At 58.9% G+C, this 97,458-nt stretch carries 81 protein-coding genes, 4 tRNA genes and 2 pseudogenes (1 of these 87 running past the window's edge); 43 read left to right on the top strand and 44 right to left on the bottom strand.

Annotated features, from left to right (window positions below):
* The first annotated feature begins 229 nt into the window (after nt 1–229).
* Nucleotides 230–919 (top strand): hypothetical protein, encoded by a 690-nt coding sequence (locus NW805_RS03920; protein ID WP_414421693.1) that lies wholly within the window; start codon nt 230–232, stop codon nt 917–919.
* Here the strand turns inward: NW805_RS03920 and NW805_RS03915 are convergent.
* From NW805_RS03915 to NW805_RS03900, 4 genes are all read right to left on the bottom strand, one after another.
* On the bottom strand, nt 916–1,923 hold the full coding sequence (locus NW805_RS03915) for an aspartate-semialdehyde dehydrogenase (protein ID WP_414421692.1): 1,008 nt from the start codon (nt 1,921–1,923) through the stop codon (nt 916–918). The genes NW805_RS03920 and NW805_RS03915 overlap by 4 nt on opposite strands.
* Nucleotides 1,902–3,107: a 3-dehydroquinate synthase gene (aroB, locus tag NW805_RS03910; protein ID WP_414421691.1), complete on the bottom strand. Its 1,206-nt coding sequence runs from the start codon at nt 3,105–3,107 to the stop codon at nt 1,902–1,904. Before aroB ends, NW805_RS03915 begins: the two co-directional genes overlap by 22 nt.
* Before the next feature lie 101 nt (nt 3,108–3,208).
* Entirely contained in the window at nt 3,209–5,317 is a 2,109-nt protein-coding gene (locus NW805_RS03905; RefSeq protein WP_414421690.1) for a tetratricopeptide repeat protein, read from the bottom strand.
* Nucleotides 5,318–5,449: 132 nt separating this feature from the next.
* Nucleotides 5,450–6,643, bottom strand: a complete 1,194-nt coding sequence (locus NW805_RS03900; RefSeq protein WP_414421707.1) for an RNA-guided endonuclease InsQ/TnpB family protein — start codon at nt 6,641–6,643, stop codon at nt 5,450–5,452.
* A gap of 147 nt (nt 6,644–6,790) precedes the next feature.
* Between NW805_RS03900 and NW805_RS03895 the strand changes: the two genes are divergently transcribed.
* The 3 genes from NW805_RS03895 to NW805_RS03885 are packed head-to-tail and all read left to right on the top strand — an operon-like array spanning nt 6,791 to nt 9,388.
* On the top strand, nt 6,791–8,350 hold the full coding sequence (locus NW805_RS03895; protein ID WP_414421689.1) for a hypothetical protein: 1,560 nt from the start codon (nt 6,791–6,793) through the stop codon (nt 8,348–8,350).
* A 28-nt stretch (nt 8,351–8,378) separates the two neighbouring features.
* Complete coding sequence (locus NW805_RS03890; RefSeq protein WP_414349783.1) at nt 8,379–8,801, top strand: thioesterase family protein; 423 nt, start codon at nt 8,379–8,381, stop codon at nt 8,799–8,801.
* Entirely contained in the window at nt 8,780–9,388 is a 609-nt protein-coding gene (locus NW805_RS03885) for a hypothetical protein (RefSeq protein WP_414421688.1), read from the top strand. The genes NW805_RS03890 and NW805_RS03885 overlap by 22 nt, the downstream gene beginning before the upstream one ends.
* A gap of 364 nt (nt 9,389–9,752) precedes the next feature.
* On the opposite strand, the gene NW805_RS03880 is transcribed toward NW805_RS03885, so the two are convergent.
* The gene (locus NW805_RS03880; RefSeq protein ID WP_414421687.1) at nt 9,753–10,814 is read right to left on the bottom strand and encodes a carboxypeptidase-like regulatory domain-containing protein; all 1,062 of its coding nucleotides are present in this window, start codon (nt 10,812–10,814) and stop codon (nt 9,753–9,755) included.
* 73 nt (nt 10,815–10,887) lie between these two features.
* On the bottom strand, nt 10,888–12,876 hold the full coding sequence (locus tag NW805_RS03875) for a carboxypeptidase regulatory-like domain-containing protein (RefSeq protein WP_414421686.1): 1,989 nt from the start codon (nt 12,874–12,876) through the stop codon (nt 10,888–10,890).
* A gap of 165 nt (nt 12,877–13,041) precedes the next feature.
* On the opposite strand from NW805_RS03875, the gene rpmJ reads away from it, so the two are divergent.
* The 15 genes and pseudogenes from rpmJ to NW805_RS03800 all read left to right on the top strand — a co-directional run bounded on the left by rpmJ (nt 13,042) and on the right by NW805_RS03800 (nt 25,511).
* Nucleotides 13,042–13,158, top strand: a complete 117-nt coding sequence (gene rpmJ, locus NW805_RS03870; RefSeq protein ID WP_011433187.1) for a 50S ribosomal protein L36 — start codon at nt 13,042–13,044, stop codon at nt 13,156–13,158.
* A 236-nt stretch (nt 13,159–13,394) separates the two neighbouring features.
* Nucleotides 13,395–13,778 (top strand): 30S ribosomal protein S13, encoded by a 384-nt coding sequence (rpsM, locus tag NW805_RS03865; RefSeq protein ID WP_011433188.1) that lies wholly within the window; start codon nt 13,395–13,397, stop codon nt 13,776–13,778.
* 84 nt (nt 13,779–13,862) lie between these two features.
* Nucleotides 13,863–14,249 carry a 30S ribosomal protein S11 gene (gene rpsK, locus NW805_RS03860; RefSeq protein ID WP_011433189.1) on the top strand — a complete coding sequence of 129 codons (387 nt, stop codon included), beginning with the start codon at nt 13,863–13,865 and terminating at the stop codon, nt 14,247–14,249.
* Nucleotides 14,250–14,399: 150 nt separating this feature from the next.
* A complete protein-coding gene (locus NW805_RS03855; RefSeq protein WP_414421685.1) occupies nt 14,400–15,407 on the top strand; it encodes a DNA-directed RNA polymerase subunit alpha in 1,008 nt (335 codons plus the stop codon).
* Between the two features lie 95 nt (nt 15,408–15,502).
* Complete coding sequence (rplQ, locus tag NW805_RS03850; RefSeq protein ID WP_011433191.1) at nt 15,503–15,853, top strand: 50S ribosomal protein L17; 351 nt, start codon at nt 15,503–15,505, stop codon at nt 15,851–15,853.
* Nucleotides 15,854–15,866: 13 nt separating this feature from the next.
* Nucleotides 15,867–16,724 (top strand): tRNA pseudouridine(38-40) synthase TruA, encoded by an 858-nt coding sequence (truA, locus tag NW805_RS03845; RefSeq protein ID WP_414409114.1) that lies wholly within the window; start codon nt 15,867–15,869, stop codon nt 16,722–16,724.
* A gap of 45 nt (nt 16,725–16,769) precedes the next feature.
* Nucleotides 16,770–17,225 (top strand): 50S ribosomal protein L13, encoded by a 456-nt coding sequence (gene rplM, locus NW805_RS03840; protein ID WP_414421684.1) that lies wholly within the window; start codon nt 16,770–16,772, stop codon nt 17,223–17,225.
* On the top strand, nt 17,222–17,632 hold the full coding sequence (gene rpsI, locus NW805_RS03835) for a 30S ribosomal protein S9 (RefSeq protein WP_011433194.1): 411 nt from the start codon (nt 17,222–17,224) through the stop codon (nt 17,630–17,632). The genes rplM and rpsI overlap by 4 nt, the downstream gene beginning before the upstream one ends.
* A 76-nt stretch (nt 17,633–17,708) precedes the next feature.
* A complete protein-coding gene (rpmE, locus tag NW805_RS03830; RefSeq protein ID WP_414351133.1) occupies nt 17,709–17,933 on the top strand; it encodes a 50S ribosomal protein L31 in 225 nt (74 codons plus the stop codon).
* Nucleotides 17,934–17,987: 54 nt separating this feature from the next.
* Nucleotides 17,988–19,070 (top strand): peptide chain release factor 1, encoded by a 1,083-nt coding sequence (gene prfA, locus NW805_RS03825; protein ID WP_011433196.1) that lies wholly within the window; start codon nt 17,988–17,990, stop codon nt 19,068–19,070.
* Nucleotides 19,071–19,172: 102 nt separating this feature from the next.
* Nucleotides 19,173–21,804: pseudogene (gene acnB / locus NW805_RS03820) on the top strand (bifunctional aconitate hydratase 2/2-methylisocitrate dehydratase).
* An 84-nt stretch (nt 21,805–21,888) separates the two neighbouring features.
* Nucleotides 21,889–22,200 carry a PepSY domain-containing protein gene (locus tag NW805_RS03815; RefSeq protein WP_414421683.1) on the top strand — a complete coding sequence of 104 codons (312 nt, stop codon included), beginning with the start codon at nt 21,889–21,891 and terminating at the stop codon, nt 22,198–22,200.
* A 178-nt stretch (nt 22,201–22,378) separates the two neighbouring features.
* A complete protein-coding gene (locus NW805_RS03810; protein ID WP_011433199.1) occupies nt 22,379–22,819 on the top strand; it encodes an Hsp20/alpha crystallin family protein in 441 nt (146 codons plus the stop codon).
* A 246-nt stretch (nt 22,820–23,065) separates the two neighbouring features.
* On the top strand, nt 23,066–24,187 hold the full coding sequence (locus tag NW805_RS03805) for an ABC transporter ATP-binding protein (protein ID WP_414332141.1): 1,122 nt from the start codon (nt 23,066–23,068) through the stop codon (nt 24,185–24,187).
* Between the two features lie 52 nt (nt 24,188–24,239).
* Nucleotides 24,240–25,511, top strand: a complete 1,272-nt coding sequence (locus NW805_RS03800; protein WP_414421682.1) for a class I SAM-dependent methyltransferase — start codon at nt 24,240–24,242, stop codon at nt 25,509–25,511.
* Nucleotides 25,512–25,565: 54 nt separating this feature from the next.
* Here the strand turns inward: NW805_RS03800 and NW805_RS03795 are convergent, their stop codons facing one another.
* On the bottom strand, nt 25,566–26,447 hold the full coding sequence (locus NW805_RS03795) for a hypothetical protein (protein ID WP_414421681.1): 882 nt from the start codon (nt 26,445–26,447) through the stop codon (nt 25,566–25,568).
* Nucleotides 26,448–26,497: 50 nt separating this feature from the next.
* On the bottom strand, nt 26,498–27,085 hold the full coding sequence (locus NW805_RS03790) for a hypothetical protein (protein ID WP_414421680.1): 588 nt from the start codon (nt 27,083–27,085) through the stop codon (nt 26,498–26,500).
* Between the two features lie 549 nt (nt 27,086–27,634).
* Here NW805_RS03790 and NW805_RS03785 point away from each other — a divergent pair.
* Both NW805_RS03785 and NW805_RS03780 read left to right on the top strand, forming a co-directional pair.
* Nucleotides 27,635–29,140: an FkbM family methyltransferase gene (locus NW805_RS03785; RefSeq protein ID WP_414421679.1), complete on the top strand. Its 1,506-nt coding sequence runs from the start codon at nt 27,635–27,637 to the stop codon at nt 29,138–29,140.
* 45 nt (nt 29,141–29,185) lie between these two features.
* Nucleotides 29,186–30,298, top strand: a complete 1,113-nt coding sequence (locus NW805_RS03780) for a hypothetical protein (RefSeq protein ID WP_414421678.1) — start codon at nt 29,186–29,188, stop codon at nt 30,296–30,298.
* Here NW805_RS03780 and NW805_RS03775 read toward each other — a convergent pair.
* The 4 genes from NW805_RS03775 to NW805_RS03760 all read right to left on the bottom strand — a co-directional run bounded on the left by NW805_RS03775 (nt 30,295) and on the right by NW805_RS03760 (nt 36,626).
* Nucleotides 30,295–31,143 carry an FkbM family methyltransferase gene (locus NW805_RS03775; protein WP_414421677.1) on the bottom strand — a complete coding sequence of 283 codons (849 nt, stop codon included), beginning with the start codon at nt 31,141–31,143 and terminating at the stop codon, nt 30,295–30,297. The two genes, NW805_RS03780 and NW805_RS03775, sit on opposite strands and share 4 nt — an antisense overlap.
* A gap of 8 nt (nt 31,144–31,151) precedes the next feature.
* Nucleotides 31,152–31,667 (bottom strand): class I SAM-dependent methyltransferase, encoded by a 516-nt coding sequence (locus NW805_RS03770; protein WP_414421676.1) that lies wholly within the window; start codon nt 31,665–31,667, stop codon nt 31,152–31,154.
* Between the two features lie 27 nt (nt 31,668–31,694).
* The gene (locus NW805_RS03765; protein ID WP_414421675.1) at nt 31,695–34,634 is read right to left on the bottom strand and encodes a tetratricopeptide repeat protein; all 2,940 of its coding nucleotides are present in this window, start codon (nt 34,632–34,634) and stop codon (nt 31,695–31,697) included.
* 177 nt (nt 34,635–34,811) lie between these two features.
* Entirely contained in the window at nt 34,812–36,626 is a 1,815-nt protein-coding gene (locus tag NW805_RS03760; RefSeq protein ID WP_414421674.1) for an Ig-like domain-containing protein, read from the bottom strand.
* Between the two features lie 454 nt (nt 36,627–37,080).
* On the opposite strand from NW805_RS03760, the gene NW805_RS03755 reads away from it, so the two are divergent.
* From NW805_RS03755 to gatA, 7 genes are all read left to right on the top strand, one after another.
* The gene (locus NW805_RS03755) at nt 37,081–37,380 is read left to right on the top strand and encodes a ferredoxin (protein ID WP_011433206.1); all 300 of its coding nucleotides are present in this window, start codon (nt 37,081–37,083) and stop codon (nt 37,378–37,380) included.
* A 173-nt stretch (nt 37,381–37,553) separates the two neighbouring features.
* Entirely contained in the window at nt 37,554–37,934 is a 381-nt protein-coding gene (locus tag NW805_RS03750) for a hypothetical protein (RefSeq protein WP_414421673.1), read from the top strand.
* A 46-nt stretch (nt 37,935–37,980) separates the two neighbouring features.
* A complete protein-coding gene (locus tag NW805_RS03745; protein WP_414421672.1) occupies nt 37,981–38,652 on the top strand; it encodes a Uma2 family endonuclease in 672 nt (223 codons plus the stop codon).
* Nucleotides 38,643–38,715 (top strand) — tRNA-Ala (locus NW805_RS03740). The genes NW805_RS03745 and NW805_RS03740 overlap by 10 nt, the downstream gene beginning before the upstream one ends.
* Before the next feature lie 76 nt (nt 38,716–38,791).
* On the top strand, nt 38,792–39,130 hold the full coding sequence (locus tag NW805_RS03735) for a hypothetical protein (protein WP_414421671.1): 339 nt from the start codon (nt 38,792–38,794) through the stop codon (nt 39,128–39,130).
* 107 nt (nt 39,131–39,237) lie between these two features.
* A complete protein-coding gene (locus NW805_RS03730) occupies nt 39,238–39,534 on the top strand; it encodes a hypothetical protein (RefSeq protein ID WP_414342514.1) in 297 nt (98 codons plus the stop codon).
* A gap of 164 nt (nt 39,535–39,698) precedes the next feature.
* Nucleotides 39,699–41,231, top strand: a complete 1,533-nt coding sequence (gene gatA, locus NW805_RS03725; RefSeq protein ID WP_414421670.1) for an Asp-tRNA(Asn)/Glu-tRNA(Gln) amidotransferase subunit GatA — start codon at nt 39,699–39,701, stop codon at nt 41,229–41,231.
* 17 nt (nt 41,232–41,248) lie between these two features.
* Here the strand turns inward: gatA and psb28 are convergent, their stop codons facing one another.
* The 4 genes from psb28 to gyrA all read right to left on the bottom strand — a co-directional run bounded on the left by psb28 (nt 41,249) and on the right by gyrA (nt 45,916).
* Nucleotides 41,249–41,563 (bottom strand): photosystem II reaction center protein Psb28, encoded by a 315-nt coding sequence (gene psb28 / locus NW805_RS03720; protein WP_011433213.1) that lies wholly within the window; start codon nt 41,561–41,563, stop codon nt 41,249–41,251.
* A 31-nt stretch (nt 41,564–41,594) separates the two neighbouring features.
* The gene (locus NW805_RS03715) at nt 41,595–42,794 is read right to left on the bottom strand and encodes a glycerate kinase (protein WP_414407256.1); all 1,200 of its coding nucleotides are present in this window, start codon (nt 42,792–42,794) and stop codon (nt 41,595–41,597) included.
* A gap of 38 nt (nt 42,795–42,832) precedes the next feature.
* A complete protein-coding gene (locus NW805_RS03710; protein ID WP_414421669.1) occupies nt 42,833–43,201 on the bottom strand; it encodes a DUF760 domain-containing protein in 369 nt (122 codons plus the stop codon).
* A 186-nt stretch (nt 43,202–43,387) separates the two neighbouring features.
* A complete protein-coding gene (gene gyrA, locus NW805_RS03705) occupies nt 43,388–45,916 on the bottom strand; it encodes a DNA gyrase subunit A (protein WP_414409098.1) in 2,529 nt (842 codons plus the stop codon).
* A gap of 409 nt (nt 45,917–46,325) precedes the next feature.
* On the opposite strand from gyrA, the gene NW805_RS03700 reads away from it, so the two are divergent.
* The 3 genes from NW805_RS03700 to NW805_RS03690 all read left to right on the top strand — a co-directional run bounded on the left by NW805_RS03700 (nt 46,326) and on the right by NW805_RS03690 (nt 49,298).
* On the top strand, nt 46,326–46,592 hold the full coding sequence (locus tag NW805_RS03700) for a hypothetical protein (RefSeq protein ID WP_255344550.1): 267 nt from the start codon (nt 46,326–46,328) through the stop codon (nt 46,590–46,592).
* Nucleotides 46,593–46,682: 90 nt separating this feature from the next.
* The gene (locus NW805_RS03695) at nt 46,683–48,389 is read left to right on the top strand and encodes a SulP family inorganic anion transporter (protein WP_414421668.1); all 1,707 of its coding nucleotides are present in this window, start codon (nt 46,683–46,685) and stop codon (nt 48,387–48,389) included.
* Between the two features lie 69 nt (nt 48,390–48,458).
* The gene (locus tag NW805_RS03690; RefSeq protein ID WP_414421667.1) at nt 48,459–49,298 is read left to right on the top strand and encodes a DUF6671 family protein; all 840 of its coding nucleotides are present in this window, start codon (nt 48,459–48,461) and stop codon (nt 49,296–49,298) included.
* A 132-nt stretch (nt 49,299–49,430) separates the two neighbouring features.
* On the opposite strand, the gene NW805_RS03685 is transcribed toward NW805_RS03690, so the two are convergent.
* The 6 genes from NW805_RS03685 to groES form a co-directional block, all read right to left on the bottom strand.
* Entirely contained in the window at nt 49,431–51,014 is a 1,584-nt protein-coding gene (locus tag NW805_RS03685) for an iron uptake porin (RefSeq protein ID WP_414421666.1), read from the bottom strand.
* A 299-nt stretch (nt 51,015–51,313) separates the two neighbouring features.
* A tRNA-Val gene (locus NW805_RS03680) sits at nt 51,314–51,385 on the bottom strand.
* A 41-nt stretch (nt 51,386–51,426) separates the two neighbouring features.
* Nucleotides 51,427–52,590 carry a GuaB3 family IMP dehydrogenase-related protein gene (locus NW805_RS03675; RefSeq protein ID WP_414421665.1) on the bottom strand — a complete coding sequence of 388 codons (1,164 nt, stop codon included), beginning with the start codon at nt 52,588–52,590 and terminating at the stop codon, nt 51,427–51,429.
* Nucleotides 52,591–52,705: 115 nt separating this feature from the next.
* Nucleotides 52,706–53,500: a DUF429 domain-containing protein gene (locus NW805_RS03670; protein WP_414421664.1), complete on the bottom strand. Its 795-nt coding sequence runs from the start codon at nt 53,498–53,500 to the stop codon at nt 52,706–52,708.
* Between the two features lie 338 nt (nt 53,501–53,838).
* Nucleotides 53,839–55,473 carry a chaperonin GroEL gene (gene groL, locus NW805_RS03665; RefSeq protein ID WP_011433224.1) on the bottom strand — a complete coding sequence of 545 codons (1,635 nt, stop codon included), beginning with the start codon at nt 55,471–55,473 and terminating at the stop codon, nt 53,839–53,841.
* A 90-nt stretch (nt 55,474–55,563) separates the two neighbouring features.
* Entirely contained in the window at nt 55,564–55,875 is a 312-nt protein-coding gene (groES, locus tag NW805_RS03660) for a co-chaperone GroES (RefSeq protein ID WP_414380983.1), read from the bottom strand.
* Nucleotides 55,876–56,101: 226 nt separating this feature from the next.
* Between groES and NW805_RS03655 the strand changes: the two genes are divergently transcribed.
* Nucleotides 56,102–56,932, top strand: a complete 831-nt coding sequence (locus NW805_RS03655; protein WP_414421663.1) for a PhzF family phenazine biosynthesis protein — start codon at nt 56,102–56,104, stop codon at nt 56,930–56,932.
* A 161-nt stretch (nt 56,933–57,093) separates the two neighbouring features.
* On the opposite strand, the gene NW805_RS03650 is transcribed toward NW805_RS03655, so the two are convergent.
* Nucleotides 57,094–58,077, bottom strand: coding sequence for an apocytochrome f (locus NW805_RS03650; protein WP_414380982.1), 984 nt, complete (start codon nt 58,075–58,077; stop codon nt 57,094–57,096).
* A gap of 122 nt (nt 58,078–58,199) precedes the next feature.
* Complete coding sequence (locus NW805_RS03645; protein ID WP_011433228.1) at nt 58,200–58,718, bottom strand: cytochrome b6-f complex iron-sulfur subunit; 519 nt, start codon at nt 58,716–58,718, stop codon at nt 58,200–58,202.
* Between the two features lie 183 nt (nt 58,719–58,901).
* Between NW805_RS03645 and NW805_RS03640 the strand changes: the two genes are divergently transcribed.
* Nucleotides 58,902–59,219 carry a DUF3067 family protein gene (locus NW805_RS03640; protein WP_414421662.1) on the top strand — a complete coding sequence of 106 codons (318 nt, stop codon included), beginning with the start codon at nt 58,902–58,904 and terminating at the stop codon, nt 59,217–59,219.
* Between the two features lie 123 nt (nt 59,220–59,342).
* Here the strand turns inward: NW805_RS03640 and NW805_RS03635 are convergent, their stop codons facing one another.
* The 4 genes from NW805_RS03635 to NW805_RS03620 form a co-directional block, all read right to left on the bottom strand.
* Entirely contained in the window at nt 59,343–60,683 is a 1,341-nt protein-coding gene (locus NW805_RS03635) for a hypothetical protein (protein WP_414421661.1), read from the bottom strand.
* A gap of 170 nt (nt 60,684–60,853) precedes the next feature.
* Nucleotides 60,854–61,366, bottom strand: a complete 513-nt coding sequence (locus NW805_RS03630; RefSeq protein WP_414421660.1) for a hypothetical protein — start codon at nt 61,364–61,366, stop codon at nt 60,854–60,856.
* A gap of 74 nt (nt 61,367–61,440) precedes the next feature.
* On the bottom strand, nt 61,441–61,995 hold the full coding sequence (locus tag NW805_RS03625) for a phycobiliprotein lyase (RefSeq protein ID WP_414380978.1): 555 nt from the start codon (nt 61,993–61,995) through the stop codon (nt 61,441–61,443).
* A 135-nt stretch (nt 61,996–62,130) separates the two neighbouring features.
* A complete protein-coding gene (locus tag NW805_RS03620) occupies nt 62,131–63,408 on the bottom strand; it encodes a S41 family peptidase (RefSeq protein WP_414421659.1) in 1,278 nt (425 codons plus the stop codon).
* Between the two features lie 188 nt (nt 63,409–63,596).
* On the opposite strand from NW805_RS03620, the gene petB reads away from it, so the two are divergent.
* The 3 genes from petB (at nt 63,597) to leuB (ending at nt 66,178) form a co-directional block, all read left to right on the top strand.
* Nucleotides 63,597–64,244, top strand: a complete 648-nt coding sequence (gene petB / locus NW805_RS03615) for a cytochrome b6 (RefSeq protein ID WP_041436518.1) — start codon at nt 63,597–63,599, stop codon at nt 64,242–64,244.
* Nucleotides 64,245–64,342: 98 nt separating this feature from the next.
* Nucleotides 64,343–64,855 carry a cytochrome b6-f complex subunit IV gene (gene petD, locus NW805_RS03610; protein ID WP_011433236.1) on the top strand — a complete coding sequence of 171 codons (513 nt, stop codon included), beginning with the start codon at nt 64,343–64,345 and terminating at the stop codon, nt 64,853–64,855.
* A gap of 207 nt (nt 64,856–65,062) precedes the next feature.
* Nucleotides 65,063–66,178 carry a 3-isopropylmalate dehydrogenase gene (gene leuB / locus NW805_RS03605; RefSeq protein WP_414399133.1) on the top strand — a complete coding sequence of 372 codons (1,116 nt, stop codon included), beginning with the start codon at nt 65,063–65,065 and terminating at the stop codon, nt 66,176–66,178.
* 81 nt (nt 66,179–66,259) lie between these two features.
* Here the strand turns inward: leuB and dusB are convergent, their stop codons facing one another.
* The 5 genes from dusB to NW805_RS03580 all read right to left on the bottom strand — a co-directional run bounded on the left by dusB (nt 66,260) and on the right by NW805_RS03580 (nt 69,754).
* Nucleotides 66,260–67,345, bottom strand: a complete 1,086-nt coding sequence (gene dusB / locus NW805_RS03600) for a tRNA dihydrouridine synthase DusB (RefSeq protein WP_414421658.1) — start codon at nt 67,343–67,345, stop codon at nt 66,260–66,262.
* Between the two features lie 16 nt (nt 67,346–67,361).
* Nucleotides 67,362–67,577 (bottom strand): 30S ribosomal protein S18, encoded by a 216-nt coding sequence (gene rpsR / locus NW805_RS03595; protein ID WP_011433239.1) that lies wholly within the window; start codon nt 67,575–67,577, stop codon nt 67,362–67,364.
* 29 nt (nt 67,578–67,606) lie between these two features.
* Nucleotides 67,607–67,801 carry a 50S ribosomal protein L33 gene (rpmG, locus tag NW805_RS03590; protein ID WP_414421657.1) on the bottom strand — a complete coding sequence of 65 codons (195 nt, stop codon included), beginning with the start codon at nt 67,799–67,801 and terminating at the stop codon, nt 67,607–67,609.
* 91 nt (nt 67,802–67,892) lie between these two features.
* Complete coding sequence (locus NW805_RS03585; protein WP_414421656.1) at nt 67,893–68,756, bottom strand: RDD family protein; 864 nt, start codon at nt 68,754–68,756, stop codon at nt 67,893–67,895.
* 29 nt (nt 68,757–68,785) lie between these two features.
* Nucleotides 68,786–69,754 (bottom strand): ribonuclease Z, encoded by a 969-nt coding sequence (locus NW805_RS03580; protein ID WP_414421706.1) that lies wholly within the window; start codon nt 69,752–69,754, stop codon nt 68,786–68,788.
* A gap of 113 nt (nt 69,755–69,867) precedes the next feature.
* On the opposite strand from NW805_RS03580, the gene NW805_RS03575 reads away from it, so the two are divergent.
* The gene (locus NW805_RS03575; RefSeq protein WP_414421655.1) at nt 69,868–70,239 is read left to right on the top strand and encodes a HesB/IscA family protein; all 372 of its coding nucleotides are present in this window, start codon (nt 69,868–69,870) and stop codon (nt 70,237–70,239) included.
* 35 nt (nt 70,240–70,274) lie between these two features.
* Here the strand turns inward: NW805_RS03575 and NW805_RS03570 are convergent, their stop codons facing one another.
* The 5 genes from NW805_RS03570 to NW805_RS03550 all read right to left on the bottom strand — a co-directional run bounded on the left by NW805_RS03570 (nt 70,275) and on the right by NW805_RS03550 (nt 79,579).
* Nucleotides 70,275–71,507, bottom strand: coding sequence for a response regulator (locus NW805_RS03570; RefSeq protein ID WP_414421654.1), 1,233 nt, complete (start codon nt 71,505–71,507; stop codon nt 70,275–70,277).
* Nucleotides 71,508–71,541: 34 nt separating this feature from the next.
* A complete protein-coding gene (locus NW805_RS03565) occupies nt 71,542–76,248 on the bottom strand; it encodes a PAS domain S-box protein (RefSeq protein ID WP_414421653.1) in 4,707 nt (1,568 codons plus the stop codon).
* A gap of 241 nt (nt 76,249–76,489) precedes the next feature.
* On the bottom strand, nt 76,490–79,279 hold the full coding sequence (locus NW805_RS03560) for a cation-translocating P-type ATPase (RefSeq protein ID WP_414380988.1): 2,790 nt from the start codon (nt 79,277–79,279) through the stop codon (nt 76,490–76,492).
* A 134-nt stretch (nt 79,280–79,413) separates the two neighbouring features.
* A tRNA-Thr gene (locus NW805_RS03555) sits at nt 79,414–79,485 on the bottom strand.
* Nucleotides 79,486–79,493: 8 nt separating this feature from the next.
* A tRNA-Tyr gene (locus NW805_RS03550) sits at nt 79,494–79,579 on the bottom strand.
* Between the two features lie 221 nt (nt 79,580–79,800).
* Here NW805_RS03550 and lysA point away from each other — a divergent pair.
* From lysA to NW805_RS03535, 3 genes are all read left to right on the top strand, one after another.
* Nucleotides 79,801–81,180, top strand: coding sequence for a diaminopimelate decarboxylase (gene lysA / locus NW805_RS03545; protein WP_011433248.1), 1,380 nt, complete (start codon nt 79,801–79,803; stop codon nt 81,178–81,180).
* 218 nt (nt 81,181–81,398) lie between these two features.
* Nucleotides 81,399–82,322: a diadenylate cyclase CdaA gene (gene cdaA, locus NW805_RS03540; protein WP_414328940.1), complete on the top strand. Its 924-nt coding sequence runs from the start codon at nt 81,399–81,401 to the stop codon at nt 82,320–82,322.
* 6 nt (nt 82,323–82,328) lie between these two features.
* Complete coding sequence (locus NW805_RS03535; RefSeq protein WP_011433250.1) at nt 82,329–83,075, top strand: isoprenyl transferase; 747 nt, start codon at nt 82,329–82,331, stop codon at nt 83,073–83,075.
* Between the two features lie 34 nt (nt 83,076–83,109).
* Here NW805_RS03535 and NW805_RS03530 read toward each other — a convergent pair whose 3' ends face one another.
* From NW805_RS03530 to NW805_RS03505, 6 genes and pseudogenes are all read right to left on the bottom strand, one after another.
* Complete coding sequence (locus NW805_RS03530; RefSeq protein WP_414421652.1) at nt 83,110–83,718, bottom strand: CPP1-like family protein; 609 nt, start codon at nt 83,716–83,718, stop codon at nt 83,110–83,112.
* 59 nt (nt 83,719–83,777) lie between these two features.
* The gene (locus NW805_RS03525) at nt 83,778–84,983 is read right to left on the bottom strand and encodes a cysteine desulfurase family protein (protein WP_414421651.1); all 1,206 of its coding nucleotides are present in this window, start codon (nt 84,981–84,983) and stop codon (nt 83,778–83,780) included.
* Nucleotides 84,984–85,103: 120 nt separating this feature from the next.
* Nucleotides 85,104–86,414, bottom strand: coding sequence for a rod shape-determining protein RodA (gene rodA / locus NW805_RS03520; protein WP_414419476.1), 1,311 nt, complete (start codon nt 86,412–86,414; stop codon nt 85,104–85,106).
* A 173-nt stretch (nt 86,415–86,587) separates the two neighbouring features.
* The gene (locus tag NW805_RS03515; RefSeq protein WP_414421708.1) at nt 86,588–90,664 is read right to left on the bottom strand and encodes a hypothetical protein; all 4,077 of its coding nucleotides are present in this window, start codon (nt 90,662–90,664) and stop codon (nt 86,588–86,590) included.
* Nucleotides 90,665–90,752: 88 nt separating this feature from the next.
* Nucleotides 90,753–91,091, bottom strand: a pseudogene (locus NW805_RS03510) (TM2 domain-containing protein); the annotation flags it as partial.
* 154 nt (nt 91,092–91,245) lie between these two features.
* Nucleotides 91,246–92,778 carry an ABC transporter ATP-binding protein gene (locus NW805_RS03505; protein WP_414421650.1) on the bottom strand — a complete coding sequence of 511 codons (1,533 nt, stop codon included), beginning with the start codon at nt 92,776–92,778 and terminating at the stop codon, nt 91,246–91,248.
* Nucleotides 92,779–92,897: 119 nt separating this feature from the next.
* Here NW805_RS03505 and NW805_RS03500 point away from each other — a divergent pair, with 119 nt between their 5' ends.
* From NW805_RS03500 to NW805_RS03490, 3 genes are all read left to right on the top strand, one after another.
* Nucleotides 92,898–93,896, top strand: a complete 999-nt coding sequence (locus tag NW805_RS03500) for a ribose-phosphate pyrophosphokinase (RefSeq protein ID WP_011433256.1) — start codon at nt 92,898–92,900, stop codon at nt 93,894–93,896.
* 158 nt (nt 93,897–94,054) lie between these two features.
* Nucleotides 94,055–97,123 (top strand): PAS domain S-box protein, encoded by a 3,069-nt coding sequence (locus NW805_RS03495; protein ID WP_414421649.1) that lies wholly within the window; start codon nt 94,055–94,057, stop codon nt 97,121–97,123.
* On the top strand, nt 97,120–97,458 hold the start of the coding sequence (locus tag NW805_RS03490) for a response regulator (RefSeq protein ID WP_414421648.1). 672 nt of this gene lie beyond the right edge of the window; the window shows 339 of its 1,011 coding nt (coding positions 1–339); the start codon lies at nt 97,120–97,122; its stop codon lies beyond the right edge, outside the window. The genes NW805_RS03495 and NW805_RS03490 overlap by 4 nt, the downstream gene beginning before the upstream one ends.

Below are 97,458 nucleotides of genomic sequence, written 5' to 3'. Positions count from 1 at the left end.
TACGCCGACTCCGACACCTACGCCGACTCCGACACCTACGCCGACTCCGACACCTACGCCGACTCCGACACCTACGCCGACTCCGACACCTACGCTGGGTGCCCCAGATTTTGCCAAGGCATTTAACCCCAACCCGGTAGAGCTCGTCCCTAATGCCAGAACAACTCTGACCTACACGATTACCAACACCGCTGCCCTGCCCCTGACTGGTCTAGCTTTTTCCGACGACTTGCCTAACGGTTTGGTCATTGCCAATCCCAATAACCTGAACAATGGCTGTGGGGGGACGGTGATAGCTCTACCAGCAACCACTTCCATCTCGTTGGTCAACGGCTCATTGGCAGCCAACGCTAGCTGCACCATCAGCCTGGATCTTCAGGTTACAGCCACGACACCGGGATCCCTGACCAGCCCCGCGGTAATCCTGGGCAGCGACCAAGCGCCTAATGCCACCGCTGAGGCTATCAACCTAACGGTAACGGTGCCAGCTCCCACCTTTACCATGGCCTTTGCTCCCAACCCGCTTGGCCCAATCGGCCCAGCTTTCGCTACCGGGAATGGAACTCTGACGTTTACAATAACCAACAACGCAGCCATTCCATTGACGGGCTTGGCCTTTAACCACACCTTGCCGGGAGCGCCGTCTTCTGGTTTGCAAGTTGCCGCTCCGGGGACTTTTACATCTTCGTGCGGCTCCCCCACTCTCACAGCCTCGGTGGGTGGGAACACCATTCAATTCACCGGAGGACAAGTGGCTGTCGGCGCAACCTGCACAGTGACCATCCCTGTCCAAACGGGACTTCTGACCTCATCCGGCACCCACGACTACCCCAACTCCCCGGTGACGTTGAACAGCACTGAGGCTGCCCCTGTTACAGCGGGGCCGGTAACCTGGACAGTTAAAGTGATGGTGATTTAGTCCTTCAAAAGCAGCTCGGCAATTTGAAGGGCGTTGAGGGCCGCACCTTTGCGGATTTGATCCCCGCATAGCCACAGCTCCAGGGCCTTGGGCTCGGAGATGTCCTGGCGGATGCGGCCCACCGCCACTTCATCCCTGCCGGCCACGTCGATGGGCATGGGGAAACGGTTTTGCTGCCAATCTTCGATGAGCACCACCCCTGGAGCTTGGGCCAAGATTTGCCGGGCTTTTTCCACGGGGAAGGGCTGTTCAAACTCCAGGTTGAGGGCCTCGGCGTGGGTACGCAGCACCGGCACCCGCACACAGGTAGCTGTCAGCCGCAGGTTGGGGGATCCCATAATCTTGCGGGATTCGTTGACCATTTTCATCTCTTCCTGGCAGTAGCCGTTCTCTTGCAGGGGGCTGTTGTGGAGGAAGAGGTTGAAGGCAATGGGGTAAGGGAACACCTGGGGCTGCAACGGCTGCCCCTGGAGGTAGGCGTGGGTTTGCTCTTGCAGCTCCACCATGGCGCGGGCCCCGGCCCCACTGGCCGATTGATAGGTGGCGGCCACCACGCGGCGCAGGGGGATGTGGCGATGCAGGGGGTAGATGGCCACGCACATTAGGATGGTGGTGCAGTTGGGATTGGCAATGATCCCTTGGTGACGGAAGGCTTCCTGGGGGTTGACCTCCGGCACCACTAGCGGAACATTGGGATCCAGGCGAAAGGCGCTGGAGTTGTCGATCAGCACCGCCCCCGCCTCGACGATGGGCTTGGCCCAGGCTTTGGAAACACTTGCTCCGGCAGAGGCCAGCACCAGATCCAGGCCCCGGAAGGCCGCTTCTGAAACCGGCTCAACCGGGATCCGCTCCCCCTTGAAGGTCAAATAAGTGCCCGCTGAACGGGGCGAGGCCAAAAGCTTGAGGTCGGCTACAGGAAAGTGGCGCTCTTCCAATAGCGTCAGCAGCTCCGTCCCTACTGCTCCTGTTGCTCCCAAAATGGCTACCCGTTGTTGCCGTGCCATGCTTTCTTGTCCTTAGGTTTTCCTAATTCTAGGGTTCCAGAGGTGGCTGTAATCGAGGCCAAAGCAGCCTGCACCTCTGCCAGCTCGACTTGATCGGTCAGCTCGGCCTGGCCGATGCGGCGGGGCAGAACGAAGCGAATCCGCCCTTGTTTCACCTTCTTGTCGGCCTGCATCGCCTGCAACACCGTCTCCCAAGGGATCCCGGCCGGCCACCGGCTGGGCAATCCTGCTTTCTCGATCAGGCGTCGTTGCCGCTCCGCCTCGGCGGCGCTCCACCAACCCAGGCGGCGGGCGATCTCCCCGGCAGCCACCATGCCGATGGCGACAGCTTCTCCGTGCAGATAGCGGCGGTAGCCGGTGGCAGCTTCTAGGGCATGGCCGAGGGTGTGGCCGTAGTTGAGGATGGCCCGCAGGCCCGCTTCTTTCTCGTCCTGCTGCACCACCCAGGCTTTGCACTCGGCAGAGCGCCGCAACAGATAGTGCAGATCGTCAGGGGCAAAGTCGGTGTAGCGGCTCAGTTGGGGTCGATCTTCCAAAAACTCAAATAGGTCGGCAGCCTGAATCACGCCATATTTGATCACTTCCGCTAGGGCTGAGGTAAACTCCCGCTGGGGCAGAGTCTGCAATAGCGTTGGATCAATCCACACCAGGCGCGGCTGATAAAACGCCCCGATCAAGTTTTTCCCCTGGGGATGGTTGACGCCGGTCTTGCCGCCGATGGCCGCATCCACCATGGCCAAAAGTGAGGTGGGCACCTGCACAAAAGGGATCCCGCGCAGCCAGGTGGCGGCAGCAAACCCCACCATGTCGCCAATGACCCCCCCTCCTAGCGCCACCAAGGTGGAGGAGCGCTCCAGGCCAAAGGCTAGGGCGGCGTCGTAGATCTTGGCCACCGAGCGCAGGGTTTTGTAGCGTTCGCCGGCAGGCAATAGGCAGAGGTGGGCGGCAAACCCCGCTTGTTGCAGCCCCTGCAGCAACTTCTCGGCAAAGTGTTTGGCAATGCCGGGATGGCTCACCACCAGAGCCTTGCCGGAAAGCCCTCTAGCTCGCATCTGGGATCCCAACTGGATCAGGCTGTGGCCGCTGGGGCCTTCCGCAGACTGGATGAGGATGTCGTAGGACTCTGTCCCGCTATCGTGAAAGGATCTGCTGGAGAGCTTGACAGGGATCAGATAGGGATCCATGCGTGTCGGTGCTGAGGGGGCGGGATCCAGTGTGGCATGTTCTGCTCCCGTCTGCCTGCTGCAGGCATTGTCCTTGGGGTCTGAAAGCCCAGGGGATCCTGCTAGGGGTTGGGGTCAACTGGCTGCGGCTCCGACTGGGGAGTGAGGGTTTCCAAATCCGGCAGAGCTGTTCCCGCCGGCGAGGCCGAGTCTTCCTGGGCCAAGTCCTGCAGGGCGGCTTGGGCCGGCTGAAATTGCGGATCCAGCTCCAGACAGCGCTGCAAGCTGGCTTGGGCGGCTGCTCGCTGGCCGGCGCGCAGTTGAATCAGCCCCAGGGTATGCCAAAAGGCGGGCCGCTGGGGATCCAGGTGCGTGGCCTGTTGGGCGTCTGCCAGGGCAGGTTCCAGCTTCCCCAATTTCAAGGCTTCCCAGGCGCGGTTGTTGAGGGCCACAGCATCTTCTGGGGTGAGCTGCAAAACCCGCGAGTAGGCTTGCACAGCTTGTTCGGGATCCCTCAGCTCGCTGTAGATCAACCCCAGGGCAAACCAGCCCCAGGGATCCCGTTCGTTGAGGTGGATCATCTGCTGGCAGGCGGCACGGGCTTCTTCCAGCCGGCCCAGGCGCCGCAGGCCGGTGATCTGGCCAAACCAGCAGGCAGAACTGCCGGGACGCTGCTGCACCAAGCGCTGGAAATGCCGTAGGCTGGCCTCATATTGCCCCAGCTCCTGCTGAGCTACCGCCAAGGCATAGCGGGCTGGAAAGTGCTCCGGCTTGATCTTGAGGGCTTCCTCGAAGTGGATACAGGCTTCTTTCAGGTAGCCCAATTTCTGGAAGGCCACACCGCGGGCGTACCAGCTTTTGTAGTTGTCGGCATCGTAGCGCAGAGCGCGTTCTAGGGCCTTGCTGGCCAGCCGATACTGCCCCAAGCGCAGCAGGGCCACCCCCAAGTTGTGCAGGGTGATGGGATCCCGGCGACGCAGCCGCAGCGAGCGCTTGTAACACTCGACAGCCGAGCGCAGCCGGTGGCAGTGGAAGAGGGCATTGCCTTGGTAGCGCCAAACCCGCGCACTTCTGGGGTTGAGCTTCAAAACCCGCGCAAAACTAGCCGCTGCCGAGCTGGGCCGCCGCAGCCGTCGCAACACGATCCCACGGGCCAGCCAGGTGCGGGGCTGCTTGGGGTTGTGGCGCAGCGCTTTGTTCAGGCTGTTCAGGGCCAGCTTAGACCGCTTCAGTTGCAGCAGGCGGATGCCGCGGTTATGCCAGGCCAGAGCATCTTCCGGGTTGCTCTCCAGCACCTTGTCGTAGTTAACCACCGCCGACTTGTACTGCCCCAGGCGCCCCAGAATCAGGGCCAGGCGCAGCCGGGTTTCTTCGTCGTAGGGGTTGATGCTCAGGGATCCGTTGTAGCTGTCCACCGCCTCGCGGTAGCGGGCCAGCTGCACCAGCACATCCCCACGGCGGCTCCAAGCCAGGGCGAAGTTGGGATCCATGTTCAGAGCCCGGTCGTAGGCGGCCAGGGCTTCCGTCAGGTTGCCGCGGCGACGCCAGTCTTCCCCCCGCTCGAATTGGATGTCGGCACTGTTCCACTGAAACAGCCGCTGAATGAACTGCAAAATGGCGATCTGACGCGCTCCTTCTTCTGGCGTGGCGGAGGGGGTTTCGCCTGTGGCAATGCGCAGGATGGCCATCTGGATGGCCCGCAAAAAGGCCTGAAATCCCCGCACCTCTTCATCTTCCAGGGACTCTTTCCCCTCACGGCGGCGGTATTGCAGCCGGAACCGCTGCAGATCCCCGGGGGCAGGGAAGCTGGGATCCAAAAAGTGCATTAGCTCCAAGGCGCGGTACTCAAACAGCACCGGATCCTCTTCTGAGCCGGTAAAATCCAGCAGGGGCGCCTCTTCCAGGGGGCGGGGTAGCTCAGTGGGGGTGTGCAGCAGCGTCAGCAGGCGCTGGTTTTGTCGTGCCGGGGCATGGGGAAACCCGCTGTACAGCTCATCCCTTGGCCAGGGATCGGCAACAAACTCTGGAGAGGCCACCACTCCCACCCAGCGGCATTGTTCGATGGCCAGTTGCAGCTCCAGCTTGCGGTTATCCCCCGGCTGCAGCATCCAGCGGTCAAACCAGACTTTGAAACCCTCGCGATCCAGCCGCTCCGCCAGTTGACGCGCCCACCGGGCTTGCTCTCGGTGGTAGCGCAAGAAAAGGTCGAACTTGTAATGCTCTGAAGACATGAACGCCCGCTCGCTGCTCTTCTCCAGCTTATCTTTGCGTTATCGCTGCGCGATGCTTTCACAAACGCAAACGCATTTGCTCCCCATCGGGTCTGGGGCAAGGAGCAAACGTAAACTACCCGACTCCGACCGCTAAGCGGTACGGAGCGGGCTTTCAGTAGCCCTGGGCCTGCTCTGCTCTACCAGAGAACAAAACAAGCCCGAACCTCTAGGCTGGTTTACAGCAGCCCCCAAGAGCGCAATCACATTCGCACCATTCAAATCCGCATCCCCTTCCCATCCACAGTGCCCACACTTGAACGACTTGCCACTGCGGTAGGACTTACCCTGCTCAGGGTGGATGTGTAAGCACCGGTGGCAGGTCTGCGACGTGTAAGCAGGCGGAACAAGAATCAGAGAAACCCCTGCAACCCTCGCCTTGTATTCCAGAAATTGACGTAGTTGGTAGAACGCCCAACTGTTGGCCCTGCGCCTTTCGGTTTTGCTGCGGGGTTGTTGATTGACTCTTTCCCGAATCCCTGTCAGGTCTTCCAGAGCGATAGCGCTGTTGGTAGCCTTTGCCCTAGAGACAATAGCTTTGGAGATGCGATGATTGACCCACGTTTGAAAGCGTCTCTCCTTGCCAGACAGCCGTTGCAACAGTTCTCTGCATCTGCGCCGCGAACTGCGGGTGCCCTTACTGGCCTTGCGCTGAAGAGACGCTCTTAACCGACAGTAGTGATCTCGGACTTTGTTCAGCTGCTGTCCATTCCAGTTGTCTCCTTCGGAGGTATGTGCAATGTCTCGCCGTCCCAGGTCAACACCAATCACCTTGTCGGTGTTCTGTTGCTTGGGGGGCTCTGCCTCGACACAAATCTGGATGGAGTAGGAGCCGTCCTTCCGCTGGACTAGGGTGGCCGATTTGGGGTTAGAGCCAGCCAGCATTCCCCTCTGGTAGTTGCCAATGGCTAGCTCAAAGCGTTCTCTTCCATCAACCGTGGCAAGCGACACTGTCCAGTCTTTCTCGCGAAACGAGAAGATACGTGCATCGTAGGTAACGAACCTACGCTTGAACTCTTTAACTGGACGGTTGCGCTGTCTCGCCACTTTGCGAGCGCCTGCCACCCGTCTGCAGACCTGCTGGGCCAGATTACTGGACAAGCCAAACCGAGCGCGAATCTGGTAATAGCAAAGGGATTGGAGTTTGACTGCGTTGACTACTTTTTCTGGTGTGTTTTGGTTGACCCAGTTCAACGCCTGCACAAAGGCATCCATTGTCGCATCCAACTTTGCGGCTTGCGACTGGGACACCTTGAGCTTGCAGGAGACGGTCAGGATTTGGCTCATGAGTTCATTGTACTTCATCAAAGCGCATTCCTCCCGACACCGACCCTACGGGTACAGTGCGGGGCTCCTGCGATTTCTAGCTGAATGGCGATGATGACCGGACAGCGATAGGCGATAGTTGGTGCAGGGCTTGAAAGGAGGGAGCACATGCTGGGTGGAGTTTTGGCGATTGCGGCCGCGATTGGCTTGGTGGTCTTGCTGTTGGAAGCGATTCGATATCGCTGCTGGGGATCCGTTCGCCGCTGGCAACCGGCAGTGGGGCTGGGCTTGGTGGCGTTGGCAGCGCTGGGGTGCTGGCTGGGTCAGTTGCCGGATCTGATCCCCCTGGCTTTGTTGTTGGGGGGCCTGGTGGGGGTGGGTTTACTGGGGTTGAGTGGCTGCGGTCGGGCCGGGCAAGGGCTGGTGGTGCTGTTGCTCAGTTTGGCGGCCTGGCAAAGTCTGGCTATCGGCTCCCCCAGTCGCATCGGCATTGCGGAGCAGCATGGAATGCTCTTTCTGTGGGGCTGCGGCCTGGGGATGGGCTTGGTGGGGATCCCTTTGCTGGGGGTCTTGGCCGCAGCGGAAGCCCTGTCGTTGCTGATGGCGCTGGGCCAGGGGTGGAGCGGCATTGCCGCCATAACCTGGGGATCTCGCCTGCTGGAGATGGGATCCCAGCCGGATCTCCCTTGGCAGGTGCTGTTGCCGGTGGGGCTGGCCGCCCTCAGCTTGGTGGCAGGCACTGTGCCGCTCTTGACCGCCTCAGAAGACTCCCCCGGGCTGCTGTCGGCAGTGGGGCATGGGGTGGGGTGGCTGGTAGCGTTGGCGCTGGCCTTGGCCTTGACCCGCAACGGCCTATACCAGGATCCCTTTTGGGCCTTGCTCTACGGGGCAGGGGTGCTGCTCTCGTGGGCCTTGCTTGCCTTGGAGAACCAGACGGGACGGGGGATCCCTGCGCCAGGGGAACCTGCTCATGTCAGCGGGCCGGAGGCTTTAGCCGGTCGCGTCAGCGTTGCCGAGCAACAAGGACGGCTGCTCTGGCGGGCCTGTGTGGGCCTAACGCTGGTGGGGGGAGGAGCGCGGCTGGCGTTGCGGCTGGGGGGATCCTACGGGGCGGCCCTCTTGGGGCTGGGATGTCTGGCTTTTCCCAGCCGTTGGGGGGCGATGGCAGCCCTCTTCTTGTCGGCCCGCCCTCTGCTGCAAAACCTGTTGCACCAGTTCAACCTGCAGGTTGCCGGGATCGACCTCACCCAGCCCTATGTGTCGGCGGCGCTGTACCTGGGCATGGCGGCCATGGCGCTGGCGGCGCTCCTGCACTGGCTGTATGGGCCAGACAAACCCCTGCAGACGGGGATCGCTCTGACGCTGGCCAGCCTGGCTCTGCCGGTGGGGGTGGGCTACTTCATTCACGCTCAGCCGCAAGCGGCCTTCCTGTTGGGAGCTTTGATGACTGCTTTGATCCTGGCGGCGCTGCAGCCCATCCTCCTGCAGCAGGAGGGAAGAGGGGCGGAATCTCTGGGGATCCGAGGTTTGGGCCTGGCTGTGCTTGCCATTCTGGGATCCAACCTCAGCCGCGATTGGACGGTAACCGGCTTCCATGCCACCCGCTGGGAACGGGCGCTGGTGCTGGCCGGGGTGGTCGGGATCCTGGCGTTGATTCTCCTGCTCTGGCAAGGCTGGAGCCTGTGGCAATCCAGGAGAATGCGCGCCCCTGCCCGCTGTTCGCGTTAGCGGTGCGGAGCACTCTGGTTGTGCGGAGATGAAACCCGTTCCCTTGGGCACCCTTGGCACCTGGCAAGGGATCCTCGGCCCAGAACAAACCGCTGAGGCTCTGGGCAACCCCGGTGTGAAGGTGATCGGATCCCCGGCTTTGTTGACGTTGATCGAGCGGTGCAGCCACACCACCTTGCAGCCCTTCTACGAGCCGGAGGAAGCGGCGGTCGGGATCCGCTTTGCCTTGGAACATCGGTCGGCAGCGGTGGCGGGGGATCCCTTGCAGGTTCGGGTCGAAGTCGTGGCCGTGGAGGGAAGACGCATTCAGTTTCAGGTGGAGATCACCCAGCAGGAGCGGCTGGTGATGCAGGGATCCTACACCTGCCTGGTGGTCGATTTGCCCCGTTTTCTGGCCCGCTATGGATTGACCGCGGAGGATCCCAGTCGGTGCTCAAGCTGTTCGCGTTAGCGGGACGGAGTCCTTTGGGATTGCTGCTGGCCGTCTTTGTGGGAACTCTCTTGTTCTGGCCTCAACGGCTCATCGTGTACTACCGCAAACCCTGGCAGGGCCCCCTTGCCTGGATCTGGAAATGGCACGGGTGGGGGGGGTGGACTGTGCGGGGCAGCCGCCGTGGCTGGGAATGGCGTTGGGGATCCCTGCGCCTTCGCGGCCGTTGGCCGGCGCAGCGGGGAGAACGTTGCTCCCCCAGAGATTGGCCCTACCTGTGGAAGCTGGGCAAGCAGCTCCACATCCAATCTTGGCAAGGAGGGGTGGAAATTGGCTTTGCCGATCCGGCTTTGACGGGGCAATGCTTGGGACTAATCGCCGCTCTACCCCCTCAGTTGGCCCAACACCTGCGCTTGACCTTCGCTCGCATCGGTTGGCACGGATGGGGATCCCTGGTGATCCGGTTGCGCGGCTGGCAGGTGCTGGGGTTGGCCTTGAAACTGGGGTGGCTCGCCCTATCGCGCCATCGGAAGGGATCCCCAGCAAAAATAGCCCATGGGACAGCTGGCGTCAGGAGCAAAGCGCTGGGGGGGGAACTGCAGCGCTGACGCGGTCAGGCCGGCTGCAGCGCCGGGCAGCAATTCAACAGAGGCATGACCTACCCGCCTCCCCCTTCGCCCTGGCCGTTGGTAGGGGTGGGGGCAGGTGCTGCAGGGATAATCGGCGGCACAATGTACTGGCGCAGGCAGCGTCGCTGCAGACAACTGCAAAACCAGATCCAAGCTTTGCAAGCTCCTGTTGTGGCGGCTCCTCGCGCTCTTCTGGCTCTTTCGGCTCCTCCTCCCGCCCTTCATCGGGGGGCAGCTCTTCTCGCCACTCTTCGGGCGGCTCCTCCCGTCGTTGCTAGACGAACTCAGAGGACAATCCCTTTCACGACAACAGAAGAGATCCCGGAGCTGTTCTGCTTAAGACCTAGGGAGTCGGTGTGGCAGAGGGGATGCGCAGCTCCACAGCCGTATCCAGGCGAGAGCGTGGGGGTGGGGCTTCTCCCTGAGCCAGTTCTAGGTACTGGGCCAGCGGGTGATGCTCCTTCCAGCGGGATCCCACCTCAGCAGCCATCTGGGTGACTTGGATTTGATAAAGCTGGGCCAGCTCGGCAGCATTGAGGTTGCTCCGCTCCACCTGATCGCGACTGGCCTCGGCCAAGACATCCGCCACCAGGTTGCCTTGCTCATCAAACCGCCACAGTTCCAGGCGGCTGCGGGAACGCAGGCTCAACTCCGTTGGCGAAGCCGGTCGGGTGAGGACATCGACGCGGGCGATGACGATGGCTTCCAGGCCCAGGTAATCGAAAAATTGGCCTACTGCTTCGGGCTTGCGGCGATCCCACTCAAACAGTTCGTAGATGGGCCAGCCCACCTTCTGCAAAATGGGCTGAATGCGACGGTTGTCCAGAGGCACCACCTTCTCGCCGTTGGGGATCAAGCCCAGACGCACCGCCTCTATGGCCAGGCGCTGGCCCAACAGTTGGGTATGCTCCAACCCTCCCACCCCCAAAATGCCAAGGCGACGGCGGGGTTGAGGCCGAATGGGCACCTGCAAAACCACATCCACAGGGGTGGTCAGGCCCCCTTGCAGGAGGATCTCCTGCTCTGCCTTTTCATAGTCGGGGTGCCACACCGTCAACATCCGGCGCCCGGCTGGGGCATGGTCTAGCTCAAAAGCGCCCCGCTCATCGGTTTGAATCGGCTGATTGGGGTTCTCCATGCCCTCCAACTGCACCTGTGCCCCCGCCACAGGTTGTCCCACGCTGTTGCTCACCTGCCCCACCAGCCGTGCTGTTCCCTGGGGCTGCCCTTTGTCTTGAAAGGGAAACAACGGCGTCAACCGTGGAATGGGGGTGGCCGGAGCCTGAGCCAGCGCTCCTGAAGTCAGTGCCAGCCAGCCGCAGAGGGCCAGACTGCCTGTTCGCGAGAGCGTCGCGTAGCGATAGCTGATCCTGCGCCGGAGAGGATGGAAGAAGAGAAGAGGCATGGCGAAGGTTGCATCCGGTAATAGCAGTCGGTTCTATTCTGCTTTGCGCCACTGACGGGTGCTGCAGGGATCCTCACCCCGAAAAGGGGTTGTTGGCTTGCCATTGTTGGACAAACACCGGCACCATGTTGCGCACCTGCAGCCGAAACAGGCCCGCTGCCGCATCTTCAAACATCGGATCCCCGCCCACATCATCCCGCCCATAGGCTTCGTAGTAGCGAGCCCGATCCCCAGGCCGATCCCTCTGCAAGTCCACCACCACCACCACCCCGCGGCTGCGCAGCTGGTTGGGGGTGAAGTTGGGAATTTCCACCGGCACCGTCGGGGCCACAAAGCGTAAGGCCGTATTCAGCAGAGAGTTGCCCTGGCGGTTGTAGTCCTGCGAGATCTGCATCTGGGTCAAGAGGATATAGCGCAATCCCAGGGCATCCCCGATCACCTTCAGCTTGGCCAAATCGGAGGTGTAGCGCTCATCCCGATCCAACAAAGTCAGGCCCTGGGTGAGGGGCAGAAGCGGCTCAAACCGGGGATCCGGCCCCAGAGGCCCCTTCAAGAGCAGTACCGGTCGCTGGGGCTGCAACTCCTTCAGGGCCATGCTGAGGTGGCGGGCCAGCTCATCCGAGTAAACGGGTTCATCGGGCAAAAGGCCAATGCCCTCCGGCTGGCGGGTCGGTTCCCCGGGCGGCAGACGAATATCCTGAGTGGAGACAAAGCCGGCCCGGACTTCCACCTGGGTGCTGGTCAGCGGAAAACCCGGCACCTCCACATCCACCAAATACAGGCCAGCCGGCAGTTCCGGCAGCACATAAGTGCCGTCGGCAGCAATGCGAACAGTTTGCTGGGGTTGGGTTGGCGTGGCGGCCAAGTGCAAAACCCCCGTCTGAACAGGTTGGCCGGCAATATCCAGCACCCGCCCGGTCACCACACCGCGGTTGCCTGGAGAGGGGACTCCCCCGTTCAGGACCTCTGTCCCGCCGTCGCCAACTTGAGCCTGAATATCCTGCAAACGGCGCAAAGCTGGGATCCCTGCTGCCACCACCCACAGATCCCGCTCCCCCAGCATCACCAGACCCGTCGGCTGTCCCTGCAGCCGCAGCGAGGCCACCAATCGCCCCGTCTGTAAATCCACCAGCTGCAGGCGGTCGCTATCGCGGGAGGTCACGTAAGCCCAACGTCCATCAGGGGAAAGGGCCAGCCGCGTCGGTCGCCAATCCAGGCCAACCCGCTGCAGGGCCTCGCCGCTGCGGCTCAGATCCAGCACTGTTAGATCTTGGCTGCCCGAGTTGAGCACCACCAAGCGTTGCCGTTCGGCATCCAAAGCCATCGCTTCCGGAGTATGACCGCCCCGCCAACGGGCCAACAGCTCCCCATTGTCCGGGTTGACCACCAGCAAGCTGAGGGGATCCTCCCCGGCTAGACCCACAAACAGGGATCCCCGCTCCGCATCGTAGGCCAGCGCCAAAGGGGGGCCGGGCATCGGCAAATTGCGGGCTTGCGGCTGCTCTGAGGGGTCGCTTTGGCGTTTGTGCTCCGCACCGCTGCTGCGAAGGGGAGCAGCCATCACCGCCAAACTCTGGGCAGAAGGCATGGAGGCGAAAACCCGCCCTGTGACCCCATCCACGGCAATATCCAAAACTCCCGCCGGCAACCCATAGGCCTGAATCAGCTCCCCCGTCAGCAGATCGAGGGCCACCAGCCCAGGGGCATTGGGGCCAGAGGCATAGACCACCTGCCGCGCCTCATCCACCCGCACCACACTGGGAGCAAACCCCACCGCCACCTGCCACAGGGGATCCCCGCTGGCCCCATCCAGCAGGGTCACGGCCTGCTCCTCCAACAGCCCAACCGCAACCCAGCCCCGATCCGGTACCCCATCGATGCGATCGGCAGAGCTGCGCAACGGCAAAAGCCAATCCCCCTCTGTCCTCAGGCCGTTCCCATCCGCAGAAAAGTTCCTCCCAGCAGAGGAAGAGCCTGCCTCCGGCGAAGGGATCCCTTGCCCCAACACAGGGGATCCCAGCCCCAGCACACCACTCAGCACAACCAGCCATTGCCACCGCATGGCCTTCTCCACTCCACAGTCGCGCCTACTTTGACTCAGGAGATCCTCGCCCAACCAGCATAGCCAACCCGACTGTCCGCTCGCTGTCAGCAAACCCAAACACATTTTGACAGGTTGCCCAGACGAACATAGAATGGATATTCGCTGGTTTTGTCAGGATCAACCATGAAGGTACGGCCTTCCGTCCGTCGGATCTGCGAAAAATGCCGGGTCATCCGCCGCCACGGTCGGGTGATGGTCATTTGTTCTTCCAACCCCAAGCACAAGCAGCGGCAGGGCTAGAGGGTCGATGGTGGGTGGGTTCAGCCTGCAACGGGAGACAGAGGCAAAGGCTTCCGACACAACCGAGCAAAACGTTGGCTAGACCTCTCGGTGAGCATGGATCCCAAGACCGGCATCTCTACAGCAACATTTCTCTGAATGAGGATCCCATCTCAGGCAGGCAACTCAATCCTTACTGGGCAAGTGTGTTCGAGTTGGTTTGACGAGTTGGTTTGATTTGAAAGGTACCCCTGACTATGGCACGGATTGCGGGAGTTGACATCCCCCGAGAAAAGCGAGTGGAGATTGCCCTCACCTACATTTACGGCATTGGGCTAACCCGCTCCCGCCAGATTTTGGCGAAGACCGGTATCAATCCGGATACTCGTACCCGCGACCTCACCGACGCTGAGGTGGCCGCCCTACGGACGGTGGTGGAGGGCGAATACCAGGTAGAAGGGGATCTGCGCCGCCAGGAGGCGATGAACATCAAGCGGCTGATCGACATCGGCACCTATCGAGGTCGTCGCCATCGCCTGGGTCTGCCCGTGCGTGGTCAGCGCACCCGCACCAACGCCCGCACCCGCAAGGGGGTCAGGAAAACGGTGGCCGGCAAGAAGAAAGCTCCCGCCAAGAAGTAGTCGCTGGACTTTGCGCGGAAGGCAAAAGTCTCCCACCATCCCGAATCTCAACCCCAAACAGTCGATTGCGAGGACACCTGGATCATGGCTCGGCAGCAACGGCGCGGACGTAAGGTTAAAAAGAACATCCCCAATGGGGTGGCCTACATTCAGTCCACCTTCAACAACACCATCGTCACCATCACGGATCCCAACGGCGATGTGGTGTCTTGGGCCTCGGCAGGTTCTACGGGCTTCAAAGGGGCCAAAAAGGGCACTCCCTTCGCCGCCCAAATGGCAGCAGAAAGTGCGGCGCGTCAAGCCATGGAGAACGGCATGCGCCAGATCGAAGTGATGGTGAGCGGGCCGGGAGCCGGTCGGGAAACCGCCATTCGCGCTCTACAGGCAACGGGCCTGGAAATTACTCTGATTCGAGATATTACCCCCATTCCCCACAACGGTTGCCGTCCTCCCAAGCGGCGGCGTGTCTGAAGGATCCCGCGTTGAGGGCTGGTCGAGCGTCTGTAGGGGGTTTTCTCCAGAGCTACGCCATGCCCCAGCGAAGGTCTGCCCAAGCGTGAGATGACCTCGAAGTTTCATCAGTTCTCCAAACGGATATCGAGCCAGACGGACGGGGCCACTATGATGATTCAAACCAGCCGAACCCTCCCCCACTCTCTCGGCAGCAAAGCGAGCTCAAGCGCTGTTGCTTACCAGACCGAGTGTGTTGAATCTCATCGGGATGATAACGGCGTTCACTACGGCAAATTTGCTCTGGGGCCACTGGAGCGCGGCCAAGGGATCACGGTGGGCAACGCTTTGCGGCGGGTGTTGCTCTCCAATCTAGAAGGGACGGCGGTGACCGCTGTACGCATTGCCGGGGTGACCCACGAGTTTTCCACGGTGCCGGGGGTGCGGGAAGACGTGATGGAGATCCTTCTGAACATGAAGGAGTTGGTGCTGCGCTCCACCGCTCCCGATACTCAGGTGGGCCGTTTGGTGGCTCAGGGGCCAGGGGAAGTCACCGCCGAGAAGCTGCAATTGCCCAGCGACGTGGAGGTGATCAACCCCCGTCACCACATTGCCACCCTGGCGGAAGGGGCAATTTTGGAAATGGAGTTCATGATTGGCCGAGGACATGGCTACCGCGCCGTCGATTACTCTGACAGCAAGGCGATGGCAATCGATTTTCTGCAGATCGACTCTGTCTTCATGCCGGTGCGCAAGGTGAACTACGCCGTGGAAGCAGCCCGGGTCGGCCAATCTTTGGAAAAAGATCGGCTAATATTGGAAGTCTGGACCAACGGCAGCCTCACCCCGCAAGAGGCCCTCAGCCAAGCCGCCCGCATTTTGGTGGGCTTGTTCTCGCCGCTGCAGGAGGTCAGCTTCGATACCCCTGTGCCGCCCCAGCCAGCCGAGGACAACCAGAAAAACCAGATCCCCATCGAGGAGCTGCAGCTATCGGTGCGGGCCTACAACTGCCTGAAGCGAGCTCAGATCAACACGGTGGCCGATCTGCTGGTCTACACCGAGGAAGATCTGCTGGAGATCAAAAACTTTGGCCAGAAATCTGCCGAAGAGGTGGTGCAGGCCTTGAAAAACCGCTTTGGTCTGACGCTGCCCCGCACCCGCGAAAAGGGCAAGGCGTAGGGTTCAGGTTCCGTCCAAAGTATCGGCACCGCCGGCACGACCGCGTCAAAACCCAAGGATCCCCGAAGACTGTAGGACAAAAGGCAGAGGTTACCATGCGCCACCGCCGTCGTACCCCCCACCTCAACAAGCCCGCCGACCAGCGCAAGGCCCTGATGCGGGCGCTGACCACGGCTCTGCTGCGGGAAGGGCGGATCACCACCACCAAAGCCCGCGCCAAAGCCATTCGGGCCACCACTGAGAAGATGATTACCCTGGCCAAAGAGGGATCCCTGGCGGCGCGGCGACAGGCGCTGGCCTACATCTACGACAAGGAGCTGGTGCGCTCCCTGTTTGAGCAGGCTCCTGAGCGCTACCGGGATCGGCCCGGTGGCTATACCCGCATCTTGCGCACCGTGCATCGGCGGGGGGATGGAGCAGAAATGGCGGTCATCGAGCTGGTGTAGCGGAAAGGGATCCATGCCGTACCGTCGCATTGCCCTGAGAATTCAGTACCTCGGCAGCAGGTTCTATGGCTGGCAGCGCCAGGCAGCCCGCCGTACCGTGCAAGGGGTGCTGGAGGAGGCGATTGCGTCGCGGGCGGGGCATCCGGTAACCCTCTATGGGGCCGGTCGCACCGATACGGGGGTTCATGCTGCAGGCCAGGTGGCCCACTTCGACACCACCTCCGGTATCCCTGCGGCGGAGTGGTCGAGGGTGCTGAACGACTGTCTGCCGGAAGATGTGGTAGTGCTGGCTTCTGCTCAAGTGCCTGACTCCTGGCACGCCCGCTTTTCGGCTCGCTGGCGCCGCTACCGCTACCTGATCCTGAACCGGGAGCGACCGGATGTGTTCTGGCGCCTCTTTAGCTGGCAAGTGCGTTGGCCTCTGCAGGTGGAGCCGATGGCGGAAGCCCTGAATTCCCTGCTGGGGGAGCACAGCTTGGAAGCCTTCCGGCGGCGGGGATCGGATCGGCCCCACTCGCGGGTACAGGTGCAGGAGGTGCTCTGCCAGCGGCTGGGGGACTTGATCAGCATCGAGGTGCAGGCCAGCGGCTTCCTCTACCGGATGATGCGGCTCTTGGTGGGATCCCTAGAGGTGGTGGGCCGGGGCCAGCTCAGCCCGGCACAGTTTGTCCACCTGTGGCAACACAACGACTGGAGCCAGATGCGCACCCGCTACAGCGCTCCTCCGCAAGGGCTGTGCCTGACGGATGTGGGCTATGCTGCGGATCCCTTCGGTCAACAGTTCGCCCACTCGCTGCCCTTTTGGGCCTTGCCCACAGAGCCTCCCTCCGCCCTCCGGTCGCCGGCTGCGTTGGCCCATTCCTGCGGTTGATCTGGGCGATCTCCAAGCTTGTCCTGATATGTTTCCTTGGCTGCCATGAACAAAACTCCCCTTCCCAACCCCGAAACTCTGGCGCCCCGCTGGTATCTGGTGGATGCTGCCAATCAGCGCCTGGGCCGCTTGGCCGCCGCTGTGGCCACCCTCTTGCGGGGTAAGCACAAACCGGACTTCACCCCTCACCTGGATACGGGGGACTATGTAATTGTGATCAACGCTGAGAAAGTGGTGGTCACTGGCAAAAAGCGCACCCAAAAGCTCTACCGCCGCCACTCTGGCCGTCCCGGCGGCATGAAAGTGGAAACCTTTGCCCAACTGCAGGCGCGCCTGCCGGAGCGGGTGGTGGAAAAAGCGGTCAAGGGAATGTTGCCCCACACCCGTTTGGGCCGGCGGCAATTCACCAAGTTGAAAGTTTATGTCGGGCCAAACCACCCTCATGAGGCCCAGCAACCCCAGGTTTATCCCCTCAACATGATCCCAGGAGCCAAAGCATGACTCAAGCGAGCAGCCAACGAGCCGTTTATTGGGGAACGGGACGCCGCAAAACCGCCGTTGCCCGCGTGCGTTTGGTGCCCGGCACGGGCAAAATCATCATCAACGACAGGCCGGGAGACCAGTATCTGCAGTATCAAGAAGCCCTGCTGGCCAGTGTGAAGGGGCCGCTGGAGATCCTTGGTCTGGAAAACTCCTACGATATTCTGGTGCGAGCCCATGGCGGCGGCGTTCACGGCCAGGCGGATGCGATCAAGCTGGGGGTGGCGCGCGCCCTCTGCGAGGTGGATCCGGCCAATCGCGGCCCTTTGAAAGTAGAGGGTTATCTGAAACGGGATCCGCGCGCCGTGGAGCGGAAGAAATACGGCCTGCGCAAGGCCCGCAAGGCTCCCCAGTACTCGAAGCGCTAGGGATCCCTGCCGTTGTTTTTAGAGGAAGATGTTGATAGACAAGGGTATAGAAACAGGCCCAGAGGAGGAGAGGGTTATGCCCAAGAAAGGATTGCACCCGCAGTGGTATCCAGAAGCCAAAGTCATCTGCAATGGCGAAGTGGTGATGACGGTGGGATCCACCAAGCCGGAGCTCAGGGTGGATGTTTGGTCGGGCAACCATCCCTTTTTCACCGGCAGCCAAAAGATCATCGACAGCGAAGGCCGGGTGGAGAAGTTCATGCGCAAATACGGCATGGGAGGTGGCAAAAAGGCCAAGTAGAGGTTCCCCCCTCCGGGTGTGGGCAACGCTTGGATCCCTGGGTATTGCGAATCTATGGCTTCTGCTCAACTGATCGACCAGCTTAAGAATGTTGAAGCCACCTTTCAGGAGCTGACGGTGCGCTTGGCCGATCCGGACGTGGCCACGGATCCAGCTGAGCTGCAGCGGATTGCCAAGGCCCGCTCCTCCTTGGAGGCCACCGTCCAGGCTTTTCACGACTGGCAAAAGCTGAATCGCGATCTGCAACAGACGGAAGAACTTTTGCGGGAATCGGCCTCCGACCCGGAGCTGGAGGCGATGGCAAGAGCGGAACTTGAGCAACTGCGGGCCCGCCAAGAACAACTGGAGGAAAAGCTCACCCTGCTGCTGCTGCCCCGGGATCCCAACGACGACAAGAACATCATGTTGGAGATTCGCGCCGGCACCGGTGGGGAGGAGGCGGCGCTGTGGGCGGCGGATCTGGCCCGCATGTACACCCGCTACGCCGAAAAGCTGGGCTGGTCGGTGCGTCTGGCGAGCCTCTCGGAAGGAGAGCTGGGGGGCTACAAAGAGGCGATCCTGGAGATTCAAGGGGATCAGGTGTACAGCAAGCTCAAGTTTGAAGCTGGCGTGCATCGGGTGCAGCGGGTGCCCGTCACCGAAGCGCAAGGCCGTGTCCACACCTCGACGGCCACGGTGGCGGTGATGCCAGAGGTGGACGAGGTGGAGGTGGTCATCGACCCGAAAGACATCGAAATCAAAACGGCACGTTCCGGGGGGGCAGGCGGCCAAAACGTGAACAAGGTGGAGACGGCGGTGGATCTTCTCCACAAGCCCACCGGGATCCGGGTGTTTTGTACCGAGGAGCGTTCCCAACTGCAGAACCGCCAGCGGGCCATGCAGATTTTGCGGGCCAAACTCTACGAGATGAAGCTGCAGGAGCAACAGGCCTCCATCAGCTCTGCTCGGCGCATGCAGGTGGGAACGGGATCCCGCTCGGAAAAAATTCGCACCTACAACTACAAGGACAACCGCGTTACCGACCACCGCCTCAACCAGAATTTCCCTCTGCAGCCCATCTTGGATGGGGAGCTGGACGACTTGATCCAAGCTTGTATTGGCCTTTACCAAAAAGAGCTGTTGGCGGAGCTATCCTAGGCCAAACTGAGTTACCGCCAGCGAATGGGATCCCTTCTCGAGGACCTTTCCTCTGCCGAGCTAGCGGTAGAATAAATACCCACGTCGAGTGCCTAAACCCCCATGCTGGCCGAATACCGCCAACACGCCGCTGCCCGCGAGGCCAAGGGATCCCGCCGCTGCCCTTAAACGCTGCCCAGACCAGCCAGGTGTGCGAGCTCCTGAAGGCCCGCCTGCCGGCGAAGAAGCCTTTTTGTTGCACCTCTTAACAGAGCGCGTCCCGCCGGGGGTCGATGAAGCCGCCTATGTGAAAGCGGGCTTTTTGGCCGCTGTGGCCAAGGAGGAGGTTGAATCCCCGTTGGTCACTCCCCTGCGGGCGGTGGAGCTCTTGGGCACCATGCTGGGGGGCTACAACGTCCAGGTTTTGCTGGATCTGTTGCGGGATCCCCGGAGTGAGATTGCAGCGGCAGCAGCCCGCGCCCTCAGCCACACCCTGCTGGTTTTCGATGCCTTTCACGACGTGCTGGAGCTGAGCCAGTCCGGCAATGCCTATGCCCAACAGGTGATCGAGTCCTGGGCCAAGGGCGAATGGTTTACCGCCAAAGCTCCCCTGGCCGCAGCAATCACTGTAACAGTGTTCAAGGTTGCCGGCGAGATCAACACCGATGACCTTTCCCCCGCCGCCCACGCCACCACCCGCCCGGATATCCCCCTCCACGCCCAAGCCATGCTGGAGTCCCGCGCTCCGGGATCCCTGGTTACCATTGCCGAGCTGAAGCGCCGCGGCCATCCCGTTGCCTTTGTGGGGGATGTGGTGGGCACGGGATCCTCCCGCAAATCCGCCCTCAACTCGCTGCTCTGGCACATCGGCCACGACATTCCCCATGTGCCCAACAAGCGGGCTGGGGGGGTGATCCTGGGGGGCACCATTGCGCCCATCTTCTTCAACACCGCCGAAGATGCCGGGGCCTTGCCCATCCAGTGCGATGTCTCCCGCCTGGAAACCGGCATGGTGGTTACCATTTGCCCCTACGAAGGCGTGATCCGCTCTGAGGCCGGCCAGGTTCTCTCCACCTTTTCCCTGCGGCCCGTGACCCTCCCCGACGAAGTGCGGGCGGGGGGACGTATTCCCCTGTTGATTGGCCGTGCCCTCACCGACAAAACCCGCCAAGCCTTGGGTTTGCCTCCCTCGACCTTGTTTATCCGCCCCACTCCACCGGCAGACACCGGCAAAGGCTATACCCTAGCGCAAAAAATCGTGGGCAAAGCCTGTGGGCTGCCAGGCGTGCGCCCGGGCACCAGTTGTGAGCCCCTCATTACCACGGTGGGATCCCAGGACACCACCGGCCCCATGACCCGCGATGAGCTGAAGGAGCTGGCCTGTCTGGGCTTCAACGCCGACCTAGTGCTGCAGAGCTTTTGCCACACCGCCGCCTATCCCAAGCCGGTGGACATCCAGATCCACAAAGAGCTGCCCGACTTTTTCGCTTCCCGCGGGGGCGTTGTCCTGCGTCCCGGCGATGGCATTATCCACTCCTGGCTCAACCGCATGCTCCTGCCGGATACCGTCGGCACCGGGGGCGACTCCCACACCCGCTTCCCCTTGGGGATCTCCTTCCCGGCGGGATCCGGTCTGGTGGCCTTTGCCGCCGCCATGGGGGTGATGCCCTTGGACATGCCGGAATCGGTGCTGGTGCGCTTTAAGGGGGAACTGCAGCCGGGGATCACCCTGCGGGACATTGTCCATGCCATCCCCTACGTGGCCATTCAGAGGGGGCTGCTCACCGTTGAGAAAAAAGGCAAGAAAAACGTCTTTGCCGGGCGCATCATGGAAATCGAGGGCCTGCCGCATCTGAAGGTGGAGCAGGCCTTCGAGTTTACCGATGCCTCGGCAGAGCGCAACTGTGCCGGCTGTACCATCCAGCTGAGCCTCGAGACGGTCTCAGAATATCTGCGCTCCAACGTGGTGCTGCTGAAAAACCTGATCGCCCGCGGCTATCAGGATGCGAGAACCTTGCTGCGGCGCATCGCCAAAATGGAGGCCTGGCTGGCCAACCCCACTCTCCTGGAGGCGGATGCCGACGCTGAATACGCCGAAGTCATCGAAATCGACCTCAGCACCATCACCGAGCCAATTGTCTGTGCCCCCAACGATCCCGACAAGGTGATGACCCTGAGCGAAGTCCATGCCCAACACGCCGCCGGCAACCCCGATACGCCGATCAAGATTGACGAAGTTTTCATCGGCTCCTGCATGACCAACATCGGCCACTACCGCGCCGCCGCCAAAATCCTGGAAGGCCAAGGGCGGGCCAAGGTGCGCCAATTCTGGATCTGTCCGCCCACCCGCATGGATGAGGCACAACTGCGCTCGGAAGGCGTATACGGCATCTTTGCTGCCGCCGGGGCCAGAACGGAAATGCCGGGATGCAGCTTGTGTATGGGCAACCAAGCCCGCGTGGAAGACGGGGCCACCGTCATGTCCACCTCCACCCGCAACTTCAACAACCGCATGGGCAAAGACGCGCGGGTTTATCTGGGATCCGCCGAGCTGGCCGCCGCCTGCGCCCTTTTGGGCCGGATCCCTACCCCTGAGGAGTACCGAGAGATCGTCTCCACCAAGATCCAGCCCTTTGCCGGCGAGCTGTACCGCTACCTCAACTTCCACGAGATCCCTGGCTTTGAGGAAGAAGGACGGGTCATCCCCCCCGAGCAAATGCCCAAGATCGAGGATTTGCTCGGGATCCGTTCTTGAGCAGGGTGGAGTAGGATTCCAAATCTGCCCTGGGTCGCCCTGATACCATGGCAGGGATCGCCCCATTGCCCTGGAGAAAGCCCAATGGCCCTGAATCCGAAGATGATCCGCCGCATCCACCGCACCCTTGCCCCCATTCTGGCCCTGCCGTTGGTGGTAACGGTGCTAACGGGATCCCTCTATCAAATTGCCCGCCTTAACCAAAACCTCGACTACTACTGGCTGATCCAAATCCACAAAGGGCAGTGGGGCCCCCTCGACCTGCAAGCGGTTTACCCGTTCTTAAACGGACTGGGGCTGCTGGTGATGGTGGCAACCGGCCTCAGTATGTGGTTACCAACAAAACCCCATCGCCGCCCCAAACATACGGAGTCCCAGAGGGTTTTGGATAGATAAACCTGTAGGGTAAACACCTAAGAAACATTCCAGAAAACCCTACATTTCCCGGAACGGATTTGACTACACTAGAAGCATAGAGGTTTTGCTTGCACCTCTAAAGTTGAGCCCCAAAAGCTAAGCTCCAAACTCGAACTGGAAGTCAAAAAAGCAAAGTAATAGAGGAGGAGGATGCTCTATGGCTCTTGTCCGCTGGGATCCATTTCGTGAAATTGACGAAATTCAACGGGAAATGAACCGGATGTTCGACCGGCTGATCCCTCGCACCACCGAGGCCGACGGCTTTGCCTTCATGCCGGCAGTGGAGATGCACGATGATCCCGAAACCATTACCCTGAAGCTGGAGCTGCCCGGCTTGAACCCCAACGACTTGGATATCCAAGCCACAGCCGAAGCGGTCTCCATCACCGGGGAACGGCGATTTGAGAAGCGCTCTGAAGACAAAGGGGTAACCCGGACTGAATTCCGTTATGGGCGCTTCCAACGGGTGATCCCGCTGCCGAACCGGATCAAACACGATCAGGTGAAAGCCGAATACAAAGATGGGATCCTCACCCTGACTCTGCCCAAAGCGGACTCTGAAAAAGCCCAAGTGGTCAAAGTGAGCGTTGTCTCCTGATAGGCCGAGAGGTTGGGCAGTTTCCCAATGGGAAAAAGGATCTCCTAGAGGTAGGCGATGAGCCTACCTTTTTTTAATCTTTCTTGCGTTTTGGTTTTTCAGCTTGTGCTCATTTCAACCAGGAATAAACCGGGTTCGCTGCAGTGATCCCCAGCCTTCCCTAGCGAACTTAAACCGAACCCCGTTTGACTTTTGCCCGCCGCTTTGGATAGGGTTTGAGTGCGCAACGGAGCCAAGGTTGAGAGCATGGCCAGCGTTACCTACGAACACGTTACCAAGCGCTACAGAGACACCACCGCCGTCCATGACCTGAACATCACCGTCGAAGACGGGGAATTTCTCGTCTTTGTCGGCCCCTCCGGCTGCGGCAAAACCACCTCCCTGCGCATGCTGGCCGGCTTGGAAGAAGTGAGCGCCGGCTCCATCTACATTGGCGATCGACGGGTGAACGATGTCCCCCCCAAGGATCGGGATATCGCCATGGTCTTCCAATCCTATGCCCTCTACCCCCACATGACCGTGGCCGAGAACATGGCCTTTGGCCTCAAGCTGCGCGGCCTGCCACGGGCGGAGATCGAAAGCCGGGTTAGGGGGGTGGCCAAGCGCCTTGGGATCGAACACCTGCTCAACCGCAAGCCCAAGGAACTTTCGGGTGGGCAACGGCAGCGGGTTGCCGTCGGGCGGGCCATCGTGCGCAATCCGGCGGTGTTTTTGATGGATGAGCCCCTCTCCAACTTGGATGCCAAGCTGCGGGTACAGGCGCGGGCCGAGATTAGCAAGTTGCACATGCAACTGGGCACCACCTTTATCTACGTTACCCACGACCAAGTGGAGGCCATGACCATGGGCAACCGCATCGCCGTCATGAAGGATGGCCGCCTGCAGCAGGTGGATACCCCCCACACCCTCTACACCCGCCCTGCCAACCTGTTTGTGGCCGGGTTCATCGGCAGCCCCGCCATGAATTTCTTCCAGGCCAAGCTGCGGGAGCAGGAGGGCACCCTCTGGATCGATACCGGCGCCTTCCGCGTGGCCATCCCGCCCCACCAGGCAGAGCCCTATTGGCAATACGTCGGCAAGTCGGTCATCTTCGGCATCCGCCCGGAAAACATCCACGATCCCCACTACCAACCCCCAGGGATCCAACCTGCCCCGGTGCGGGCTAAGGTCTCGGTAACGGAGCTGGTGGGCCATGAAGTAATCCTCTATCTCAGCACCAGCGACCGAGAAGGGATCCTGGCCGAGCAGGAGTTTGTGGCCCGCGTGGATCCCCGTACCCAGCTTCGCGTCAACCAGTGGGCGGAAGTGATCTTCGATATGGATCGCTTCCACCTGTTCGATCCCGAAACCGAGCAGCGCCTGGGTTAAACCCTGGGATCGCCTTAGAATCCTAGATAAGCTGAGAAAGGCAGGGATCCCTATGCCGGAGCAATCGACGTCCCGCTTGGTTCAGGCGCAGTTTGACGAATTTCCCTACCCGAATGTGCCGATTGAGCAGACGGTTACGGATAACTTCGCGCTTTTTGCCAACAGCCTCACCACCGCTTACTATCGCCGCAACCGCAAGGTGGTGAAACCGGAGGGCAAAGTAATGCTCAACGCCGGCTGTGGCTCCGGCTGGGAAACCCTTGTGCTGGCCACGGCCAATCCGGGTGCCACCTTCGTCGGGGTGGACATCTCGGCAGAATCCCTGAAAATGGCCCGGCAGCGCTTTGAGTTTCACCAGATTCCAGACGTGCGCTTCGAGGTGATGGACATCACCGACCTGAGGGCCTTGGGGGAGCAATTCGATTTCATCGCCTGCAACGACGTGCTCTACCTGCTGGACGATCCGGTGGCGGGGCTGAAAGGCATGCGCCAAGTCCTCAAACCGGACGGCATCATCCGCACCAATGTCCACAGCCTTTACCAGCGCCAGTTTATCTTCAACATGCAGGATGCCATGGAGCTGCTGGGGGTGATGGATGAGCCGGCTGCCAAAGCCGTTCCCATCCTCAGGGAGCTGATGGATGCCCTTCACGAGGGCAGCTTCGTCAAAAGCCACTGGCAAGGGGATGCCATCAAAACCACCAATGGGATCCTGGCCAACTTCCTGCTGCGCAGCGACAAAGGCTTTACCGTACCTCAGGTCTTTGAGATGCTCCGCCAAGCCGGGCTGGAGTTCATCAGTATGGTCAATTGGCAGCAGTGGAAGCTGGAGCGGGTCCTCACCAAGCCCGTTCCCTACGCCCTGCGGCAAATCAAAAAGCTCAGCCAGGAGGAGCTGCTGCACTTCATCGAGTTGATCTTTCCCAACCTGACCCGCCTGATCGACTTCTGGTGTGGCCACCCCACCGGGGCCACTTCTCCCCAACCCTTCAGCAACGAGGAATGGAGAAATGGCTCGGTACACGCCCATCCCCTGCTGCTGAGGCTCAACGCCAAGGCTGCCTTTGAGAATGCCATCCGCGACAATGGCCCGGTCAACATCAACGGCTGGCCCGGCTCCGAGGGCAACATTGCCATCGATCCCTTCTCGGTGCGCTGGCTGGTTGATGTGTTTGGGGAGAAACCTGTGCCTGTACAGGCCCTGGCGGCCAAGGCGCTAGATCTCATGGATTGGACCCCCGAAGAGGCCTTTAACCAAGTGGTGGCCAATCTCAAGTTCCTGGAAGAGCGGCTGGTGGTGCTGTTGCACTCGCCGCTGCGTTGAGTTCAAGAACCTACCCCCCTCTCCCCCTGGGAGAGGGGCCGGGGGTGTTTGCGTTTAGCGACGCGGAGCGCTTGGGCTGGGAGAGGGGCTGGGGGTGAGGGTCTGCAGCACCCTGATTTGTTCGGCCCGAATGGCCGCTGGGATCCCCCCTTCAGCATCGACATTGACGGCAAACCGAACAGTGCCTTCCATTTCCACCGCATCGCCTGGGCGCAGATCCAGCCAACTGGCAGAACGGCCAAGGCGGGTCACTTGAACATCCTCAGCAGGAACCACCGAGACCCACGTGCCCGCGTAGCGCTCCAAGCTGGGGCTGACTTTTTCCAAGTTGACCCCAATCCAGCCCTCCTTGCGGTTGAGAAGTCGCACCGTCCCAGTTAGTTGGAAAGGCTGTGCTTCTTCCGCTAACTTGATTGGCTCGTAGAGAACCTCTGTATTTAAAGGCTGCAGCCGAGCCAACTCCACCCGCCACCCTTGGGCCTGGCGATAGAGGGTAACCTCCATAACTGCGCGCAGACGACCCTCCGGCAAAGGCTCGTAGAAGCCCAACTGAGAGCGAAAAGGGCGAAAACGGGGATCCTCCCGATCCGGCTCTGTTAAAAATCGTTGCAGCTCCTCGGCAGTGAACTGGAAACGCAAAGTCGGCACCACCGCTTCTGGCTTCAGGATTGCCTCCACCCGGAAAATGGCCGTATTGCCCACCGCTTGAATGGGGGTGAGGGTAAACTCCTCCGCTGAGGGCCACGATTGATCCAAGGCCCCCGGAGGGATCCCTTTTAGCAGCCGCGGAGTGAGCAGGGCTTCTGCGGTGGCAAAATCGCGGGCATTGGCCGCCTGGACAAACTCCCGCAGCGTTTCCTCCGCCGTTTTGGCCTGCCAGCAACCCCCCAGGGGCAGCAGAGCCAGCACCAAGAAAAACCACGCTCTCACATCCACACCCTCCCCAAGATGACTCTTGCTCCCAGATCTCCCTGAAGGCGACAGCTCTAGGGATTCTCGGTTGGAGATGGCGCGGGATCCGTTGCTTCCGTCTCTTCTGGCTTTTCCGACTGGGATCCCGAAGCAGCAGGTGGCTTATCCGGCTGCCACACCTCGATCCGCCAGCCGCGGTCTTGCTGGTAGAGGGTGATCTTGACGCGGGAGGTTACCGTCTCTCCCTCCAGGCGCAGACCCACCAACTGCGGGGCCAACTGCTGATAGGTGGGATCCGCCAGATCCGGCTGGGTCAAATACTTGCGCAACGTCAAGGGATCCAGCCCCAGGCGCTGGGCCGCATCCTCCAGCGAGTCGGTGCCCTCCACCCAGACATAGGCCGTCTTCCCGGTCACCTCTTGGTTGCGCACCTGCACGTTCTCCCCCACCGTGCCCCAAATCGAAGGCAGGGATCCCGGCCGGAGGGCATTGCTGAAGCGCTCCGTCAGGTAGCTGTCTGCCGTGCCCCAGTCCCCCTTCTCGGCAGCAGCGATGAAAGTGCTCACCACCTGGTCAGGAGTTTGCACAGGAGCTGCCTGCGTACAGGCGATTACACTGCCCAAGGTAAAGATGAGAGCATAGGTACTGATGTGTCGCGACATGAGTGTAACCTCGCAAAATGCACTGCCTCAGGGCAAGTTCGACAGATGTTAGCTGAGAAGGCAAAGGCGAATTATACAGCTTGAGCTCTGAGATGCGGCTGAAGAGATACCCAACCTGCCAAAACCTGGCCAGACAACTCCACAGACAACGGGCAGACAAGGGAGCCTCCAACTTTGCGCAGTGCTTCCTACACAATACTTAACCTAGACTTACCCAAGCTGACTCTCTAACGGGATCCTACAGGATGAAAACTATGATAGCATTTAGTGGTCCTCGGAAAGACTGTGGCTGCGGTTCCCTCATGTTGGTGAGAGTGGTGAGTTTATATGTTCAAAGATGATACTCATTCGGAATAGTTCCGGCACAGTTCTTATGTACAGTTCTTATGTAATGAAGATTTCCCCAGACATAGGTTTTGGATCAAGAAAAATTTGAGCCTGCTCAGCAATGATTAAGGTGATTAGATGGCAAAGTCAAGAGCTCTTACCGGTACCTACTTTAGGTGGTCTAATCCTGTCCAGACTCTGAGTTAAATCTAGGTATAGAGAATGGTAGCTACATCTTTCGAAACAGGCTCAACCTGGAACACCCTTGGAATTAATCAAATTCGCATAGCGGCGACAGCTCCCACGTCCAAGGAAAGAAGAAATGCTTGGTCAGTAGCGCTTTACTACTGGAACCAAGGCGCTGACGTTGAACCAAATCATCTGCCTTGCTTATTAAATAGACTCCATTCGCTTTGGGTTCTAGGGGTCTCTTTCACTGTTATGGAAGAAGCAGTAAAGCTTCTGAACCAGCTAGAGCTAGACCCAGAGAAGTGGAGAGATATTCCCCCTCCCAACACAGAAGGTTACGAACTAGCATGGCGGATTGATTCTCCCTACTTTCAGCTAGAAGACGATTTTGGTCTGGCTCTTCCGTCTGTAGATCAGTACCTGTACTACCTAGCTCGTTGGATAGCTGAAAGGATAGCATTGTGCTACCAACCTCAGGCGATGCCTTTCTGGCGCATTGCCGCAGCCATTTACCCAAAGGATTTACAAGCCCAAGCAGTCGTAGGTCTTGGATTATCCAAAAGTTTGCAGGTCGAAGGTATACATTACCTGAGGCAAAATCAAGCCCAAGCAACCACAAAAGCCATTAGAAAGTGGACTGAGGCTTGCTTTCAAGTATCTGTGAGTTTCTTTCGAGGAAAAACGGATAATCCAAAGCTATCAAGTCAAAAGAACTCAATAGAAGTTATTGATGTGCCATATGAAAACCACATCATGAGTCTGGAAGGCAGTCTGGATTCGGTCGTTACCCATTGTCATTTGGCCCAAGGAAGATGGTTTGAGGCGGAGATTGACTTTGTCAAGTCTTACCTAAAACCGGGAATGACATTTATAGATGTGGGGGCAAACGTAGGTTCATACACTCTTGTTGCGGCTCAGGCAGTAGGTTCTGAAGGAAAGGTAGTTGCATTTGAGCCGACTCAGGCTTGTGTGGAAATACTGAAACACAATGCAAACATGAATCAGCTACCACAAGTTACAGTAATCCCTTGTGCGCTGGATAGTGAGTCAGGAAAGGCATACTTCCTAGAAAGTGATGATAGCGCGTATAATCGAGTAGTAAAAAGTCTAGCTGGAATAACTCACCCTGTAAAAACCGTTCAAAAAGTTACACTAGACGAATGGTGGCGCTCTCTGGAATGCCCCTCAGTTGATATGATCAAGGTGGATGTTTTTACCGACTCCTTTGACGTTATACGAGGTGGCCGAGAACTCATAAAGAGTTGTAGCCCCATCATTCAAGTAGAGGCAAAAGGTGATTTAGGATCTGCATCACGAGAAGTTTCTTCTTACTTATCAGAGCTAGGATATACTTTCTTTGCATATAACCCCGCTTTGAATGAGTTATCAATGGCTCGCAAACAAGCTCGCAACCTCTCGACTGTAAACTTAGTGGCGGTGCCGGAAGCTCGCTACGTGAACCTTAAGAGAGAGGGTATCTTAGAAGAAGGCTCATTCCCCTCCAAAGAGCTTGATCCAAGCCTGTCTTCTTTACTTTGATCCAAGCCTATCTTCTTTACTTTGGGATCTGGTTGAGGAAAAGCAATGATCGTTGTTGATGGTGTTGCCCTACAGCCTAATTTAGAGACTCCACCCTCTATTACAAGTTTCTGGTGCAACGTCATAGGTGAGTGGGTAAGGCTTGGATATACTCGAGACTTTATAGTCTTAGTGAGAGAAAGCCAACGTATAGGTTTTCCAGGCGACACTGTTGTAGCCCTAATCCCTGATTACAGCTATGAGAATGCTGAGTCTGATCATATAGGTCTGCAAAGTGCCTGTGATCAAGTCAATGCATCCATTTTTATCTCAACTTTGTATACGTATCCCCTCAAAACCTCAAGCGTAGCTATGGTTTATAGTATGGACGAAGTCCAAGAGTTCTTACCAAGCTTAGCAGCACAGGAGAAACATAATACCATTTTGGCTGCATCGGCATTTATATGTCCTTCCAAGCGGGTGTCATCAGATTTAATGAGGAAATATCCAGGTATTTCTAGTGAAGATATTGAGGTTATCTACCCAGGTCTGCACAGTGACTTGATGCCATCGCCCCCTCTAAAGGTAAGAAAGTTTCGGGAAGAAAAAGACCTAACTCGTCCCTATATCATTTTTAGAGCGGGAACGGGGGAACGAAGAAAGATAGCTCTATTTGCTCTCTTGGATAGTGTAAGCGAATTAGTATCTGGACAAGTCCCTGAGCTTGTTTACCTATCAGTTGATGGAAGTAAAGTTGATGCGCCACTAGAATCTGTTATGGATTTATCCAAGCCAATTCGATCTCGAATCCATAACCTTAGGCTTTGTTCTGATGATTTACCACTGCTTTACACAGGAGCTGTTGGATTGTTTGAGATTGAACCTGAACTTGGAATGGGCAATTACACTTTCGAGGCAATGAGATGCGGTTGCCCGGTCATTATCTTGAGAGAATCTGAAGATCATCAATTAAGGCAGCCTACAGAAACTGACCCTTGGATTGAGATATCCATGCAGCCGCATGTCATATCGCAGACTATTGATCAGCTAAGAGATACAAGGTATAGAAATACCATACTCTCACGAGGATTAGATTATACGAAAAGCATGACCTGGGAACAGGCCGCTAAGCGAATGTGGTCTTTCCTCAAATCAAAGGCAAGAAGTCTAAGATCCTAGAGCCTTGAAATGTAGATGTCGTAAAATGAAGTACCTTCTATCTCATCATGAGTTCTGAGAACGTGAGAGCATAAATCATAAGAACGATAGACCTCATGGAGGATCGTGGCAAGCGCTAGCCGCTTTCTTGATGTCAGCTCTCCCAATCGCATAAAGTCTTTTGCATAAATAAAGTCTGTCCAAGATGCCTGAGTGCGCAAAGACGTAAGGCTCTTCGGAAATGACTTCATAAGTGGACAGGCAATCCCGGTTAAGCTATGAATTAGAAAGCCACATTCTCTCAGAGCGATATCTATATCAGAGAACAACGGCTGGCCGATGTAGTGAGGGATAAATAGAACCTCAGTTTGAACTACTACAATGCTCTCCTCTAGGAGACGTCTAGCTCCGCGAATAATATTTAGCTCACTGCCTTGAGTATCCATAACAAGCCAGTCAGCGTCTGAGACTTCTTCCAAATCATCCAATCGAACAGTCTTTACTTTCTTCTCTGAGACAACTTGGTAAAACTCAGCCAGATCGTGAAACTTTTCCAACAGATGATAATTGGGTCTAAACAGAGAGGATGTCATTCCGCTGTTGGTCAGGTAAAGGTTGGATTCAGAACCATCGCCAACCGCCATAGGAAGGTATAAGACGTTAGAACTGCCATCACCTTGTCGAATTCTCTCAATTAAGCGGTTGTAAGCCTCAGGATCAGGCTCGAATCCAATTAACTCTCCATAGTCCTTCCGAATGATTTCGGCATATATCTCAGGAGCTCCAACATCAGCTGCCCCTACGGCAATTACTTTAATCCGAGGCATTGAGGTTCCCAAAACAGAGGCTATGGACAGCTCAGACATGGTTCCCCTCACTCTTTGTGAGCAATTACATTTATGCTGATAAGTTCGTTGCAGTAGACAATTGTGCTTGCATCTCTAAACATGCCAAATTGGTCTACTTGAATGATAAAGCCAAAACCAACGGTCTTAAGCAGGTGAGTCAGGTTTTCAATGGTATAGCCGTATTTATGGAAGTCATACCGGTCAATTTGACCGCCGTAAATCATGCTAATAACACGTATTAATTCGTCGTACGAGAGATCATCTCTTAGTATAAGCTTGGACAGCGTCTTTAGATTAGGTACAGAAACAAATAACTTTCCTCCTTTCTTGAGGACTCGATACCACTCTGTTAAGGCCACACCTGCTTCTTGACAACTAAGATGCTCAAGAACATGAGAGGCATATATTTGATCTACGCTCTCGTTCTCAAACATACTGAGATCTATTGCGTTTGCAACATAGTCAACCTCAGGAGAGGGCAAAATATTAAGTATTTTCCAGTCAGGATGTGGTTCTTTACCACCGATGTGTAGATTAAGCATTCTCGTCGTCTGCTCCTACTAGCTAACTTACTTTCTGAGTTGAGCTAAGCTTGGGTGCTTGCGAAACTTGAACGGCAAGTCTGTAAACCTAATTCTAGCTTTTCTATCTTGGCAATACTGTTCCCACATTAGGATGTAAGCCTTCTCTAAGAAAGCTGTAAAAGTTTTGCCGTTAAGAAGTGGTGATTGCGAGAGTCGCTCCCGCATGGTTCTCCTTATCCAGACCAAAAGATCTATGTCTTCAGACAGCCTTGAGGCAATGCGAATGTAGTCTTGCTCCGTCTGTGCGATTAATTCCGGCAAGTCCACTGTTCTCAAGATAGATACTCCAACTCTGGAAACATGTGCTAGACCTTCCAGAGTGATTACCGGAACTCCCATCCATAATGTTTCGCAGGTTGTCGTTGTTCCGTTGTAAGGGAAGGGATCCAGAGCAATATCCACTTCTCCATAGGCTGCGTAATGCTCGGCAAAGCCCTGTCTATCATATTCTAGCTTGACTCTCTCGTCTGGAATGCCGTGTCTTCCAATTCTTTCCAAAAAGAGTTTACGGGTGCTTTCATCTCTATATCGCTGATTTTTCAGGTGCAGAACTGAATGGGGCACTGCCTTCAATACATCTGCCCATAACTTAATGACTCTGGGAGTGATCTTGGAAGGGTTGTTGCAGCATCCAAACGTGATAAAGCCGTTTCTAACCACAGGAGGATCCACAATCTCCGGTGCCTCACGAGAGGGCTTGTAACAAAGAAAGCTATGAGGCATCCTTATCAATTTCTCTGTGTGCAGACTATCGGTTACATCATAAGGATCGGCAAAACTATCTGTTATCCTGTAGTCCACGACGGTCATACCTGTGGTGTCGGGGTAGCCAAGGTACGTAACTTGTACAGGGGCCGGACGCAAAGCCATTAAGTGTACTCTTGTGCCGCCGGTATGGCCACTTAGATCCACTAGAATATCAATCTGATCTTCTCTGATTAACTTTGCAGCTTTCTCGTCACTTAGCTTGTGAATATCTCGCCATCCCGTTGACCATTTGGAGAGCTGCTCAGTTACTGTGTCAGGTTGATCAACATTTGAGTAGCAGTAGATTTGGAATTTTTCCTGGTTGTGGCAATCGTAGATTGAGCTCATGAAAAAATGTACCGAGTGCAATCGAAAATCACCCGATAGATAGCCAATCTTGAGGGGACGCTGGGTAGTTCGCGAGTTTGCATAAGGTCTCCAGTGGCTTTGATACTGGCTTTGGTAGGAAATACCCCACTTTTGATGCTCTATAAATGTTTCCACAGGGTCAAACTTCTCAGAATAATGTGAAACCATTAGGATATTCGACATTGCACCTGCGAAGCCAGGAGCAACTTCCAGGGCCTTCCTGTAGTTCTCTAGAGCTTCGTCCAGTCTGCATTGCTCTAGATAAGCACCACCCAAATTCTGATATGCAGCAGCAAAGTTTGGCTTCCTCTCGATAGCTAGCAAATAACTATCTATCGCGTCTTGAGTCCGGGATTGCTTGCTAAGGGTTAAGCCCTTGTAAAAATAGGCATCGGCTAGCTCAGGCTTAAGTCTTATCGCTTCCTGGAAGTGCTCCAGAGCATCATCGTACTTTTGCTGCTCGAAGAGTCTGACTCCGATATTGCAATAGACTTCTGCAAAGTCCGGCGAAAGCTCTGCAGCTCTGTGAAAAGCGAACTCTGCTTCCTCTCTATTTTGCAGTAGTCGATGAGCAAGACCCAAGTTGTTATATGCTAGAGCAGATGTTGGATCTAAGCCGATCGCTCGCTCAAAACATCTAACTGCCTTGTCGGCTATGGCCAAGTCTAAGTAGCAGCATCCTAAGCTGTGCCAGTAATCTGATTCTTCTGGGTTGATCTCAATAGCAAGGCATATATGATATCTGGCTAGATCTAGCCGCTTTTCTGCCCTGTAGAGAATACCTAGGTTGTGATGAGCTTCAGCGTATTCCGAATCTAGAGAAATAGCAATCTGAAAGCAGTCTCTTGCAGCTTGAATAATTTGGCATTGACTTTCAAGATCTTTTTTACCTCCCAAGCTTAGTTCCTGTGCAGCTATCTCTGTTGCAGTTTGGTGTCGTATCTTTCGGCTTAGTGCCGCCCCCAAGTTATTGTAGGCTTTCGCATAGGTTGGATTGATTGCTATAGCTTTTTTGTAGTGCGCTATTTCCTTATCTTCTTGACCAATTTCGCCATAGATTTTCCCAAGATTTAGATGAATAACAGCAGAAGACTTGATCATCAAGGCTTTCTCTAGGGCAACAATCGCATCTTCATACTGCATCGACTCTGCCAGCAATAAACCTAGCTTAAGCTGTAAATCAGCACTAGCCGGAAATTGCGGTTCTGCTTGTCTCGCGTGTTGAATTGCCTCTTCTTTGTTTCCAGCTAAAGAGAGGGCATCAATCAACTGAAGATGAGCCTCAACGTAATCCGGCTTGTCCTTTACTGCTTTTTTTAGGATGCTGATGGCACTATTGACCTGACCTAACTTCAGCAAGACTTGCCCAAGAAAATAAGCTGCCTCATACTCTTGAGGGTTCAACTCTAAAACTTTTAGAAAGGCTTTCTGGGCTTCTTCCCACTGCTCGAGTTGAATTAGAGCCAGACCTAAGTTAAAGTTTGCGTTGAGACTTTCTGGATCTATTTGGGTAGCTTGTCGGTAGCATTCTAGGGCCTTTTCTAGCTGATCTAGCTTCTCGTAGACTGCACCTAAGTTGACATACAACGATGCCGACCTTTGACCAAGACCTATACACCGTTCTAAGTATTCTATAGATTTGACATACTGTTGTTGTTGGTAGGCCAGTATACCCAAATACTGAGTAGCATCAAGATGGTTGGGTTCTAGCTTTAAGATTTCTAGGTAGCATTCCTCGGCCTGATCCCACTCGCCCGACTGATGATGGCCAAATGCTTGCTTAAGGAGCTTTTGAATTTCGGTTCCCATATCCCTGAGCCTCAACTTAGACAATTCTATCAAACGAATAGTGCTTCACCTGCCTTTGGTAGGCTTAACAGCCTAGAAAAGTGGGTAGGCACTTAAGACCCACCCACCTTTTCCATCTGAACGTCTGCCGCCTAAAAGTCAACAGACCCAACCCTAAAGCCAGATAGAGTGTATGGACTACCGCGGGATGGTGAAGGTGATGTCCAGCCGCGGCCCGCGAGCGGTGGTGATAGGGCCAGCACCCGTACCCGTGGCCGGCTCCCGGTCGAACTCGGCGCGGCAGGTGCCCGTAGCCCCCTGGCTCACTTCAAAGCTGACAGGGCTGGTCACGTTGAACGAAACCGAAGCCGTCAGCGGAGCACCTGCCGATGCAGAGGCCGTCGGCGCCACAAAGCCAGCTGGAGCGACCAGAGGACCGAAGGGAACGGTAAAGGTGCCACCTGCTGTCAAAGCACCGGTAGTAAGCTTGGGTACTGGAAACGTACCAGCGGCAATATTTGAGAGGAAACCGGCATTAAAGTTTTGAGTTACTGAAGCGGACGGAAGCTGAGCGCTCTGGGTGAAGGAGCCAAAAGTAAGAGAAACACTTGCAGAAACAGTGCCCCCAGTCGGCAGAGCGTTGGAAACGCTTACCGTTGCAGTAAATGAGCCAAACCCAACTTGCGTGGTGGCTCCGGCAATGTTAAGCGTTGCAGTGGCCAGGGCAGTAGCGTTAACTGCCGCAGTTGTGGCAGCGGCAGCCGCACCAGTACCAGCAGCCGGGACTTGAAGCGTTCCTGTCAGAATGGCCGGCCCAAGAGCACCACTTGCCGAAGCGGTGGGAGGAGCCACATTGACGATTGTGCTCGCCGTGGCCAGCACCGAAACAAAGGCCGGAGCAGCCTGGTTGTTCCACACCTCCTTGGCGCACTGCAGCCGCACTTGGTAGAAGCGGGAGCCCGACACCGCCCGCTGCACCCCAGGCCCCACATCTGCTGTACGCGGCCCCGCCGACACATCGTTGCCCAGCACGTTGCCGCTGATGCTCAGAGCCACAAAGGTGGGGCTGGAAGCCGGCGCAAAGAAGTCGCTGGAAACCACGTTGTTGGGCGCACCCAAGGTCACTTCCTGGAACACCACGTTGTTGGACGGCAGGTTGTGGGGTGTCGGATCCAGGAAGAAGAAGCCCAGCCCCCGGTCGCCAACAAAACCAGGAATGGGGAGCGAGTTGAAGGAGGGCAACTGCACCAGCGTCAACTGCGCCCCCTGCACGACGGCGTTGCGGGGAATGGTGTCGGGAATGGGGAAGGAAAGCACCGCTCGGTAGTCGGAGTAGTCGCCTACCGGGAGGTTCTCAGATGCTCCAATGCGGCGGATGCCAAAGCCGACAGGAATAGCGATGGGGTTAGAGAAGACTTGCCCCTCTGGGGTGAGAGCGGCCAGTTGAGTGGGCAGCAGGCTGATGGGACCCTCCGGAGCTGCCACAGCACCGGTGGTGAAGGTGGCCACAAAGTCTTCCGGCAGACTGCGCCCGGAAGCAAACAAGTCCGGCACTGCCCGCGAGATGACAACCCGGTACACGGCATCGTTGGTGAGCGGCGTGCGGAAGGTGATGATGACCTGAGTGCGGTCGTCATTGAAGAACAAGTTGCGAGCCGGCACAACTCCCGCTTGCGGCGCCACCGAGGTGATGCTCAAGGCCTGAGCGAAGGGAGCCTCGCGCACCGGCTCGCTGAAGCGAATAACAATGCTGGTGGTGATAGGAACGTTGGTGGCGCCATCCGCCGGGTTAATGGCGATAACCCGTCCCACCGGGGTTGGAGTTGGTGAAGGCGGAGCCGGGGGAGCCGGTGGAGCCGGTGGGGGTGGTGGGGGCGGCGGCGGTACGGGTGTGACGGTGCCGGTGCTGCTTTCACCGCAGCCGGTGAGCAGCAGGGGCAGCAGCACCACTGTGGAAGCCAGAGACAGAGACCCGAGTGACTTCAGGAGCCACTTGTGCATTATTCCGTTCATTGTTCTCCTCTTAACCAAAAAAGTAGGGTTCGGCTGAACACTTCCCTTAACTTACCCGATCAACTCGCCCAGGGCAAGCCAGGCCGTAGGAAAGAGCCAATCGAGGGAAGACGCACACGCGCTTGGATAAGCGGCTTGTCCGTTTACTCTGCTTATCATACAAGTCAATCAGCTCGCTTTGGCAAGTACTGCCGATTTTTTCTGGACAAGATCAAAGGTGACGTGGGTCACAGACACCGGGCAGGGTCCCGGGAAGGAGTCGGGTGGCGGCTTCTGGGAGCAAAGCAGGTGGAGCCACCGGAAGAGCAGTCAGAATCCTTGCCCGGCATGGCTTCTGCGGATCCACCTGGAAAAAACCGGAAGATTTGCCTATTTCCTCACAAAAGGATGCTTGATCCGGGGCAGAAGGGTGGCAGGATGAGGAGTGGATGTTTTTTCTGGAGACCCAACCAGGATGGCTACCTACAAGGTCACTCTGATCAACGAGGAGCAAGGCTTAAACGTCACCATCGATGTGCCGGATGACGAATACATTTTGGACGTGGCGGAAGAGCAAGGGATCGAGCTGCCCTATTCCTGCCGCGCCGGTGCCTGTTCGACCTGTGCCGGCAAGCTGGTGAGCGGCACGGTGGATCAAAGCGATCAGTCCTTCCTGGATGATGATCAGATCGAGCAGGGCTATGTGCTGACCTGTGTGGCTTACCCTACTTCCGACTGCACCATCATCACCCACCAAGAAGAAGCCCTTTACTGATCGAGCTTGAATTTCCGTCCTCAACCCCAGCCCCTCTTCCAAAGAGAGAGGGGTTTTTGTTTTGGGTGGCCCAAGGGGGTGTTCGAGCGCTCCGCGCTGCTGAGGCCCTCACCCAGAGGGAGAGGAGAATTGGCAGTGGTAGGATTTCCTTATTCTGTAGTGCTTCAGCAACCATGACCCCTGAGCAAGAGCAGTGGCTGATTCAAGCCATCCAGGAGCTACAAGCCTCCCAGAGAGAATTGCAAGCCTCCCAGAGAGAATTGCAAGCCTCCCAAAGAGAATTGCAGGCCGCTCAGCAGGAGCTGCGCCTTGTCCAACAAAACCAGCAGGTTTTGATTCAAGAGCTGCGGGAAGGACAGGCGATGCTGGCCCAGTTTTTTCGCGAGTCAATGGATCGGTTTGACGAGCGCACCCGAGCCATTGAACGGCGCACGGAAGCTGTGGAACGGCGCACAGAAGCACTGGAACGGCGCACCGACGAGATGGCCCGAGAGATGCGGGAGATCCGGCAGGAGATTCGGGATCTGCGCCGCGACTTTTTGGAGCGGCGGTAGTGGCCTTCACCCCCAGCCCCTCTCCCTCAGGGAGAGGGGAGCTAGGATGGTGGCAGAGCAGTTTCTGGAGGCGGCTGTGGCTTGGACGAGGGGATCCGTTCCTGGGCCGACGACGGCTCGCCTAAGGTTGGCAGAGTACCTTCAGTATTCCGATGGCAGCGATACTCGCTACGAGCTGGTGGCTGGGGAGTTGGTGCCTGTGGCCCTTCCGACTGGGCGGCATGTGCAGATTCAAAACTTTCTCAGCCGAGTTTTCGAGGCAGAGATTGCACGGCAGCAGTTGCCCTGGACGGTGATACAGGGAGGTCTGGGGATCCAGTCGCCGCGGGGCAGCCACCGGTGGGATACGGTGCGGATCCCGGATGTGGTGGTGCTGCCTTTGGAACAGTGGCAGGAGATGGGATCCAGAGAGGCGTTGATTCGCCTGGAGGATCCGCCGCCGCTACTGGTGGTGGAGGTGGTGAGTGAGTCCAGCCGGGCAGCAGACTATCGGGCCAAGCAAGCAGAGTATTGCGTTTTGGGGATCGGCGAGTATTGGGTTGTCGATCCGCTGGAAGAAAAAGTAAGCCTGCTGCTGCTCCACGAAGGCTGGTACGATGTGCTGGAGCTGCAAGGATCCGAGCGGCTGCCCTCGAAGGTTTTTGTGGGGCTGGAGTTACAGGCGGGGGAGATCTTGGCTGCGGATTCGGGTTATTCTGGTAGAGCCGCGGGGAGTTAGCTCAGTTGGTAGAGCGCTGCGATCGCACCGCAGAGGTCAGGGATTCGAGTTCCCTACTCTCCATCGCCCTCACCCCTGGCCCCTCTCCCAGCAGGAGAGGGGTGGTAGGATTTCCTTATTCCGTAGTGCTTCAGTAAGCATGACACCTGAGCAAGAGCAGTGGCTGATGCGCGCTATCCAAGAGCTGCAAGCCTCTCAAAGAGAGCTGCAAGCCTCCCAAAAAGAGTTGCAAGCTGCCCAGCGGGAGCTGCGCCTTGTCCAGCAGAACCAGCAGGTTTTGATTCAAGAGCTGCGGGAAGGGCAGGCGATGCTGGCGCAGTTTTTCCGCGAGGCGCTGGATCGCTTTGACGAGCGCACCCGAGCCATTGAACGGCGCACCGAGGCTTTGGAACGGCGCACTGACGAGATGGCCCAAGAGATGCGGGAGATGCGGCAAGAGATTCGGGATCTACGCCGCGACTTTTTGGAACGGCGGTAACTTGGGCCCAAGCGCTCTGCGTTGCTAGTGTAACCATCCCCGGATCCTTCTCCCAGGAGGAGATTTAGGGTGGTAGGATTTCCTTGTTCTGTAGCGCCTTGGTAACCATGACACCTGAGCAAGAGCAGTGGCTGATTCGGGCCGTCCAGGAGTTGCAAGCTGCCCAGCAGAACCAGCAGGTTTTGATCCAAGAGCTGCGGGAAGGGCAGGCGATGCTGGCACAGTTTTTCCGGGAGGCGCTGGATCGCTTTGACGAGCGCACCCGAGCCATTGAACGGCGCACGGAAGCTGTGGAGCGCCGCACCGAAGCTTTGGAACGGCGCACTGACGAGATGGCCCAAGAGATGCGGGAGATGCGGCAGGAGATTCGGGATCTGCGCCGCGACTTTTTGGAACGGCGGTAACTTGGGCCCAAGCGCTCTGCATTGCCGACGCCCTCACCCCCACCCTCTCTCTCAGGGAGAGGGGAAATTGGCGGGATTTTGGGTAGGAAGGGATCCCACCTAGATTAATCTAGAGGAACTTTGTCTGGCCTCACTGGCATTTGCCCTTCCCCACGAGTTTGCCTATGTCTGTCATCCGTGCCCTCCACAGGCAGTTGGTAACCAAAGAGCGCTCTGCCGAAGAGATCGCCCGCGAATACCTGGAGCGCCTGGCCCAACTGGAGCCGCAGCTTAAAAGCTTTATTACTGTAACCGAAGAACTGGCTCTGCAACAGGCCAAGGCGGTGGACGCCCGCATTCGGGCCGGGGAAGAGATTGGCCCTTTGGCCGGGATCCCGCTTGCCGTGAAAGACAACCTCTGCACCCAAGGGATCCGCACCACCTGTGCCTCCCGGATGCTGGAGGGGTTCATTCCCCCCTACGAGTCAACAGTGACGGCGCGGCTGGCGGCTGCGGGCATGGTGACGGTGGGCAAGACCAACCTGGACGAGTTTGCCATGGGCAGCTCCACGGAAAACTCCGCCTTTCAGCGCACCGCCAATCCCTGGGATCTGACGCGGGTGCCAGGGGGATCCTCTGGGGGATCGGCGGTGGCAGTGGCTGCCGACCAAGCGGTGGTGGCTCTGGGCTCGGATACGGGGGGATCCATCCGTCAACCTGCGGCTTTTTGTGGAGTGGTGGGCCTGAAGCCCACCTATGGGCTGGTGTCCCGCTACGGGCTGGTGGCCTTTGCTTCGTCTTTGGATCAGGTGGGGCCGTTTGGGCGCACGGTGGAGGATGTGGCCTTGTTGCTGCAAGGGATCGCCGGCCATGACCCGATGGATTCCACCAGCCTCAAGGTGGAGATCCCGGACTATAGCCAGGCTTTGATCCCGGACATTAAGGGCTTCAAAATCGGCGTGATCCGCGATCTGCTGGGGGAAGGCTGCAGCGAGGAAACCCGTGCTGCCGTGCAAGCGGCCATTCACCATCTGCAGGAGCTGGGGGCCGAGATCCTGGAGATCGACTGCCCCAGTTTTCGCTATGGCCTGGCCACCTACTACATCATCGCCCCTTCGGAAGCCTCTGCCAACTTGGCCCGCTACGACGGGGTGAAATACGGCCTGCGGGAACCTGCCGACTCGCTGCTGTCGATGTATGGCAAGACCCGCGCCCATGGCTTTGGGCCGGAAGTGAAGCGGCGCATTATGATCGGCACCTATGCCCTCTCTTCGGGGTATTACGACGCCTACTACCTCAAGGCCCAGAAGGTGCGCACCCTCATCAAGCAGGACTTCCTCAAGGCTTTCGAGAAGGTGGATGTGCTGGTCAGCCCCACCACCCCCACCCCAGCCTTCAAGCTCGGTGAGCGGGAGGATCCCCTCAGCATGTACCTCTGCGACCTGATGACGATCCCGGTGAACCTGGCGGGTTTGCCGGGGCTGAGCCTGCCCTGCGGGTTTGCCGATGGGCTGCCCATTGGCCTGCAAATTGTGGGCAATGCCCTACAGGAGAGCAAGGTGCTGCGGGTGGCCTATGCCTATGAGCAAAGCACCGACTGGCACAAGCGACGGCCCCCGCTAGGGCAGCCCTCAGTTGAAGAGGGCCAGGAATCCGATCCCGGCCAACCTCAAGCCAAGCGCAGATCCGGCAAAAGGAGCAAAAAATCCAAAAGCTGAGGCGGGAAGGGCGGCAACTAGGCCATGCCCATCTGGTTGGCCGCTGAAAAGCGTTCCATAAAGCGCAGGAAGCGATCCCACTCTGCCTCGGTTTCCATGTCGTAGGTCACTTCCAGGGCTTTGAATTCCCCGTTCAGGAACTTGGCCCTGATGTTGCGGGTGGTCAGCTCCCCTTCCTCATCGATCATCCGCATGCCGAGGATGTTTTGCGTATCGGATTTTAGATCCTCGAAGCGGAAAATCGCGGATCCCCGGTTGCCGGTCTTGGATTTCAGCACTCGCACCTGGGTGGGCACCTCTTGGATGCCGGGGGAGAACTCGATACTGGCCATGATGTCCTACGAAACACGATGATTTAGGCCATTATAACCGGCCAATCCCCGCATCCTGCTCCAGAAAATCTCTCAGCTCCTGGGCCGTCATCTGCTCCAGGTGATGGCCGGCCTGCCGTTGGGCTTCTGCCACATCGGGGATCCGGTCGCACAGGGCGCCAACCCGAAGGGGAAGAGGCTGGGCTGCCAACCCAGCGCGCGCTGCCGGAGTCACCTGGCCACAGAGGATGAGCAGGGGTTTTTGGGCTTGGATAGCCTGCTCCAGCACGGCCCCCACCACCTTTCCCATCGTGCTTTGTTCGTCGAGGCAGCCCTCTCCGGTGACGACCAGATGGCAGCGGCGGATGCGCTCCGGCAGGGCCAATTGCCGCGCCAAGAGCTGGATCCCGGACTCCAGAGTGGCCTCCAAAAAAGCCACCAGACCTGCTCCTAAGCCGCCTGCGGCTCCGGCCCCCGGGATCCCGGCCACGGCCTGGCCCAAATCTCGCTCCACCACTTGAGCCCACTGCTGCAGCGCCTGCTCCAACTGCTGCACCTGGGAAGGGGTGGCGCCCTTCTGGGGGGCAAAGACGGCGGCGGCTCCCAACGGGCCAGTGAGGGGGTTTTGCACATCGCAGAGACCGCGGACCCGTTTCCCCTGCCAAACAGGCTGTTCGGGGGGCTCGATGCGCGCCAGCCGGGCCAGCTCCGCCCCACCCCAGCCGATGGGATCCCCAGCTCCATCCAACAGGCGATAGCCTAAGGCCTGCGCCATGCCCGCCCCTCCATCCACGGTGGCGGATCCCCCCAGTCCTATCCAGATCTCAGCGATGGGATCGCGGCAAACAGCCCGCAGCAGCTCCCCCAGGCCGTAGGTGGTGGTGCGGGTGGGATCCCGCCGCTCCGGTGGCACCAAGGTCAGGCCAGCCACCTGGGCCAGCTCCAACAGGGCCAGCTCTCCCGCCACCCCATATTCCGCCCAGACGGGATCCCCCAACGGGCCGGTGACCCACAGACCCTTTTTCTCTCCCCCCAGCGTCGGCAGCAATACCTCTAGGGTGCCCTCTCCCCCATCCGCCAAGGGGATCCGCTCCACCTCGACTTCCGGCAGCACCTGTTGGATCCCGCGGGCCATGCTCTCTGCCGCCGCCGTGGCTGTTAGGGATCCCTTAAAACTATCCGGGCAAACCAAAATCCGCCGCGGTGGGCTGCTGAACTGGGATCCCTTTGCCTGGAAACCCGCATCCAGCATGGAACCTCCTCGGCGGCGCTAAAAGGTGGATTGCAAGCCTAGCCCTCCTCTGCTGGCGAAGGCTGATCCGCGCTGGCAGGCTGGGAGGCACTGCCCAAAGATTGCTCCAGGGCTAGGCGCTGCTCCATGACCCGCAGGAAATAGCCGCCCATCATCGCGCCGGAGAGCATTTTGGCCAAGCTCTCGCGGTTGGTGATGATCTGAACCCCGAATTGATCGGAGGGCAAGCTCCCCACCAAGCTGCGGATGTTGTGGCCCAAGATCTCCAGCACTTCCGGAGAAGAATTGCGGGCAATATCCTGAAAGACGCTGGGATCCTGAGATTGCAGGTATTGCCAGAGCCGGTTGTCGGGGCTCGGAGTTTGCACTGCCTCAAAACCAGGGATGAAGTTCAACGGGCTCGCCATGGAGTAACCAAGCTCCACAAACACAGCAGATGCCATCCCAACCGGGCCGCTCGGCCTGATCCCACAGGCCTTTGCCGTTCCCGGAATTTGGGCTATCCCAAAGGTAACACCCCATCCTCACCCTCTCCGGTACGGGATCCCACCCCTCTGCGGCGGCAAATGCCGTACCTAAGTAACGGCCGGGGATCAAGCGCTGGCTTCTGAGGTCTCCTCCTCGGCAACCAAGGCAGCGGGTACCACTGTAACTCCCACAATGCTGTCTTCCGGATCCAGGCGCTGCACCAGCACCCCGGTCGCCTCGCGGGACTGGGTGGGAATGGCCTTGGCCAACTGGCGCATGACAATGCCCCTGGCGGTCACCAACAGGATCTCGTCTTCGGCATTGACGATGCGCAGGGCCGCCAGCTCGTCCGACGCCTGGCGGAACTTGGTGGCGATCACCCCCTTGCCGCCGCGGTTTTGCTGGCGGAAATTGTCGATGGCCGAGCGCTTGCCCCGCCCTTCTTTGGTGATCACCAGCACCCAAGGGTTAGCCAGCTTCTCCCCCTCTCGCTCGGCAGCCATCACCGATTCGGCAGAGATAATATCCATGCTGACGATGTCATCGCCGGCGTTGAGGGTAATGGCCCGCACGCCCCGGGTGGCCCGTCCCAGAGGGCGCAGTTGCTCGTCATCCGCCGGGAAGCGAATGGACATGCCTTGGCGGGTCGCCATGACCACATCATCGCTGGAGCGGGCGCGGCGCACCCAGCGCAGTTCGTCGTTTTCTTCCAGAGAGATGGCAATCAGGCCGTTGGAGCGTACATTGGCAAAGGCGCTGAGGGCCGTTTTTTTGATGTAGCCGCCGCGGGTGAGCATCACCAGATATTCGTCGTCGCTGAACTGGCTCACCGGCACCATGGACGTAACCCGCTCTTCCCGGGTGATCGGCAGCAACTGAACGATGGCGCTGCCGCGGGCGGCGCGGCTCCCCTGGGGGATCTGGTGGGCGGGCAGGGTATAGACTACGCCCCGATTGGTGAAAAAGAGGATGGTGTCGTGGCTGCGACAGGCAAAAAACTGTTCGATGGCATCGTCTTCTTTGATGCGGGCGCCGGCTTTGCCGCGGGTGGCTCGCCCCTGCACCTGGAACTCCTCAAGGCCCATGCGCTTGATATAGCCCTGCTCGGTTAGAAAGATAACCGTCTCCCGATTTTCGATCAGATCATCCGTTCCCAGCTCCCCATCCTCCAAACAGAGGCGGGAACGGCGCGGGCTGGCAAAGCGGGCTTTGAGCTGCTGCAGCTCTTCGCTGATGATCTGCATCACCCGTTCTCGGCGGGCCAGAATATCCCGCAGGTCGGCAATTTGCCTCACCAAGTCTTCGTGCTCGGCCTGGATTTTTTCCGCTTCCAGGGCGGTGAGGCGGCGCAGCTGCATCTGCAGGATCCCGTCGGCTTGGGCTTCACTCAGGCCCAACACCGCCTGCAATTCCTCTCGGGCTGTGGCGGTATCGGCGGCTCCCCGAATGAGGGCAATCACCCGATCCAACTGCCCCAAAGCCAAGAGATAGCCCTGCAGCAGGTGATCCCGCTCTTCGGCTTTTTGCAGCTCGTAGCGGGTGCGCCGCTCGATCACCTCTTCCCGAAAATCCAGAAAAGCCTGCAGCGCGTCCCGCAGGGTCAGGGTGCGCGGCTCGCCGTTGAGGATGGCCAGCATGTTGACCCCGAAGTTGGCCTGCAGGGGGGTTTGCTTGTAGAGGTTGTTGAGCACCACCTGCGGCTGGGCATCCCGCTTTAGCTCGATCACCACCCGCATGCCGCTGCGGTCGCTCTCGTCGCGGATGTCGGCAATGCCTTCCAGTTTTTTCTCGTTGACCAGCTCGGCGATCTTCTCGATCATGGCTGCCTTGTTGGTCTGGTAGGGCAGTTCGGTGATAATGATGGCGTCCCGAACCGGTCGGCCCCGCTGCTCGATCGTCTCCACCCTGGCCACCCCCCGCAGGGTAATGGAGCCGCGCCCGGTGGTGTAGGCTTCGCGGATACCCTCCTGGCCCATGATCAGCGCCCCGGTGGGAAAGTCAGGAGCCGGGATCCACTGCATCAACTCCAGGCTGGTCAGGTTGGGGTTGTGGATGAGGGCAATCAGGCCGTCCACCAATTCGCCCAAGTTGTGAGGCGGGATGTTGGTGGCCATGCCCACGGCGATGCCGGAAGAGCCGTTTAAGAGCAGTTGCGGGATCCGCGCCGGCAGCACCAGGGGTTCTTGCTGGGATCCGTCGTAGTTGCCGACAAAATCGACAGTGTTGGCGTCAATATCTTGGAGCAGGGCTTCTTGGGCAAAGGCAGTCAGCCGACACTCGGTATAGCGCATGGCTGCCGGCGGATCGTTGTCCACAGAGCCGAAGTTGCCATGCCCATCCACCAGCCGCTCCCGCATGGAGAAATCTTGAGCCATGCGCACCAGCGCATCATAGACGGCCTGATCCCCATGGGGATGGTATTTCCCGATCACATCCCCCACCACGCGGGCACACTTGCGGAAGGGGCGATCCGCCGTCAGGCCCAACTCGTGCATAGCGTAGAGAATGCGGCGGTGCACCGGCTTCAGGCCATCCCGCGCATCTGGCAAAGCCCTCCCGACGATCACGCTCATGGCGTATTCCAGGTAGGACTGCGACATCTCCCGCTGCAGGTCGGTGGAGATGATGCGCGCCGTCGATTCGTTGTCGCTCATGGGGTTGGGTTATCGTTGAGGGATCCCAGTCGGCCTTGGCGCAGTGGGTTCATGGAAGTTTATCGAGAAGCCAACCTTGGCCGTGGCAGAGTAAACTACCCGACCCTGACTGCTTCGCAGTACGGGGCGGGCTTTCGGTAGCCCTGCAGTTAGTAAACTAACCACGAGCCTCTGGGCTGGTTTACGGGCAGCCCCAATCGACCGTTACCAGTGCCCTAAACAGCCGTTTCTGGTGTCCGCAGAATTATTATAGCATTCCTCCCGACACTGACCCTACGGGTACAGTGCGGGGCTCCTGCGCTAGTAAGCTGAAGGTGATTGAATTGAGCAGAAAGCTTTTGTATTCCCAGTCTACCATTCGCCCTTTGTGAAGGCTGGCTGACTTCCAGTAGGAGAGGCTCGGTGGTTCATCGGCGGCCCTCTCTACAGCCTCATGGATCGAGATTTACAGGTGGGCCAAGCGGAGCTGATCATTACCCTGACCGGCATCGACGACACCTTTTCCCAAACCATCCATGCTCGCCACTCCTACTTGGCCGATGAGATTCTCTGGAACCACCGATTTGCCGATATTCTCCACCTGGACAGCAATGGGCATCGCTATGTGGACTACTCTCACTTTCACACAACTCTACCGGCTCAAGCCCCATGCCCTCGCTTGGAGGGGAATCCTTGAGGGAAACTATAGAAGAAAATCTATTCTCTAGCATGATCTCTATAGTAACGTTCAATGATAGGCTGCCCATAGCGTGGAGGGCTTTGGGGCATGCTGAGCCAAGCGAAAGAACAACAGTCCGGCGGCAAGAGATTTCTGGATTGGCACCGACGTCTGAGCCTAGACAACTGGCGCGGGGATCTCTTCGGCGGGCTGACGACAGCGATTGTTTCCTTGCCGATGGCCTTGGCCTTTGGGGTGGCTTCGGGGGCAGGGCCGGTGGCGGGCTTGTACGGAGCAGTATGCGTGGGCTTTTTTGCGGCTCTGTTTGGGGGTACGCCCACGCTCATCTCCGAACCCACCGGGCCGATGACTGTGATGATGACGGCGGTGGTTGCTAATGTTACAGCTCGTTACCCGGAGCAGGGGCTGGGGCCGGCTTTCACCGTGGTGATGCTGGGGGGCTTATTTCAGGTGTTGTTTGGATCCCTGAAACTGGGCAAGTACATCACCCTCATGCCCTACAGCGTTATTTCCGGCTTTATGTCCGGGATCGGCTGGATCATGATTTTGCTGCAGATCCCGCCGCTTTTGGGCCACGCCAGCCAGGGGGGAGTGATTGGGGCGGTGCAGAACCTGCCGACCTACCTGCTCAACCTCAAGATGCCAGAGCTGGGGCTGGGGCTGCTGACCCTTGCCATCCTTTTTGGCTATCCCAAGCCCTGGCGACGGGTGGTGCCGCCGCAGTTGGTGGCTTTGGTGTTGGGAACGCTGGCGGCCAGCTTGTTCATGGCCGATTGGGATTTGGGGCGCATTGGCCCTATCCCCACCGGTTTGCCGCAGTTGCAGTGGCCGCAGTTGCCCTTTGCTTCCCTGGCCAACTTGGTGCTGGACGGGGTGGTGCTGGGGATGCTGGGCTGCATCGACACCCTCTTAACGGCAGTCATTGCTGATAACCTCACCCGCACCCGCCACGACTCCGACCAAGAGCTGATCGGGCAGGGGATCGCCAATATTGTCTCTGGCTTCCTGGGGGGCTTACCGGGAGCCGGCGCCACCATGGGCACAGTGGTGAACATCCAGTCGGGCGGACGTACCCCTCTAGCCGGCATTACCCGAGCGTTAATCCTGCTGATGGTGGTGCTGTTTGCCGCTCCCCTCACGCAAGGGATCCCAATGGCGGTGCTGGCAGGGATCGCCTTTAAGGTGGGGGTGGATATCCTCGACTGGAGCTTCCTCAAGCGGGCCCACCGCCTTTCCCTCAAAGGGGCAGCCATCATGTACGGAGTGATGTTCATGACGGTGTTTGTGGATCTCATCGCTGCAGTGGGAGTGGGAGTGTTTGTGGCCAACTTGCTCACCATTCAACGCCTCAGCGAGATCCACTCCGAAGAGGTGAAAGCCATTACCGATGCCGATGATGCGGTGGATCTCACTCCCCGTGAGAGGGAATTGCTGCGCCAGGGATGCGGGCAGGTGTTGCTGTTTTACCTGAGCGGGCCGATGATCTTCGGGGTTTCCCAAGCCATTTCCCGCCAACATCAGGCGGTGGCCTCCTGCCAAGCGCTGGTGGTGGATCTATCAGATGTGCCGATGCTGGGCGTTTCGGCGACGCTATCCTTGGAAAATGCCATCCGCGAGGCCCTGGATCGGGGCAAACAGGTGTGGATTGTTGGGGCCAAGGGCCGGATCCGGCAGCGCCTAGAAAGCCTGCATCTGCCACTGTCCCCAGAGCGGTTTGTGGACAGCCGTGAGGTGGCCTTGGCCGAGGCTGTTGCCCAGTTGGGCTTGCCGCTCGAGGCCAGTCCCCTGGTTTGAGTAACCCCAATTGGCCTGAGCCACAAAGCTGCGGGATCCGTTTGCCAGATCTAGGTTAAGTCTGAGTCTATGCAATGGAAGGGTCGGGTCGCCTACTTGGCAACCATGCATCGCAAAGAGCAGGTCATCGGCCCTCTCTTGGCCGAACATTTGGGGATTCAAGTCCAAGTAGCAACTTTTGACACCGACCAACTGGGCACCTTCTCGCGGGAGCGGCCCCGACCGGGGGATCCCATCCACACTCTGCGCCTGAAGATTGAAAGGGCTTTGCAGGATCATCCTGAAACTCTGGGCTTGGCCAGCGAGGGGTCCTTTGGCCCCCACCCTCAGATCCCCTGGATCCCTTGGAACCAAGAATGGGTCATGCTCAGGGTTTGTGAGCCTGGCGCAGAGCCTTTGGAGCTGGTGGGCTATGCAGAGAGCACCCAAACCAATTTCGGCCATCGCTGGGTACACAGCTTTGCAGAGGCGCTGGACTTTGCCCAGAAAGCGGGTTTTCCCCAGCATGCCCTGATTGCCCTCGACCGGCCAGAAAAGCCTCAGGTCATCCACAAAGGAATCCAAGACGAAGCAACCCTGAAGCAGGTGGTGGGGGAGCTGCTGGCTCGGCAGGGTGGCCTGCATCTGGAAACCGACATGCGGGCCCTGTACAACCCAACCCGGCTCCAAGTCATCGCAGCCGCCACCCAAAACCTAATCGCCAAAGCCCAAAGCCTGTGCCCGGCCTGCGGCACTCCTGGCTACTGGCAGATCCGCTCGGTCTCTGGACTGCCCTGCGGCCAATGTGGCGCCCCCACCCCCGTGGCCAAGGCTTGGGTATATGGCTGTGCTCGCTGTTCCCACACCCACACCGAGCCTGTGGCAGAGCCCTGGGCGGATCCCGCTCAGTGTGCCTTTTGTAATCCCTAGCTTTGTCCCAAGCTTGACGTCAAGCCCAGGCTTTCATCCCCCCAGAGGGGCTGATGTAAGAAAATAGGGATCCACTGCAGTGGATCCCTACTTAACTTAACGACTTGAATGTCAGCGTAAGGACTCTGGGAACTAGAAAGCAAACACAGCCCGCAAGACACCCACGCCGATGGTTGGATCGGTATCCCCAGACTTGCTAGGCCCACCATTGGGATTGCTCACAAAGTAGGCTGCCGGGGTAAGGGTGAGGTACTCGTTCACCGGGAAGCTGTAGTAAACATCCACGATGAAAGGACGGCTGTCAAAAACTCCCTCCTCGGTGCTGACAATCGGTTGGCCAAACACCACACCGCCCTGAGCACCCTCAATGAAGAGATCCGGGAAAGCAAAGCCAAACAGGAACCCGTTGAAATCTTCATCACCCGGATCAATGGTGCCAGCCGGTACCACGTTGGGCAAGTTGTAATCCACATTGCCAGCAGTAAACCAGCCGGATACGGTAATTCGAGGGCTAAGCTCCCAGTTGGCTGCCACCGAGAAAGCATTGACACGGGCAGAAACATCTACCGTCGTCCTCTGCAGAGGGCCACGGAAAAGGGCTGTACCGTTGGCCAAGAACTCAGGGCCATCGTTTGCCTTCTGCAGATAGGTACTGGCAAACTGCAGGTAAATCTCTAGATTTTCATTCGGCAGGAAGCCCAGCTCCACCGCGTGGGCACTGTCGCTACCGGTTATACCGCTGTCGCCGAAGCCGTTGCCCAAGGCTTGAGCGTTCCTGGTGCTGTAGCTGTAGGCCAAGCGTAGTTGATCCGAGAGTCGGTAGCGGAAGCCAAACAGAGCTCCACTTGGCACGTCCGCCGTGGAGTTGGGAGCATCAGCAAAGTCGGAGAGAGCTTCGAAGGGTGTGCTGTAGTTGAATACATCGAACACACCTGAGCCAACGATACCCGTGTAGATGGTAGCTGCTTGGTTGAAAGCTGGGAATTGGTAGATCAGCTTGGCCAGGGTGAAAGTGCCGCCGCCACGGCCGCCAAACTCAAGGCCGGGATCCCCATCAAAGAACTCAGTCACAGCATCGCGAGCTTGGAGACGAATGCGCAGGCGATCGCGACCCACAAAAGAAGCATCGAAGTTCAAGCGTACCCGATAGGGAAGAGTCATGTTGGCTTGGTTTTGCTCTGCTACTACCTTCCCATCAACAACTCTGTCTTCCGTGAGAGCGCTGCCTACAACAGCGGCGATGACTTGGGCATTCAACTTGGTAACCGGGTTGAAGACCTTCCCTTTCAAATCAGTAACATCGGCTTCCAGGGCATCCACCCGCCCGCGCAGGGCTGCCAGCTCAGCAGCAAATTCCTCTTGCAAGCGCTGCAGAGTGGCCAAGTCTTCCTTGGAGACTTTGTCGGCCAAACCGGCTGCAATCAACTCATTGATGCGATCCAAGCAGGCGTTCATACCGGCGGCAAACTCAAAGCGAGTCATAGCCCGGTTGCCGCGGAAGGTGCGGTCAGGGTAGCCGGCAATACAACCGTAGCGCTCCACCAAGGATTGCAGGGCTTGGAAGGCCCAGTCGGTGGGCTGCACATCCGAAAGCTCAGAGATGGAGGTGACCGGCCCGGTAGCTTGGGCATAAGCCACTCCAGGGGTCAGGATCGCTGCTGCACCCAGAGTGCCGGCCAGCAGCGTTTTCCAGTAGTTCGCGTGTTTCGCGGGCATGTTTCTCTCCTTGTTCTTTTCCTCACACCTTTTTGGCTGTAGGGATGTCCTCATAGAAGCGACAAACTGCCTACCTCAACAACGAGCCTGGCAATCGCGGACTCTGGGAAGACATGATACAGCCGAAGTCCACATCGTCTACCACTTTACACACTTTCTGCGCGAGACTCAATGCGAGACCCAACTGCGGTAGATGATCGAGGCTCGATATCCACTACTCTACCTCAGGGATCCGGCTCTGGCTAGCGGGTGTATCTCAAACTGAGACAGAGCTCTCAAGCTGCAAGCTCCGGTGGGGATGGGCGGTACCGGACTCGAACCAGTGACATCCTGCTTGTAAGGCAGGCGCTCTACCGCTGAGCTAACCGCCCCCGAGGGATCCCAGTCCACCGAGTTTAGCATTCCCAAAGGACTATTTCCCCATACCCAAGCTCTGCGCCTTCTGGTACACCTTGCCCTCGGTCAGGAGGGAGGGGGCGATGCAGATCTCCACCTGCTGCATTTCTCGGAGATTGGCAGCCCCCAGGGTGGCCATGCTAGTGCGCAGAGCACCCCAGAGGTTGTGGGTGCCGTCGTCCAGGCGGGCGGGGCCGCGCAAGATTTCTTCTAGGGTGCCGGTGGATCCCACGCGGATGCGGGTGCCGCGGGGCAAGATGGGGCTGGGGGTAGCCATGCCCCAATGAAAGCCGCGACCGGGGGCCTCATAGGCGCGGGCCAGGGGGGATCCGATCATCACTGCGTCCGCTCCACAGGCGATGGCCTTGCAAATATCGCCGCCGGTCACCAATCCGCCATCGGCAATGATGGGAACGTAGGCGCCGGTTTCCGCCAAAAACTGCTCCCGTGCAGCGGCACAGTCGGCGATGGCCGTAGCCTGCGGCACTCCCACCCCCAACACGCCTCGGGAAGTACAGGCAGCGCCAGGGCCGATCCCCACCAAGACACCGGCAGCTCCGGCCTGCATCAGCTCCAGAGCGACATCGTAGGTAACGCAGTTGCCCACCACAACAGGAATGGGCATCGACCGGCAAAATTGGGCCAGATCCAGCAGTTCCATGCCTTCGGGAACCTTGTGGTGAACGGAAACCACCGTGGCCTGGACGAAAAACAGATCCCCCCCGGCTTCCGCCACCAGGGGGCCGTATTGGGCGGCGTGGGCGGGCACGCAGCTAGCGGCGGCAATGGCGCCGGAGGCTTTAATCTGGCGGATGCGTTCTTGGATTAGCTCTGGCTTCACCGGCTCGCTGTAGAGGCGCTGCATTAGGGGCACAAACTCGTCTTTGCCCACCGACGCAATCTGATCCAACACCTCATCGGGATCGGCGTAGCGGGTTTGGATGCCATCCAGGTTCAGCACCCCGAAGGCCCCCAGCTCCGAGAGCAAAATGGCCATTCGCACATCCACCACGCCATCCATGGCGCTGGCGATGATGGGGATTTGCCGTTGGATCCCTCCCAGGGTGAAGTGGGTATCCACCAGGCTGGGATCCAGCGTTCGTCTGCCTGGGGCCAGCGCGATTTCATCCAGCCCGTAAGCGCGTCTTGCCTGCCGATTGCGGCCCAGTTGCACGTCCATTTTTCCCCTGTTCTGCGGATCCCTTGTTTTTATCATGCCGCCAAGGAGGGATCCAAGGCTAGCGAGAGTTTTGTTCTTCTGGTTGGGATTTCCACCTGCGATCCCGGAGCGGGTCTCAATCAGCCTCAGAGGTTCGAGGGGGCAAGGGCGTGAAAATGTGCCCTTCTTGCAGGTTGCCGAAACTGCGGCAGCGCTCGGATCCCCAACGGAACCCGTAGAGGGCGATGTAAGCACACATCAAGGCATCCACTTGATCTTCGTAGTTTTTGAGTCGACGGCCCTTGAGGGATCCCACCTCCACTTGAAGCAGCTCCTCGTGGCCCTGGAGAGCCGGGTCAGCGGCAGCTAGAGAGCGCAGATGATGCTGGTAAAGCTGCCAGGCTTGTTGCCGTTCCGGCCAGGTGTGTCGGGGGCGAGCCTTGTATTTCAGGGTGCGGCTGAGGCCAAAGAGGCTGACCAAGGCGCTATGGGGGAAGACCTCGGTTACTTGGCGGGTAAGCTTTCCTCGCTCGATGTTGGCCTGCTCCCGAAAGCCATAGCGGGATAGGGCTTGCACCAGGGCTTCTCCTCTCACTTGGCCGTCCTTTGCCAGTAACCGGCGGTTGGCCGGGTGGGCCCCGGCTGCGTAGGCGCGAAACACCTGGTTCAGTTCTGCCTCGGCCCGCCGTTGTCCTGTGAGGTTGGGAACCCGCAAGGGCGCATCCACCGCCACCAAGCAGGGATCCCCTCCCGCCTGAGCTTGAATGTAGTCCAGGATCTCCTCATCCGTTTGGAGAATGCGGCTATCCACCAGATGGCCTGTCAAGTTCTGCCTGCCGGGATCCCCGAGCTGGACTCGCAGCGTGGCCAGACCGGAAGGGTTGCGGGTTGACCAGGCCAGATCCAGGCCAATGCAGATCAACTGAGCCACACCGCCTTCCCCTTCTCTTCAAGTTGGACAGAATCAGAGTCGTTATCAAAAAACCAGTTTGAGGCAGTTCCCGATTGCATGGCTCTAGCGCCCTCACCCCCAGCCCCTCTCCCAAAGGTAGAGGGGGATCAACGTCACAGACAGTTGCGCTGCTGTTGCATGGGTATTGGGAATGATCCCGCCAGCTCGCCTGTCTTGATAAAAAATAAAAATCCATAAAAAAGGGATCCCACCAGGGGATCCCGAAAGATTCATCCAAGATGCTCAGCCCGGAAGCGGAGTGCCCCCAAACTCTTCGGTGAGCCTAAGGGATCCGCCTCCCTGTGGCAATCAACAGATCAGTAGTCGTAGTCACTCATGCCGCTGCCGCTGCTTGCCGGTGTGTTGGTTTTGGGCTCCGGCTTGTCCACCACGATCGCTTCAGTGGTCAGCACCATCCCCGCAATGGAAGCAGCGTTTTGCAGGGCAGAACGGGTAACCTTGGCCGGGTCTACAATGCCCGCCTCGAACATATCCACGAAGGCGTCGTTCTGAGCATCGTAGCCGGTGTTGAAGGGCTTATCTTTCACCCGCTCCAGCACAATGGAGCCGTTTTGGCCGGCGTTCTCAGCAATGCGGCGCAGCGGAGCGCCCAGAGCGCGGGCGACCAGGTTGGCCCCCACCAGTTCATCGCCGGACAGATTGGCTTGCGCCCACTCGGTTACCACTGGGATCAGGTGTGCCAAGGTGGTACCGCCGCCGGGAACGATCCCTTCTTCTACCGCCGCTTTGGTGGCGTTGATGGCATCTTCCAGGCGCAACTTGCGGTCTTTCATCTCGGTTTCAGTGGCCGCACCCACTTTGATCACCGCTACACCGCCGGAGAGCTTGGCCAGGCGCTCTTGCAGTTTTTCTTTGTCGTAGGTGGAGTCGGTTTCCTCAATTTGACGGCGAATTTGCTCGCAACGGGCTTTCACAGCCGCTTCGTTGCCTTCCGCCACGATGGTGGTATTGTCTTTGGTTACCGTGACGCGACGGGCAGTGCCGAAGGAATCGAGGCGAGCGTTCTCCAGCTTCAGGCCGCGCTCTTCGCTGATCACCTCACCGCCGGTCAGGATGGCGATGTCTTCCAGCATGGCCTTGCGGCGATCCCCGAAGCCAGGGGCTTTTACCGCTACCACGCTCAGCACACCCCGCAGCTTGTTCACCACCAGGGTAGCCAGCGCTTCTTTCTCGATGTCTTCGGCGATGATCAGCAGAGGACGACCGGCGCGGGCCACCTGCTCCAGAACCGGTACCAGGTCTTGCACCAGGGTGATCTTCTTATCGGTGATGAGGATGTAGGGGTTTTCCAGAACCGCTTCCATCCGCTCGGTATCGGTGACGAAGTAAGGGGAGATGTAGCCCTTGTCGAAGCGCATCCCTTCCGTCACTTCCAGCTCGGTGGTCATGGACTTGCCTTCTTCCAGGGAGATCACCCCTTCGCGGCCCACCTTGTCCATGGCCTCGGCAATCATACGGCCCACTTCTTCATCGTTACCGGCGGAAATGGCCGCCACCTGGGCAATGGCTTTGGAATCTTCGACCGGGCGGGCATGTTCGGCGATTTTGTCTACCAAAAACTTCACCGCCTTGTCGATCCCCCGCTTTAGGGCAATCGGGTTGGCGCCGGCAGCCACGTTTTTCAGACCTTCTTTCACCATGGCGTGAGCCAAGACCGTGGCCGTGGTGGTGCCATCCCCAGCCGTGTCATTGGTCTTGGAAGCCGCCTGCCGGATCAAGGAAACGCCTGTGTTCTCAATGTGGTCTTCCAGCTCGATTTCTTTGGCAATGGTTACCCCATCGTTGATGATTTGGGGAGCGCCAAACTTCTTCTCCAGCACGACGTTGCGCCCTTTGGGGCCCAGGGTAACGGCTACGGCTTCTGCCAAAATATCCATGCCGTGCTCTAGAGCGCGGCGGGCTTCTTCACTGAAGATGATTGATTTGGCCATAGTCAACCTCTCCGATGCAAATGCAGGTAAGGGTGAAACAGAATCTCAGGGGTTCAATCGGTCGTTGAACTGCTGCTGAATCACTGACCACTACTGAACAATGGCGAGAATGTCCCGCTCGGCCAACAGCACATATTCGTCGCTGCCCAGCTTGACCTCGGTTCCGGCGTACTTGGAGTAGAGCACTTTGTCGCCGGCTTTCAGTTCCATCGGGATCAGCTTGCCGTCGTCATTGCGCTTGCCAGGGCCAACAGCAACCACTTCCCCCACCTGGGGCTTTTCCTTGGCAGTGTCCGGCAAGAAGATCCCACCTGCGGTTTTCTCATCTTGCTGAGCGATTTTGACCAGCACGCGGTCGCCCAGCGGCTTCAGGGTAGAGACGTTAAGAGCTACTGCAGCCATGACGAATGTCCTCCGTGATCCTAAAGCACGAAGCTGAAGTTTTCATTTCCATTAGTTCCACTTCCCCGAAGGGAAGCGACTTAGCACTCTCGACTTACGAGTGCTAGTTTATCAGCCAACTTTCTGGCCTGACAATAGCCTTTGTCAGCGGGATCCCGCTTTTGGCAGGTGCGGTCGGGGTGCGGATCCCCCTACTTTGGGGTCTGCTGTGGGATCATGACCTGAGTTGGGCTGGGTTGAGAACGTGCGGATCCCGTTTTTTCAGGTGGATGCATTTACGGCGGTGCCTTTCGGCGGCAATCCGGCAGCGGTGTGTCTGCTGCCCCAGGAGTTGCCAGAGGCGCTGATGCAAGCCATTGCGGCGGAGAACAATGTATCGGAGACGGCTTTTTTACTTCCCCAGGGATCCCAGGGCGAGGTTCCCCACTATGGGCTGCGCTGGTTTACGCCGACGACGGAGGTGGATCTCTGTGGCCACGCCACCTTGGCCAGCGCCTATGTGCTGTTGACGGAGGTGCATCCCCAGGCGGAGAGGGTAGCCTTTTCCACCCGCAGTGGCCTGTTGCAGGTGCGGCGGCAGGGGGATCGCCTGGCCATGGATTTTCCTGCTCGCAGTCCGGAACCTTGGCCAGAAGCCAAAGAGCAAGTAGCAGCAGCTTTAGGGATCCCACCCGTGGAGCTATACCGGGGGGACATGGGGGTAGCGGTGCTGGCTTCGGCGGGACAGGTGCAGCAGGTGCAACCGGATCTGGCCCAGGTTCAAGCACTCCCCGTTCCGGGGTTGATCGTCACAGCCTCTGGGGCGGCTCTGGGGAATGGGCCGGATTTTGTCTGCCGCGTTTTTGCCCCTCGGCTGGGGATCCCGGAGGATCCGGTGACGGGATCCGCCCAGTGTCTTTTGATGCCCTATTGGGCCAAACGCCTGGGCCGACTTGATTTGAAGGCTCACCAGCTCTCGGCCCGCGGGGGCGAGCTGTGGTGCCGAGATCGAGGCTCACGGGTGGAGATTGCTGGGCAAGCGGTGCTGGTGATCAGAGGAGAGCTGAGGCTGCCTTAGAACCGTTGTCGACTAGGGTGCTAGCGGCAGGGAACAAGGCCTCCGGCCCGCTAGGGCGAGCAGTTGAAATAGATGGTAATAAAAACCACGACTGCTATCAGCCCTACAGAACAAAAAACACCTCGGATACCTCCGAGGTGCAGGCCAGGAAAGAGCTTGAGCTAGCCAAGGATTTCGGCGGCTTGAATGAGCTCCACCTGCTTTTTCTTCAGCACCAACAGCACCTGGGTAATGGTAATGGCTGCCAGGAAGGCCACCAGCCATTTCACCCGCTCCGGGCTTTGCAGCACCAGATCCCGCTCCACCTGGCCAAAGCCGCCCACATTGGGATTGTTGGTGACGGGATCCCCTTCTTTGACGCTGTCTCCAACAGCAACCACCAGTTCCGGCCCAGGCGGCACCACCAGGTTTTGGATCCCGCTTTCGGTCTCGAAGCTGAGAACTCTCGTGCCCGGCAGCTCGTATTCTGGGGGCACCAGGCTGGCCAATTCAGCCGGCAGATCGCTGATATCGGAGTTGAGGGTGGCGATGTTGACTAGACGCCCGGTGGCCGGAGCGCGGAAAACGTTGTTGTTGCTGAGGCTGCCGTCGGGGTTAAGCTGACCGCGACCTCGGTTGGCCCCGATGTAAACGCGATACTTCATGAAGGCCACCGAGGGATCCTCTTTCGGGTCAGGGGCCACCACCGGGAAGACGATTTCTTGATGCTGCTCGCCCGGCAAAGGCCCGACCAAGAGGATATTGGGCTTCGCGTCGCTGTAGGGGGTGATGTAGGTCTCGGCGGTTTCCTGCCGCTGTTCCTCGGTCATTTCGGCTTCGGTGGCCAGGCGGAAGCCCTCCGGCAAGACCACCACCGCACCCACGTTCAACCCACCCTTGCTGCCGTCTGCCAGCACCTGCTGTTTGCTCAGGTCATAGGGGATCCCAACTTTGATGGTAAACACCTGGCCGGGGGTGACTGCCTGCGGCACCTCGGCGCGAGTGGGCATGGCGTTCAGGTGGCAGTTGGCACAGACAATTTTTCCGGTCGCCTCGCGGGGGTTGTCGTAGGCCATCTGGGCGTAATAGGGGTAGGCTGCCGCCGGACGTGCCCCCATCCCCAGCAACAGCAGCAGCCCACAGAAGGCCAAGCAGATTCGCTTCATAACTCTCAGCTCAGAATGGATTTCAATCACAGCTTTAGGACACAGTCTTGAAATAGCCATCTCGACGACTTGCCCCAAATCGTTCGGCAAAAGCCGGCACAGCCAGCGGGATCCCTTGCCCTTTAGGTTTCCCGGAAATCGGGGCCTTGCCAAGGGCTGAAGCGGACGTTGTCGCCATCCACAGTGGCGCTCACCAGCTCCAGCGAGCGGGGAGCCGGTCCCCGGATCACCTTGCCATTGGCCGCATACTGGGATCCGTGGCAAGGGCACTTAAACAAGTTTTCCCCCACATTCCAGGGCACCACGCAACCGAGGTGGGTACAAACCGCGTTGAGGCCATAGTTGGCCACCGCCCCGTTGTCGATCACGATGTAGGTGGGATCCCCCTTCAAACCTTGGGCCAGCACCCGATCCGTAGCGGCATGGGTGGCCAACAGTTCACTGACGCTGATGGGCTTGCCGAGGGCGTCCTGAGCTATGAGGCCCTCACCCCCTCCACCGGCAGAGGGCGGAATAAAGTACTTCACCACCGGGTAGAGGGCGCCCACCACCACGACTCCCACAGAGCCGCTGAGCAGGGCATTGAGAAGAACCCGCCGGCTCATGGGGGGCGCTTCAAAGTTGCTAACCGCTTCCGTCATAATGGCAAATGCAGACCTGAGAAGTTTTAACGTTCGTTGACAAGCGACATCATCCTAACCGACCCCTCTGGCCAATATCGTTAAGAAATGCAACGCTGTAAGAGGCCGTGGCCTTCCTTCCCAAGGTGAGCGGCCCACCCAGCGCGATTGGAGCCAGATCCAAGCCAGCCTCAGACAAGTCTGATGAAGGGATCCGACTTTCAAGCTTTGTTGCGCGAGAAGTGGGGCTGTTCCTACGACGTGCAGCTGCGGCGTATCCAGCAGAAGGTGGTGTTGCTGGTGATGTGGCGCTATCTGGAGCAGCCCTCCTTCCCCTTGAGCGAGGCCGAGTATTTGGCCCACTTGGAGAACGTGCTGGCCCATTTGCAGGCTTGGGGGGTGTGGGAAGCGGTGCGTCGGGAAATCGAAGCCACCCGTCAGAGACCCCGTATGGGCAAGGCGGTGGCCATTCCTCTGGATTTGCAGAAGGTGGGGGAGCGGGTCTCGGAGTGGTTGCTGTGAGTTCTCCTGGGGAGAAAAAGGTCCAAGCAAACCCAAGCGCCGGATTCTCCGGCTGGGCAAGAAACTCGAATGGGTCTCAGCTCAAACGGCAGACCGGGAGTTTGCCCAACGGCCATGACCTCTCTAGAGGGGACGCGGCTTGCGCACTTGTTCGGTTTCCGGGTACTCCTGCTGAGCTTCGGATTCCAAAAGTTGGCGGAATGCCGGCTCGTCCAGACGGTAGTCCCGCTGCTCGATCAAATCCCGGTCGGTTGAGTAAATGGTGTCCGACTCTTGCACAACTTCTTGACGGCGGAAGCGGCGGGCAAAGTTGAGTTTGCGCAGCAGCGCCTCTGTGGGATGCTGCAGATGCTCTCGCCAAAGCTGCCGGACACGATTGCGACGCTCCACTCCCTGGTTACGGATTTGCAAGGCTAGCCAGCGAACGGCGGGCACCGCCAAAAACAGCGTGCCGTAGAGGAAGAGGAAGCCGATCAACGGGTAGATGAAGGCCAAAAAAGCATTGCTGCCGGCTGCCGCTGCCACCTCCTCCCGTGCCCCATAGAGAATGGCGGCCAGAAAGAAATTGAGAACTCCCAAGCCTCCTGCCAGGGTCAGTTGACCAGGCGTGGCCCGGCTGAACACCCAAGGTTTCTCCTGCAACACCTCAGGGATCCCCTTGGGCTTGCGCTCTGAGGCGGCCACCTGCAGCTCTGGGAAGCGGTAGACAATGTCCCCATCCTCGCTGACCTCCGGCTGGCCGTCGAACTTGAGCAAAATGGGCAGCATGTAATCTTCGTATTCCAAGGCCGGGGATCCCGGCTCCACATCCAGGTAGGGCAACACCTGTTCCGCTACGATCACCCCCCCATTGGCACGAATCAGTTGGCCAATGAGGGCATAGCGCTCCTCCTCCAGGTTGGCATTGGGATCCCCGTCCCCAAAGAGGAAGCTGTACACCGCTTCCAGGAAGTTCAGCTCGGATTTTTGCGGCTGGCGGGGGCGCGTCCGACCGGAGTAGCTCCCATAGTAGGGGTAAGGATCCCAGAAGGGGTTGCCGATCCAAAGGTTGGGGAAGTAGTAAAACCCTATCCCCCGCGACCGGCTGCGATTGTCCTGCTCGCGGCTACTGGCCATCTGCAAGGCAATCAACGCCAGGACGATCAAGACAATTGACACCACCAGCAGAATGCCAAAGGAGATGCGCAACCCATAGAGGAAGCCCCCCCACAGTTTGCGCCGCAGGGCCGCCAGCTGATCCTGCTGCTCCTTGCGCTTGAGAATGCTGCGAAAATCCGGCGGGAAAACATAGGTAATCTCCCCCTGCCGGGAAACCTGGAGATGCCCCTCCGCCTTTTGGGCCAAATTCAGCAGCTCTTGTTTGGCCTCGTGTAGAGCCAAGCCCGTGCTGGATGCAATATCTCCCAGCGTGACCCGCAGGCCCAACTGTTCCACTGCATCCATCACCAATGTTTGTGTAGCCACTTTAAACCTCCGCTTTCCGCCCCCATTGTCGAGGAGCCTTTGGGATCCCTGGACGCAGATCCGCTCCCCTGAGCTAGACCTAGCGTCTCCTCTATTCCCAGTATCTCCCCTTAACCCCGCAGCGACGAGAATCGTTGTAGATCTCACTTCCAGAACGGTTGTACCCGCCTCTAGGGCAGCCAAGCCATCACGGCCAGCAGGGTCGAGAGGATCCCGATCAACACCCAGATGAGGGGCTTAGTGTCCAACGGGGGATCCGCTGCCCGGCGGCTGAGGGGATCCCCAGATCTTGGGGAAGGGCCTTTGCGTTGAGAGCGCCCATAGGCCAAGCGGTACTCTGGGGGATCAGTTTCCTCCAGCCGGCTGAGATCGGGAATTTCGCTCAACCACTCCGCCGAACGTCGCAGACGAGGGGCTTGCCAGATGCCCAAGACATAGCGAGCCTGCTGGGCGACTTCTGGATCTGGGTTGCGCAGCAAGGTTTGGGCCAACAGGATGGCCTCCTGCGTTTCGCCAAGGGCTTCTTGGGCCAGGGCCTGCCAGAGCCGTAGCTTACCCGACTGCGGATAGCGGCTTTGGGCCTGCTTAACCTCCTCTAGCGCCTGCCGGTATTGTCCTCGCTCGAACCTCAACTGGATCAGGGCCAAGTGCTGAGACAATCTCAAGTCTTCGGGAAGCGTCATGCTCAGGATCCGCAGGTTAGCTAGACCGCCGGGAAGCCCCGTCCTCTATGCATCAGCATGAGTGCGGGAGTAGGTCACGTCAGCTTCTGTTCTACCCCAAACCCCACCAGCAACAGCTCCTGCAAAGGCTGACCCTGAGGGGGACGTTGGTAGGTAAGGATCTGCCGCAGGCGCAGGCGCGGATTCAGTAGAGTGATGGTATCTACAGCAACCACACGAGTGTAGGTGGTGGTCATCACCAGTTGCAGGGATCCGGGATCAAACCGGAAAGTCGCCACCATCGGGCGATCTTCCTCATAGGCCCGATCCCGCAGGTAGTCTCCCTGCAGCCCCAAGGGGGTTTCCTGCCGAGGGACGAACAGCATGTTCAGCTCTTGCCCGGCCTCCTCACCCTTTTCGGAAACCGTCTCAAAAGCCAAGTGAAAGCCCAAAAAACCATCCACGTTGTGGTTGGGGTAGTTGTTGTCGGTGAGCACCTTGTGCTTGAGCTCAGGGGTGAGGGTGCGAATGGTGAACTCGGTGCGGGAGCGCTCCACCTCGCCACGGTCTAGGTAATGGTAGGTGCGCTCTGTGCGCCAAGCTCCAATGCAGCAGTTGAAAAAGTGGTGAAATTGCTGGATAGCGTTCATGCGGGCGGGAGCGGACAGAGTCAGAGATCAGCGCTGGACGGGAAACCCTGCTTTCGATCCTAAAACGAATCGAAAACAACCAGGAATCCAAATCCTGAATGCCAACGATTGAGTTCTACCGTGGGATCCCCTTCCTCACGGGCTTTTGGCCACCCGGATCCCTTGGAGCTGCCCCAACAACTCCAGGGCTCGCTGGAGCTGGATGTCCTCCGGCCCGGCCAAGGTTTCCGCCGTCAGAGGAACGGATCCCTCCGCCACCACCACATCGGGCTGGATCCCCTGGCGATGAATGTCGTGGCCGCTGGGGGTGAGGTACTTGGCCGTGGTCACCGCCAGCCCCGATCCATCCGCCAGCTCCAGCAGGGATTGAATCAGACCCTTGCCAAAGGTGCGCGTTCCCACCAATTGAGCTCGCCCACTGTCCTGAAGTGCCCCGGCCAACACTTCACTGGCACTGGCGCTGCCCTGGTTCACCAAGACCACCAGCGGCGCCTCTGTGAGCACCTCGCCGGTGGCGGGAATGCTGTCTTGAATGCCGTGGCGATCCGTCACCAGCACAATGTCGCCCTTGGGGATCCAGAAGCGGGCGATCTCAATGGCCGCCTGCAAGAGTCCCCCCGGATTGTTGCGCAAATCGAGAATGTAGCCCCGCACCCCTTGAGCTTCTGCGGCCCGAATGGCTTGGCGGACTTGAGCGGCAGCATTGCCGTTGAACTGGCTGAGGCGAATGTAGGCCACCGATCCCTGAGGCAGCTCAAAAAAACGGGTGCGCACGGGGTTGATGGTGATCGATTGGCGTACCAGCTCCACCTCCCAAATGCGATCCTGCCGCCTCAGCTTCAAAGTAACCGGCGTGCCACTGCGCCCCCGCATCCGCTCGGCCACTTCGTCCAGGCTCAGCCCCGCCACCGGCACCCGATCCACCGCCAAAATCTCATCCTGGGGTTGGATCCCGGCCTGCTCGGCAGGAGTGCCTTCCATGGGGGCAATCACCCGCACCGCCCCCTGCTCATCGATGGCAATCTGCAAGCCGACACCGCTCAGCTCGCCGGCTGTGGAGGTCTGCAGGCTGAGGTAGTGCTCTTTATCCAGAAAGCGAGTAAAGGGATCCCCCAGAGTGGCCAACATCTCCTCAATGGCCTGATAGGTCTGCTTGCGCTCCTTTAAGGGCCGGGAGAGAAACCGTTGCCGCACCTGCCACCAGTTTTGCCCGTTAAACCCCGGATCCACATAGGCCCGATCCACGTAGGCCCAAGCCTGCGCCAGCAGTTGCTGCTCTTCTCCCCAACGGCTGGCCTGCCCTGGACAGGCGCCAATGCCCAAACTCGCCCAGAGCAAACACCCAAGCAAGACAAGGCGGATCCCCCACCCTCTCCAAAGGATCCCTGTGTATCTCGGCTTCTGCACAACCATCGATCCCAAAAAACATTAAGAAACATGAACAAAACGCAATATCGAAAACTTGCCTGGCCTCCTGGGATCGAGATCTTCGTCCCCAAGCTGAGCCCGACGCCAGGATGGTGTTAAAAGATTGTGTTACATTGCTGAGTAGAGTGGGCTTGCCCCGCCCTCGAGATCCAATTTCAAGAATTGCAGGCATTATGAGCAAAGTTTACGACTGGTTGGACGAGCGGCTGGAGATTACGCCTTTCGTCGACGACGCAACAGGGAAATTCATTCCGCCTCACGTTAACATCTTCTACTGCCTCGGCGGGGTGACGCTGGTGTGCTTCTTAATTCAGTTTGCCACCGGCTTCGCCATGACGTTTTACTATCGTCCGACGGTGGCTGAGGCCTTTGAATCGGTGAACTACATCATGACCCAGGTGAACTTCGGCTGGCTGTTGCGCTCCATCCACCGTTGGAGCGCCTCCATGATGGTGCTGATGATGATCCTACACACCTTCCGGGTCTATCTGACAGGGGGATTCAAAAAGCCCCGTGAGCTGACCTGGGTAACCGGCGTGATCTTGGCGGTGCTGACCGTCTCCTTTGGCGTTACCGGCTACTCCCTGCCCTGGGATCAGGTGGGCTACTGGGCGGTCAAGATCGTCTCAGGTGTGCCCAGTGCCATTCCGGTGGTGGGCGACTTGTTGGTGCAACTGATCCGGGGTGGCGAAGCGGTTGGTCAAGCTACCCTGACTCGCTTCTACAGCTTGCACACTTTCGTGCTACCCTGGCTGACCGCAGTCTTTATGACCATGCACTTTTTGATGATCCGCCGCCAAGGCATTTCTGGGCCTTTGTGAGCAAGGTTTGACTCCCAGACGCCTTTGACTTTCCTGGTAACTGGGATCTTTACCTGCCACTTTTTCAGAACTTTTGTCCCTAGATAAGGAGAACTCCCATGGCCGTCTCAAAACAGGTGATAGCGACCGAGGCCATTACCCGCAAGGTTGACCTAGACAATCCCAAAGTTGTAGCCAAGCTGAAGAAAAACATGGGCCACATGACCTATGGTGAGCCCGCTTGGCCCAACGATTTGCTCTTTATGTTTCCGGTGGTGATCCTGGGCACTATTGGAGTGATCGTTGGCCTGTCAGTCATGGATCCGGCAGGTGTAGGGGAGCCGGCGGATCCCTTTGCTACGCCTCTGGAAATTCTGCCGGAATGGTATCTCTACCCCGCCTTCCACATCCTGCGGATTGCTCCCAACAAGCTGTTGGGAATTGCTCTGATGTCTGCCATTCCTGTCGGTCTCTTGTTTGTGCCCTTCATCGAAAACGTCAACAAGTTCCAAAACCCCTTGCGCCGCCCAGTGGCGACAACGGTGTTTTTGATCGGCACTCTGGTCACCCTCTACCTGGGCATTGGTGCCACCTTGCCCTTGGATAAGTGGGTCACCTTGGGCTTGTTCTAAAAGAACATCTGGGACTCCCGCTTGATGGGTTAATCGTCATCATCACCATCAGAATCACCATCAGAGTGCAGCAGGTTGGTGGCCAGGCTGCACTTTGTTATTTGGAGAGCTTTTTAGAGGAGTTGTCTGCAAACCTGTGTGCCAAGGGATGGGCAAGTCCGCCGAAATGGTAGTATCTCTACGCCCTCATCTTCAGCTTGACCGCTCATGAGCACTTCTTCTTCAACTGCTCGAACCTATCGGATCACAGCCCTTGCCGGAGATGGCATCGGCCCCGAAATCATGCGGGTGGGACGAGCCGTTTTGGATGCAGTTGCCCGGCAGATGGGATTTGCTCTCCAGTGGCAAGAGGGCCTAATCGGCGGGGCTGCCTACGACCAGACTGGGGATCCCTTGCCGGCAGAAACCCTGAAAATGGCTCAAGAGAGCGATGCCGTTTATCTGGCTGCTGTCGGCGACTTCAAGTATGACGCTCTGCCTCCTGAGAAACGCCCGGAGCGGGCCTTGTTGGGCTTGAGGGCGGGGCTGGGGCTGTTTGCCAACTTGCGCCCGGTAAAAGTCTTCCCTCAACTGGTGGGGGCTTCCTCCCTGAAGCCAGAGGTGATCTCGGGGATCGACCTGGTGGTAGTGCGGGAGCTGACGGGGGGCATTTACTTCGGCCAACCTAAGGGAATCTTCACGGATGCCCAAGGATCTCGGCGCGGCGTGAACACCATGGTCTATAGCGAAGCTGAGGTGGATCGGATTGCCCGAGTTGCCTTTGAGCTGGCCCGCAAACGCCGGCGCAAGCTCTGCTCGGTGGACAAAGCCAACGTTCTCGAGGTGTCGCAACTGTGGCGGGAGCGGGTCAATGTCATTGCGGCTGAGTACCCGGAGGTGGAACTTTCCCACCTGTACATCGACAATGCCGCCATGCAGTTGGTGCGCTGGCCCAAGCAGTTCGACGTCATCCTCACGGGCAATCTCTTCGGCGATATCCTCTCCGATGAAGCGGCCATGCTGACCGGCTCTATTGGTATGCTGCCCTCTGCCTCTCTGGGATCCTCTGGCCCCGGCCTATACGAGCCGGTACATGGGTCGGCTCCCGACATTGCCGGACAAGACAAAGCCAACCCCATTGCCCAGGTGCTCTCCGGCGCCCTGATGCTGCGTTACTCCTTGGATCAGCCACAAGCTGCCGACCGCATCGAACAGGCGGTAGAAGCCGTTTTGGCGCAAGGGTACCGCACCCCAGACCTCTACTCTGAGGGAATGACTTTAGTGGGTTGCCAGGAAATGGGAGAAAAGTTGGTGGCAGCCCTGTCCCAGCAGCAGGCGCAATAGCCTTTTTCGGGGCCACAGGCTACAGCCAAGGCAGACGTGCGGCGATTTCCAAGCAATTTCCAATTGTGGGGATCCTTGGAGCTACGCCCAACCGGCCTCAGGGAGAAGGTCAACCTCTTCAGTCGCTTCAACCGTCTCTTCCGGTCGAAGTGTGGCTTCTTGGCAGCGCTCCATGGCTTGAAGAAGCAGGGCTTCCCCTTCCTGCACCGTCTCAATGCGACAGAGGAGAGCGCGGAATTGAGAGGCCCCGGCAAAACCTTTGATGTACCAAGTCATGTGCTTGCGGGCCTGACGGATGCCACGTTCTCCCTTGTACTCCCAGAGACCGCGCAGATGCTCTAAGGCCATTTGAATCCGCTCCAGGGGAGTGGGGGCCGGTCTTTCTTGACCGGTTTTCAGGAAGTGATCGATTTCCCCCACCAGAAAGGGATAGCCCATGGTGCCGCGGGAGCACATCACCCCATCGGCTCCGGTTTCCTCCAAACACTTCACCGCTGCGGCTGTCGAGAAAATATCCCCATTGGCGATGACGGGAATGCGCAGGTGCTGTTTGACGCGGCGGATCCAGTCCCAGCGGGCTTTGCCGTTGAAGCCTTGGGCGCGTGTTCGGGCATGCAGGGTGAGCAGTTGCGCCCCTGCCTCCTGCAGACGGTGGGCAAAATCCAAAATGTTGATCTCCTGATCTGACCAGCCCAGGCGCGTTTTCACGGTTACGGGCACCTCCACTGCGTTGGCCACCGCCTCCACAATTCGCGCTGCCGTGTCGGGATCGCGAAGCAGAGAAGAGCCGCCGCCGTTTTTGGTAATCTTGTTCACCGGGCAGCCCATGTTGATGTCCACCAAGGTCGCCCCTTCGTCCACAGCCATGCGGGCTGCTTCCGCCAGAAAGTCGGGCCGACAATCAAACAGTTGGATGCCAATAGGCTGCTCTCCCTCGCCAACCTCCATGATGCGGGGCAACTGGCGGGCATAGTGCAAGCCGGTCGCACTGACCATTTCCGTGTAGACCAAGCTGTGGGGGGCAAAACGGCGTACCAGCCCTCGAAAGACCTGGTCGGTTACCCCTGACAGTGGCGCCTGAAAAACGCGGCTCAAAACTTTTACCCCGCCGATATTGAGGGGCTGGGACAAGCGGGCTTGGAGTTCCGGCGAAAGCTGCAGGCCCATCGGGATCCGGAGAAAGCTATCCCTCTTTGTTGACAAAGTAAAGAAGACCCATGATGCGCGCTCGTTTGATCGCGGCAGTGAGCTCCCGCTGCTGTTTGGCGGTCAGGCCGGTGATGCGGCGGGGCAAGATCTTGCCTCGCTCGGTAACAAATTTCTTGAGCAGCTCCACATCGGTGTACCTAATGGGCTCTCCCGGCTTAATGGGAGACAGGCGGCGGCGAGCGTAAACCATAGGTCAGGAGAACGGCGAAACGGCTTGAACTACTTAATCTCTTTGTGGACGGTGTGGCGGTTGCAGTGGGGGCAGAATTTCTTCAGCTCTAAGCGGGCTATTGTGTTGCGGCGGTTTTTGGTGGTGGTGTAGCGGTTCACGCCTGGAGAGCGCTTGTTGACGTTGGTGCGGCACTCCGTACACTCCAGAGTAATGATGATGCGGGCACCCTTTGCTTTAGCCATGACGGATCCCAAGACGAAGGTAAACGGCAATGAGGAAACTGCAATCCCAGATCCTGAGGCTGGAGATGGGGGTTTACCTCGATAAGCGCGATCACCAATTATCCAACTTTTCCTTGACGGAATCAACCCAAGTTTTCACGTGCTTGCCCGTTTGTTGCCGTAGGCTACGGGCGTTGCGATCCACATCTTTGCTCAGGCGCTGCAACTGCTTGGACAGATCCCGCACGGTGTCATTGCGCTGGGCTTGGCGCAGCAGGTCGCGAGCAGCCGATTTGACGTCGTCAGCAGCGTCCCCCTCTAGGATGTCCTGCAAAAACTGCAGGACTTTTTCATCCAGGTGGTAGCCCCGCTCCGCTTCCACCACTAGGGTACGTCCGGCGCGGTCGTGAATGGTTTGGCGTTTTTCCTTGTCGAAGACGGCAAACAGCCCATCCGCAGCCAGAGGCACCAGCAGGGCCTCCGTGAGCACAAAGAGGGAGAGCACCCCCTCTCGAGCCAGAGAACGAACCAGGTGCGGCGAGGCTTCGGTCTCGGGATCCAGGGTTTTGATGTTCAGCAGCCATTTGCCGAGGCTTTGGCCCTCAGGACGGGATTGGAAATAGCCGCGGTTCACCAGCCAGGTAGCGAAGAAGGCGAGATAGCCGGTCATGTCCACGGCGCCTGCATTGGCCCCTACCAGAGCAGCCAAGCCCTGGGCCAGATAGGAGATCCCCAGCCCCAGCCCAAAGTCGAGGGCAAAGGCCCCTATCCGTTTACTCCAGGGAGCCAATTTCGGCAGGGTTTCCCCCTCAGCAGCCGTTTGCGGGACTGGCCGCTCGGCTTGAACCGGGGGCAGAGAGGTGGCAGGGGGCAAAGCGCTGAAGGCTCGCCATTCGTTGGCAGTTTGATCCAGTTGTTCGGTTTTGGGCCGCTCTGGAAATTGGGGGCGTTCGGGGTAGGGTCTGGGATCCGTCATTGCCGGTTGAGACAGTCAGTTCTACCATTCTAGCGAGGCAAGCCCACACCCACCGGCAGAGGGGACGGGCTGCGACGGGGGATCTCGTAGGTCAGCCGATCGCGGGCCAGCAGGGTATTGGGAAAAATGGCCTGAGCTTCTGCCAGCAGGTCTTCCAAGGTAATGGGGGCCTCTGGGGTGTAGCGGGGGCTGAAGTGGGTGAGGATCAAAGCTTGGGCCTTGGCTTCGGCAGCCACTTGGGCGGCCATGGCGGCGGTGGAATGCTTGGAGCGGCGGGCCAGCTCCAAGTCAGCCTGAGCGTAGGTAGCCTCGTGGATGACCAGATCCGCAGCCCGGGAGAGATCAACAGCATTGCGGCAGAAAATCGTGTCGGTGCAGTAGGAGAATTTGCGGCCCGGAATGGGATCCCCGACATAATCCCGTCCGTGAAAGCAGCGGCCCTGCCAGATGATGGATTGGCCGGCCTTGAGCTGCCCATACAGAGGGCCAAAGGGGATCCCATCGGCCTGGGCTTTGGCCACATTAAAGCTGCCTGGCCGATCCTGTTCCACCACGCGGTAGCCGAAGGCGAGCACCCGGTGATCCAAGGGCGCGCAGAAGACGGAGTATTCCGGCTCTTGCAGGATGAGACCGGTTTCGACGGTGTGAACGCGGAAGCCGTAGGGGATGCGCGTCTCGCTGTAGCGCAACACCGCCTTTAGGTACTCTTCCAGACCTGGTGGGCCGTAGATATCGATGTGCTCAGGGGTGCTGCCCAAGCCACAGGAGGCCAACAGCCCCGGCAGGCCGTAGATGTGATCCCCGTGCATGTGGGTGATGAAAATGCGGCGCAACTGGCTGGGGCGCAGCTCGTCTAGGCGCAGCAACTGGTGCTGGGTGCCCTCGCCACAATCGAACAGCCACCATTCCGACCGCTGGGGAAACTGCACCGCCACCCCAGAGACATTGCGCTGGCGGGTGGGCATGCCGGAGCTGGTGCCCAAAAAGGTGATCCGAATGGCGTTGGGATCTGTCACAGGGGCAAAACCTCAGGGATTGGGATCCCTAGCTTACCAATTGCTCTCGCTGGCCGAGAAAAAACCCTTGATAGGATGGGGAGTAGAACGTACCCTTGAGCCTTCTCGTCATGATCACCCTGACCGACAGCGCCATCCAAGAGTTGAAGCGCCTGCGCAGCAAGTACGAAAAAGAGGGATCCCAGCCCATCCTGCGTCTGGGGGTCAAGCCGAGCGGCTGCTCTGGCCTCTCCTACGTAATGAACTTCGAGTCTCGGGCCAACCCTGACGATCATACCTTCGACTTTGGGGATATCCAGGTGGCAGTGGATCCCTTGAGCATGACCTTGATCAGCGGCACCACCGTCGACTTTTCCGAGGATCTGCTGGGGGGCGGTTTCCGCTTCAGGAACCCCAACGCAGTCGCCAGTTGTGGGTGTGGCACCTCCTTTGCCACTGCTGAGACTGCTGCTGTCGTTGGTCACTAAAGTCTCAATCGCTGCCTCCCACCCGCCTTTGGGCGTCAACGGTTGGAGGGCTCTAGGCTGGGCAGCCAAAGGACAAACCAAGTCCATCCCTTCTGGCTGGTGACCCGGACTTGGCCCTGCAGATACTCCACCCAATGCTTCACCAAGGCCAGTCCAAGGCCGCTGCCCGGCTGTGCCCAGGGATCCTCAGAGGGCACCCGGTAAAAGCGCTCGAAAAGGTGGGGCAGGTGGTCAGGCTCGATTTGGGCGGTGTTGCCAATCCTTAGCTCAACCCCACCGGGAAAGGCTTGCACCTCCAAGCGGAGGGTTCCGCCCGGCTGGGTAAACTTGCAGGCATTTTCCAGCAGTTCCTTCAGGATCAGGGTTAGCTGCTGCGGGTAGCTGTAGAGCACTGCGGGAAGTGAGGTCAGCTCCGCCATCTCCAGCTTCAGTTGCCGAGCCTGAGCCCGTTCTCGCACCCCATTGAGTAGGCTTGTGCAAAGGCTGTGGAGATCGATGGCGGCAGCCGCAGAGCCCAACTCCTTGGCTTCCAGGCCCTGCAGATCCAGCAACTTGTTGATCAGCTCAATTTCAGCCTGACACTCTTCCAAAGCGATGCGGTGGTATTGGCACTGCTTCTCGTCTAGAGGGGAGCGGCCCAACAGTTCCAGGGCCAACTTGATCTTGGTGAGGGGAGTGCGCAGCTCGTGGGAAACGCTGGCCAGAAAGCTATCCTTAAGGCGGCTGAGCTGCTGCAAGTCCTGTACCTGGCAGGCCAGCTGGGCGGTACGTTCCTGCACTTTGGCTTCTAGAGCTTGGTTAAGTTCCCGCAGGTGGCGTTGGGCTTGGCTGGCCTGGATCAGGTGGCGGATACGCCGCTTCAAAACCGCCCAACGAATGGGCTTGGAAATGTAATCGCTGGCCCCGGCAGCAAAGGCTTCATCCACGCAGGACTCATCTTCCAGCGCCGTGACGATGAGAATGGGCAGATCCGAGTTTTGAGCATGGAGGCGGCGACAGCACTCAAACCCATCCACATCCGGCATGACCGCATCCAGCAAGACCATATCCACTGGGTGTTGAGCGGCTAGCTGCAGACAGACTTCGCCGCTGCTGGCTTCCAGGACTTGGTAGCCTTCTCGCTCAAGGGCGTAGCGAACCAAGAGTCGCTGGCTGGGCTCATCGTCCGCGATCAACAACAACGGCTTCTTTTCAGGCGAGGGGGATCCCGCCTGGGCCTCAGGAACCGCCGGCGAGCTGGCCGGAGGGTGGGGATTGGGCCTCAGCATAGGCATCGAGAGGAGAGGGAGAAAAGCTCTGCACTCAGAGACTGAGGATAACTTGCCGATATGCCACCTCCAGCTTCTGCACGGCTTGCTCTATAGTGTCCCATTTTACAGAACTGGCTGGCTCGGCATGAACCAGCTTTTCCAACTGCTGACACAGCTCGGCCAGACGTTTGGCGCCCAGGGTGCTGCTGCCGCCTTTGAGGCGGTGGGCCAACCGAGCAATGGCTTGGGGATCCCGCTGCTCTAGGGCCTGCCGCAGGGATCCCAATAGAGCTTCGCTGTCCTGCCGGTAGGTTTGGATCATCTCCTGCCAGGCTTCTGGAGAGCTGAAGACTGCCCGCATCTGGGCGAGGATAACGGGGTCGAGGGGCGGATCCTCTTCTTGGCTGGCCGGGATGGGAAGGGGAAGGGATCCCTGAAGAACCCGGACTAGGGTAGCCGGCTCCAAGGGTTTGGTTAGATAGCCATCTACCCCAGCAGCTTGGGCAGCAGCACGGCCTTCCGAAAACACATTGGCCGTGAGGACAACAATGCGAGGCTGGCGCTCAGGAGGCAGTTCAGCGCGGATGCGACGGGTGGCCGAAAGACCATCCAGCTCCGGCATTTGCATATCCATCAACACCAGATCGTAGGGTCGCAGGCGCAGAGCTTGGACGGCTTCCAGACCGTTGCCGACTATGTCGGGCCGGTAGCCCAATCGCTCCAGCATGAGGCGAATCACCTTCTGGTTAACCGGGTTATCCTCTGCCACCAGGATCTGAAGCGGGTAGCGGCTGGCCAGGGTCGCGTCCCAAATGGAGGGAGGAGCGGCGGGAGAGGAAGATAAGGAGGAAGGAGCTTTTTCTCCCACAAGCCCCAGCAGCAGCTTCCGCAGTTGGGAGGCTTTGACCGGCTTGGCCAGAGCGGGAAAGGGAGCCGCTGTGGAGAGGAAGTTGCGCCCCGTCAGCACTAGCGGTAACAGGCGGGGTTGCGCTGTCTGCAGGTCAGCCGCCAGGGTCAAGCCATCCCGGTCTGGCAGGGTGGCATCCAGAAGGGCCAGGTCAAAAGGACGAGTTCTAACTGCAGCCTGGGCTTCTGCCGCCAAGGCACAACAGGTTACCTCCATGCCCCAAGCGCTCAGCAGTCGGGATAGCAACTGCCGTTGACTGGCGTTGTCTTCCACCAGCAAAACCCGCTTGCCGGCCAAGCACGGATCCGGTGCGGCGGTTGGCAACAGCTCCTGGTCTGGCCTCTTTAGGGGGATGCGAAAGCGAAAAGTGGATCCCTGGCCCGGCTGACTTTCCACCCCGATTGCTCCCCCCATGAGCTGGCAGAGACGCTGGCTGATGGCCAAGCCCAGGCCGGTGCCCCCAAACTGGCGGCTGATGGAGCTATCCACCTGGCTGAAGGGCTTGAAGAGGCGATCCAATTTTTCGGGGGGAATGCCAATGCCTGTATCCCGCACCTGAACGTTGACCCATTGCTTTTCGGGATCCCTCTCCCCGGCCTCGACGGTCACCACCACCTCTCCCTGGGGGGTGAACTTGATGGCGTTGCTGAGCAGGTTGGCCAAAATTTGCCGCAGGCGACTTGGATCCCCTATCAAGGTTGGCGGCAGGCTGGGATCCACCCAAGCCACCAGTTCCAGATCCTTGCTCTGGGCTTGGGCGGCCATCAAATCCAGCAGCTCCTCCACCAACTGCGGCAAGGAAAAGGGTATTTCCTCCAGTTCCAGTTTTTGGGACTCGATCTTGGAGAAATCGAGGATGTCGTTGATCAGGTTCAGCAGCACCTCGCCTCCATAGCGGATGGTCTGTACCCAATCCTGCTGCTGCGGATCCAAGGAGGTGTCCAGGAGTAGACTGGTCATCCCCAAAATGGCGTTGATGGGGGTGCGGATCTCGTGGCTGATGGTGGCCAGGAACTCGCTCTTGGCCCGGCTGGCGGCTTCGGCAGCTTCCTTAGCTGCTTTCATCTGCTCTTCTGCCAGCTTGGCTAGGGTGATATCCCGCCCGGCGGCGTAGATCAGGGATCCGGCCAAAGAGGCTCGCCACTCGATGAAGCGATAGCTGCCGTCCTGGGTGCGGTAGCGGTTGACAAGGTGATCCAGCCGTTTCTCTTCGACAAGCTGCTGCATGGCAGCCTGTGTGGCGGGGACATCTTCCGGATGAACCCACTCCAAAAAGGGTCGGCTCTGGAGCTCCTGCAGGGAATAGCCCAGGGTGGTCTCCCAGGCGCGGTTGAGACGGCGAAAGTACCCTTGGGCATCGGCAATGCAAAGCAAATCCAGAGCTACCGAGAAAAACTGCTCCAGCTCCGCTTCTGCCGACTTGCGGGCAGTGATGTCCACCGCGGTAAACACCCAACAAGGGATCCCGCGCAAGACAAGGGGCTGCACAAACACGTCTTCCCAGACAACCTGGCCATCCTGCCGCTGCCAGCGCCACTCAAAGCGGGCGGATCCCTGCTGGCGGGCCTGCTCCAAGTAGGGCTGCAAGGCAAACTCCCTCCCCTGCAAAGCCCGGCGATAGGGAGACTGCTCGCAAGCGTCGAAGGCCCGCAGCTCCTCCAGGCTGAAAAACCCGTAGGCGGCAATGGCTTGGGAGTTGGCCTCCAGGATCTCGCCGGTCTCGGCATGACGGATGAGGATGGCCACAGCGGCATTCTCAAACAGCGCCCGGAACTTCTGCTCGCTTTCCTGGACGGCCTGCTGGGATCGCACCCGGTCGGTTACATCGCGGACGATCACCACCACCTCTTGGGGGTTGAGGGGCACAATGCGCACCTCTTCGTGGCGGGTCTCCCCTTCAATCTCGATGCTTTGGTCGTAGCGCTGCCGCGTCTGGGTAGCTATAGCCTGCTGAACAAAGAAAAGCCGCCGCTCGGCCAATTCCGCTGGCAGGACCTCTTGGAGGGATCGGCCCACGTAGGTGTCGGGTGAGCCATAGGGAAGAACCTCGCCCCCCGAGATAAAGCTCAAGCAAATGCCCTGGCTATCAAGGCGGAAGATCAAGTCAGGAATGGCTTCTAGAATGGCTCGCTGCACCTGTTCAGCGGCTTTCAAGGCCAGCTCCGCCTGCTTGGCTTCTGTAATATCCCGCACGATTGCCAGGACTTCCTGGCTGTTGAGAGGGACAATGCGGGCCTCTTCGTAGCGTACCTCCCCTTGAACTTCAATGCTGTACTCGTAGCGCTGTTGGGTTTGGGTGGCCAGGGCTTGCTGAACATAGAAAAGCCGCTGCTCGGCCAATTCCGCTGGCAGGACCTCTTGGAGGGATCGGCCCACGTAGGTGTCGGGTGAGCCATAGAGAAGAACCTCGCCCCCCGAGATAAAGCTCAAGCAAATGCCCTGGCTGTCCAGGCGAAAGATCAAGTCGGGAATGGCTTCTAGAATGGCTCGCTGCAGCTGTTCAGCGGCTTTCAAGGCCAGCTCCGCCTGCTTGGCTTCTGTAATATCCCGCACGATCACCAGGACTTCCTGGCTGTTCAGAGGCACAATGCGGGCTTCTTCGTGGCGTACCTCCCCTCGGACTTCAATGCTGTACTCGTAGCGCTGTTGGGTTTGGGTGGCCAGAGCCTGCTGAACAAAGAAAAGCCGCTGCTCGGCCAACTCCGGTGGCAAAAGCTCCTGCAGGGATCGACCTAAGTGGCGCTCTGCTGGGCAGTAAAGATGGACATCGCCGCCGGAAATAAAGCTCAGGCAGATGCCCTGGCTATTCAGGCGAAGGATGAGGTCGGGGATGTCTTGGAGAATGGCCCGCTGGGTGGCTTCCATTTCTCTAAGGGCCAACTCCGCCTCTTTCCGCTCGGTGATATCCCGCACCAAAACGTAGACTCTATCTCTGCCATGGGCAACGACGCAAGCCTTCTGATAGCGGCGGATTGCCGGCTCAGACTCGTTTGCGGCAGCGGCGGGGAGCACCATTTCGTACTCCAGATACTGTGGCGTTTGAGTGGACAGGGCCCGCCCTGCTAAAAGCTGATACTGCTCTCCGAAAGAGCTGGGAAACACGTCTTGGGCGCGGCGACCCACACAAAACTCGGGCGGATGCTGGGTGGGGACGTAGGGAGAAGGCTTGCAGTTGAGAATCAGCCCCTCAGGGTCAATCTCGAAAATCAAATCCGGGATCGCCTCATAGAGGGCCCGGTAGCGCAACTCGCTTGCCTCCAGGGCTTGCTTGATCTGGACCTGCTCGCTGATGTCGCGGCTGGTGATGAGGATCCCGTCTCCCACCGGCACCACTTGGTGATGGATCCAACTGGCCTTCAAGCCCGGCTGCCCCGAAATGGAGAACTCCTCTTCCAGAGGAATGCCGGTTTCCACCACTCGCTTGTATTTCTCAAAAAAGCCCCCCCAGCGGTTGATGGGCAGCAGCTCGCACAGCCGCTGGCCGATGATCTGCCGGCGCTGGAGGGAAATGAGCTCTTCCCCCTTGGCGTTGACATCCACAAAGACAAAGTCGCGGATCTCGCGGGTAACGGGATCCCGCACCGCCTCCAGCAGGTAAATAGCATCCAAGCTGGCTTCCAAGGCTGCCCGAAAACGAGCCTCTGGGCTGGGGGTGCCTCTAGGAGGTTGGAAGGGAAATCTTCGAGAAAGGGATCCCAGGATCCCTCTGAAGACAGAAAGCGGCTGACTTTCCCCCAGGCTGACGCCAAGCAGCAGGAGAGCCAAGAAGAGGGATCCCAGCAGCCAAAAGGCAAGGCCAGAGGGATCCACCAGGCCCACCGTTTTCCCTACCGCCCATAGCTCTCTGTGCATAGAACCCAGAGATTCCTGCCCCCTTTCCACAGTATCCCAGCAAGTCTTTCCAGCTTATCTTGGAGGTCAAAAGGGGAAGCTCAGCTAACTTGCGGAAATGGCCTCTATGCAATGGGCAGGATTCCTCAAGAGTGGCTTTTTGGGGAAATGAGTCTTGGCTCAAAGCTTTGTTTCTGGGTGCAGTAGGGAGAGAGACTCTTTATTGTGAAGATGCTTTATTGTGAAAAATAATTGTGAAGATTCAGCGGGATCCCTTGCGCCAGCGGCAATAGAGTTTTTCCAACTCCACCCAGACCATAACCACGGTGCTAAAGCCCAAGCAGATCAAAAGTTCAGTGCGGGTTAGCTCCTCTGTGCCAAAGAAGCTGCGCAAGAAAGGCACATAGAGCAGAGCCAATTGCAAGAGCAGAGTGGTCAGGACCGCGCCCAGCAGGTAGGGGTTGGAAAAAGGGTTGGTCTCGATGGTGAGCTTCTCGTTGGAGCGCACGGCCAGCGCATGGCCCATCTGGGCGATACACAGGGTGGTGAAGACCATTGTGCGCCAGTGGGGGATGTAGGCTTCCACAATGGCCATCATGAGGATTGTGGAGATGGCAAAAACCACGCCGATGCGCACCATGTAGGCTCCCAGACCCTGGGCGAAGATGCTCTCTTTGGGGTTGAAGGGGGGGCGCTGCATCACCCCTGGCTCCGCCGGTTCCAAAGCCAAGGCCAGAGCGGGCAGGCCATCGGTCACCAAGTTCATCCACAAGATCTGTAGGGGTGTCAGCGGCACATCCCCCAAGCCCAGGATGGGGGCAGCAGCCACTGTCAGCACCTCACCGATGTTGCTGCCCAAAATGTACTTCACAAAGCGGCGGATGTTGCTGTAGACCACTCGCCCTTCTTCAATGGCGGCCACGATGGTGGCGAAGTTGTCGTCCAGCAGCACCATGTCGCTGGCCTCTTTGCTCACATCGGTGCCCGTGATGCCCATGGCGATGCCAATATCCGCTTGGCGCAGGGCAGGGGCGTCGTTGACCCCATCCCCGGTCATGGCCACGAACTCGTTTTGCTTTTGCAAGGCCTGGACAATGCGCAGCTTGTGTTCGGGGGCGACGCGGGCATAGACCCTGACGGTTTGTACCGTTTGCAGCAGCTCCTCGAAACTCAAGCGGGAGAGGGTACGCCCGTCAATCGCCTGATCCTCCGACTCGAGAATGCCCAGCTGGCGGGCAATGGCAACAGCTGTCAGTTGGTGGTCGCCGGTAATCATCAACGTGCGGATCCCGGCTTCTCGGCAGCGGGCCACGGCCTCTCGTGCCTCTGGTCGCGGAGCATCGTGCATCCCCACCAAGCCCAGCCAAACCAGGTTGTGCTCCACCTCTTCCCCGTTGTCCGGGATCCGCTCTAGCCTCTGGGTGGCTACCCCCAGAACCCGGATACCTTGGGCGGCCAGGCGGTTGTTGGTGCCGAGGATGGCTTGGCGATCTGTTTCCGACAGCTCCTGCCAAGTGCCCCCTTTCTGGATACGATCACACCGCTCTAGCACCAGCTCTGGGGATCCCTTGGTGTAGACGCAGTAGCCGCCGTTTTCTTGGATCACCACGCTCATGCGTTTTCGTTCCGAGCTGAAGGGGAGCTCCTGCACCCGTGGGTAGCGCTCCTGTAAAGAGCCTTTGTGGAGGTTGGCCTTGGCGGCTGCCACCAGCAGGGCGGCCTCGGTCGGATCCCCCAGGATGGACCAGGTGGGCGTTGAAGGGGGAGAAGAAACTGCAGACCGAGGGTTGCGACCGGCAACGGGTTGGAGGCTGGCCTGCAACAGGGCATCGTTGCAGAACACCACGGCCCGCAAGATGGCCTGCAAATCTGGGGCGCTCTCCGGATCCATGAGCTGGCCGCCGCAGTAGAAGGAGCCCTTGGGGATGTAACCGCTGCCGCTGACGTGGTAGTGGCGGTCGGGGGTAACGATGTCGGTCACCACCATTTTGTTTTCCGTGAGGGTGCCGGTTTTGTCGGAGCAGATGGTGGTCACGGATCCCAGGGTCTCTACTGCCGGCAGGCGGCGGATGAGGGCATGGCGGCGCACCATGCGTTGGGTGCCAATGGCCAGGGTGACAGTGATAACCGCGGGCAGCCCCTCTGGTACCACGGCCACGGCCATGCTCAAGGAGGTTTCCAGAAGCGAGGTAAAGGGGGCCATGCTCCCGGCTTGCAGCAGCCCTATCCCCACCACCAGGGCCACCAAAGCCAGGGATCCCGACACCAGCACATTGCCCAGTTGGCTCATGCGCTTCTGCAGCGGGGTGGGCTCGTTTTCCACCGTTTGTAGCAGCTTCGCCACTTTGCCCAGCTCCGTGTTCATGCCGGTGGCAGTAACCAAGAGGATCCCTCGCCCCTGAATCACTTCGGTGCCCATGAAGGCCATGTTGCGCCGTTCCCCCAGCTCGATGTCCGGCGGGAGTACGCAATCTGCCTGTTTGGTTACAGGGGTGGCTTCTCCGGTCAAAGCTGCTTCCCGCACCTGCAGGTTCACGGCCTCGGCCAAGCGCCCATCGGCTGGGATCTGTACCCCGGCTTCCAGCAGCACGCGATCCCCCGGCACCAGTTGGCTGGCTGGAACTTCTTGCCACAGGCCATCCCGCTCCACCCGCACAGTAGGGGAGGCCAGTTTTTTCAGGGCCGCCAGCGCTTTTTCCGCCCGACTTTCTTGCAAATAGCCCAGGCCACCGTTAAGGCCAACGATCAACAAAATGGCCAGGGCATCTTTGGGAAACTCGCCTTCTTGCAAGTCCAAAGTGGCTGAGATCGCCGCTACGGCGATCAGCATCAGCAGCATGATGTTGCGGAATTGATCCAGCAGGACTTGCCAGGAGCTACGGCCAGAAGTGGTGATCAGCTCATTGGGGCCATATTGCCGCTGCCTCTGGATCACCTGCTGAGTGGTGAGGCCACGATCGGGATCGGTCTGCAACTTCTGGATGGCAGCGGCGAGGGTGAGGCTATGCCAGGCAGGAACAGAAGCAAGGGGGGATCCATCCGGTGGGATCATCGCGACCACTCGAGGGTTCTTGCCGCATTTTGACATACTCCCCGCCCTCGAGGGGGAGGATTCTTGTCATCTCCCCAGTTGTTCGGGCCATAGCTCTTCTGGCGCCAGCGGCTGGGATCATCTTCAGAGCGCTAAGCCCACGACGAGGATCGAACTCGTGACCTCCCCCTTACCAAGGGGGTGCTCTACCACTGAGCCACGTGGGCAAAGCCGATGGTGGGCCGAGTTGGATTCGAACCAACGTAGGCGTAAGCCAGCGGATTTACAGTCCGCCCCCTTTAACCCCTCGGGCATCGACCCGTTGACACCGGTCTTTCATCATAGCAGAAGGTGTTGCGTAAGTCAGACACACTCCCACTGTGCCAATTGTCAGCCATCTCAAAACCGAGGAGTCAGAGTCGAAGCGGAACGAGGCAGCCCCAGAGCTGGGTATAAAGGGATCGGGTTAGGGCTGGGCACTTTTCAAGACAAACTGAATAAGGAACTTGATATCGTTTAAGACAGTTTTCTGACTCCTGACCATGATTTCGACCCTCGGCACTCCCACCCATCCAGAGCAGACCCTTTCCCCCAACCAGTCTTTGCGCCCCTTGACCAGCCGTATCAACAGCCGGGGGCACTTGGAAATTGGGGGGTGCGACGTGGTGGAGCTGGTGCGCCAGTTTGGATCCCCTCTCTACATCCTGGACGAATGGACGCTGCGCCGCGCCTGCCAGCTTTACCGTGACACCTGGGCCCGCTGCTACGCCGGGGGATCCCGGGTTTTGTACGCCACGAAAGCCTGGAATTGCCTGGCCATCTGTGCATTGGCGCTGCAAGAAGGGCTGGGGTTGGATGTGGCTTCTGGCGGGGAGCTGTACACGGCCCTGCAGGCGGGGGCCAAAGGTGAAGATCTCTATCTGCACGGCAACGCCAAGTCTCTCGACGAGCTGAACTTGGCCCTGGAGACGGGCTGTACTTTGGTGGTCGATAGCCTGTACGAACTGCAGCAGGTGTCGGCCCTGACCACGCCCGCACGGCCAGCGCGGCTGCTCCTGCGGGTTAACCCTGGTATTGACGTCCACACCCACGAGTACATCCGCACCGGACAAACCGACAGCAAATTCGGCATCGGCCAATGGCAACTGCCGGAGGTGTTTGACTTTTTGGCAGCCCATCCCCAACTGCAGTGCGTTGGGCTCCATGCCCACATTGGGTCACAGATTTTTGATCTACAGGGCCACCGCGACCTGGCGGGGGTGCTGGCCCAGATCTGGCGGCAAGGGCTGGGCAGAGGGTTGCCCCTACAAGAGCTGAATGTGGGTGGGGGCCTGGGGATCCGCTATATCGAATCCGATGATCCCCCCTCCATCCCGGAGTGGGTGGAAACTGTGGCAACGGCGGTGCAACAAGCCTTTGCCCAGTCCGGGATCCCTTTGCCCAAGGTGCTCTGCGAGCCTGGACGATCTGTGATTGGGCCGGCTGCCGTGACCGCCTACACCCTGGGAGGGCAAAAGCGGATCCCTCCCAGCGATGACCTGCCCCAGGGACGCACCTACATCACCATCGACGGTGGTATGTCCGACAACCCCCGCCCGATCACCTATCAAGCCCGCTATACCGCCCTTCTGGCCAACCGACCAGAGGCAGAGGCCACGCAGCGGGTAACGGTGGCCGGCAAGCACTGCGAGTCGGGGGATGTGCTGTTGAAGGATGTGCTTCTGCCCGCCCCAATGGCAGGAGAAGTGTTGGTGGTTTTGGCGACGGGGGCCTACAACTACAGCATGGCTTCCAATTACAATCGCTTCCCTCGGCCAGCCGCGGTGCTGGTCAACGAGGGAGAGGCCCAGTTGATTGTGCGGCGAGAAACTTATGCCGACTTAATCCGTCAAGATGTCTTGCCAGAGCGGTTGCTGCGTTGAAGGGGAAGTTTGCCCATACCCATCTGGTCAGTAGAGGCACAGCCTTTCCTGGCAGCGCCGACCGCAGCCAACGCACCTCATGCGAGAAAGACTGGAAGACAGCCAGGAGGTGAGTGGTAGGCTGGTCTGGGGGCCGCAGTCCAACAGGGGTTCTGAGGTGCAGAACGGCACCAGGCAGAAGGTCCGCAATGAGGGGAGCGTGAACGGGGTTTTTCGCCATGCTGGCGGCCTTATGGGCTTGGCTACAGCAGTTTAACTTTCTCAGCCTCTTGGACTGGGCTCTGGCTGTCTTTCTGTTGGCTTTGGCTCTCTACTACACCCGCGAAAGTCGTGCTGGGGTGCTGGTGAGGGGATTTATAGTGCTGCTGGTGCTGTACCTGGCCACAGCCTCTCTCCCCTTGGTTCACCTGATCTTGGATCGCCTGCTCCTGGGCGCAGCCGTAGCCATGGGCGTGCTCTTTCAACCGGAGTTTCGCCGGCTGCTGGAGCAACTGGCAAGAGCTATCCGCATGGAGTGGCCAAGCAACGCAGGCGACGACGAGGAGGATCCTGAGGAAGATTTGGTGGAAGAACTGGTGCAAGCGGTGCGAGAACTTTCCCAAAACCGCACAGGAGCGCTGATTGTCATCGAGCCGGAGCAGCCAATTGACTCGCGGGTGTTTACCGACAAAGGGGTACCTCTGCAGGCGCGGGTGTCGCGGGAGATCTTGCAGACCATTTTCCAGACTTCAACTTTGTTGCATGATGGGGCTGTGGTCATCCATCGGAATCGCATTCGCGCAGCGGGGGTCATCCTGCCGGTTTCGGAGCGGGCCGCCTCTCGACAGCTGGGCACACGGCACCGCGCTGCGATGGGGATCACAGAGCAGACCAATTGCTTGTGTATTGTGGTCTCAGAAGAAACGGGATCCATTTCCCTGGCGGAGGGTGGGCGCATCGAGCGGCCTCTGACCAGTGCCAAGTTACACGAACTGCTGGTACAGCGGTTGCGCAATCCCCGCGATGCCAAAAAACGAGATGCTCCGCTAAAGGGATTGTGGGCCCACCCCTGGTTTCGCAATGGGCCGCTGCGCTGGTGGGGATCCCTTGCCGATCTGACTAAACTCTTTCGCAAACCTGAGAAAACCCTCCCCGAAGACTGAATCTCCATGACCCTTTCTCCTGCCCATCTTCTGCAGTTGCCTGCCGACCTAGATCCGCAGTTGTTGCCCCGCCATGTGGCGGTGGTGATGGATGGCAACGGGCGTTGGGCGCAAAAACGGGGCTTACCCCGCAGTGTTGGGCATCAGCGAGGGGTAGCGGCCCTGAAGGAGCTGCTGCGCTGTTGTGATGACTGGGGGATCCCAGCCCTTACCGCCTATGCCTTCTCCACCGAGAACTGGGGCCGGGCCCGCGAGGAGGTGGATTTTCTCATGACTTTGTTCGAGCAGGTGCTGTGGCAGGAATTGGGGGAAATGGTGCAGCAGGGGGTGCGCATCCAGTTTGCCGGCCAGTTGTCGGCTCTGCCCCACTCTCTGCAGGAAACCATCGTGCATGCGGTGGCCTGCACCCAGCACAACAAGGGCATTTGCCTGACGGTGGCCCTCAACTACGGGGGACGACAGGAGATCCTGCAGGCCTGCCGCTCCATTGCCACCTTGGTGCAGCAGGGGCTGCTGCAGCCGGATCAGATTGACGAGGCCCTCTTTTCCCAATTTCTCTACACCACCGGCCTCTCCGATCCTGACCTGCTGATCCGCACCAGTGGCGAGATGCGCATCAGCAACTTCCTGCTCTGGCAGATGGCCTACACCGAGCAGTATTTCACCCCCATCCTCTGGCCGGATTTCGACCGAGCCGCTTTTCACCAAGCCTTGCTTAGCTATCAGTCGCGGCAGCGGCGGTTTGGCAGGTGAGGTTCCAGGTTGAATATCTGTCGCAAACCGGCAGCTAGCGCAAAAAGCTGGTCACCAACCACATCACCGCAAACGTGATCCCCACCAACAGCGCACCAGGAGCATCGCCACCGGTGAGAGGAAGGGCAATGCCGTAGGCCAACATCAGCCCCAGGCTCAGGCCCGCCAGGGCCAAGAGAAAAGCGCGAATGAAGCGGCGCTCTTTGCGGTACAGGAAATAGATACAAGCCATCAGCCCCAAGGCCAGTTGCAGCGAGGGGTACTCATCGGGAGCCAAGATAACCCAACCCACCAGTCCACCCAGCAGCGCCGCAGGCCAGAGGGCATCGGCGGTAGAGGGGGTATCCAACCAGCGGCTGACCCAGGGGGGATTTTGGGCAGCAGGGCGAGGCAAACTCAGCTCCGGCTCAGGATGGGCAGCCCGTTGTTCGGCGTAGCGAATGCGATCGGGAACGGCGATTTTGCCCTCTTTGCGCAGGCGCAGGCGCTGCATCAGGATGGCATCGTAGGCTTGCTCCACCCGCTCTTGCTGCTGTTCATCGGCGCCCAAGCTGGCCAGGAGCCGAGCCCGCGCCGATTGAATCTCTTCAAAAGAGGCTTCTTCGCTAATTCCCAACACCTGATACGGACTCATCTCAGCCATAGCGACCAGCCCTTTAACTCTCTATCACCTTAACCCAGCCTGCCCAACCTTCGATCCGGCTACGCGACAGGAACCGACAACGGGGATTGAGTTGCCCCATCCTCCAGGGATCCGGATTCGGAGGTCGAGGCAATTACTGCCTGCAGACATCGGGCTACATACTCGACCGCAGCGTAGGTGGTGGCTTTGCCAAGGCTAAGGCGAATGGATCCCAGTGCCTCGGCTTCCGAATAGCCCATGGCCAAGAGGATGCGGCTGGGGATCAGTTGGCCGCTGCTACAGGCGGAGCCGGCGCTAATGGCGATCCCCTGGCGGCTCAGAGCCCTGACCAGCACATTCCCGGGGATCCCTGCGGCGCAGTAGCTGAGGTGGTGGGGCAGACGCTGCTCCAAATCCACAGGGCCGGTCAGCCGCAAACCGGGCACCTCCGCCAGCAACTGGGCCAAATGCCGTTGCAATTGCCGCAGGCGGGCCGTTTCTTGAGATAGCTCTTGGGCCGCCAAAGCCGCCGCCACTCCCAAGCCGACAATGCCCGGGATCCCTTGGGTACCGGCGCGCAGCCGCCGTTCTTGCCCGCCCCCCCGCAGCAGCGGTCGCAGCTCCCCCCCTGGGCGCACGTACAGCGCCCCCACCCCCTGGGGCCCGTAGAGTTTATGCCCGGAAAGGGAGAGCAGATCCACCGGCAGTTGTGTCAGATCCAGCGGGATCCGCCCCACCGTCTGCACAGCGTCGGTGTGGAAGAGCACCCCCGCCTGGCGACAGATCTGACCCAGCTCTGCAATGGGCTGCAGGGATCCCACCTCATTTTGGCCGTGGACGATGGAGACCAAAACGGTATTGGGTTGCAGCGCCTGGATCAAAGTCTGGGGATCCACCTGGCCGGCGGCGTTCACCAGCAGACGGGTGACCTGCCAGCCTTGGGACTGCAACTGGCGGGCAGCATTCTCCACCGAGGCGTGCTCGACGCTGGAGATGATGAGATGTTGGGGAGTAGAGTAGCGCTGGGCCACCCCAAACAGGGCCAGGTTGTTGGACTCCGTCCCGCCTGAGGTAAACAGCAGCGCCTCCGGCTCACAGTTAAGCAGCTCGGCCACCTGCTGCCGCGCCCGCTCCATGGCCATGGCGGCCCGTTCTCCCCACCCGTGCAAGCTGGAGGGGTTGCCCCAGCTTTCCTGCATCGCCATCTGCATGGCCTCGATCACCTCAGGCCGAGGCGGAGTGGTGGCGCTGTGGTCAAAGTAGAGGGCAGGATCCAAACGCAACATGCCAGCTCGACCAGCCGGGGCTCCGTGTTCCTATCTTAAGATCCTTGGCCAGTGTTGCCCAACGCTGGCAGCAGCTTCCCCTTGTTGAGGCCAAACCCGCTGGAGGCAAATTGAGCCTGCCTACTTGAAAAGACTAGTACGCTGGCGGTGCATCACCACCGATTCCACCAAGCCAATGGCCAGAAAATTGGTCAGTAGAGCCGAGCGGCCATAACTTAGAAAAGGCAAAGGCAAGCCGGTAATCGGGGCCAGGCCGATGGTCATGCTGATGTTCACCACCGCCTGAAAGAGGATCATCGCCAGCACCCCAATGGCAATCAGGGATCCAAAATTGTCCTTGGCCCCTTGGGCAATCCAGATCAGCCGCGCACACAGGATCCAAAACAGGATCAGCACCGTCAGGGTGCCGATAAAACCCATCTCTTCCCCAATGGCCGAGAAAATAAAATCCGTGTGCTGTTCGGGGATGAAGTCCAGCTGGGTTTGGGTGCCCTGCTGGATACCGCGGCCCCAGAGGCCGCCGGCTCCGATGGCAATGCGGGATTGAATGAGGTGATAGCCGGCTCCCCAGGGCTCTTGCATGGGATCGATAAAAATCTCCAGCCGCCGCCGCTGATAGGGCTTGAGAAGGTGCCAAGCTAGCTGACCCAACTGCCCCGAGAGCAGGTTGATTACCCCAAAAGTTACGGCCCCCGTCCACTGCCAGGGGAGACGCCAAGCAGCCAACCCCGCCATTCCCAGACACCAGAGCAGCCAAACCCAAAGCATCCAGCTCAGCTCTGGGCGAGTGTGTAAGCCATAGAGAATGGCTCCCACCCCCGGCGACAGGAGCAAGAGGATCCAACTGCCCTTGGCTCCGGCCCAGTAGAGCATGACCAGGACAATCACCACAAACACCAGGGCAGTGCCCAGGTTGGGCTGCAGGAAAATCAAGATCCAGGGAGGAGCAATGACGGCAACGGCCACCCAAATCTGGCTGAAGTACTTGATCGGCCAGTGGTGCAGGAGAGCAGCCAGGGTAACAATTACCCCCAGCTTGGCAAACTCAGAAGGCTGCACCTGAAAGCCAGCGATGGAGAGCCAGCGCTCCGCCCCTCCCCCCGCCGTGCCGAAAAAGAGCACTGCAATTAAACCTGCCAAGGTCAGGAAGTAGGTGAACCAGTGCCAGCGCAAAAGCCGCTCATACGGGATCCGGGCTACCATTCCCAAAAACACCAGGCTGATCCCGGCCATGATCAACTGCTGCAGCCAATAGTGGCTGATGGGACGCTCCCAGACTGCGCTGCGGATGGCAAGAATGCCGATGCCTGTCAAGGCCAGCACCGTGGCCAGCAACATGCCATCGAACTCGCGCCAAGGAGCCAAGATCTGCCGCAGAAGCTTTTTCCACCTAGGCTGAGAAGACACCTTTGGGTCAACGTTGCCCAGCAATAGACCCCATCCTCCAAAGCAAGGCCAGCACCAGTTTGACATGCCCCTTGCCCCACTGGCTCACTCTCGACCCCTCTCCCACGGGGGGAGCTATTCCCAGCTCTGCAGTTGCCCTAGCCAAGCGGAGAGGCGGGATCCCACCTCTTCTCGACGCCTTTCAAGATTGGCTGCCGTCAAATCAGAAGCAGGCCCAGCAGGATCCCAGTGGCCCAGAGCAGCAGCGCATCAGTTGTTACCAACAGCCATCCCTGCCGCAGGATCCCCAGCCCAAAGGCCAGCGTGCCCACGAAGAGATAGGCTCTTACCCGCAAGGCCAAGCCCAGCAGACCCAAGGCCAAACCCAACCCTACCGGCCAAAAGCCCGTCCACCGTTGCCCGTGAGTTTCCACCAGCACCACCAGCAGCCATGTGCCCAAGGAAACCAGCCGCAGCCAATGCCGCCCCCGCCGTCCGTTGGTTTCCTGTAATCCCGGATCCACCTGGGCCACATAGAGCAGGGATCCCACCAGGGGCAGGGCATAGAACGTCAGGGAAGCCCAATCCTGATGCCAGCCGTAACTCCACAGGATCCAGTTGCTCAAGAACAGGCTGACATAGCCCAGGCGCACTTGGGATCTCCAGATAGCCAGCAGGGCATAGTAGGTTGCCCCCAGCAGCAGATTAAGGGTGTTATTTCCTCCCGCGGTTACCAGAAACGCAGTCAGGGGTAGCACCAAGGCCGTATTGTGCCAGGGATCCGACGGCCAGCCCCACCCTCGCCAGGGCAAGCCATGGTAAACCAGCCCCAGCCCACAGAGCAGGGATCCGGCCCATCGCGCTATGGATAGCTGCGGCAGCCCCAGGAACACACCGCCCAGCAGAACCCCAGCTCCTTGCCATGCACTGAGGTAACCCCAGACCGTTGGCACCCAATTTTGCTCTGTTGGAGATTCTAGAGTTGAGGTTCTCGCCTGTCCGGCGGCATAGGCCACCAGGCCGGATCCCGTCAGCACCCAGAGCCCCTTCCCCCAAGGGCTGAGAGCGAAACTCCAAAGGGCGAGGCTGGCCAAGCCCCAGTTGCCGGCACCTATCCGCTGCAGCCAGGCCGCTTTCAGCCGCAGGGTCGCCACCAGCCAAGATGGACAGAGGCAGTAGCCCACTGCCAAGAGCAGCCCTAGCAAAGCTGTCAGCACCGCCGCTTCGTCCTCCCAGAATTCCCCAGTTTGCTGGCCGAGAAAGTAGACCCAGCTCTCGTAGGCCGCCAGCGATATTCCGAAAGCTCCCAGGATCCCCTTCCGGTTGGTAGGAGGAGGGCCTTCCTGTTCGCGACAGGGGTGCTGCTCCGGTGACTGTCGGCGGCCCACGCCCAGCAGCACGATGGAGAGACCTAAGCTGCCCAAGCCCGTTACCTCACTCCACTGGGCATGGGATCCCAGCCAGCCCAACCCTGCATAGATCAAAGGCCCCGTCCGCCAGAAGCTCAGGGCCCTGACCTGTTGCAGGAGCTGCCCCCCCAAAGACTTTGTCCCGCCAGCGCGAGCGGCCCCCTCAAGCAAGAGTTTTTCCGGCCCAATCCAAAAGAGGATCCCCAGGCTCAGATTGATGACGGCAAGCAGAGGGGCAACAGGACGGGATCCCTGCACAGCCCACAACACGCCGCTTGCCGCCAGTAGCTCCAAAGCCCAGCCCAGCCCGTACAACAACCCATCCATCTGACCCTTGATCTGGCCAGATGAAAGGGCTTGGGCAATTTCAGGGGCATCCCCTGTCGGAGAGGACTCCGTCCCGCTAGCGCTAGGGGGGAGGGTCGGAGAGGATCCCGTCTCGGCAATGGGAGCAGAGAAGACCGGAGCAACCTCTACCCAAAGTCGGAGACCAATGGCCAGCCAGGTAACCCCAGAGGCCAGCGGTATGGCTGCCGAGAAAGCAGGGGGCGAGGAAGGGGTGAAGAGGGCCGCCGCGGTGGGCAACGTTAGGGAGAGCAAGAGCACCAACCCCAAGGGTATACCCCAGCCATCCAGGGCTGGCCGGTAAGCGGCTTGCAGGCGAGAAGAGAGGTGCCGGATGCCGTAGCGACAGCCGCTCAAGAGCAACAGCAGCGCTGCCAAGACCAGCAGCCATTCCGCTTCCGTAAGTGTCGGCAAGAGCCGGCTGATCCCCACCAGGCCGAACCCTGAGCCGAAGGCCACCGCCAGCAGGGCTTCCCCCTCTGCTCCAGGAGTAGGGGAACTTGGCAAGGGACAAGCCCATAGCCACACCTGGGTAGCTAGCAGCAGCAACCCCAGCCCTAGCCCGAGCAGATCCGGGCCCGGCCTGCCCAAGGTGAGCAACTGCGCCATCACCAGCGAGAGCACGGCCCAAAGACGCAGGGATCCCCGCACTGGGATCCCCTGCTGCCAGGAAAGGGATCCCAATCCCCCTTGCTCTGGGCTCTGCAGCCAGCGGGGCATGAACTCCAGGGGGGGCAGGGCCAATACCTGAGCTGCCGTTAAAGCAAGAGGCACCAGCAGCCACAGCCAGCCCATGGATTGTTCACCAGTCGCAGACGAATCAAGGAACCGTTGCAGCAAAAACGCCAAGTAGCTGGATCCCACCAGCACCAGCCCTATGCCATCTGCACTTCGCTGCCACAGCTCCGCAGGCACTCCCCAAAAAAAGCGCTCTGACCCACCCAGAGCTACCCGCCCTGCCCATTGCAATAGGCCCACCAGCAGCAGAACCACTCCCCAACTGGACAGGCTCAAGTCAGACAAGAGCCAGCGGATCCCGGCCAGCAGCGCCCCCAGCCCGTAGGCATGGGTGAGAAATACCCAGCGGGGATCGAGGAGCTCAGCTCTCTTGGACTTCTGCCGCAGCCACCAGGTCAGGATGCCAGTACTCAAAAGCAAGTGCCAAAAGCGAATGGCCGGATAGGGAAGGCTCAAGAGCAGCAGGGATCCGCCCAACCCCAGCACCAAGCACTCTGTCGGTTCTACCAGCCCAGAAAAGTCTGTCTCGCCGGCTTCTGGACCGCTCCTCTGCCAGCGGGCCGCCAACCCCAACCACAGCACCTCGTAGGGCAGTAGCACCAACCCCAGCAAGCCCCAAGGGGAATCAAGGGGCTGAAACCAGTTGGTTACTGTAGCTACAACCTCTTGCCGCCAGCTTGCTGGCCACACCTGCCAAAAAGCCCAGCAAGTTTCCAGGCCCAGCAAGAACAGCAACGTCAAATGCACCCTAAGGACTTCGTCCCGCTGGGGCGACTGGGTGTGTCGGCGCAAGCGCCCGATTAAGACATGGATCCCCAGCAGGCTAATCCCCAGCAACTGCCAGCCGCTGAAAGGGCTCTCCGCCAAGCCAATGGCAGCCAGCAGCCAGCCCACCACCAACAGCACCCAGCTCCCCTCCCACCAGCGGGAGAGCGTCCCCTCCTGAGCGCCTTCTGCTACGACGTCCGGGGATCCCTGGGGCCATTCCGCTGCTAGCCAACCCAACAGGGCCACCGCCAACCCCAACTGCGGCACTTGGACATGCCCAGACAGCAGCCCCCGTAGGATTAACAGGGATCCGGCAGCCCCGATTAGCCAGATCTTGGAGCCCCGTAATTCCCGAGACCGGCGGCTCCAGGTGTAAATCACGGTGCTGAGGATCCCCAGATACAGGATCCCCAGGACAAAAGCAGGGCGAAGCTCCTGCGGCCCCAAGCTCCAGAAAGCGTGCAAGCCAGAGAGGGCCAAAAAGTTCACCAAGGTTCCATAAAAGGCGTATCCGGCACTAGTGCTCCGCACCGCTGGCGCGAACAAACCCAGCGAGCGCACCTGCCGCCCAGCCGCCAACGGGATCCCCAGCAGCAAGCCCAGCGCCAGGATGCGGATCCCCCAAAGGATCCCCAGCCCATCCAGGGCCCACACGTTCACCGGCACCAGCAGCAGGGCAATAGCCTCCAAGGTTTGACCGGTTAGACGCAGCCCTTCCTGCCGTTGGATCCATCCAGCACCTACCCCAAAAGCCGCCGTATAGGCCAAGAGCACCCCATACTGAGCAGTTGGAGAAAATTGCTCCCAGTGGCTGGCCGCCAGCACCCCCGAGGACACCACCACCAAAAACAGGCCCAGCAGCAACAGCCAAGCCACGCTCAGCTCTGACAGCAAGTTCCGCAGCAAAACAGCCAGCGCCGGGGTAGGGGGGGGCAAGGACTCCGTCCGAGTAGCGCGAGTGGATTGAGGGGCAGCTTGGGGCTCTTCTCCCCTCGACCGCAGGTTCCTCAACCCCAGATCCGGCCAGGCGAGCATTTCTTTCTCGCACCATCCCTGGGATCCAAATCAAATCCAGGAGCTGACCGATCCCCAGCAGCCCAAAGGTCAACAGCCAGAGCAAACCCGTCCGCCAGCGGCCCAGATAAAAACGGTGCAGGCCACAGATGCCAAACAAACCCAAAATCCAGAGCACGTAGGCCGAGCCAAGACGAGCCGGGATCTCGTCGCTGGGGAAAACTGCCGCTGACCTTGGTTCCTCCCCCTCTAGCCGATACTGCTCCACCAGCAAGCGAAAGTGCTCTGGAGTCAGCAAGCTCAGCTCCAGCCAGGCCCGCAAACCCTGCAAGACTTGCTGCCGGGATCCCCGAACGGTGAGCTCCAAAAGGACTTGCTCCGAGGAGGGCGAGCGGTCAGATTGCAGCTCCTCTGCTCCTGGAGGCAAGAGGCGATCCTGGGATCCCATGGCCAGATTCCTTGAGCAAAAGGCTTGGGGCTACTGCTACTCTAAGCCTTGCTCTAGCCGGTTGCCATGCCGTTCTCAAATCCTTCTCCTGCTGCGGCAAAGCGAAAGAGCTACGCACCGCTGACGCGACCGCTAGAGGGCTTCGATTAGCCCTCTAAACCTCAGTCGGGATCCCTGGGATCTCGCTGCTGTGAGTGCTGCGCAAGACGGGAAGCGTCATCATCTGTCCCAGGCGTGAAACGGTGAGCTCCGCCGCCGGAATGGGCTCCGAGACCTGTCCGCCGCTGAACACCATCACTCGGTCGCTGTACTGCAGGATCTCGTCCAAATCCGCCGAGGCAAAAAGAATAGCCGTACCCGCTTGGGTGCGTTCCAGCAATTGCCCCCAGACCCACAGCGCCGACTCAATGTCCAACCCTCGCGTTGGGTGCTCCATCAGCAAAAGACTCAGGGGTGTGGGCAAGAGAGCCAACTGACTGCGCTGTTGGTTGCCCCCCGAGAGTTGCTCCACCCGGCTGTAGGGGTGACCCCGAATGCTGAAGTGTTCGATGGCCGCTTGGGTCTGCTGACGGGCCAGAGCCCAGTTGATCCAGGGATCCTGCTGCTTGAGGGCAAAATGCTCCTGCAACGTTAGGCCGGGGATCAGCCCTTCTCGCAGCCGATCCGCCGGAGAAAACCCCACCCCACAGCGCAGGTAGTCGCCGTAAGGACGGCCTGTCATCTCCTGCCCCCTCAACAAGATCTGGCCACGCCTGGGCGGCAACAACCCTGCACAGGTGAGCAGGAAAGAGCGTTGCCCACTGCCTTCCAAACCGGCCAACCCAATCACTTCCCCCGGCTGCACCGCCAGATCTGGCAAAGCTAAGGCAAACGGCTCATGCCGCACCACCAGGGAGCGCAACTCCAACAGGGGATCCGCCCTCCTTTGCGGAGAATGGGGCCGAGCCGGGGGTGCCAACTCCCGCCCGAACATCCAATCGATCAACCGCTGTTCCAGCAGGGCAATGTCCTCACCTCTAACAGGCAGCTCCCCCACCACCTCCCCCTGCCGCATCACCGTCACCCGATCGCAAAGGCACTCCACATCGGCCAGCTTGTGGGAGACGAAGATCACCGATTTGCCCTGCCCCGCCAGCCTTCTCAGAGCCGCGAACAAAAGATCTTTTTGCGCTGCAGAAATGCCCGTCGTTGGCTCATCCAAAATCAAGGTGTTGATCCCCAGGGAAAGCAACCGCAGCATTTCCAGTTGTTGCCGTTCCCCCACCGTCAAGCTGCCGATGGCTCCATCGGGGTTGAGGTTGAAACCAAACTCTTCACAGGCTTTCTCAAGACGTTTCCGGCTTTCTCGCAGCCCCAAACCCAAGCGCCCCCGCTGCCCGGCAATAAAGTTTTCCAGCACCGTCAGAGAAGGAAAGTCCAAGGGATCCTGGTGCAACATGCCAATGCCCAGGCGAATGGCTGCTGCAGGGCTGTCGATGCGAACCGGTTGCCCATCGATCCAAATCTCCCCCTGATCGCAGCGCAGAAAGCCGCTCAGGATCTTAACTAAGGTACTTTTGCCGGCCCCATTCTCCCCAAGCAGGCCGTGGATTGTGCCCGCCTCCACCCGCAAGGACACATCGCGGTTCGCCTGTACCGCCCCAAAACGCTTGTGGATGTGCAGCAGCTCGACCTTCATTCTGCTCATAGTAACCTGCCTCCCCAGAAAATCCCCAAGAATACAGTTGCTGAGGTTGCAAGTGCTGGTGCTACGATAGCGACAGCTCGCCGTTAGGCGTTGGCTGCGGACGAGTTCAGCATCGATCTGTGGTTCGCCCTGCCCCTCTTCTCCGCCCTTCCCCCCTGCCACCCATCTCGGATAGCAACCGCCTCAAAATCTTCTCAGGCAGCGCTAACCCGGCTCTGGCTCAAGAGGTGGCGCGTTACTTGGGCATGGATCTGGGCCCGATGTTGCGCAAGCGCTTTGCCGATGGCGAGCTGTACATCCAAATCCAAGAGTCGATCCGGGGTGCTGATGTCTACTTGGTGCAGCCCACTTGCCGCCCCGTCAACGACCACCTGATGGAACTGCTGGTGATCATCGATGCCTGTCGCCGCGCCTCTGCCCGGCAGATCACCGCTGTCTTGCCCTACTACGGCTACGCTCGCGCCGACCGCAAAACGGCAGGCCGAGAAGCGATCACCGCCAAGCTGGTGGCCAACATGATTACCCAGGCGGGAGCTCATCGCGTGCTGGCTATGGATCTGCACTCGGCCCAGATTCAAGGCTACTTCGACATTCCCCTCGACCACGTCTACGCCCAGCCGGTATTACAGGCTTACCTCAAGGAAAAGGGCTTGCTCGACGAAGACATTGTGGTCGTCTCTCCCGATGTGGGGGGTGTGGCTCGTGCCCGTGCCTTTGCCAAAAAACTCAAGGAAGCCCCTCTGGCAATCATTGACAAGCGCCGCCAAGCCCACAACGATGTGGAAGTCATGAATCTGATTGGGGATGTGCGGGGGAAAACTGCCATCCTTGTGGACGACATGATCGATACGGCAGGCACCATCTCGGAAGGGGCAAAATTGCTGCGCAAGCTGGGGGCCAAGGCGGTTTACGCCTGCGCCATTCACCCTGTTTTTTCTGAGCCGGCCATTCAACGCCTGCGGGGTGGTCTATTTGAAGAGGTGATCGTCACCAACACCATCCCTATCCCTCCAGAGCAGCACTTTCCCGAGTTAACCGTTCTCTCGGTAGCCAATGTGCTGGGGGAAGCGATCTGGCGCATTCATGAAGATAGCTCCGTCAGCAGCATGTTTCACTAAAGTAAGTTTCAAAGTAAGTTTCTCCAGAGTATCGCTAGAGTAGAGTGGGTGCAGAATGGGTGCGCCTGCTCCTTTTCCCTGTGGAAATCAGCCCAACCAGGCACCCCCGATCTGTCGTGATGGACTGGGTTGAGCCAGCTCCTCGGCCAGGTTTTCCCATGTCACCTCCCATTTCTCGCTCGCCAAGATCCGTTGTGCACGGTTTTGCTTTCCCGCGGACTGCTCCCAGGGAAGGGCAGTCCCTTCAAACCGAACTGGGTACAGCGCTGTACCCGCTGTTGCAATTGTTGGGTCAACTGTTGAAAGTACCTTTGGTCTATCTAGAACTGGCCCAGCCGGGATCCGATCCCCACTCGCCTTCAAAAGGGATCCTCTACCGGGATCCGCAAGGGATCCCAGCCGGCGAACCCTTCAACCTCAATGCCAGTCCTGGGGCTGAGCAATGGCCTTTTCATGAATCCTTCCTCTTGCAGACTGAGCAGGGGATCCGGTTGGCCGATCTGCACCTGCTTGACTGCCATCCTCGCCAACTGAGTTCCTTTGAACGGGAACAGATTGACCTCGTTGCCCTCAGCCTGAAGCACATTCTTCTCCAAGCCCAGGAGCATCGGCAAACCCTCGAGCAGCTCCAATCCCAACTGCAGGACAGCCGCAGCACTGCTGCCCGCTACCAGCAGATCTTCGAGAACGCCGTCGAAGGCATTTTTCAAACCACCCTAGAGGGCAAATATCTGGTTGCCAACCCGGCCTTGGCCCATATTTTCGGCTACGAATCCCCTGAGGATTTGATGCACAACGTCTCCGATATTGGCACCCAAATCTATAGCGATCCGGAGCAACGAGCCGAATTCATCCAGCGCATGCTGAGAGAAGGTCAAGTTGTGAATTTTGAACACCAAGTCTGCTGCAAAGATGGCAGGCTAATTTGGATTTCTTTAAATGCCCGTACCATCTACAACGACCAAGGGGATCCCCTCTATTTTGAAGGATTTGTTACTGACATCACAGCATCCCGTCAACTGAAAGAACGACAACAACAATTGGAAGAAGCCCGCCGAGAGAGCGAGCATCGTTTTCTGCAACTGGTAGAGAATACGCAACAACTGTTTTGGATTACAACACTCTACAGCAAAGAGCTGATCTACGTCAGCCCAGCCTGTGAAGCCATTTGGGGCCGCTCCGCCGAAGAGGCCTACGCCAACCCCCAAGCCTGGATCCGCCAGATCCACCCCGACGACCGCTGGTTGTTCCCCACCATCCTCAAAGCCCAATCGGAGGGCAAATCCACCGATGTTGTCTTCCGCATTTATCACACTGATGGCCGCCTGATTTGGCTGCGAGAACGCACCTTTCCCATCGCCGACAAAGAGGGCAAAATCTATCGGGTGACAGGGATCGTCGAAGACATCACTGAGTCCAAGCAACTGGAAGCCGAACGGCGTCGTATAGAGCAAGCCTGGCAACAAAGCGCCAACCATTTTCGGCAGATTTTTGAGCTGGCCCCCAATGGAATTGCCCTTGTGGACTTGCAGGGGCGATTTATCCAGGTCAACGATGCCTTTGCCCAGATTGTCGGCTACACCCCCGAAGAATTGAAACATCGGCAACAACTGGACATTCTCCACCCCGAAGATGTCAACCCACTGCTGGGGGCCAATGAGGCTTTGCTGGCAGGGAAGGTCTCCGTCAGCCAGCGCCAGATTCGCTACACCCACCGTTCCGGCCAGGTTGTTCATGTGCTGTTTCAGGCCACCCTGCTCACCGACGAGGAAGGACAGCCCACCCAGTTTCTCAACCAGGTGATCGACATCAGCGCCCGCGTGGAGGCAGAAATTGCCCTCAAAGAAAGTGAAGAACGCTTCCGCCAATCCTTTGAATGGGCCCCCATTGCCAAGGCCATGACCCACGTGGATGGCACCTATTTGCAAATCAACGCCGCTTTTACCGAAACCCTGGGCTACACCCTGGAGGATCTCAAAGGGAAAACCGTCCTCGACATCACCCATCCCGACGACATTGCCACCACTCTGGAAAACAGCAACCGCCTGCTGGCCGGCCAGGTGCATCAGTGCGAACAGGAACAACGCTACATCCACAAGAACGGCCAAATAGTCTATGCCATTCTTCGCATCACCCTGGTGCGCACGGCCCAAGGGGATCCCAGCTACTTTCTAAGCCAGATTTTGGACATTACCGAGCGCAAGCAAGCTGAGGCAGCCCTTCGCCAAAGCGAGCTGAGTTTGCGGGGCATTTTCGAGCAGTCAGCCCTGGGCATTTCCATCGTCGATCATCGGGGCCATTACCTAAAAGTGAACCCCGCTCTGGAAGAGATCTTGGGCTATAGCGCTGCCGAACTGACCCACATGAGCTTCTGCGACCTCACCCATCCAGAAGACATTCAGGAAGATTGGCGCCTTTTCCAGGAGGTTTTGAACGGCCAACGGGATCGCTACCATCTGGAAAAACGCTACATCCACCGCAGCGGAAAGGTGGTTTGGTGCCGCCTGGCGGTCTCTGCAGTCCGGGATCCCGAGGGCAAAAACCTCTTCATCATCGGCATTTGCGAAGACATTACCGAAGAAAAACGGGCAAAGCTGCAGATCCAAGCTGCCCTTCAGGAAAAAGAAGTCCTGCTGCGGGAGATTCACCACCGCGTCAAAAACAATCTGCAAATCATCTCCAGCCTGCTGCGGCTCCAAGCTGACCAAATCAAAAGCCGCAAGTACGCCCGCGTTTTTAAGGATGCCGGCAGCCGTATTCAAGCCATGTCTTTGATCCACGAAGGTTTGTACCAATCCAACAATCTGGCCGCTGTGGATCTCAAGCAGTACCTACACAATTTGATCTCCAACCTCTTTCACTCTTACGGGGTAAACCCCGAGAGCATTCGCGCCAACATCCGCGCCGAAGGGATCCGCCTCAACCTGGACGATGCGGTCTTGTGTGGCCTGATCATCAACGAGTTGGTGACCAACAGCCTCAAGTATGCCTTCCCGAAGGGCTGCAGCGGGGAGATAGAGATTCATTTCAGCCAAACCCGCAAATATACTCAGTTGCGAGTCTCCGACAATGGCGTTGGCTTGCCCCCGAACTTTGACTTCAAGGAAACTCAATCTCTGGGTTTACAACTGGTTGCAACCCTCACCGATCAGCTACAGGGCAAGATACAATTGAGGAGCAAACCGGGTACCACCTTCATCATTACCTTTCCGAGGAGCGAGCCTTGAAGAGAGTTCCACCCCTTGTCAAAGGCAGTATCCTGGTCGTCGAAGACGAGAAGATCATCGCCAAGGACATTGCCAACGTTCTGAAAAAATTCGGCTACGCTGTGCCCGCCATTGCTTCTTCCGGGGAAGAAGCAATCCGAAGACTGGAAGAGATGCCGGTGGACTTAGTCTTGATGGATATCGTCTTAAAAGGCGATATCGATGGTATAGAAGCCGCCAAGCGGATTACCGAGCGCTTCAACATTCCGGTGGTGCATCTGACGGCCTACGCCGATGAGGACACGCTCTCCCGCGTCAAAGAGACCCGACCCTTTGGCTACATCATCAAACCCTTC

It is taken from the genome of Synechococcus sp. W60.1 (genome assembly GCF_047461575.1).
Classification (GTDB): domain Bacteria; phylum Cyanobacteriota; class Cyanobacteriia; order Thermostichales; family Thermostichaceae; genus Thermostichus.
The sequence above is the reverse complement of the archived record's forward strand: the minus strand, read 5'-3'. Positions and strand labels throughout refer to the sequence as shown.

Excerpts from the sequence above, each read along its gene's own strand:
- NW805_RS03915 (WP_414421692.1), bottom strand. The coding sequence starts at position 1,923 with ATGGCACGGCAACAACGGGTAGCCATTTTGGGAGCAACAGGAGCAGTA.
- aroB (WP_414421691.1), bottom strand. The coding sequence starts at position 3,107 with ATGGATCCCTATCTGATCCCTGTCAAGCTCTCCAGCAGATCCTTTCAC.
- NW805_RS03905 (WP_414421690.1), bottom strand. The coding sequence starts at position 5,317 with ATGTCTTCAGAGCATTACAAGTTCGACCTTTTCTTGCGCTACCACCGA.
- NW805_RS03900 (WP_414421707.1), bottom strand. The coding sequence starts at position 6,643 with ATGAGCCAAATCCTGACCGTCTCCTGCAAGCTCAAGGTGTCCCAGTCG.
- NW805_RS03895 (WP_414421689.1), top strand. The coding sequence starts at position 6,791 with ATGCTGGGTGGAGTTTTGGCGATTGCGGCCGCGATTGGCTTGGTGGTC.
- NW805_RS03890 (WP_414349783.1), top strand. The coding sequence starts at position 8,379 with ATGAAACCCGTTCCCTTGGGCACCCTTGGCACCTGGCAAGGGATCCTC.
- NW805_RS03880 (WP_414421687.1), bottom strand. The coding sequence starts at position 10,814 with ATGCCTCTTCTCTTCTTCCATCCTCTCCGGCGCAGGATCAGCTATCGC.
- NW805_RS03875 (WP_414421686.1), bottom strand. The coding sequence starts at position 12,876 with ATGCGGTGGCAATGGCTGGTTGTGCTGAGTGGTGTGCTGGGGCTGGGA.
- rpmJ (WP_011433187.1), top strand. The coding sequence starts at position 13,042 with ATGAAGGTACGGCCTTCCGTCCGTCGGATCTGCGAAAAATGCCGGGTC.
- rpsM (WP_011433188.1), top strand. The coding sequence starts at position 13,395 with ATGGCACGGATTGCGGGAGTTGACATCCCCCGAGAAAAGCGAGTGGAG.
- rpsK (WP_011433189.1), top strand. The coding sequence starts at position 13,863 with ATGGCTCGGCAGCAACGGCGCGGACGTAAGGTTAAAAAGAACATCCCC.
- NW805_RS03855 (WP_414421685.1), top strand. The coding sequence starts at position 14,400 with ATGATGATTCAAACCAGCCGAACCCTCCCCCACTCTCTCGGCAGCAAA.
- rplQ (WP_011433191.1), top strand. The coding sequence starts at position 15,503 with ATGCGCCACCGCCGTCGTACCCCCCACCTCAACAAGCCCGCCGACCAG.
- truA (WP_414409114.1), top strand. The coding sequence starts at position 15,867 with ATGCCGTACCGTCGCATTGCCCTGAGAATTCAGTACCTCGGCAGCAGG.
- rplM (WP_414421684.1), top strand. The coding sequence starts at position 16,770 with ATGAACAAAACTCCCCTTCCCAACCCCGAAACTCTGGCGCCCCGCTGG.
- rpsI (WP_011433194.1), top strand. The coding sequence starts at position 17,222 with ATGACTCAAGCGAGCAGCCAACGAGCCGTTTATTGGGGAACGGGACGC.
- rpmE (WP_414351133.1), top strand. The coding sequence starts at position 17,709 with ATGCCCAAGAAAGGATTGCACCCGCAGTGGTATCCAGAAGCCAAAGTC.
- prfA (WP_011433196.1), top strand. The coding sequence starts at position 17,988 with ATGGCTTCTGCTCAACTGATCGACCAGCTTAAGAATGTTGAAGCCACC.
- NW805_RS03815 (WP_414421683.1), top strand. The coding sequence starts at position 21,889 with ATGGCCCTGAATCCGAAGATGATCCGCCGCATCCACCGCACCCTTGCC.
- NW805_RS03810 (WP_011433199.1), top strand. The coding sequence starts at position 22,379 with ATGGCTCTTGTCCGCTGGGATCCATTTCGTGAAATTGACGAAATTCAA.
- NW805_RS03805 (WP_414332141.1), top strand. The coding sequence starts at position 23,066 with ATGGCCAGCGTTACCTACGAACACGTTACCAAGCGCTACAGAGACACC.
- NW805_RS03800 (WP_414421682.1), top strand. The coding sequence starts at position 24,240 with ATGCCGGAGCAATCGACGTCCCGCTTGGTTCAGGCGCAGTTTGACGAA.
- NW805_RS03790 (WP_414421680.1), bottom strand. The coding sequence starts at position 27,085 with ATGTCGCGACACATCAGTACCTATGCTCTCATCTTTACCTTGGGCAGT.
- NW805_RS03785 (WP_414421679.1), top strand. The coding sequence starts at position 27,635 with ATGGTAGCTACATCTTTCGAAACAGGCTCAACCTGGAACACCCTTGGA.
- NW805_RS03780 (WP_414421678.1), top strand. The coding sequence starts at position 29,186 with ATGATCGTTGTTGATGGTGTTGCCCTACAGCCTAATTTAGAGACTCCA.
- NW805_RS03775 (WP_414421677.1), bottom strand. The coding sequence starts at position 31,143 with ATGTCTGAGCTGTCCATAGCCTCTGTTTTGGGAACCTCAATGCCTCGG.
- NW805_RS03770 (WP_414421676.1), bottom strand. The coding sequence starts at position 31,667 with ATGCTTAATCTACACATCGGTGGTAAAGAACCACATCCTGACTGGAAA.
- NW805_RS03765 (WP_414421675.1), bottom strand. The coding sequence starts at position 34,634 with ATGGGAACCGAAATTCAAAAGCTCCTTAAGCAAGCATTTGGCCATCAT.
- NW805_RS03760 (WP_414421674.1), bottom strand. The coding sequence starts at position 36,626 with ATGAACGGAATAATGCACAAGTGGCTCCTGAAGTCACTCGGGTCTCTG.
- NW805_RS03755 (WP_011433206.1), top strand. The coding sequence starts at position 37,081 with ATGGCTACCTACAAGGTCACTCTGATCAACGAGGAGCAAGGCTTAAAC.
- NW805_RS03750 (WP_414421673.1), top strand. The coding sequence starts at position 37,554 with ATGACCCCTGAGCAAGAGCAGTGGCTGATTCAAGCCATCCAGGAGCTA.
- NW805_RS03745 (WP_414421672.1), top strand. The coding sequence starts at position 37,981 with ATGGTGGCAGAGCAGTTTCTGGAGGCGGCTGTGGCTTGGACGAGGGGA.
- NW805_RS03735 (WP_414421671.1), top strand. The coding sequence starts at position 38,792 with ATGACACCTGAGCAAGAGCAGTGGCTGATGCGCGCTATCCAAGAGCTG.
- NW805_RS03730 (WP_414342514.1), top strand. The coding sequence starts at position 39,238 with ATGACACCTGAGCAAGAGCAGTGGCTGATTCGGGCCGTCCAGGAGTTG.
- gatA (WP_414421670.1), top strand. The coding sequence starts at position 39,699 with ATGTCTGTCATCCGTGCCCTCCACAGGCAGTTGGTAACCAAAGAGCGC.
- psb28 (WP_011433213.1), bottom strand. The coding sequence starts at position 41,563 with ATGGCCAGTATCGAGTTCTCCCCCGGCATCCAAGAGGTGCCCACCCAG.
- NW805_RS03715 (WP_414407256.1), bottom strand. The coding sequence starts at position 42,794 with ATGCTGGATGCGGGTTTCCAGGCAAAGGGATCCCAGTTCAGCAGCCCA.
- NW805_RS03710 (WP_414421669.1), bottom strand. The coding sequence starts at position 43,201 with ATGGCGAGCCCGTTGAACTTCATCCCTGGTTTTGAGGCAGTGCAAACT.
- gyrA (WP_414409098.1), bottom strand. The coding sequence starts at position 45,916 with ATGAGCGACAACGAATCGACGGCGCGCATCATCTCCACCGACCTGCAG.
- NW805_RS03695 (WP_414421668.1), top strand. The coding sequence starts at position 46,683 with ATGCTGAGCCAAGCGAAAGAACAACAGTCCGGCGGCAAGAGATTTCTG.
- NW805_RS03690 (WP_414421667.1), top strand. The coding sequence starts at position 48,459 with ATGCAATGGAAGGGTCGGGTCGCCTACTTGGCAACCATGCATCGCAAA.
- NW805_RS03685 (WP_414421666.1), bottom strand. The coding sequence starts at position 51,014 with ATGCCCGCGAAACACGCGAACTACTGGAAAACGCTGCTGGCCGGCACT.
- NW805_RS03675 (WP_414421665.1), bottom strand. The coding sequence starts at position 52,590 with ATGGACGTGCAACTGGGCCGCAATCGGCAGGCAAGACGCGCTTACGGG.
- groL (WP_011433224.1), bottom strand. The coding sequence starts at position 55,473 with ATGGCCAAATCAATCATCTTCAGTGAAGAAGCCCGCCGCGCTCTAGAG.
- groES (WP_414380983.1), bottom strand. The coding sequence starts at position 55,875 with ATGGCTGCAGTAGCTCTTAACGTCTCTACCCTGAAGCCGCTGGGCGAC.
- NW805_RS03650 (WP_414380982.1), bottom strand. The coding sequence starts at position 58,077 with ATGAAGCGAATCTGCTTGGCCTTCTGTGGGCTGCTGCTGTTGCTGGGG.
- NW805_RS03645 (WP_011433228.1), bottom strand. The coding sequence starts at position 58,718 with ATGACGGAAGCGGTTAGCAACTTTGAAGCGCCCCCCATGAGCCGGCGG.
- NW805_RS03640 (WP_414421662.1), top strand. The coding sequence starts at position 58,902 with ATGAAGGGATCCGACTTTCAAGCTTTGTTGCGCGAGAAGTGGGGCTGT.
- NW805_RS03630 (WP_414421660.1), bottom strand. The coding sequence starts at position 61,366 with ATGACGCTTCCCGAAGACTTGAGATTGTCTCAGCACTTGGCCCTGATC.
- NW805_RS03625 (WP_414380978.1), bottom strand. The coding sequence starts at position 61,995 with ATGAACGCTATCCAGCAATTTCACCACTTTTTCAACTGCTGCATTGGA.
- NW805_RS03620 (WP_414421659.1), bottom strand. The coding sequence starts at position 63,408 with ATGGTTGTGCAGAAGCCGAGATACACAGGGATCCTTTGGAGAGGGTGG.
- petB (WP_041436518.1), top strand. The coding sequence starts at position 63,597 with ATGAGCAAAGTTTACGACTGGTTGGACGAGCGGCTGGAGATTACGCCT.
- petD (WP_011433236.1), top strand. The coding sequence starts at position 64,343 with ATGGCCGTCTCAAAACAGGTGATAGCGACCGAGGCCATTACCCGCAAG.
- leuB (WP_414399133.1), top strand. The coding sequence starts at position 65,063 with ATGAGCACTTCTTCTTCAACTGCTCGAACCTATCGGATCACAGCCCTT.
- dusB (WP_414421658.1), bottom strand. The coding sequence starts at position 67,345 with ATGGGCCTGCAGCTTTCGCCGGAACTCCAAGCCCGCTTGTCCCAGCCC.
- rpsR (WP_011433239.1), bottom strand. The coding sequence starts at position 67,577 with ATGGTTTACGCTCGCCGCCGCCTGTCTCCCATTAAGCCGGGAGAGCCC.
- rpmG (WP_414421657.1), bottom strand. The coding sequence starts at position 67,801 with ATGGCTAAAGCAAAGGGTGCCCGCATCATCATTACTCTGGAGTGTACG.
- NW805_RS03585 (WP_414421656.1), bottom strand. The coding sequence starts at position 68,756 with ATGACGGATCCCAGACCCTACCCCGAACGCCCCCAATTTCCAGAGCGG.
- NW805_RS03570 (WP_414421654.1), bottom strand. The coding sequence starts at position 71,507 with ATGCTGAGGCCCAATCCCCACCCTCCGGCCAGCTCGCCGGCGGTTCCT.
- NW805_RS03565 (WP_414421653.1), bottom strand. The coding sequence starts at position 76,248 with ATGCACAGAGAGCTATGGGCGGTAGGGAAAACGGTGGGCCTGGTGGAT.
- NW805_RS03560 (WP_414380988.1), bottom strand. The coding sequence starts at position 79,279 with ATGATCCCACCGGATGGATCCCCCCTTGCTTCTGTTCCTGCCTGGCAT.
- lysA (WP_011433248.1), top strand. The coding sequence starts at position 79,801 with ATGATTTCGACCCTCGGCACTCCCACCCATCCAGAGCAGACCCTTTCC.
- cdaA (WP_414328940.1), top strand. The coding sequence starts at position 81,399 with ATGCTGGCGGCCTTATGGGCTTGGCTACAGCAGTTTAACTTTCTCAGC.
- NW805_RS03535 (WP_011433250.1), top strand. The coding sequence starts at position 82,329 with ATGACCCTTTCTCCTGCCCATCTTCTGCAGTTGCCTGCCGACCTAGAT.
- NW805_RS03530 (WP_414421652.1), bottom strand. The coding sequence starts at position 83,718 with ATGGCTGAGATGAGTCCGTATCAGGTGTTGGGAATTAGCGAAGAAGCC.
- NW805_RS03525 (WP_414421651.1), bottom strand. The coding sequence starts at position 84,983 with ATGTTGCGTTTGGATCCTGCCCTCTACTTTGACCACAGCGCCACCACT.
- NW805_RS03515 (WP_414421708.1), bottom strand. The coding sequence starts at position 90,664 with ATGCTCGCCTGGCCGGATCTGGGGTTGAGGAACCTGCGGTCGAGGGGA.
- NW805_RS03505 (WP_414421650.1), bottom strand. The coding sequence starts at position 92,778 with ATGAGCAGAATGAAGGTCGAGCTGCTGCACATCCACAAGCGTTTTGGG.
- NW805_RS03495 (WP_414421649.1), top strand. The coding sequence starts at position 94,055 with ATGTCACCTCCCATTTCTCGCTCGCCAAGATCCGTTGTGCACGGTTTT.